Origin of the sequence: Enterobacter sp. BNK-16 (genome assembly GCF_048684955.1) — a bacterium.
Taxonomy (GTDB): domain Bacteria; phylum Pseudomonadota; class Gammaproteobacteria; order Enterobacterales; family Enterobacteriaceae; genus Enterobacter; species Enterobacter bugandensis.
In genome coordinates, this window is the sequence record NZ_JBLQTQ010000001.1 from 3470724 (window position 1) to 3586066 (window position 115343).

The following is a 115343-nucleotide window of genomic DNA, read 5'->3' on the forward strand; positions in this document are numbered from 1 at the left end:
AAACTCACTATGATTGTTCGTCCTAAACAGCACTGGCTACAACTGATTTTTGTCTGGCACGGTTCGGTACTCCCCAAAATCTATACCCGACTGCTGCTCAACTTCCTGCTTTCTATCGCCGTTATCCTGATGCTGCCGTGGTATACCTCGCTGGGCATAAAATTTACCGTGGCGCCATTTAGCATTCTCGGCGTGGCGATCGCAATCTTTCTTGGTTTCAGAAACAACGCCTGCTATTCACGCTACGTTGAGGCTCGCCAGCTGTGGGGGCAACTGATGATAGCGGCACGCTCGTTGTTTCGCGAGGTAAAAAACACCTTGCCGGACGATAAGCACCTGGGAGAATTTGTCCGCCTGCAGATCGCCTTTGCCAACTGCCTGCGCATGACCCTGCGTCGGGAAATGAACGCTGACCAGCTCTCTCGCTATCTTGCCCCGGACGTTTTAGCTCAGGTAATGGGCGCCAACTCGCCGGCGAACCGTATTTTGCTGGTCATGGGGGAGTGGCTGGCCGTGCGGCGGCGTAACGGGCAGCTTTCGGACATCCTGTTCCACAGCCTGAACAACCGCCTGAACGATATGTCCATCGTCCTTTCCGGCTGTGAACGGATTGCGACAACGCCAGTGCCGTTTGCCTATACGCTGATTTTGCACCGCACGGTGTATCTGTTCTGCATCATGCTGCCGTTCGCGCTGGTTGTGGATCTGCACTACATGACGCCGTTTGTCTCGGCGCTGATCTCATACACCTTTATCTCGCTGGACACCCTGGCGGAAGAGCTGGAAGACCCGTTTGGCACAGAAGATAACGACCTTCCGCTGGACGCCATCTGCAACATGATGGAACGCGATCTGCTGCAGATGAACGATGAAGAGAACATTCCGGAAAGGCTGATGCCGGATAAATACTATCAGCTGACCTGATGGGCGTTCCACTCGTCGCGGGTGATCTCCCACAGTTCGGAGTCCAATATCCCGCTGACGTAGGCTTTCTTTTCCGTTCTGATGAGCCGCATGCCGCTGCTGACTGAAATACGACGGGAGCGGCTGTTCGCGGCGGCCTTCGGCGCCCGCAAAACGGGTTTGTTGAGCGTATTAAACCAGTAATCCGTCGCGGCAATGCTGGCCTCACGCATATATCCCTGTCCCTGAAACTCCGGCGCCAGCCAGAATCCGCGGTTATTATCGTCAACATCGTACAGACAGATAATCCCCATCAACGCATCCGGCACCTCACGACGGCGGATGCTCCAGATCCAGGCTATCCCTTTTGCCATATCCGGCAGCGCGACGTTATTCACATAGTTTTCCGCGCCATTATCCGGGTAGGGCCAGGGCACGGAAGAGACCAAATAGCGAACGATCTCCCAGCGCGGATACAGCTTTTGAATCTGAACCGCATCTTCGGCGACCAGCGGTTTCAGCAGGAGACGTTCTGTCGTGAGGGTCGGTATTGTCATCTGCGGATCTCCTTATTTAAGCGTTATGTTTTTGTTTGCGTTCTGGTATTTTCATCTCTATCACATTCTGGTGAGGCGTGCTGTGGTTATTCACTACCAAAACTGGGCAACGTCTCTTTCATGGCGAAATATCGAAGAGGTGATATGACGTTACGAACTGCTCATCCACAGGAAGCCGAAATACTCTGGAATATACGCAATCAGGCGATTCGTCACGGCTGCAAAACCAGCTACGACGCTGACGTGATTGCACGCTGGACGCCGGATCTTATGCCCAAGCATTACCGTCAAATGGTCATTGAATACCCTTTTTACGTGGTGGAAGACGAGAAGGGCGTCATTGCGGCTACCGGCTATCTGGATCTCGATACCCATTGCCTGGAGGCCATATTCACCTTGCCTTCAGCCACCGGAAAAGGCATGGCGACCAGAATTATCGAGGCGCTTACACACGAGGCGCGCAGCCGGGGGATAACCCGCCTGAGGCTGGATGCAACGCCTAACGCCCACTCCTTTTATCAGAAGCTGGGGTTTGTGACGTTGCGCGAAAACTATCATCACTCGCGTATGGCGGGGGCTGATTTACGCTGTTTTGAAATGGCAATCGACTTGTAATGTGAGGAACGCATGGCTGTCACGGTAAGACCTCTACGCGAAGACGACTATTCCCAGTGGCGACCGCTGTGGGATGGCTATACCCATTTTTATGGTTGCTACCTTGAAGAGTCCGTTACCGCATCGACATGGGAAAGGGCGCTCTCAGCGCATTCACCGATGTTCTGCCGCGTGGTAGAGAAAGACGCAAAGGTCATCGGTTTCGCAATGTGTGTTCTGCACGAAGGAACCTGGTCAACCGCGCCCATCTGCTACCTGGAAGATCTGTTTGTTGATGCAGCCGAGCGCAGCGCGGGAGCGGGTAAGGCGCTTATTGATGCCTTGATAGCGGAAGGCAAGCGCGAAGGGTGGTCAAAGCTCTACTGGGTTACCCGGGAGAACAATCCGGCACGTAAACTCTACGATCGATACGGTGACGCTGACGATTACGTCCGCTATCGTCTCTCCCTTTAAGGCAAAAACGCCTGTGTTTGTATCACACTGTATCCGTGTTCCAGATACATACACAGGCTTGCAATAAACGCGTTTCCGCACATATCCGCTATACATTGAACTGTTGTTATATCCCCGTGAAATGTACTCAACCGGAGATACCAACATGTTCAGCAAACTCGCTTATTCAACGCTTGCTCTCACCGTTTCCCTTGGCACCGTCATGTCATGTCAGGCCGAAGTCACCGGCACTAACTTAGCGGCGGCTTTCGATCGTCCACAGCAAATTAACGCCGGCGATCTTAACGTCGGGTATGTCGACATTGGTCCTAAAGACGGCCAACCGGTCATTCTGTTACACGGCTGGCCCTACGATATTCACAGCTACGCTGAAGTCGCGCCTGCGCTGGCGGCAAAAGGCTATCGCGTGATTGTGCCTTCTCTGCGCGGCTACGGCACTACGCGCTTCCTGTCGGCAAAAACGCCGCGCAACGGCCAGCCTTCCGCGATGGCGAAAGATATCGTGAACCTGATGGACGCCCTGAATATCAAGCAGGCGGTGTTTGCAGGCTATGACTGGGGTGCCCGTACGGCCGATATCGTTGCGGCGCTGTGGCCAGAGCGCGTTAAGTCGCTCGTTTCGGTAAGCGGTTATCTCATCAGCAGCCAGCAGATTGGCAAACAGCCGTTGCCGCCAAAAGCGGAGCAGCAGTGGTGGTATCAGTTCTATTTCGCCACCGAGCGCGGCGCTGAAGGCTATGCCAAAAACACGCATGACTTCGCTCGTTTGATCTGGTCTCAGGCCTCACCTGACTGGAAATTTAGCGACGCTGTCTTTAACGCCAGCGCCAAATCCCTTGATAACCCGGATCACGTTGCGGTAACGCTCAGCAACTATCGCTGGCGCTTAGGGCTGGAAAAAGGCGAGCGCAAATACGACGCCTACGAACAAAAACTGGCCACGCTGCCGAATATCACCGTTCCGACGATCACCATCGAAGGCGGAAACAACGGGGCGCCACATCCGGCACCGCAGGCCTACGCGGGTAAATTCACCGGTAAGTATGAACACCGTACCTTCGGCGCAACCGTGGGGCACAATCCGCCTCAGGAAGATCCGCAGGATTTCATCAAGGCAGTTGTTGACGCTGACAAACTCTGAAATGTGCTATTTTCAGTACGTTACCCTTCGGTCTGGAGATTTCGGTGGAGCATATTGATCATATCCTTGTCGTCGATGACGACAGGGATATTCGTGAACTGATTATCGACTATCTCGTTAAGTCCGGTTATCGCGCCTCCGGCGCGGCAAACGGCAAAGAGATGCGCGTCGTGCTGGACAAGCAGCATATCGACCTGGTGGTGCTGGACGTTATGATGCCCGGCGACGACGGGCTTACGCTGTGTCGGCAATTACGCGTCGGGAAATATAAAGATCTGCCCATCCTGATGCTGACGGCGCGTAACGAGGAGACGGACAGGATCCTGGGCCTGGAAATGGGAGCCGACGATTACGTCGTAAAGCCTTTCGTCGCGCGAGAATTGCTGGCGCGTATCAAAGCGATTTTACGCCGTTTTCGCACGATGCCGCCCAATTTACAGGTGACGGAAGCAGGGCGGCTGGTGACGTTCGGCGAATGGCAGCTCGATACCGTTGCCCGCCACCTGATCGACCCGGAAGGGGTGATTGTGGCGCTCAGCGGGGCGGAGTATCGCCTGCTGCGCGTTTTCCTTGACCACCCGCAGCGGGTGCTGACCCGCGATCAGCTGCTCAACCTGACGCAGGGGCGTGACGCCGAGCTGTTTGAACGCTCAATCGACCTGCTGGTTAGCCGGGTTCGCCAGCGTCTGAATGAAGATGCCCGCACGCCCGCGTATATCAAAACCGTGCGCAGCGAGGGCTATGTGTTTACCATGCCGGTCACCATCAAAGAGGCTAACGAATGACGCTCTGGCCTCGCTCGCTGCTGGCCCGCTTGCTGATCGTCGTGCTGCCCGGCCTGTTGCTCGCCAATGCCCTGAGCCTGACGCTGGTCATGATAGAGCGAATGCACAGCGCCCGAACGGTGATGCTCGGTAATCTGGAATACGATGTCGCGACCAGCGTGGCTATTTTAGACCGCTTACCCGCCAGCGAGCGCGCGGCCTGGTTGCCGCGCCTTGAACGGGGTAACTACCGCTATATTCTGGGGCCGGGAGAGCCCGGGAACGCGCCGACGGACAAGCGTTCCCGGGACGCCATCCGAACCTTAAAAGCGACGCTTGCGGAACAGTACCCGCTAAGCTTCACCGCCGTTCCCGGCGCCATTTCTCATATCCAGGCGCATCTCACGTTACATGATGGCGCGCCGCTGACCATTGACCTGATCCCACGGATGCCGCCGGTCGCCAGCTGGCTGCCCGTTGTTCTTATTCTGCAGCTGCTCGTGCTGGCTGCCTGCTCCTGGATCGCCGTACGCCAGGTGATACGGCCTTTTTCACAGTTTACCCGCGCGGTAGACTCCCTGGACCCGGCCGCCAACACGCCAATGACGGAAAAGGGGCCAGTCGAGGTGCAGCGGGCAGCACATGCCTTCAACGCGATGCAGGCGCGCATTCAGTCCTATCTCAGGGAGCGGGCGCAGATCCTGGCATCCATATCGCACGATCTCCAGACGCCCATTACCCGCATGAAGCTTCGTGTTGAAATGGCGGATCAGCCTGACCTGCGCGACAAGCTCTTAAACGACCTTGATAACATGTCTCGTCTGGTGCGGGAGGGTATTGCGTATGCCCGGTCATCAGAATCACTGGAAGAGACCTCGCTGAAGCTGGAGCTGAACGCCTGGATAAACAGCATCGCCTGCGATTATCAGGACATCGGTAAAAACGTGCAGTTTCAGGCAGGCGAAAACCGTTTGCCCATCGTCACGCGTCCACAGGCGCTGCGCCGGGTGATGACCAACCTGCTGGATAACGCCCTGAAATTTGGCGACTACGCCACCATTAGCATTGATGACTCGGCTGCCGGAGAGGTGGTGATTCACATTATGGACGGCGGGCCTGGGATACCGGATGCCGAGCTGGAGGCGGTATTACAGCCGTTTTATCGGGTAGAAACATCACGCAACCGCGACACCGGCGGGACAGGACTCGGCCTGGCGATCGCAGCGCAGCTCACCGCTCAGCTGGGCGGAAAGCTAAAGCTGGAGAACCGCGCAGAGGGAGGGCTGGACGTTTCGATTACTCTCCCGCGCCTTTAATTGTACGGTTCTGTATCTCCCCGCGAGGCCGATACAGAGCCAGACAAAAACCCACGCTTTTACACATATCCTGAACACATCCGCACGATGAAATAGCCTCACTGCAGCATCGCAGGACTTGTATTGTGAGGTGTCTATGTTTCTGATAATTGCTTTCCTGGGCGGGATGATAAGCTTGCTCAGTCCATGTACGCTCCCGGTAATTCCTCTCCTGTTCGCCGGTTTTCAGGGGCAGCGGCGACATATTCTGGCGCTGCTCGCGGGGATGATCGTCATGTTCACCCTGGTGGCGATGGTCGTCACCGTCGCCAGCGAGTGGATAGCAGAGGCAACTATCGTCGGGCGCTGGATCGCGCTTATCGTCCTGGCCACGGCCGCGCTGGCCTTAATTTTTCCGGTCTTTGCCCAGCGTATCGCCGGGCCGGCAGTCTGCGCGGGAAATGTCCTCAACACCCGAAGCGGGCAAACGCGTGGTATGGCATCGGCTTTTCTGGCCGGCCTTGCCGTCGGGCTGCTCTGGTCTCCCTGCGCGGGACCGATTCTGGGCGCCATTTTCAGCATCAATATTGCCGGACACTCGGCCATTGCCACAGGAGCCTTGCTGGCCGCCTATGGTAGCGGCTGCGCGCTGATGCTGGGCCTGCTCGTTTTCGGAGGCCGCACGCTGATGGCGCCGCTGAGAGCAAGATCGGCGCTGATGGAAAAATTACGTCAGGCGGCAGGCGTGGTGATGTTAGCGGCAGTCGTCTTCAACGCAACGGGGATGACGTCTGTTCTGCAAGGCGCAAACGGCGTCGCGAATCGTCTTGAAACCGCGCTGCTGAATCTGGCAAAGCCCGCCGCGCAACCGGCGAAGCTTCAACCGGTCGTCATGACCGAGCCCAGCAGCCAGCTGCCTTCATTAAGCGGTGGAACAGGTTGGGTAAATGGTGACCCTGTCACGTCTGAATCACTGCGCGGGAAGGTGGTTCTGATCGATTTCTGGACCTGGGACTGCATTAACTGCCAGCATACGCTTCCGCACGTGCGCGACTGGGCAACAAAATACCAGTCTCAGGGCCTGGTCGTCATAGGGGTACACACGCCTGAATACCCCTGGGAGAAACCGATCGCCTCGGTGAAAAACGCGGTAAATAAATGGCAACTGCCGTACCGGGTTGTGACGGACAACAACTATCAGATCTGGAACGCTTTTGGCAACCAGTACTGGCCCGCGCACTACTATTTCGATGCTAAAGGTCAGCTACGCTATACCTCGTTTGGCGAAGGGAATTATGAGCAGCAGGAAAAGATTATCCAGCAGCTGCTCAAAGAGGCCCGTTCATAGCGCCGTTCAGGGCTGACGCTGGGCAACCATAAACAGTCGAGGAAAAGCCAGCAGTATCTGCCCGTTTTCCTGGAGCGGATACTGCTCTTCCAGCAGTTCATGGTAGCGTTTCAGGAAACGTTGCTGCTCGCTCTCGTTCAGTTCCTGGAGCCACGGGCGCAAACCGGTCGCGCTGACCCAGTCAATAATGGCCTGGTGCGAACTCATTTTATGGAAATAGGTTGTCCGCCAGATATCCACATCGCAGCCGGCCTCCGATAAAATATCGTAATAGGCATGCACGCCAGGCAGCGGCTCGCGGCCACGGTCCGGGTAGCCTTGCTCCAGCGCCACTTCACGCATCGCCACATGCGTGGGTTCAAGCCAGTTGTCCGGCATCTGGATCGCCAGCACGCCATTGAGCGTGAGCAGTGACGCCAGATGCGGCAGGAGATCGTAATGGTCAGGTATCCACTGTAGAGATGCGTTCGCATAGATGAGGTTCAACGGCTGGCCTGGCCTGAAATGGCGGATATCGGCCTCAACGAACTGACAGTCGGGCAGTGCGCTGCGCGCCTCTTCCAGCATAGCCGGTGAGTTATCGACGCCGACAATCTGCGCTTTTGGCCAGCGATGCTGCAACAGCGCGGTGCTGTTTCCCGGCCCGCAGCCCAAATCGGCAATGGTGGCAACGTCACTCAGGGGAATTCTGGCAAGCAGCTCTGCGGCAGGGCGCGTTCGTTCAGCGCCGTATTGCAGATAAAGCGAAGGGTTCCAGTCGGCCATCTTCAGATCTCCGTTTTGCGTGTTTCAGCAAGGATAGCACAGGCCGACACCTGTACCGGGACAGGCGTCGGGCGAGCGGCAGGTTACAGAATGCCTTTCAGTGCAATATGGTAGAGCAGCATGATGGTTTTTCCGTCGACGATTTTGCCCGTATCAATTCCCCGCAAGGCCTCTTCAAAGGGCATTTCCAGCACGTCGATATCTTCTCCCTCCGCTTTGATACCGCCGCCTGCGCTGGTTTTGTCCTTCGGCTGATACTCGGCAAGATAGAAATAGAGTTTTTCCGTTACGGAGCCTGGGCTCATGTAGGCTTCAAAGATTTTCTGCACGCTCGACACGTTAAACCCGGTCTCTTCTTCCGCCTCTGCTTTAATGCGGCTTTCCGGATCCATGTTATCAAGCAGGCCGGCCGCTGCCTCAATCAGATTGTCTTCATGGCCATTTATGAAGACCGGGAAGCGGAACTGGCGGGTCAGAATCACCGTTTTTTGGTCACGGTTGTAGAGCAGGATCGTGGCGCCGTTCCCCCGGTCATATACTTCACGCGTTTGCCGCTGCCATTCGCCATCGCGTCTTTGCAGGTCAAAGGTATATTTTTTAAGTAAGTACCAGTTATCGGACAGGGTTTCACTGTCAATGATGCGCACATCTGCACGTTTTGATTGCACGTTTCGTCCTCCTTACGTAGAGTAACTATCAATATCAGCATTATCGTGCATTATCAAGATTAAACATGCAACATCAGGAATACATCATGCTCACCAGTCAGCGAAAACAGTTGATCCTTGAAAAGCTCGGCGCCGAAGGTCAAGTCCAGTCAAAAGCGCTTAGCGTTCTCTTCGACGTCTCTGAAGACACCATCCGACGCGATTTGCGCGAGCTGGCGGCAGAAGGGCGTTTACAGCGGGTTCACGGCGGCGCGCTGCCGTCGTCTTCCGCTACTGTGCCTTTCGCGGAACGACAGTCCGTTAAAATGGATGCCAAAAGAAAGGTGGCGCAGAAGGGGGCGCAGCTGATTTCTTCGGGCCAGGTGGTGATCGTTGACGGTGGAACGACCACTTCAGAATTGATCGCTTTTTTACCGCGTGACCTGCGTATTACCGTGGTGACGCACAGTCCGAGCATTGCCCTGGGGCTTGTCAATCATCCTTCCATCGAGGTGATTCTGATCGGCGGCCGTTTGTATAAACACTCGATTGTCGCCGTCGGCGCGGCGGCCATCGAAGGAATCGAAAACATTCATGCGGATCTGTTCTTTATGGGCGTGACCGGTATCCATCCGGAAGCAGGGCTGACGACCGGAGATTTCGAAGAGGCGTGCATCAAACGTGCATTTTCCGGCAGAGCCGCCGAGACGGTTGACCTGGCGTCGCCGGAAAAAATAAATACGGCGTCATCATTTGTTATTGGCGATGTGGCGCTGGCGAATACGATTGTCGTCGAAGGCGATACCGACCGCGGCTGGGTCAATGCGATATCGGAAAAAGGGGTATCGGTCGTATTGGCCTGAGCGTGAGCCAGCCAGAAAACTGGCTGGCGCGGGTACTCGCAAGCGGGTGAAATTAAGTTATCTTTCTTCGGGGGCATGGCATACCGCTTCGATATTATGACCATCAGGCGCAATGACAAATGCGGCATAGTAATTTTTACCGTAGGAGCGCAATCCCGGTGCGCCATTGTCGCGTCCGCCTGCGCGCAGCGCGGCATGGTAAAAGTCATCAACCTGCTGGCGTGTCGTGGCCACAAAGGCCAGATGAAGCGGAGCGGGTTTATCATTCGACTGAAAAAGGCAAAGAGAAACATCGCCGGAACTCATTTCGACGCCATAGTCTGGAGAGCCTTCATCGACGAGTTCGACACCGAGCGGTTGAAGCGACATGAGGAAGAAGGTTTTACTTTTCTCATAATCGCTGACGCCGAATTTTACATGATCAAACATTATGGACTCCTCAAAAGTGAAGGTGAAATGAGAAGTATAGAAAGAGAGTGGAGTCCAACACGATCAAGGGGTTGCGAATGTGACCGATATCAATACTCGCTACACAACAGACCGTTTACTCCCTACGAATGTCCAACGCAGATAATCATAGAGCCAGTTAAAAAGCATCGTGTATGGCAGGAAAAACAGTACAAGGCCAATCTCAACAAAAAATGCCTCCGCGATCGTTAAATTCAGCATGAACATGGCCACAGGGATTAAGGAGATGATAAGGCCCGTTTCAAACCCAACTGCATGGATGGCGCGAACGAGAAACGTTCGTTGAAACTGATGTTTTTTCTGAAGGGCGTCAAAGAACTTATTGAAGACAAAATTCCAGACCGTTGCGGTAAGCGCAGATATCACCGACAACGAACCCGACTGGAGTACCGAAACGTTCATCAGCCACGCAAGAGACAGAGCGATGATAACGTTGGCCGTCACTTCAAAAATGACAGCGTGGAAAATCCTTTCTTTAAAGCTTTTATTGAGTTCGATTTCCATAAGTCTACAGCAGCGGTGGTCAAAGCCAGGAGTATATCAAACGTCTTTTAACATTGGATAAACGTAGAGGTTGGGATTTCACAAGCTATCAATGAACCGGGGCAATCACGACCGTAGAAAGGCAGATTTTGACTGGCATTACATTGGTGCGCATAATGTATATTATGTTAAATAAGACTATTGCCGTGCCTCAGGAGGTATCCCTCCTCAGTCTTGAGGATTCACCGTTGGCCACGCAGTTTGTATGTAAAACCCACTGACGATTACGCCCATCTGTGAAAAAAACTCATAACACCATTCGATGGCGCATGCTGGTTCCCTTCATGTCAGTGCAATACCCTTTCACATACAGAATTGCTGGCAATAAAAGAAGGAACACAGAATGAAGTATGTGAATCTGGGTCGTAGCGGTTTGCAAGTCTCCCGTCTTTGTCTCGGTTGTATGAGCTATGGTGAACCTGAACGCTTGCCTCAACCCTGGTCCCTGGATGAAAAGGCGTCACGTCCGCTCATTCGTCAGGCGCTTGAAGCGGGCATTAATTTTTTTGATACCGCGAATATCTACTCGGGCGGAAGTTCTGAAGAGATCACTGGAAAAGCGCTGAGAGAAATGGCCAGACGCGATGAGATCGTTGTGGCGACAAAGACCTTCTTTCCGTGGCGCAACTCCCCCAATACCGGGTTTCTTTCCCGCAAGGCCATTTTTCAGTCTATTGACGATAGCCTGATGCGCTTAGGCATGGATTACGTGGATCTCTTTCAGATTCACCGCTTTGACCACTCCACGCCTGTTGAAGAGACCATGGAGGCTCTGCATGACCTCGTTAAATCAGGAAAAGTACGTTACATCGGCGCATCATCTATGGAAGCCTGGCGCTTTGCAAAAATGCAGCATACGGCAGAGCGTAACGGCTGGACCCGATTTATTACAATGCAACCGCAATACAACCTGCTTTACCGGGAAGAAGAGCGCGAGATGCTGCCCCTGTGTGAAGACCAGGGCGTTGGTGTGATCCCCTGGAGTCCAATGGCACGAGGCAGGCTCACGCGCGACTGGAGTGTCACGTCCCGACGAACGCAAAACGATGCCTTTGCGTTAAAAATGTATGAGAACGCAGCCCTTCTGGATAAGCCCGTTATTGATGTTGTTGCCAGCATTGCTGAAAAGCACCATGTGCCAAGAGCCCATGTTGCAATTGCCTGGTTGCTATCAAAAACGGTCATCACAGCACCGATCATCGGCGCGACGAAACCAGAACATCTTTCCACGGCTATCAGCGCGCTGGACTTTTCACTTAGCGATGCCGAAATCATGGAACTCGAGGCACGCTATCTACCGCACCCCGTCGACGGGATCATTCCCCCGCTTCCGGATACGCCACCTTCACTCACGCCGCCTTCAGCAATACAGGACTGTTAATGCCCTACCCTGGCCCGGCGTTGGTTCGGGCCCGCTGTTGGTGACAATGAACAACTCGTGATGTCAGGGTCGGATCGCCAAACCGGGAGACTTTACCTACAGTCTCCCTGTGACAGTAAGTATAAAGGTGGCCATCACCGTTTAACTTTTATCAAACTGACTTTCGGTAAACGGATCTGCGCGACCGCCCTGCAATGGGATCCTGGCAAGCGCTGCATCGATTTCGCGTAACTCGCTGTCCGTCAACCGGACTTGCGGTGCACCGCTATTTTCTATCAGGTGCGGATATTGCGTCGTACCCGGGATGGGGACAATCCATGGCCGTTGTGCCATCACCCATGCCAGCGCGAACTGAACCGGAGTGGTGTTTTTGCGGCGGGCCCACGATTGCGCAAATTCAAGCAGTACCATGTTTTTGGCCAGGGCATCGGGCTGGAAACGTGGCAGGTTATGCCGCCGATCTGTGCTGTCGAACCGCTGATCTGGATTGACTGCCCCGGCAAGGAAACTCCGGGCGGTCGGGCAGTAAGGTACAAAGCCGATACCCAGCTCTTCGAGCGTTGGAAATATCCGCGTCTCCGGTTCACGCCACCACATGGCATACTCACTCTGCACTGCAGTCACAGGGAGTACCGCATGTGCGCGGCGGATTGTCCTGGCACTCGCTTCCGACAATCCCCAGTGTTTCACTTTACCCTCCTGGATCAACGCCTTCACGGTTTCCGCCACATCCTCGATCGGCACATTCGGATCGGGGCGATGCTGATAAAGCAGATCGATATGGTCCGTTTTCAGACGCTTTAGCGAGCCCTCTACGGCGCGGCGGATATGATCAGGATGGCTGTTAAGAGAGGTTGGCTTCCCCTCCTCCACGCCGAAACCGAACTTAGTGGCAATCACCACACGATCGCGAACGGGGGCCAGTGCTTCCCCGACAAATTCTTCACTGAGATGGGGACCATACACCTCGGCAGTATCAAAGAACGTAATGCCTTGTTCGAAGGCGGCCCGGATGAGCGACACCATGGCTTTACGATCGCGCGGACCACCGCCGTAATACCCCACCATAGGCAGACACCCCAGTCCCATGCTGGAAACCTCCAGCGAGCCGAGTTTACGCGTGGTTAAGGTCTCCTTCTGGACGGGAACAGCATCCGAAGGGGCGTTCGACGAGTCCTGACCAGCCGGGTTCGCCATCACTGCACCGCTCCTGCCAAGGGTGGTAGCGGCCAACGCCAGACCGGCGCCGGCGATCAGAAAATTGCGACGATCCCGGGAAGCGGGTACGGAAGCAGAATGCTGGTCATGCATCATCTTGCTCATAAACTGGAACTCCCTATAGCGAAGAAAGGATTCATTAATGTGGTCATTACCAGGCATAAGCCTGGGGCGCTTCTCCCCCGGGTCCGGGCCAGATTTCGTCGAGACAGCTCATGGTGTCGTCTGATAGCGTGATTGTCGTTGCGTGAAGCGCCTCCCGGAGTTGTTCGACCGTACGAGGCCCGATAAGTGGAGCAGTAACAACAGGATTCTGCAGGAGCCACGCAAGCGCCACATCGGAAGGGGTTTCGCCGAGGTCCTCACATAATCCTTCGTAGGCTTCCAGCTGCGGACGATACTGTTCGATTAGACGGGCAAACGCGGGCCTCGCACGGCGCCCGCTTGCCATCTTTTTCAGTACGCCGCCAAGCAACCCTCCGGCAAGTGGACTCCAGGGAATCAGTCCCAGGCCAAAATGACGGCATGCGGGAATGACCTCCAGCTCAACGGTTCGGGCAGTCAGATTGTAGAGACTTTGCTCAGCAACCAGGCCCAGGGAATGACGAGCCGTGGCAACTGACTGCGCAGTCGCAATGTCCCAGCCTGCGAAATTGCTGCTACCGATATAAAGCACTTTTCCCTGCTGAACAAGGAGCTCCATGGCCTGCCAGACCTCTTCCCATGGTGTATAACGATCGATGTGATGCATCTGATAGACGTCAATATGGTCGGTCTTAAGCCGTCGCAAGCTGTCCTCGCAGGCCTTGCGAATATGGTAAGCAGAAAGACGGCGATCGTTCGGACCCGGTCCCATAGGCTGATAGGCTTTCGTCGCCAGAACGATACGGTCACGGCGGCCACCCTGCTGGAGCCAGCGACCAATAATCTCTTCAGACAGCCCCGAACCTTGCTGGATATCGGGTGATTGCTCGGTGCCATACACGTCTGCTGTATCAATGAAATTGATACCCGCCTCAAGCGCTTCATCCAGAATGCGGGCGCTGGTTTTCTCGTCGGTGACATCACCAAAATTCATGGTTCCGAGACAAAGGCGGCTGACTTTCAGGCCGGTGCGGCCAAGATGCGTATAGTTCATACACGGCTCCGTTAGGTGAATGTTCCGCCCTGACCGACGGCCAGAGCGCATAATTTTCAAGAATAACGAAGCACAATATGTTCAGTGAGAGGCGATGGGTGGATGGACTTGTGAAAAAAATTCAGCAACGGATTAGCCGTGGTCGGTCTATGGTGTATATCATTTCCCTATCAACGCATTCGGGCCTTAACGCACAAGGAAAACGATTCTGTATGCAAATAAGCAGAGCTGATGTCGCCGATCTCATTTATTTCATGGCTATTGCACGTCATCGCAGTTTCAGCCGTGCGGCGATTGAATTAGGTGTCAGTGCATCAGCGCTTAGTCATGCCCTGAAGGGACTGGAAACCCGGCTCGGGGTTCGCCTGCTTAATCGCACGACCAAGAGCGTTACCCCTACGGCTGCAGGTGAAGAACTGGTTCAGTCTGTCCTTCAGCCTTTCGACAAGATAGAAGGCGCGCTTGAATCGCTTAACCGGTATCGTAATACGCCTACCGGGCGTATCCGCATCAATGCAGCCGTTGAAGCGGCCAATCTTTTGCTTGCACCGGTTATGCCCGCGTTTATGGATCGCTATCCCGATATTGAAATCGATATTGTGGCCAGCAACCGTATGGTTGACGTCACTGATGCGGGCTTCGATGCCGGTATCCGCTATGGTGGCACCGTCCCGGAAGACATGGTTGCCCGGCGTTTATCTGCCGATATTCGCTGGGTTATCGCCGCATCCCCCGACTACCTTGAACGCTACGGAACGCCTGAACATCCGGATGATTTGTTACACCATCGCTGTATAAGCAATCGTCTCGGCGACGATCGGATTTATCGCTGGGAACTTGAGCGAGATGGCGAAACGTACCAAATCACTGTGCCTGGCTCAGTGACGGTCAACCAGGCTGAAACGGGTCTTGTGGCCGTATTAGGCGGGGCCGGCCTGATGTATTTTCCGGAGCCTCTTGTTGCACCCTATGTGAAGGATGGACGGCTCCGCCTGGTGCTTACGGAATGGTCCCCGCTGGAGGAAGGTTTTTATATCTATTATTCAAGCCGCCGGCAACTGCCGACCGGGCTTCGCCTTCTGATTGAGTTCATACAGGAGGCCAGGCCGCTGGGGTTGTGAAATAGCACCTCCATACTGAACGAGGCGTTATCGTCTTTATCGCCCCGTAGCGGATATCAGAAAATCAATCAGGGCCTTCACTCTTTTCGTTTTGCCCGCGTTTTTGGGATAATAGAGATACACTGGCGGGTAGGTTTTCCAGTAGCTCTCCATCACGGGGATAAAGCGCTCCCTGTCGGGCTGTAACTGCCAGATGGGTTCAAACAGGCGTCCAATTCCCAGGCCGTTACGGATCCCGTCTGCCATAACGTCAATATCGTTGCTGATTAACTGCCCGGGCATCTCAACCGTCAACTGCTCTCCGCGGTCGTTCAGGATCAACGGAAGGATGCGGTTGTTAGTAATAAAACGGTAGCCAATCAGCTTGTGTTGACTGAGATCTGACGGCACCTCAGGCGTTCCATGCTCGCTGAGATAGGCTGAGGATGCATATAACCCTTCACGAAAGGGTTTCATTAACGGCCGCGCTACCACCCCACCCTCGAGGATATCGCCAAAACGGATCCCAAGATCAAAACGTTCTTCGATGATATTCACGGTACCGTCGTAAACCGAAATTTCCAGCTGTATACCCGGGTATTGCTGACAGAATTCCGCCATTGCAGGTTTGAGAATTAACAGATAGGCAAAACGCGAGAGCGTGATACGCACGATACCAGAGGGCTCCTGATTCTGGTCGCGAATGCTTTCAAGCGAATTTTCCAGCGACTCCACCGCCGCAGCGGTCTGTTCCAGCAACAGTTGCCCGGTTTCCGTCAGCTCAATACGGCGGGTCGTACGCACAAAAAGCGGATGGCCAATATGATCTTCCAGCAGCTTAAGCGCATTGCTGACGGAGGGAGGCGTAATTTCCAGTTTTCTTGCGGCTGCCGAAATATTGCCCTCACGTGCAATGCTCTGAAAGATGCGTATCTGGTTATACAGGGCGTTATTCATAATGTGTTCCTAAAGCAATCTCCGCCTGATTATTAAGTACAGTCTAAAGATGCTTAAGTCAATGCTCCTCTAATATTCGTGAAATTCGCCTCTTATACTTTTATCTCTTTCTACAACGACCTGAGTTCAGGAGACTATGATGCGAATTTTATGTCTGGATATCCCCGCACCTGGAGCATCGCTGGAAAAGTATGCTCCACACCTTAACGCTGAAGCGCTGCACGCCTGGGGATTGTATAAATCCGGCTTCATCCGCGACATCTACTTCCGTCAGGACAGACCTGGCGTCGCTATTTTTCTTGAATGTGACTCTGTCGATGAAGCGATGAACGTAATGGCCGAATTCCCGCTGGCAAAAGCAGGCTTATTAAGCTTTGAGTGCATTCCGCTTGGCTCCTTTATTAACTGGGAAAATCTCTTTGCCGCTGAATTTAAAAATAAAGAGTGAGGCCCGATATGAAACCTGCAGATAAACCCGTGCTGTGTGTCGTTTCCAGCCATCCGATTAAAGGCGCATCCGGTGTACCAACCGGTTTTTTCCTGGCTGAGCTGACGCATCCGCTGAAAGTACTGGAAGATGCCGGACTAAAAACGATGATAGCCAGCATTCGCGGGGGACAGCCGCCGGTGGATGGATTTGACCTCAGTGATCCTGTCAACGCCTGGTACTGGAACGAAACCGATTTTCAGCAGCGCCTGGCAACAACGCCTGCGTTATCCGAGCTGAACGGTTCCGATTACAGCGCCGTTTTCTTTGCGGGCGGGCATGGAACCATGTGGGATTTCCGCGACAGCCAGGATGCCCAGCGTATTATCCGCGAAGTGTATGAAAGTGATGGGATTGTCTCAGCCGTCTGCCACGGGCCTGCGGCATTGGTTGACGCAAAGCTCAGCAGCGGCGAATACCTGGTGAAAGGCAAAAACGTGGCGGCCTTTACCAACAACGAAGAGGAAGAAGTTCACACCACAGATGTGGTTCCCTACCTGCTTGAGACTGCGCTCCGCGAGCATGGCGCGCTTCATCATGAAGCCCCGAACTGGTCTGAAAATGTGGTTACTGACGGTCGCCTTATCACGGGGCAGAATCCCGCTTCAGCGCACGGTGTCGGTGTGGCGCTGTTAAATGCCCTCCGCCAGCCAACTTAATTCATTCATCTGTCTTTCATCGTTACTCACCCTCTTTGGCCGGTTTACGTCAGCAACGTTCCGGCCTTTTTTCAGGAGCTGAATATGAAAACTCTTCCTCCAGTCGCGCTCGGCACATGGTCCTGGGGCACAGGCTTCGCCGGTGGCGACACCGTCTTCGGCAATCATCTTTCTGATACTCAGATGGCAGACGTGTTCACCACGGCCATGAGTAAGGGTCTGAATCTCTGGGATACCGCAGCAGTATATGGCATGGGGAGTTCCGAGGCAGCGCTGGGAGCATTAGTCCGTCAGTTCCCCCGCGAGGAGATGATTTTATCCACCAAATTCACGCCGCAGATTGCGAACGAACAGTCAGCACAGCCTGTCAGCGATATGCTTGAGGCCAGCCTCGGACGCCTGGGTGTGGACGCGATTGATATCTACTGGATCCACAATCCCCTCGACGTTGAGAAATGGACGCCAGGACTGATCCCACTTTTACAAAGCGGTAAGGTCAAACGCGTCGGGGTTTCCAACCACAATCTGGCACAAATCAGACGCGCCAACGAAATCCTTAACGCTTCCGGTTATTCCCTCAGTGCAGTACAGAATCACTACAGCCTGCTTTATCGGGCCTCTGAAGAGGCCGGGATCCTTGATTATTGCCGACAAAATAACATCACGTTCTTTGCTTACATGGTCCTGGAGCAAGGCGCGCTCAGTGGTCGTTATGATTCAAATCATCCCATGCCTGCCGGGAGTGGCCGGGCCGAAAGTTATAACGCAGTACTGCCGCAGATAGAAAGATTAACCGCCGCCATGAAAAAAATGGGAGCCGAAAGGAATGCCAGCGTTGCACAGATAGCCATCGCATGGGCTATTGCAAAAGGTACCCTTCCCCTCGTTGGTGCGACTAAAGTCCATCACGTTCTGGACGCCGCATGCGCTTCAGACATCCAGTTACGCGATGAGGAAATCATCCTGCTGGAACAACTCGCCACAGAGACCAGAGTGGATACACGAGGCGCCTGGGAAAAACCGATGGTGTAAACCCTGTCCGGGACAGACTGTCATGAATGACACTCACGAACGGGCTGTTCCGGGCGATCCTAATCTGCATCACTTTTACTGCTTTGTATGAAGGGTGAGAATATGAAAATCATTTGCCTCGAAGAACATTATCTCGACAGCGAGTTAGGGCGAGCGTGTATGCCTGTTGCGCTTGAGCAGGCACCTTTCCTTGGCGACTGGGGGAAAACCGTCGCTGATGGTCATAATCCTGACCGAAGCCGGCCGCAGATAGAAAAGAATGCGCTGATAAACGCGAAAGGCGCTGATTTGGGAAGCCGCCGCCTCAGGGATATGGATGAGGCTGGAATTACCCTGCAGATCCTCTCTGTGGGCGGATTCCCCCAGCTGGCTCCCGGTGATAAAGCGGTAACATTAAATACGGCGGCAAACGACCGCCTTGCCGGGGCGGTAAGAAATCACCCGGATCGCTTCGCGGCATTTGCCACACTTCCCTGGGCACAGCCGGAAGAGGCTGAAAAAGAGCTTGTCCGCGCAGTTGAAAAACTGGGGTTTAAGGGGGCACTTCTGAATGGCCGACCCTCTTCATGCTTTCTCGATCATCCTGCCTATGACTCCCTGCTTTCCCGCTTTAATAAACTGAATGTGCCACTCTATCTTCATCCCGGATTACCGGTTAAAAGCGTGCAACAGGCCTACTTCACGGGCTTCAGCGCAGAGGTCAACGCCCGGCTCTCTATGTTTGGCTGGGGCTGGCATCACGAAGCCGGGATCCATTTGTTACGGCTGATGTTATCGGGCGCATTTGATAAATATCCCCACCTGCAGGTAATCAGTGGCCACTGGGGGGAGATGCTACCCTTCTGGCTGCAGCGTCTTGATGACAGCCTTCCGCTGGCTGCAACGGGTCTGTCACGCACGCTAACGAGAACCTTCCAGGAACACGTTTACGTTACCCCGTCAGGTATGCTGACACTGCCGCACTTCCAGTTTATCTACGCGTTAATGGGGGCAGACAGGATCCTGTTCTCCGTTGATTACCCCTATCAGACCCTGGACGGTGTAAAAACATTTATCGACAGTCTGCCCGTCAACAAGGCTGAAAAAGAGGCCATCGCGTTTCGCAATGCAGAACGTTTGCTAGGCATCATGGCGTAGTTCACGGGTTCATGATGACCGGGCACAATGAGAACAGTCGACCATTATTAGTTTTTTGTCTAAAAGTGAATGAGCCTTTACTGCTCTAAAAAAAATAATGGTGTCACTCTATACTGGGTTAAAAATTCACCAGCCTCTTTAACGTATTGAAATGAAAAATATCCTTGTTATTTCAGGTCATCCTGAGCTGAACCATTCCGTCGCCAACGCCACTATCCTTGATGAAGTGGCGACCGCCCTTCCCGATGCTGAAATTCGTCGTCTGGACTGGCTCTATCCGGACGGCAAATTCAATATCGCTTCGGAGCAGGAAAGCCTGCTCAGGGCCGATGTGATTGTCTGGCAGTTTCCTTTTTCCTGGTATGGGCTACCCGGGTTAATGAAACAATGGCTGGACGAGGTCTTTGTCCACGGCTTCGCGCATGGCTCAACGGCGAAACTGGGCGGTAAAAAGCTGCTCCTCTCCTTCACTACAGGGGCGCCACAGGCGCTCTATACCGCTGACGGTTTCTTTGGCCATGCCATTGAAGAGTATCTTATTCCGTTCGAGACCACGGCAAAACTGTGCAATCTTGAGCTGCTGGCGCCGGTTTATACCTGCGGTATCAGCTATGCCGACCGGGATGCCGACAAAATCGCGCAGCAAAAAACGCTTGCCCGGGAACACGCTTCAAGGCTTGTCGATCTGCTCAATTCCGTCGTGAATAATCCAGAGGGAGAATAACGATGCAGTATACCCGGCTCGGTAAAAGTGACTTACTGGTCTCCCGCATCTGTATGGGATGTATGGGGTTTGGAGACCCGTTAACGGGCCAGCATCGCTGGACGCTGGACGAAACAGCAAGCCGGGACATCATCCGCTACGGTCTCGAAAAGGGTATCAATTTTTACGATACCGCCATCGCCTATCAGAACGGCTCCAGCGAGCGATACGTTGGCCGGGCGCTGCGGGAGATGGCAAAACGCGAGGACGTGGTGCTGGCCACCAAGTTTCTGCCACGAACCGCCGCGCAAATTGCCGCGGGGATCGGCGGAAAAGAGGCAATAGCCCGATCGCTCGACCAGAGCCTGCAGAATCTGGGGATGGACTACATCGACCTCTACATCTGCCACATCTGGGATTACAACACGCCAGTTATTGAGGTGCTTGAAGCGCTGCATGCCGCCGTTACTGCGGGCAAAGTGCGCGCTATTGGTATTTCCAATTGCTATGCCTGGCAGCTTTCGAAAGCGAACGCGCTTGCCGAACGCGAAGGGCTGACGCCCTTTGTTTCCGTGCAAAGCCACTACAACCTGATTATGCGTGAAGATGAACGAGAGCTCTTCGGTCTGTGCGCTGAAGATGATATCGCAATGACGCCCTATAGCGCGCTGGCCAGCGGTCGTCTCGCCCGGAAAGAAGGCCACACGCGGCGAGCCGCGGAGGATGATTATGCGCGCGGGAAGTATGACAGCACGGCTGAACAGGATCGGATCATTATCGAGCGCGTCGCCGAACTTGCTGAACGACATCAGGTGTCCATGACGGAAATCTCACTCGCCTGGCTGCTGACAAAGGTCACGTCACCTGTCGTAGGGGCCACAAAAAAAGATCACGTTGATGGCGCGGTAAACGCCGTAAATCTTCAACTGAGCCTTGAGGAAATCCGGTTTCTGGAAGAAACCTACCAGCCGCACGTTCTGACGGGGATTATGGCGCAAAACACGCCGCAAACGAAAGACGTTAAGCAGGTCTGGACGCCGTAGTAAACAGTCATTTCAGTAAAAGGATCAACGTGAAAAAGCCCCTTATGCTTTTAATTTGCATGCTAATAAGCAGCCCTGTCTTTGCAACAAAACCGGACGCGCCGGATAAGGTAGTGATGAATATCTTCGAGCTCGGCGTCAGGCCCGATCGGGACAAAGTTTTTGCAGACGTAGCCAGACAGACGATTTCCGCTTCGGTTGATCATGAAGCAGGTACGCTGGCGATGTACGCCCTGCACCGCAGCGACAATCCACGTAAGGCATTCATGGTCGAACTCTATGAAAACGAGAGTGCTTACCGCAAACATCTGTATGCCGAACCATACAAGGCATTCGCTGCCCGGGCACCTGACATTATCGATCGGAAAAATAAAATCACTCTGGAGCCCCAATTTCTGGGGGACAAACACATCATACCGAATGAGCGAACCATTAATAATCTGGTGATCGTCGAGGTAAAGCCTGAATTTCAGACCGAATTTAAAAACATCGTCCTTCCTGAAATGGCCGAGTCGCTCAAAGTAGAGAAAGGCGTGTTAGCCATGTATGCCGCTACAGACTCACAGAGTCCGAACCGCTGGTATTTCTATGAGATTTACGCCAGTGAGGAGGATTATCAACTGCACCGACAAACGCCGCACTTCCTGGACTATCTCAGGCAAACGGCGCATATGAGCGCCAGGAAGGACGCTATCCCGGTAAAACCGGTATTTCTTCGTAACAAAGGCGGAATCAAACAGGATCCGCACCGTTGACCAGTGAGGATTAACATGAAAAGCGTAATTGCAGCGGCGGCCATGTCGCTTGTTATTTCTGATTTTGCTACTGCTGAGGAAACAAGAGGTAAAGCGATGATGAAAATTGAACCTTCAACAATTTCGGAAGCTGATATTCGTTCCGTCTCACCGGCTCTTGCGCGCTTTGGTCGAGAAGCGATTACTGAAGATCTGTGGACACGCGATGCCCTCTCGCCCAGAGATCGTAGTATGGTGACCGTCGCCATGCTGATTGCCCGTAACCAGCCTGCCGAGCTTAAGCACTACATTGACGTCGCTCTCGATAGCGGCGTTACGCCAGCGGAATTATCAGAAATCATTACCCATCTGGCGTTCTACTCAGGTTGGCCAAATGCCATGTCAGCCGTCAGCGTGACCAAAGCAGTATTTGAAACTCGTGGCGTCACGGCAGATGCACTTCCTGAAGCTTCTCCGGACCTGCTTCCTCTCAATCAGGAAGCAGAAAAGCAGCGTTCAGAGACAGTGGAAAAAAATGTAGGCCCAATATCTCCAGGCCTGGTTAAATTTACTGCTAACCCCCTGTTCCTGGATCTCTGGCAAAGACCCGCGCTGAAACCCCGCGACAGAAGCCTGATTACGGTCAGCGCGTTAATCGCATCCGGACAGAGCGCGCAGATTGGCTATCACCTCAACAGAGCGATGGATAATGGACTTTCTGCTGAGGAAGCTGGGGAGATCGTTACCCAAGCCGCGTTTTACGCTGGCTGGCCAAACGCATTTACCGCTGCTCCTGTTGTCGGAGAGGTATTAAGCAATCGCTCATCGAGTAAAAGGTAATATTACTGAACACTAAAACCTGACGCACATTACAAAATTAGAACGAACGTTCGCGTTGAATCGGATGCGGTATCGACGCGCTTCATTCTCTCCGTGCCGAAAAAAAGTGGCCTGAGCCGTCAGCGTACAGCGCGGCACACCTCCAGCACCTTTTCTCTGAGCCAGCGATGCGCCGGGTCCTTTTCCATGCGCGGATGCCACATCTGTGACACCGTGATGCTCCGGGTTTTAAACGGCAGTTCAAAGACGTGCACGCGCTCGGTCATCGGCTGATTGAGCAGATAGAGCGCCGGCACTATGGCAACGAGATCGGAGACCATCGCCACCGATAACGCCGTCGGGAACCCTGGCACCACGCTGGCAATTTTGCGCTTCATCCCGCGTTCCGCCAGCGCCTCATCGACAAATCCGTGTAACGAGCCGTCGGGCGAGGCTACCACGTGCCCCCAGGCGACATAATCCTCAAGGCTGACTGACGACAGCGAGGCCAGTGGATGCCCCTGGCGCACCGCGCCCACAAACCGATCCTGAAAGAGCCGTTGCAGACGAATTTCAGGCCCCATATTGCTCTGCACGCCGATCTCCAGGTCAACCAGCCCCTCACGCAGATAGCGCGACGTTTTCTCAGGTTTCGGCGAAAAGCGAATGCAGACGTCGGGCGCCACCGCCGCCACTGCGGCAATGAGCAGTGGCCCAAACGCCACCACAAAGCCGTCGTTGGCTCGGATGGTGAACAGGCGCTCCATACGCTCAACATTCAGCGTTTCCGTGGAGGGTTGCAGTACCGCCCTTGCCTCATGCACGGCGCTTCTGGCCCGATCCCGGGTGGCTTCGGCCCAGGGCGTCAGCACCATCTGCCGACCGGCCCGCACCAGGATAGGATCGCCAGTCACCTCCCGCAGCCTGCTCAGGGTGCGGCTCATGGCAGAGGTGCTCAGGTTTAAGCGCCGCGCCGCGCCAGCCACGCTGGCTTCGGCCAGCAGAACGTCGAGCGCAACCAGAAGGTTAAAGTCAGGATCGGACACGATGGCTCCTCAGATAAGGCGTTATATGCAACGATAAAGTGCAAGCGCTGCGTCTTCCGCCCTGTATACCCCATGATTATAGTTTCGTCATCACTATTATTATGCGGAGTAACGACGATGACGCTCTTTTCAAACCAGCCCGGCGATGAAGGCTTACCCGGTCATGAACGCGCCCGGGTGATGGCCGCCGTCATGACCACCACGCTGATGGGCGTCTTTGACGGCACCATGATCAACATCGCGCTGCCCTCCATGGCAAGGGCGATGCAGGTCCCCGCGAACGTTGCGGTGTGGTTTGCCAACGGTTATCTACTATCGGCGGCAATGACGCTGGCCATCTTCGCGGCGCTGGCGGCGCGCGTGGGCTTTCGACCGGTTTTTCTTGCCGGGCTTGCCACCTTTACGTTCACCTCGCTCGGCTGCGCGCTGGCGAAAACGCCCGACATGCTGATCGGGATGCGTATTCTGCAGGGCATCGGCGGTGCGGCTACCCTGAGTATCGCCCCGGCGATCCTGCGTTCCGTTTTTCCGGGTCGACTGCTTGGGCGTATTCTGGGGCTGCACGCCCTGCTTATTGCCGCCAGCACGGCAATTGCCCCCGTGCTGGGCGGGACGATACTGGACGCGCTGAACTGGCAGTGGCTGTTCGCCATTAACCTTGTTCCGGGCAGTATTGCCCTGTTTCTGGCATGGCGGGCGTTGCCGCGCCAGTCGGACGTTGACCGCTCCCCCTTTGATGCGCCGGGCGCCGCGCTCTCCGCCGTTCTGTTAGGTTCTGCAATCATGCTGGCCGACAGCCTTCAGCACATAACGCAAGGCATTAACCCGGCAGCCGCTGGCTGGGGGCTTCTAACGCTGGTCAGCGCTATCGCCTTCGTCTGGCGTATTCGGCGCGCGCGCAGTCCTATACTGCCGCCCGTTATTTTCAGAAATGGACGCTTCACCCTCGCCGCCCTGACCTCGCTGGCCTCGTTTGTCAGCCAGGGCATCACCTTTGTCGCGCTGCCGTTCCTGTTTCAGAGCGTGTATGGCTACAGCCCGGTGGTTTCGGCGCTGCTGTTCACCCCGTGGCCAATGGGCATCGTGCTGATCGCACCGCACGCGGGGCGCTGGGCAGATACCCTTTCCGCGCCGCTGATCTCGACTATCGGCCTGATGATTTTTGTCGGTGGGCTGATCCTGCTGGCGACGTTGCCGGAAAATCCGTCCGTATGGAATATCTGCCTGCGCAGTCTGGTTTGCGGGATTGGGTTTGGCTGCTTCCAGAGTCCCAATAACCGGGAGATGCTCGCTAACGTGGCGCGGGAATATGCCAGCTATGCCTCAGGGGTGTTGTCTATCGTCAGGACGTTCGGGCAATGTCTGGGGGCCGCCGCGGTGGGGGTGCTGCTTGCGACGACCGGATCAGACCACGATCGGGCCGTGCATCTGGCACTGTGGATCGCCGTCATCGCCTCAACAGGATCGGTTTTGTTTAGCCTGAGCAGGCTGCGCCCTGGGTTGCGGGCATCAGCGTAACGCTGTGCAGCGCCTCTCGGCGCTGCTTGTTTATAACAACTACGCTGTAGGACGTTCGTTCCACGCATCAGTGTACTGTATATTTCCGTCCAGAATTTTCCATGTGATTTTTGCATATCGTAAAGATACATTTTCCATGTGACCAGTACCGGGACAATCTCTTGTATCATGCATTATTGGAGTTATTGAAATGACTTTCACGCCTTCCATCAGGATGTTGAAGTATTCCACTTCCTGACCAGCATCATTGATGTGATAGAACTTTAATTCGGCACTTTGAAGCGTCTGACCTGTAGCCACTGCTTTGTATAGATAGGGTGAAGATGAGTCAATTGCCTTTGTTAAACTGAAGGCTGAATGTTGCCTTGTACCTGTAAGTTTACCTGTTGCCTCATCTGTTGGAATGCTCAGGTTATGGATCAGATCTCTAAGCTCTATGCTTCCTTCACGGTTTGCAACATCAGAACCACCACGGATCATTGCTCCGCCATCGTCTTTCAAAAAGAGGTGTACTGGTACAGCCATTTTTAAAACTCCTTATGTTAATTAATTTCTTATTCCATTGGCTATGAGATTAATTACAGGCATGATCGCTACACCATCGGCATAGAACAGATCAGAATTAGTGAATGAATAAACCTTGCCCGTGATTTTTACATTTACCGTGTTCCCATAAGCTGAAGCTGTGACATTGCTTGTATCGGCTTCCAGGAAGGGTGATCGTTCTTCAAGGGCTTTCATAATGTTCCCGCTGTTGTCTTTATCTAAATAGAAGCGGTAAACATCCGACACCGTAGCGTCTCCATCATCATACTTAGTTATGTACAGTGTGACGGTATCAGAGAGTTTCTGTTTGCTGACAAAGCTATCGTGAGGAGATGCATTAAAATAGTATTGATATGTCAGAAACCCACAAACAACGAGCAACAGAATCGTTGTGAGTAAGCAATGGAGCCGTTTAATAACCGTATTTCTTTGCATATTCTATACCTTGCCTTATCCAAAACTGATCGTGTGGATCATCCCCATAAGGCGGTTTTTGATACCAGTGCCCCCATTTCTTTTTGGAGGTTTTAGCTCTTTCCTGCGCCCATCCAGCACCCATCAATAGCGTTTCTGATGGTATCCCGGCAGCATAGCCAGCCGAACCATAATTGAAGTTCCCAAAATTTGCTAACTCCGGGTGTCCTTGCTTGTAATCCCACGGTCCCTTATTTCTTACTTTTTGATAAAACCAAAGATAGGTTGTAGGGATAGCCATGTTTCTGCTCATACCATGCGCTCTTGCAATCCTCATGTTTGCCAACACAAGAGCGATTCCTTCTTTGGGTAACAAAGGTATAACAGCCATATTAACCACCTACTTCATGTGGGTATATGGCCGCATATCGTACACCTTTGCGATGGTAAAAAAGATATCTGTTTACAGAGAAATGACGGAAAAATATCCGACTAAGGTATTAACCGCATTAAAAATCAAAAAAATTAAGGCGGCGCTACGCTTGCGCGGGCCTACAGGAATTGTGCATTTCACAATGTAGGGCAAATAAGCGCAGCGCCACCCGGCAGGAAAGACGGCGTATTTGTTTATTCCAGCGCCAGTAGCGCAAAGCTCGCCAGCCAGTGCCCGCCGCTGTAGTGGCTGCCCACCACGTGCCCGACGCTTGCCGCCAGGTGTTTTGCCACGGCATCACGCAAGGCCTGCTGGGCCGGGTGGTTTACCGGAAGCGCCCTGGCAATATGCTTCATACACCAGGCGCGGCTGAGGTTTAACCCATCCAGATGGGCAATTTTCGGGTCGGTACGGTCGCTCACTTCCGCCGGGTTCATCAGCGCCGCAATGGAGCCGATATCCGGCAGAAACGCGTCAAACCAGGCCGGGAAATTCTCTGCGACCTTGCTCATCAGCAGCGCTTCCGTCAGCGCACCAGAGATGTACTCATCGCCACCCGGCTCGTAGTGGGCCGGGTAGCGCGTGTCGGCGAGATAAAACCGCTCCGCCGCCGTCACAATCGCCTGCTCAAGCGCGCTATCTTCCACGGCTCGGGCGTAGTCCAGCCCCAGCGCGAGGGCAAACGCCGTGTTGTAGTGCGTTCCGACGCGGATCGGATAAGTGAGCTTGCTGAGGTAATCCACCAGCCGGTTGCGAATATCCTGGGTGAGCGGCTCCAGCGTCTGGTACCAGCCTGCGGCCTGCGGCATCGACGATTGTTTCAGCTCCTGGGCCAGCGCCAGCAGCCATCCGTAGCCATACGGCCGCTCAAACGAGGCGCGGAACGGCGCGGTGAAATAGGCAAGCTCCTTCGCCACGTTCTCGTAGGTCAGGTGCTCGTCGAAAAGCGCGACGATGTCATTCCGACACGGTAGCTCAGGATAGAGGCGCACGCAGCGCAGCAGCAGCCAGTAGCCGTGCACCGCCGAGTGCCAGTCGAAACAGCCATAGAAAATCGGGTGCAGCTCGCGAGGCGGCAGAACGTCACCGTCATCATTCAGCAGATGCATGATGTGGTTCGGGTATTCCTGGCGCAAATAGGTTAAAGGCATGCGGGCAAACGCGTCAGCCTGATGTTGCGTCAATTCCATAACAGCTCCTTAGCGAAACACGAGGAAATACATGAGGAACACGTTCACCACCAGCAGGGTTAACGCGGTCGGGATCTGGATCTTGATCACCTGATATTTGTCTTTCAGCTCCAGCAGCGCGGCGGGAACGATATTGAAGTTCGCGGCCATCGGCGTCATCAGCGTGCCGCAGTAGCCCGCGTACATGCCGATCGCCAGCAGCGGCGCCGGGTTGCCGTGATGCACGTTGATCAGGAACGGCAAGGCGATCCCCGCGCTCAGCACCGGGAAGGCCGCAAAGGCGTTACCCATGATCATGGTAAACAGCGCCATCCCCACGCAGTAAATGACCACCAGCATGAAGCGGCTGTCCGGGTTCACGAACAGGCTCACCACCTTCTGCACCGAATCACCGGTATTGGCCGCCACGAACACGCCGCCGAGCATGGCCAGCATCTGCGGCAGGATCACCGCCCAGCCGATGGTATCGACAAGACGACGGGACTGACGAATGGCGTGCAGCGGCGTGCCTTTGGTCAGCCACCAGCCGGTGAGGATCGCCGCAACGCAGGCCACGCACAGCGCCGCCAGAGTGAGCTGTTTCTGGTCGAGAAGGTAAACGCCGCCAATCGACACCCCCTTCAGGAACAGCGTCCCGATTACCGTCACCACCGGGATCATCAGCGCGGGCAGGAACAGCCAGTTTTTAAGGCGGTTTGACGAGGCAATGCGCTCCTCGTCGGAAGCCATTTTATAGTGCCCTTTTCCGACGAGACCAAATCCCGCCAGCAGCGCGATTGCGATAACGCAACCGCCAACGATCCGGTACGCTAGCGATTTTCCCAGCTCCTGAACCATCAGGTCACCGAACAGGAAGATCCCGCCGAATAAAAACCAGAACAGCGCGGTGGTAAAACGCTTCGGATTAGCGCGGTCGCGCAGGGTCATGACAACCAGCAGCATCACAACAAAGCCGATCAGGTAATACACGCGGTTAATGGTGATAAGCGTCATCATTGCGCGGCCCCCTGCGTACCCTGCTCTGCACGCCAGGCCATGACGTCGCGGCGGATGCTGGCATCCAGGCGCAGCAGGCGCGTCATATGAATAATCAATGCCGCAATGGCGGTGGGAATGGCCCACAGGCCGATATGCAGCGGCTCGATCCCTTCGATCCCGTTTTCCTTCAGAAACGCGTCAATCAGCAGCACCGCACCGAAGGCGATAAAGATATCTTCCCCAAAGAAGACCGCGATGTTATCGCACGCCGCGGCATGGGCCTTGATTTTGTCGCGAATGTGCTGCGGCAGTTCGCCGTATTCGTTCAGCGCTGCCCCTTCGGCCATCGGGGCCAGCAGCGGGCGTACCGTCTGGGCATGGCCGCCCAGCGACATCAGCCCCAGCGCGGCGGTGCCTTCACGCGCCACGAAGTAGAGCATCAGAATACGCGCCGAGGTGGCGCTGGCGATCTTCGCCACCCAGGCCTGGGCGCGCTCTTTAAGCCCGTAATATTCCAGCAGACCAATTACCGGCAGGATCAGGATGAAGGTCGCCAGCGATCGGCTATTGACGAACTTCTCGCCAAAGGTCTCCAGCAGCATCCCGAAATCCATCCCGACCAGCAGGCCCGTCGCCAGACCCGCCACCACGACCACCAGCAGCGGGTTGAAGCGCAGTGCAAAACCAATGACCACGATCGGTATCCCGATCAGCGGCAACAGCGTAGTACCATCCATAACGTTTACCCTATCGAAAGTGAGCGTTGCGCGCCGACGGCTATTTTTTTAATTTGCGGCGAGCGATGTTGTGTTTTTCGTCAGGCTTCACAAAACCTGTGCTAAAAAGCTATATCTGAACCTCAAAAACATGTAAACAAATTATCAATAAAATGTTCTTATTTTATCGACGAGTTTACATTTCTGGCTAAGGAACGTTATGACCTCGAAAAAGAGTGCTTCACCCGATTGCAACGATATCAACGATGGCCGGATCGTCTCCTCCCGCCATCTGGTGTCGGAGCGCTGCGCGGAACTGTCAGAGCTGGAGTACGCGCTGATCATGACCGGCAACGCGTTTAACAAGTGGATGGTGCGCTGCATGGCCGCAGCCGGAGAGCCGGATATGGGCGCTTTTGACGTCTCGCTGCTGCATCACGTGAACCACCGCGACCGTAAGAAAAAGCTGGCCGATATCTGCTTTGTTCTCAACGTGGAAGATACGCATGTAGTGACCTATGCCCTGAAAAAGCTGGTTAAAGCGGGCTACGTGACGAGCGAGAAAGCGGGTAAAGAGCTCTTTTTCTCCACCACGGAGGAAGGGAAAGCGTTGTGCATGAAGTACCGGGACGTGCGCGAAGCGTGCCTGATCGCCATCCATGCGGAAAGCGGCATTTCCGGGAAATCGATCGGCGAAACCGCGCAGCTGCTACGCGCGATCTCCTCCCTGTATGACACCGCCGCCCGCGCGGCGGCATCACTCTGAATTACGGACGTCTGAACAGGGTAATGCTGCGTCCGGCCAGTTCGTACTCTACGGTTTCGGTGAACGCTGTCCCGGCGGCAGCGTCATCCGCCGTAGAGAGCTCCAGCACCCATCCCCCTTCGCCAAACTGCGGGATCTGGAACGGCACGGTGCCTTCGAACGGATTGAACAGCATCAGCACGTCGTGCCAGATGCCGTCCTCCTGCTGAAGATCCGGCCTGCTGATGGAGACCCCGAGCGTTGAGCCTTCATCCCACTGCTCGGCCTGCTGAGGACCGCCTCCGGCATTGAACCAGCGGATCTCCAGCCCGTCGCGCCAGCTCTCACGACGCAGCAACGGCTGCTGCGCGCGCAGGGCAATGAGCCGGCGGGTGAACTCGCGCAGCGCCGCGTCGTTTTCGGACAGCCCCTTCCAGTCGATCCATGAGATCTCGCTGTCCTGGCAGTAGCCGTTGTTGTTACCCTTCTGAGTGCGGCCAAACTCGTCCCCCGCCAGCAGCATCGGCGTACCGTGGGAGAAAAGCAGCGTGGTCAGGAAATTACGCTTCTGCCGTTCGCGGGTGGCGATAATGTCCGGGTTCTCCGTCGGCCCTTCTTCGCCATAGTTGTAAGAACGGTTATCGTTATGCCCGTCGTTATTGTCCTCGCCGTTGTCGGCGTTGTGCTTCTCGTTGTACGACACCAGGTCATTCAGCGTAAAGCCGTCATGGGCGGTGATAAAGTTGACGCTGGCCCACGGGCGGCGGCCGCGCAGATCGTACAGATCGCCGGAACCGAGCAGCCGCGCGGCAAAGTCCGTGGAGACGATGTCCCCCTTCCAGTACTCGCGCACGGTATCGCGGTATTTGTCGTTCCACTCTCCCCAGCCTGGCGGGAAGCCACCGACCTGATAGCCGCCGGGGCCAATATCCCAGGGCTCGCCAATTAGCTTGAGCTTAGAGAGCACCGGATCCTGGGTAACGGCGTCGAAAAAGCCCCCGCGCGGATCGAACCCCTCAGGCTCGCGGCCCAGAATCGTCCCCAGGTCGAAACGAAAACCGTCAATGTGCATGGATTCGGCCCAGTAGCGCAAGGAATCCATCACCATCTGCAGCACGCGCGGGTGCGAGGTATTCACCGTGTTCCCCGTCCCGGTATCGTTAATGTAATACCGGTGCTGGTCCGGCAGCGTGCGGTAGTAGCTGTAGTTATCAATGCCCTTGAATGAAAGCGTTGGCCCCAGCTCGTTACCTTCCGCTGTGTGGTTGTAGACCACGTCCAGAATCACCTCGATGCCCGCGTCATGATAGGCGCGCACCATATCGCGAAAGCCCTGGATCCCCGCCGGGCCATAGTAGCGCGACGCCGGAGCAAAAAAGCCGAGCGTGTTATAGCCCCAGAAGTTCTTCAGGCCACGGTCGAGCAGATGCTGGTCGTCCGGGAACCAGTGAACGGGCAGCAGCTCCACCGAGGTAATACCGAGGCTTTTGATGTAGTCGACCGAGGCTTTGTGTCCCATCCCCTCGAACGTCCCGCGCAGCTCGGGCGGGATGGCCGGGTTCATCTGGGTAAAGCCCTTCACGTGGCTCTCATAGACGACGGTATGTGGCCAGGGCACGTTTGGCCGGTTGTTGTCCTGCCAGTCGAAAGCGTTCGGGTCGATAACCTTGCATTTCGGCGTGAACGGCGCGCTGTCCCGCGTATCGAAGCTAAGATCCAGTTCGTCGTGCCCCAGCTCATAACCGAAATGGGCGTCGTTCCAGTCGATATCACCCACCAGTTCACGAGCATACGGGTCAATAAGCAGCTTATGCGGGTTAAAGCGGTGACCGTTTTCCGGATCGTAGGGGCCGTAGACGCGATAGCCGTACAGCGCGCCGGGTTTCAGGTCAGGCACATAGCCGTGCCAGACCTCATGGGTATACTCCGGCAGCTCCAGCCGGGCGATTTCTGTTTTCCCGGACGGGTCAAACAGACAGAGCTCCACCCGCTCCGCGTGCGCGGAGAACAGCGCGAAGTTAACGCCCTTCCCGTCATAATTCGCCCCCAACTGCTGGCCATGACCGGCCCGAATTTCAAACGTAGTTTCCTTTGCCATTTTCGTTCTCCACGATTATTCGCAGGTAAGCAGAACCAGTACACATCCCTTTTCTGACGTTAAATCCAGCGTCTCTTGCAGAATGCGGCTTTCACCGCTGAACAGATCCCGATAGCGCTTCCCGGCCAGTTCGTCGGGTATCGCTACCGTGGTATTGATCCACAGCTGATGATTATCGGTGATGCCAAAAACCAGACGCGGCACGGCAACGATCAGCGCCTCCTCGTCTTTAACGCGCGCATAGACAATCAGGTTCTCCTCGCGCTCGCCGGAAACCTTGAGCGGCAGCCAGTCGCCGTAGCGGAAAAGCGCGTCGTAATGCGGTCGAAGCCGCAGCAGCGTGGCGGTGACAAACTGCTTTACCCTGCCGTCCCGCCAGCACGCCGGGTGTTCAAACACTGAAGCATCCGCCGCGCTGAGGTTTTGCACCAGCGCGTTGAAGTCCGGCTCCCGCCGGTTATCCGGGTCGACGAGGCTAAAGTTGAGCGCCTCGCTGCCCTGATAGATATCCGGCACGCCGGGCGCCGTCAGCTTGATGACCGTCTGGCTGAGGCTGTTCATCAGCCCGGCGCGGATAAAGGGCTGCATCGCCTCGCTGAAAGCGTGCAGGAACGGGGCGTTATCCGGGGAAAGCAGATGCCGCGTATAGCTCAGCACCACGCTCTCATAGCTCTCGTTGCTGTCGATCCAGTCGGTGCGCTGCTTCGCCTCGCGAAGCGCTTTCTCAAGGAAGCCGAGGAAACGCGTCTCCAGCGATGCAAGCCCTTCGGCATCATCAGGCGACAGCGTGGCGGGCCAGACGCCCGCCAGCGCCTGATAGATCATCCAGGTATCGGCGGCGTTCGGCGCGGTGCCGTCGTTGAGAAAACGCACCTGGGTCTGGTTCATCTGCCGCCAGCGGGCGAGATTTTCTCCCCAGCGTTCCGGCGCCTCCGTCAGGGTGTAGAGCCGCGCCCGGGCGTCTTCTCCGCGCTTGGTATCGTGCGTGGAGGTGCCGAGCAGCGCGTCGGGCTGACGGGCGAGACGAATGCGCATCTCCTGGTGAAAGCGGGATAACGAGAACGCGCGCGGCGTCGGGTCAGCGCCCACTTCATTGAGCGCAAGCTCAAGGTTCAGACGGAAAAACAGCGTATCTTCCACCGACTTCGCCATCAGCGGCCCGGTCAGCTGCTGGAAGCGGGTTCTGAAAAGCGCGGCGCAGTCGCGGCAATCTTCCGGCAGATCGCCGGTAAGAATGCGCACAATCAGGCTCAGGGCCGCTTCGGACGTATTTACGCTGGCGACCACGCGGCTAAGCAGCGCCACGTCAGGCGGGGTTAATCCCTCGCGAGTGCCGTAGGTGCGGTACACCGGAAAAGCGATAAGCAACTCGCGCAGCGCGTGGCGGATCTCCTCGCGCGGCAGCGCAACGTCATTGCGGCGTGCCAGATCGTCCGCAAGGTTTAGCAGCGTGGTGAACTCGCCCTCAAAATTACGATCGGTCATCAGACCCTTGGCATCGCGCAGTTCGGCGTGGCGATCGACCGTGACGCCCAGCGTCTCGTCGTGGATTGTCTCCAGGCGCGAGAGGTTATCGTCGTCGACCAGCACCTCCGCCAGCGAGGCGATAAACTCGTAGCCGGTGGTGCCGGAAACCGGCCAGTCAGTGGGGAGCTGCTCTCCCTTCGCGAGAATTTTTTCGACCGTGATATAACAGTCGGGTCCGGCTGCCTGCCGCAGCTTCTGCAAATAACCCAGCGGATCGGCCAGGCCGTCAATATGGTCAATACGCAGGCCGTCAACCACGCCCGCGTGAACCAGCTCAAGAATGAGACGGTGCGTATCGTCGAAGACCGCCTCGTCTTCAACCCGTACGCCTACAAGACCGGTGATCTCGAAGAAGCGCCGCCATGAGAGCTGCTTCGGCGCTTCCCGCCAGGACATCAGCCGCCAGCTCTGCGCCTCATGAAGTTCGGCGATACTTTTATCCTCGCTGTACGTGCCCGGATTAAGCGGGTACGCCGTGTCGTAATAGACCAGAGAGGCTTTATTCGTGACAGGGTCACGTTTTAACGTGATGGCACCCTTCTCCAGCTCCGCCTCAAAGGTGTCGCCGAGAAACGGCAGCGTAAGCGGGCGCGACGCGTCGATATCGAAATAGCGGAAATAGCGGCTCTGCTGGCCGTATTCAATCACGTCCCGCCACCAGGCGTTTTCCAGCGAGGTGGACATATGGTTCGGGACAATATCCAGAATCAGCCCCATGCCGGCCTGCCTGAGCGCCGCGGCCATGCGGTCAAACCCTTCCCGACCGCCAATCGCGGGGTCAATTTCATTCGGGTTAGTCACGTCATAGCCGTGTGTGGAACCCGTTGTGGCGGTAAACACGGGCGAGGCGTAGAGGTGGCTGATGCCGAGGTCTTTCAGATACGGCACCAGCTCGACAGCGCGGTCAAACGTCATGCCGTTGCGGAACTGAATACGGTACGTGGCGGAAGGGATCATAACGATGCGTCTCCATCAGCAAAGCGAACGACAATACTGTTCGGCGGCAAAACGTCGTTTACCTCCGGCCAGGCGAAGCGCGTCTCCCCTGCGAGCGCGGGCACGTCGACAGGCTTAGGGCCGATATTGAGCGCCAGAGAGAGCGTCCCGGACGGGCAGCGCCAGCTCACTGCCACCATGCCGGGCGCGGTCTCGATCGCCTTGCCCTCAACGATGCCACCCTGATGCAGAAGCGGAACGATATAGCGATGGCGCAACGTCAGCAGGTGGCGGGTGAAGCGCAGCCACGTTTTCCCTTCGTCGGTAGCAATCTTATGCCAGTCGAGCTTTGAGCGAACGAAGGTGTTAACGTCGTTCGGGTCCGGGACGGCTTCATCGTGCCCGGCGTGGCCGGTAAACTCTTTCGCGCGCCCTTCCCGCACCGCTTTTGCCAGGTCGCCGTGAAAATCGGTGAAGAACAGGAACGGATGCGTTTCACCGAACTCCTCGCCCATAAACAGCAGCGGGATATGGGGAGAAAGCAGCAGCGCGGCAAGCAGCACCCGCGTCCTGTCGGCCCCCGCGAGGGTGATAAGACGCTCCCCCTGGGCGCGATTCCCGGTCTGATCGTGATTTTGAATGAAATCGACGAAGAACTGCGGCGGCTGGGTACGGCACTCCACCCCGCGAGATTCCCCGGTTTGCAGCGAAATCTCGCCCTGGTAGACAAACCCTTCCGCCAGCGCACGGGCGAACTTTTTCTCCGGCTCACACGCAAAATCCTGGTAGTAGGCGTGCGTTTCGCCGGTGGCAAACACGTGGGCAGCATTGTGGAAGTCATCATTCCACTCGGCGGTGAACAGCGGCGTGTTGCCCTGTTCATCGCGCGGATGCAGGAAAATCACGTTGCGGCTGTCTTCCGTGGTCAGGTGAACGTGACGGTGCGGGATCGCCTCGCGGATCTTCGCGGCAATCTCCTCCAGAATGTGCGTCCCGGAGCTGTCTTTAATCTGGTCGATGGCATCAAAGCGCAGGCCATCCAGACGGTACTCCGTCAGCCAGTAGAGCGGTGCATCGGTGATGTACTGCCTCACCGGCTCGCGCTCGTAAGCGATGCCGTTGCCCCACGGCGTCATTCGATCCGCATCAAAAAACGCGGGCGACAGCAGAGGGAGATAGTTCCCCTCCGGGCCGAAGTGGTTGAGCACGATATCCAGCACCACGGAAAGCCCCAGCCCGTGCGCGGCGTCGATAAACGCGTGAAAATCCTCCGGCGTACCGTAGGCAGCGTGCGGGGCATACAGCAGCACGCCGTCGTAGCCCCAGCCGCGGGTTCCGCCAAACTGGGAAACGGGCATCACTTCAAGCTGGGTGATACCGAGCTCCGCCAGATAGGGCAGCTTGTCGATGGCCGCCCGGAAGGTGCCCTCTGGGGTAAAGGTGCCGACGTGCAGCTCGTAAATGACCGTCTCTTCCCATGGCCGCCCTGCCCAGTCCCGGTTAACCGGCTGATAGCGTCGGGGATTGATAACAACCGATGGCCCGTTAACGTCGCCCTTTTGCGCGCGCGATGCCGGGTCGGGTACCGCCATGCCGTCCTGCAGGACAAACTGATACTCTGCACCGTGCGTGACGCCGGGGATGTCCGCCTGAAACCAGCCGTTGCCGGTTGCTGTCATCGGCACGTCGGTGGCGGCCAGACGTAGCGTAAGTTCTTTCTGTCCTTCTGCCCAGACGCGAAAACGTACCACGTCATCGGAAATAAACTCAGCACCCCACTGCTTTTGAAATGTCCTGAATTCCATTCATTGTCCTCGAATGACCCACATTTTACGCGGAACGAAGTACAAGCTTAGTTCAGGATCTCAAGTGCGTGAGCTCAGCGGATTTAACCGCGTCGTCTATTCTTTATGAAATAACTCACTATCGGGAATACTATGCAGATTCGAAAAGGATTAAATACGGACCTCGTCCGTCTTGAATGTTGTGACTTTTCTTTCACCATTAGCCACATTGCGCGAGAGCCGTTTATCCATTGTGATTTGCATATCGAAGCCGTCGCCGAGCCCTGGATAAAAACCTACGAACTCGACATCCAAACGCTCGAAAACCATTGCGTTAATCCGGACGCCATATTTCTTGTTGCGGAAACCGATGACGGTGAATTAGCCGGATTTATTACCGCGTCAATCGGCTGGAATAAATTTATTTCAGTGGATTATATTGCCGTTGATCGCACCAGACGCCGAACCGGCGCCGCGCAAAAATTAATGGCTGCCGCGCACGTGTGGGCCCGCAGCGTAAACGCGCCGGGATTACGGCTTGAAACACAAAATGTTAACGTCTCCGCCTGTCTGTTTTACCGTAACTACGGGTTCACCCTTGGCGGGTACGATCGGTATCTCTACAACGCCTTACCGGAAAAAGACGAGGTCGCCCTGTTCTGGTATTACATGCTGGTGTAGCGACGCTGCCTTCATATTTCTGTCATTGAACTTCATTACGCTTTCGGGATTTTAACCACGGTGTTGAGGAAAGAAGTGTGAATTCAATGGCTAAGGCATTACTGCTGGCATTACCCGTTTTGAGTGCAGCGGCGACGGCCGCTGAGCGCGAACTGTGTGAACCCAAAGCGTACGAAATGGCGCTGCGCTATCAGCAGAAATCGGCAGAGATTCTGGCCCTTCAGCTGCAGACGTATCGGTTTGCCACCGAGCGTTTCAACGAAAAATTAAAAGATCTGAAAACGCCTGAAAATTACGCCGTGGTGATGGACCTGGATGAAACGGTGCTGGATAACACCCCTCTGCTGGTGCGCGACATGGCGCAGTGTCACGACTATACGAAATGGGATACCTGGAGCGACTGGGAAAAACAGGGAAAACCCGGCTTAATTCCGGGAGCGAAGGCGTTTCTTGACCATGTGAATCAAAGCAAGGTCCGCATCTATTATGTTTCGGACCGTATGCAGGAAAACAAAGCCGACACGCTGAAGACGTTAAACGCTCTCGGCCTGCCGCAGGTGTCTGACGAAAGCGTGCTGCTGGATACGGTCAGCAAGGAAGAGCGCCGTCAGAGCATCCTCAAAAAGCAGCAGATCGTGATGCTGTTCGGCGACAGCCTGCCGGACTTCGCCGTACAGTTCAAAAACAAAAAGCCGAGCGAGCAGCAGCGTGAGCTGGTTGAAGCTAGCGCCGAACACTTCGGCAACGACTGGATTATGCTCCCAAATGCCGCTTATGGTGCCTGGTCCAGGGCCACGCTGGATAGCTGGAACGCACCGCTGAAAAAATAACGCTTTACGGGCCGGGAAAGGCTTCACCACCACCCGGCTGTTGCGCTGTGCTATTTATCTCGTTTATAGGTCCTATCATTTCTGAGCAGGTTCTTATAATTTTACGGAGCAGTAAGATGAGCACTTTCAAAGGAGACTCGTATGCTTACCGTGAAAAAACTTGCTCTTTCCACGCTGATTTCCAGTTCATTGCTTTTCTATCCTGCACTGCAGGCATCTGCAGAGACGCCGCAGCACGTCGTTAAACAACCGGCGGGCGGTTACAGCGTGCAGGTCGGTGACGTTCTGGTAACGTCGTTTACGGACGGGACCGTTGCGCAGGATCTGCATAAGCTACTGCGCCGGACAACGCCGCAAAACATTGATGCACTGCTCGCGAAAAACTTTCAGACCAACCCGGCGGAAGTGTCCATCAACGCCTTCCTGATTGCGATGCCCGGACACAAAATCCTGGTGGATACCGGTTCCGGCCAGCTCTTTGGTCCTGATACCGGCGGACGTCTGGTTGAGAGCCTCGCCACGCAGGGAATAAAACCCGAGGACATCACTGAAGTCCTGCTGACCCACGCCCACTCCGATCATGCGGGTGGCCTGGTGAAAGACGGCAAGCTGGTGTTCAGCAACGCGCGCGTTTTCGTTGGCAAACCGGACGTCGACTTTTTCTTTAACGACGACAATCAGAAGAAAACCGGTTACGGCAAGAACTACTTTGATGTCGCACAGAAGACCTTAAAACCCTATCTTGACGCGGGTAAAGTGGTGCCGTTTAGCGGCACATCGGAGATTCTTCCGGGGCTGACCGGCACGGTTCACCCCGGACATACGCCGGGATCGGCCTTCTACACGCTGACAAGTAAAGGCGAGAAAATCACCTTTGTCGGCGACATCATTCACGCAGCGGCGGTCCAGTTCCCGCAGCCTGCGGTGACCATCACCTACGATGAAGATGAGAACAAAGCGGCAAGCGTACGCGAGCATGCGTTCGCTGACTTTGTGAAAAATAAAGACCTTATTGCCGCGCCCCATCTCCCTTTCCCGGGCATCGGCTATGTGACGAAAGGTGAGAAAGGCGGCTATGCCTGGGTCCCTGTCACCTATACCAACCGGGACGCCAGCGGCGCGAAGTAGAGTGATGTCGCGTATATCTGACATGGACATCGACCTGCTCCTGGCGCTGGACGCCCTGCTTCAGGACAGGAACATCACTCATGCGGCCGCGCGGCTGGGCATCAGCCAGCCCGCGCTCTCTGCCCGTCTGGCGCGTCTGCGCACGCTGTTTGGCGAGCCGCTGTTTATTCCCTCCCCACACGGACGTGGGGTATTACCCACACCGAGAGCGGAGGCGTTGAGGCCACAGGTTGAAAGCGTGCTACGCGGCATCCGCGCGATGTTCGCCCCCACCGCGTTTGATGCGCAAACCAGCAGCCGGACATTTGTTATCGCGCTTCATGAAAACCCGGCGCTGATGCTCGGCACCGGGCTGCTTAACCAGATTAGAACCGATGCCCCCGGTATCCGCCTGCGCTTCGCCCTTCCGGAGATAGTAGACCTGCCGCAGCAGCTGGAAAACGGTGATGTGGATATCTACATCGGCGTGAGCGCGGGCGCCCATGACGGATGGGTGAGGCGCAAACTTCTCGACGACGCGTTTGCCACCGCCCAGCGCAAAGGCCATCCGCGAGGAACGGGTCCGTTAGATCTGGATAGCTACTGCGCGCTTTCGCATCTGGTGGTGTCGTCGGCGGGGGATCCGTTTACCGGCTTTGTTGACCAAACCCTCGCCGGGCTGGGCTATCAGCGACACGTTGCCATGTCCACCCAGAGCTACGCTATGGCGCCTGCGCTGGTTGCCGGTACCGACCTGGTATGTACCCTGCCGGAACGGATGCTGAAGCAGTTTGCCAGCATACTGGATATTTTCCCACCGCCGCTGCCGCTCCAGCCGATTACCATCAACATGTACTGGCACCCGAAAAACAGCCAGGATCCAGCGAACGCCTGGCTGCGCGGGCAGCTGCTGCGGGCCGCCGGACGTCAGGTGTGATCCAGCGTGACCAGAAACTTTTTAAGCACTTCTGAACGAATAATCCGGTGGCAAACCAGGGTGAGTTCGCTCTCCCGCAGCCGGTCGAGGATGTCCACGTAAACGACATTCTCGACGCTCACCGCCTTTGCCGACGCGGGCAACAGCGCCAGCCCAAATCCGGCCGCAACAAGGCTTATCACCGTGGGCACGTCGGTCGCATTTTGCACCACGTCCGGCTGAAAGCCCGCCCCGCTGCAGGCGTCATAGAAGTACTGCTCCAGCCCCATTCCCTCCGGATCGCGCAGCGAGATCCATTTTTCGTCTTTCACCGACGAAAGCGTCAGCGCGGACGATCCGGCGAGCGGATGCTGACGAGAGAGCGCCAGCACCGTTTTCTCCGAGGTGAACGGCCGGCTTTGCAGATCGTCAGGCAGCGACGGCAGCGGCGCGCGGATGATGGCCACGTCCAGCTGGTTGCTCTGCACGGCGGCGTAGAGCGTCTGCACATTTCCCGTCATCAGGGACATGGTAATGGCCGGCCAGCGGCTATGCATCTGGCGCAGCGCGGCGGGTAGCCTGCCGTCAAACATCGCACTCGACACGCACCCCAGGTTTAACTCCCCCTGCTCGCCCCGTGCCGTTTGTCTGGCATCCAGCACCGCCTGCTCGGTCAACGAGATGGCAAGCCGGGCTTTGACCAGAAACGCTTCGCCCGCGGGCGTCAGGGTTAAGCGGCGGTTCGCCCGACTGAAAAGCGTGACGCCTAAACGTTCTTCCAGCGCCTTTATCTGCTGGCTCAGCGCCGGTTGGGCGATGTTCAGACGCTCGGCGGCCCGGTGCATGTGGAGCTCTTCGGCAACGACAATGAAGTGGCGCATCTGACGAAACTGCACGAGACGTCTCCCTTTATTGATATAGATTTACTTATCAATTTAACAGAAATGATGAAATTGATGCTATTGGTCTTTGCCATAAAAATGGAGGTGTTCAACCGAGGGAGGAAAATATGGACAACCAAGTCAACGATCTCCGCAGCGCCATCGCCTTACTGCAGCGCCACGAAGGGCAGTATATTGAAACCGATCATCCGGTCGATCCCAACGCGGAACTGGCGGGTGTTTATCGCCATATCGGCGCAGGCGGCACGGTCAAACGTCCGACCCGCACGGGTCCGGCCATGATGTTCAATAGCGTTAAGGGCTATCCGGGCTCCCGCATTCTGGTGGGCATGCACGCCAGCCGCGAGCGCGCGGCGCTGCTGTTAGGCTGCGAACCGTCTGAACTGGCAAAACACGTTGGCCATGCGGTGAAAAAGCCGGTCGCACCGGTTGTCGTTCCGGCCTCGCAGGCCCCCTGCCAGGAACAGGTCTTCTACGCTGACGATCCTGACTTCGATCTTCGCAAATTGCTTCCGGCACCGACCAATACGCCAATTGATGCCGGTCCGTTTTTCTGCCTGGGGCTGGTGCTGGCAAGCGATCCGGAAGACAGCTCGCTGACGGATGTCACCATTCACCGCCTCTGCGTGCAGGAGCGCGACGAGCTTTCCATGTTCCTTGCCGCCGGGCGACATATCGAAGTCTTCCGTAAAAAAGCGGAGGATGCCGGAAAACCGCTGCCGGTGACGATCAACATGGGTCTCGACCCCGCCATCTATATCGGCGCATGCTTTGAGGCCCCTACCACGCCGTTTGGCTACAACGAGCTGGGCGTCGCCGGGGCGCTGCGCCAGCAGCCGGTCGAGCTGGTGCAGGGCATGGCGGTCAAAGAGAAAGCCATCGCACGGGCGGAAATCATCATCGAAGGCGAACTGCTTCCGGGCGTGCGCGTAAGAGAGGATCAGCATACCAACACTGGCCACGCTATGCCGGAGTTCCCGGGCTACTGCGGTGAGGCGAATCCCTCCCTGCCGGTAATCAAAGTGAAAGCCGTGACCATGCGCAACCACGCGATCCTGCAGACGCTGGTGGGACCGGGGGAAGAACATACCACGTTGGCCGGACTGCCGACCGAGGCCAGCATCCGTAATGCCGTTGAGGAAGCGATTCCGGGCTTCCTGCAAAACGTCTACGCCCATACCGCGGGCGGCGGGAAGTTCCTCGGCATATTGCAGGTGAAAAAACGCCAGCCGTCAGACGAAGGACGACAGGGCCAGGCGGCGCTCATCGCCTTAGCCACCTATTCGGAGCTGAAAAACATTATTCTTGTCGACGAAGATGTGGATATTTTCGACAGCGACGACATCCTGTGGGCGATGACGACGCGCATGCAGGGCGATGTGAGCATCACCAATATTCCGGGGATCCGCGGCCACCAGCTGGATCCGTCCCAGTCGCCGGATTACAGCACCTCGATTCGCGGCAACGGCATTTCCTGCAAGACGATCTTCGACTGCACGGTGCCGTGGGCGCTGAAGGACCGCTTCGAGCGCGCGCCGTTTATGGAAGTGGATCCACGTCCGTGGGCGCCGGGGCTGTTTGCCGGTAAGAAATAAAATCACGCGCGTATGGCCCGCAGGTCATACGCGTATTTTCTTTTCAAGCGTGGCGATATTTTCACCCGCCACGCGTTCAACAGTGAAACGATCGACGCTCAGCAATATGAGCATCAGCCCCCTGCCGCTCTCCAGCAGCGGCGACATTTCGCAGAAACGGTCTCGCCGGGCGATCTCAAGACGCTCCTGCGGGAACGCGTCACCCGCGTCGGTAAAAACAAGGCAGACGTCATTGCCGCGGATGGCGAACTGTACGCTAAAGACGCTCGAATTATCCTCATGAAGCGCGTAGCGGATGATATTCGTTGCCACTTCACAAACGGCGAGATCGAAGGCGAAACGCCACTCGTCATCGACGGGAAGCGCGCTCAGCCTGTCTCTCAGCCAGTCGGACAGCGGCGTCAGGGACGCGATCGCCGCCGGAAATTCAGCATGCTCTGGCCTCTGCATCTACTGCCCCAGCTGCGCAAGCGCGCTATGTTTATCCGGATAGATACGGAAGATACGATCCATTCGGGTCAGGGTGAACATGTTCATGATCCCGGGGTTCAGAGAGCACAGCGCCATGTCGCCTTTCCCGTTCATCAGCTTAAACAACGACACCAGCATCCCCAGCCCGCTGCTGTCGATGAAATCCACTTTGCTAAAGTCGACGATTAAGGCTTTACGATCGCTGCCGATTTCCTCCGTCACGGACGCTTTAAACGTCGCAGCAACGGAGGCGTCCAGCCGTCGGACCGCGGGCGTGAGAATGTTGGCATGCGGTAATCGTTCGGTGTTAATTATCATTCTGTTCTCCCTGACGCTCAATCACGAGCAGTGACACGTCATCGGTTAAGGCGATCGGTTCATCACGGTTTGCATTACGCCAGCCGGTCAGGTGGTCACCGAACCGCGGCAGGAGCTGGTCAACGGGGAGCCGGGCATGCTCATGAAGCCAGCGTTCGAGACGTTGCGGGCCAAACTGCTCGCCGCTGACGTTCTCACACTCGGTAATACCGTCACTGAATAAGCATAAGCGATCCCCTGGATGGAGGGTAAACGCGACGTCTTCCCAGCTCAGATCCGGGATTAGCCCGACCGGCGGTCCGCCATCACCCACGGACGTGACGGCGCTGTCCGCATTTACAATGAAGGGAGTAGGATGCCCGGCCTGGCACAGCCACCCTTCACCAGTCTCTGGATCGATCACGCCGTAAATGAGCGTGAAATAACTGGTGATGTCGCTCTCTTCACTGCAAAAGCGGCTGTTCAACATCCTGACAACCTCCGCAGGTGACTGAATCCCCCCCTCTTCGGTAAACAGAAAGCGATCCACCACCCGGCCATGTAAAAACTGGCGAGCCACCGCGAGGGACATCATCGCGGCCCCCACGCCGTGACCCGAGACATCAACGCAATAGAATCCCAGATGTGAATCCAGAGGGAAAATATTGAACACATCGCCCGAAACCCAGGCTGACGGCAGGAAAAGCCAGTCGGAGAAGTAGTCGCCATAGCGTAAGCGGCGTGAAGGCAGCACCGAGTGCTGAACGCGCGCAGCCAGTTCCAGATCTTTTTCAATCTGATGCAACGCTTCACTCAGGCGCTTGTTGTGCGCCGCGAGGGTCGCCTCCAGCGTCAGGATACGGACCCCGGCATGAAGCCGCGCCCGCAGTTCAGCCTGCTCAACGGGCTTACTCAAAAAATCATCCGCTCCGGCATCAAACCCCTGCGTCACGTCCCCGGCATTCTCGCGGGCCGTCAACAGGATGATATACACGTAGCGGCCAAACTGACGGTTGCGGATGGTCTGACACAGCGTCAGTCCGTCCATTTCCGGCATTTCCCAGTCGCTTATCACCATGCTGACCGGCTGGCTGGACAAGATTTCCAGCGCGTCGACACCGTTTTCCGCCTCGCTCACGATATATCCCCACTGGGTGAGCATTCGGGAGAGTAACCGACGATAAATCAGCGAATCTTCAACGATTAACACGTGCAGCGCCGACATACATCCCTCCTAAAGCGGTAAGAACCAGATGAGGCTCACGGTCCCTTCCCTGAATTTTGCATTCCCGTTGCCGTGCCCCGGATAGCGCGTTCCTGCATAATTCGCGTACTGGATGGAGAACGAACCCGGCGTATAGCCGGCATAACCGAAGCTGTAGCTATAATCGCCATTCCAGGGCTGCTGCTGGCTGCTGTCCGGGAACCAGAATGCCGTCGCGCGAACGAAGAAATGTTGTTTGAAGGTGTAGCCGCAGCCGCCGAGCATGACGTTTTTATTTTTGCGGATGTCATCGCTGCTGAGGTCGTAGTAGCGCGGTACCCAGCTGTACCCGACCTGGCAAATGATGGAATCCCCTTTATTAATCAGGAGCGTGTTTTCAACCGGTTTCGGTAGCGAAAACTTATAGGCCAGCGTGAAGGCGCCCTGTTCGAAATAGGTGTGTCGTCGGCTGCCCGATGTCCAGAAATGGTTATCGCCGTAGTTGCTGTAAACCAGACTCACGGTGTTGGCGTGCCAGTCATCGTAGCCGAAGCTGTAGCGAAAATCGGCGGTGTAGCGGCTGGTGTCTCTGACCGGCAGTCGGGACGTAATGTTGGCAAACCAGAAGCTGTAGGGGGAATACTGAAGGCTGAGATTCAGCGTCTGGTTAATCTTTTTCTTTTCCGTGGCGGTGTCTGAACTGTTAGGAATGCTCATCCACTGCTCTTTCAGTCCCGAGCTAAAGCTAAGCGCACCTGAGAATTTCTTGTCGTTACCCGAGAACAGGCGCCCCCAACGGCTGGTAAAAACGCCTGCCTGAACGGGTTCACCGTTCTTATCGCGCAGGGTTTCTTTATCACTGCTTTGCGCCGCCTCCGCGGCGGGTATCGCGGCGAGCAGCACGCCCGCCAGAAGCCATTTTTCGCGCATAACCGCCATCCTTAGTTAGGTATCCAGCGTGCGCCGACGTCGTATTTTGCCATCAGCCACAAAATACCCAGTGCCGCCGCATGCACTAACGTGTTCTCTATCCAGGCGTGACGCCATAAATCGAAGGTGATGAACTGACTCACCAGCAGCACCACGTAAACATGCAAAATAAAGGTATAGAGCGAGTGCTGCCCTAGCGGGATGAGGAACCATCCCAGCAGGCGGTTGAGCGGCGTCCAGCAATACGTTAGCACCAGGTAGACGGTGACCATCAGGGCGATATCGTTCAATACCCGCACCGGGCCCAGCCCATTCTTCGCCGCCCAGGTGTGATAAAACGAATTGAAGCTGTCAGGCGGGATGACGTGCATCAGCAGCGCGGGCGGCATAAACGGGTTGGTATGGTTCTGGGCAACAAATCCCAGCACCAGTGACACCATGACCAGCGCCACCACCACCCCTTTGCCCGGGGGCGTCCGGGCGAACGAGAGCAGTTCGGCTTTATACCAGCCGCTGGCCATGCCCAGCACAAAGATGAACTGCCAGGCGAGCAGCGGGAAGGCAAATTCGAATTCCGACGGCGTCAGCCGAAGCGGCCACCGCTGCCACAGGCTGTACACCAGCAGCGACAGCCCTAACAGCCACCAGACTTTTCCTTTCTGCAGCATCCCTAAAAATAGCGGGCTGAGTAGCAGCAAAAAGATATACAGTCCGAGAATTTGCGTCTGGTGGGGGCCGATCTGTAAATAGAGAATAATGTTGAACCAGGTCTCTTTAATTTGCGGCGTCACAGGATAAAGCGACCAGCTTTGACCCGAAAAGCGGTCGGTAAAATGGGTGACCTCGAAAACGTTAATATGTGGGATATAGGCCAGCAGAATAAACGACACTATGATAATGATATTTACGCGATATATTTTCCATGCCCTGAGATAAAGCCCCCAAGAAACCGTAAGCAAAACCACTTTTTGCAGACGCGCGCGATTCAGCATTCCCAGCATAAACCCGGAGAGAATGACAAAGCCTTCTGCACCTGTTGTTAACCCAAAACGCTCCCAAGAGAATATATTAAATATCGACATCACCTCCGTATGCGCCACGACCATCATGACGAGGGCAATGCCGCGCATAAAGTCAATTCTCAGGTCACGAGCACCTGCAACGACATACCTCCATGTTATTGATTTAGCGTCATCTTCTTGCGCGACCGACGGCGCAACATGGCTCATAGGGTGTCCTTTGCCTGAAAACGAAAATTAAGGTCTAAATAAAGTAGATAGTCTAAAGGAATAGTAACTGCAATTTATCACCGGCAGATGAAACATATTAAGCAGAATTAAATCCAAATTAACCACCACTTCATATTAATAAAAACGACGCTGGACACTTTTATTCGGCGTTCTACACTTATCTTAAATCTTGTTTACTCGCTATTTTCTTTCGCTTTTGGGCAACTGTCTGCGCAGCAGAATGGGTCTGCATTTTCACGGAATCAGGAACGCCGGAACTATGGATTTTTATTTTTCCCGTTTTGAACATCGTCGTCCTCCGGAACCGTTAACAACACCGCGTTGGGTCATGATGACCTGGCAGGTATTAGCGGTCGCGGCGCTTATTCTGGGTGCAAATTATATTTACTGGCGTTGGACCGCCTCCCTGAATACTGACGCACTATGGTATGCCATACCGCTGGTCCTCGCCGAAACGCTGGCGTGGATAGGGACCGTGCTGTTTACCATCAACTTATGGAAAGAACAGGATCCCCCCCAGTGTCCGCCCCCCGGCGAAATTAACGAATGCCTGTTTCCGGAAGAGGCCGTAGAACCTCGTCCTGTTAAAGTGGATTTGTTCATTGCCACCTACTCGGAAGACACCGAGCTGGTCAGGCTGTCCATTCGCGACGCCCTAAAGATGGCCTACCCGTACCCGATTGACTACCGGATCCACGTGCTTGATGACGGCCGCCGCCCGGAGATGAAAGCCGTCTGCGACGAGGAAGGCGTTAACTATATCAGCCGCCAGACCAACATCGGCTTTAAGGCCGGCAACCTGCGCAACGGTCTTGAGCAAACCGACGGTGATTTCATTGTTATCTGCGACGCCGATACCCGCGTATTTCCCACCCTTCTCAGCCATACGCTGGGCTATTTTCGCGATCCGGACGTGGCCTGGGTGCAGACGCCGCAGTGGTTCTTCGACCTTCCGGAAGGAGAAAATCTGTCACGCTGGGGCCAGCGAAAAGCCGGAAAAGTGGGCTACGGTCTGGGCTGGCTGATTCAAAAGTGTGTTGGCCCGGTGACCGTAGGCCGCGACCCGTTTTTTAACGATCCGCGCATGTTCTATGACGTGATCCTGCGGCGGCGCAACTGGGCGAACGCGGCTTTCTGCTGCGGCGCGGCCTCCATACACCGGCGCGAGGCGGTCATGCAGGCCGCGCTGAGAAGCTACGTCTGGTCCGTCGAAGAGGAGATCCATCGCCACACCCGCGACATCCGCGATGAAGAAACCCGCGAAGCGCTGCAGGAGGCGATGCGCCCGCACGTGGCGTTTGACACCGAGCTCACCCCCTACAAATTTCACGTCTCCGAAGATATTTACACCTCGGTGCTGCTGCACGGTGACGCCGCGCGACGCTGGCGCTCGGTCATGCATCCGCGGGTGGAGTCGAAGATGCTCTCTCCTCAGGATATGCTGACCTGGATGATCCAGCGCTTTAAATACGCCGCCGGCTCGCTGGATATTTTGTTCCATGACAATATCTTCAGCCGTCGCCGCTTCCGGCTTTCCCTCCCCCAGACGCTGATGTATGCCACCACCTTCTGGTCTTACATGGCCTGCGTGTGGAACACGGTATTTTTGATTTCGCCCATTATCTATCTGTTCACCGGCATTCCGCCGGTATCCGCATGGTCGACGCCGTTCTATCTCCACTTTCTCCCCTTTTTTATCTTCTCTGAACTGGCGTTTATGTTCGGGACATGGGGGATCTCGGCCTGGGACGGCAGGGCCTCTTACCTCTCCTTCTTTTCCATGAACCTGCGCGCGCTCAATACCGTGCTGCGGGGCGAGCAGATCAAATTTCACGTCACGCCAAAAGAGCGGCAGACGGGCCGTTTTCTCTACCTGGTGAAGCCGCAGATTGCCATTGTGGTGCTGACCCTCGCAGGGCTTATCTGGGGCGGTATTCAGGTGGCGCGTGGACAGGTGGACGACCCCTCCGGCTACGTCATCAATATTTTCTGGGGAGGGGTGAACATCGCCGCCATGCTGCCGCTGATTTTCGCGGCCATGTGGACGCCCGCCGAAGAGGATGAGGTCACCCAATGAGGATACGTGATGCCCTGCTGCCCGCGCGCAGCTACCTCACCATTTTGCTCGGGTTCCTGCTCGGCTTTGCCATTGTGGTCTGGGTGGAGAAACAGATGCCCACGCGCGTGGAAAGCAGCGGCGGCATCGCGCTCAGCAAAGACTTCCCGCCGCTGCCTGCGAAACGCGCCCTGACCTATGACGAAGCCATCTGGGCGCGGGTCGCCTGGCAATACTACGTGAATAATACCCAGCCAAACGGGCTGGCGAATGCCAGCGACGGTGAACCCTGGCTGAGCCTCTGGAGCGTGGGAAGCTACCTGTTTGCGACCGCTGCCGCAGAGCAGCTCAACATTATTTCCGCCGATGAGTTCGACGAGAGGATCGGTACGGCCCTGTTCGCGCTGGGGCAGCTGCCGCTCAACGAGCGAGGCCTGCCAGCCGCGTATTACCATGCGGATACCCTGAAAATCCTCGGCAAATCCGACGCCTCGGCAATTGGGCTGAGCCGCCTGCTGACGGCGCTTCAGACCCTCCTGTGGCGCTATCCTCAGCACGCGGCGGCTATCCATGATCTCTTCAGCCTCTGGAACACCGGCGCTCTGATTGAACATAACGTCCAAAGCCAGGCGGCCGTGCCGCTCCATCACTGGACGCTGACCGATGATGAACAGCGGGACAGTTTTGGCTACCGTCTCTATGCCAGCCATACGCTGCGCCTGATTGACAGCGCGGCAGGCCTCGCGGTGACCAACCCGCCTGAAGGGCAAAAGATGATCGATCTGGATGGCGTGATGGTGCCGGATGAAGGGCTTCGCACGCCATGGGGCAAGCAAACCTCCCTGATCAGTCTCCCCTACCTGTTAACCGGCCTTGAGCTGGGCTTTGACGCGCAGAGCGCTGAGATTGCGTGGCGGATTATGCAGATCCAGCAGCGACGTCATAGCCTGCGCAGCCCAAAACCCCCTGTCAGCACGGATTACGCCGAACCGGCGCCGGATTACGTCAACGATCTGCCGAACAGGCAGCCGGTACAGGCGCGCAACCTGCGCGACGAGGTGCCGGAGAAAGTGGCGATAACCTCCACCCGCACCGCGTTTGCCTGGTATGCCCTGTTCCGCAACAGCTGGAGCGAAGCGCTGCGCCAGCAGGTTCTGCCGCTTCAGGTACCGGGTAAAGGCTGGCAGCGCGGATTAAATCTCAACAACAGCGTCAATGCCGTCGTGGACGCCGATACCAATGCCATTGTGCTGGAAAGTCTGTCTTACATCGCGCATGGTCAGATGCTCTGTCTGGCCTGCCTCTACACTTCCCCCTCAGCAGGAGCAACGCCATGAAGCCACGATCCCCGATCCTTTTCTACCTGCTCACGGGAATAACGATCTGCTGGCTGGCGTTATCGACCGTGCGTGCGGACACCGAGCTTCCTGCATCAGGTTACTCCCCGCGCAGCGGCGAGCTGACGGTCCGAGAGATGACCATCGCGAAAAACGCCTGGCAGTATTTCGTCACCAACTATCAGCCCACGACGGGCCTGGTGAATGCGGTAAACAAATTTCCCTCCACCACCATGTGGGACAGCGCCTCCTATCTGGCCGCCCTGACGGCGGCGCGCGAGCTCGGGATCATTGATAAAGCGGAATTTGACCGCCGGATGCTGAAATTTCTCGCCACGTTAAACACCCTGGTACTGTTCCGCAACGAGCTGCCCAACAAGGCCTATAACACCATCAGCGCCCAGAAGGTGGACTACACCAACAAGCCCGGCGAAATTGGCTTCTCGGCGCTGGATATCGGGCGAATGCTGGTCTGGCTGAAAATCGTCAAAGAGCGCTATCCGGAATACGGCAACAGCATTGATAACGTGGTGCTCGGCTGGGATTTCAGCCACGCGATCGACCCCTGCGGCACGCTGTACGGGGCCTATCTCGAGAACGGCCAGCCGAAGTACGTTCAGGAAGGTCGGCTGGGCTATGAAGAGTACGGCGCGGCCGGGTTCCAGCTTTGGGGGTTTAATACCTGTAAAGCCAGCCGTCCGCAGCCTTACGAGCTGGCCGAAATCTACTGCGTGCTGGTCCCGTACGATACGCGCGACCCGCGCAACACGTCGCAGCATAACTACGTGGTGACGGAATCCTACCTGCTCTACGGGCTGGAGTTCGGCTTTGATAAACCGACCGACCGGGATAACGCCCCGCGCGACTACTCCCTGACGTGGATGAAAAACTTTGCTGACCGTGTTTATCAGGCTCAGGAGAACCGCTATACCATTACCGGCGTCCTCACCGCGCGCTCCGAGCACCAGCTCGATAAGGCCCCTTACTTCGTCTATGACACCGTCTTCAGCGACGGATACAACTGGAACACCATTACCGATAAAGGCCAGTTCGTCCCCAACGCTGCCGCGATATCGCTGAAGGCGGCGCTTGGCATGTGGGTGTTGTGGAATTCCCCCTATACCGACCGCCTGCTGAATACGATTGAGAATGCCAACGAAGAGGGAAAAGGCTACTACGAAGGGCTGTATGAAAACGGTGACGGCCCGATCAAAGAGTTCACCGCGAACAATAACGGCATCATGCTGGAAGCCCTGCTGTTCAAGAAAGAGGGAAAACTGCTGGCCTTCAACACCGACAACCCAAAGAGCAAGGATTTTGCCCCCTCGCTGTGGGATCGCAAGCTGCTCGATCAGTTTGAAGAGAACAACGCGCTGCGCAGCCGTCCGTTCCTTAGCAGCACACCGGCCGTAAAAAGCTGGTGCGACCGGACCGGCGTCACGCAGCGAACCAAACCCGCCTGTCAGGCCTGTCAGTGCGCGTCATGCAGCGTGGACGAGCCCGTTAAACTGCCTCCGGTGACTGCGCAATGCTTAAAACCTTAGCCAGAGGGCTCGCGGGATTACTCCTTGCAGGCGGGGTCATCTTTGCCCTGTTTGGCCATCAGGGCGCAGGCTGGCGCTGGCTAATCCACGGCGGCTGGCACTCCAGCGCGCGTATCGCCGCCCTGACGCCGGAAGAGCAGACGTGGGCGACGATCGCCTGGCGCTATTTCGTCAATAATACCCAGCCGCAAACGGGCCTGGTCAACGGGAGCGACAAACAGCCCCGCGTCACGCTCTGGCAAATGGGCGATACGCTTATCGCCCTGCTGGCGGCAAAAGAGCTGGGGCTGATTGAGGACGCCGAGTATGACGCTCGCTTAACCCGTCTCATGGGCACCCTTAACCGCCTGATGCTGACCGATGCCCGAACGCCGGGTCGACTCTATTCCAGCCAGACGGCGACGCCAGTCGACTTTAGCGGCAAGCCCAGCAAAAACGGCTGGTCCGCGCGCGACATGGCGCGTCTGATGCTCGCCCTGCGCCTTACCGCAGAGCGGGAGCCGCAGTACAGCGAATACCTGGATAAAATTATCCTGCGCTGGAATTTCTGCCCGGTCATCGATAGCGAAGGCGAGCTATGGTCCTCTTCCCTGCAAAACGGTCTGCCGGTCGTGCGGGAGGAACTGCGGCTGGGCGAAAGTGAATATGCCGCGACGGCGTTTCAGCTGTGGGGATTTTCCCCGGATAAAGCGTTTACGCCCCCGGCGCACCACGTCATCATCGCCCAGCGGCGTCTGGCCGTCGATGCCCGCGATCCGCGCACCACGTGGCAGCCCTCTCTGATTACCACCCTTCCCTATATGCTGCCGGGCCTGGAGTTTGGCTGGGAGCCAGAAGGCGTTGCGGCCGATCTGCAACAGCGTCTGCGCAAGCAGGCCGAAAACGTCTGGCTGAGCCAGAAGACCCGCTGGGAGACCGATAAAATCCTGACGGCCAGGGCAGATTTCACGCTCTCTCAGGCGCCCTGGCATATCCAGGATACCGTCTGGGGAAATGGCTATGCCTGGAACTCAGTCGGAGACGATGGCCGGGACTACACCCGTTTCGCACAGGTATCGACCAAAGCGGTTTTTGCCCTGTGGGCCCTGTGGGACACCCCGTACACCGACGTGCTGATGACGGTCACCAAACACCTTAACGATCCGCAGAAAGGCTGGTATGAAGGCCGTCAGGAAGCCACGGGCGATACCAACGCTGCCTTAACCCTCTCGACCAACGCCACGGTGCTGGAAGCCCTTTTCTTTAAACACAACGCCGGGCCTCTGTTTGACGTGCGTCGGTCGAAGAAAGAGAGCTACTTCTCACGCCGTCTGGCAGAGCAATACACGCCCATCGGGCACTGTCTGCCGGGCGAAAGCACCATAAGGAGGACGCCGTGAAGTTCTATCGCGATCTGTTTGAATCAAGCCTGAACCGCGTCTTTCCGAATAATGAAAAAACCGCGTTTTTTCAGACGTTCTATGACGCCTTCGTCCATATGTCACCCGAAACCGAGGCACATTTTTCTCGTCTGCCGGATCGGGAGGGCCAGCAGACCCTGTTTAAAAGCTTCTTCGCCATGCTTGCGGTCGACGGCGCCCTGATCGTCCCTGATTTTCTCGAGCGCCTGGCGCGTGAGCAAAGCGACGACGGCCTCCACCTTCCCCCGCGGTTTTTTGCCCTTTGGCGCGAAGCGATGTTGAACGCGGTGAGCCTGCGCGATCCGCAGTGCGACGATGAGATCCTCACCGCCTGGGCCATGGCGATCGCGCCCGGGCTGGAATACCTTCGCCGACAGGCAGAACTGCACTACCGCGCGTAGGGGGAATCACGATGAGTTCATTCACGTACGATCTTAACGCGCTGCCGGCCGCCGTCATGATTTATGACCGCGAGGAACGCCTTCAGGCCTGGAATCACAACGTGGCCCTGTTTTATCCGGTCATTACCCCGTGGCTGACGGTGGGAACGACTCTTGAAGCGCTGGCGGAACGCTTTATCGACGCCGTTTACAACGTCGACCCCGGCCTGCGGCAGACGCTGCGCGAGTCGATCGTGCGCAACTGTCGGCAGGATAAACACTGCGAGGTGCGCCAGGCGGGCCAGCGGCGGATCTTCGTCCAGCATCAGCGGCTTGCGGACGGCGGTATTGTCAGCCTGCACAGCGATGTTACAGAGCTGGATGAAGCGCAGCGCGCGCGCCACCAGCTGCATGACGACTTTCTGCTGACGGCGGAATCCATTCATATCGGGATTTGGGACTGGCAGGTTTCCGGCGACACACTCCAGGTCAACGATACCCTGCTTGCCATGCTGGGCCAGTCGCGCACACAGTGGCGATATCCGGTGCGTTTTCTCCTCAATCAGGTCCACGAGGACGATCGCGCAGCGCTACGCAAGGCGCTGCACGCTTCGAAGCAGGATCATCGTCCGGTCTTTGAATGTGAAATTCGCGTGCATCACCCTACCGAAGGACTGCGCTGGATGCTGCTGTCCGGCCAGGTGGTTACGCTCTCCATTGAGGGGAACGCCGAGCGCGTCATTGGTACGCTGCAGGATATAACGCGGCGCAAAGAGGCTGAAATTCAGGCGTTCGCCTCGGCCATTGAGGCACAAAAAGCCAATGAGGCAAAAGGCGCGTTCCTGGCGAATATGAGCCATGAAATTCGTACCCCGATGAACGGCATTATTGGCATGACCCAGCTGTGCCTGGATACGTCTCTCAGTGCCGACCAGCGCGACTATCTGACCCTGGTGATGAGCTCTGCCCAGTCTCTGCTGCATATCATCAACGATATTCTCGACTTTTCCCGAATTGAAGCCGGCAAAGTGGAGCTGGAGACGGAACCCGTACCTGTCCGCCCCTTTATTCAGTCGCTCATTCGCCCGCACATGCCGGGGGCGAGCGAAAAAGGCATCGAGCTGTTGGTTGATATTGCGCCCGACGTTCCCGACGTGCTGCTGGTTGACGGCGCGCGGCTGCGGCAAATCCTGACCAATCTGCTGGGCAACGCGCTGAAATTTACCCATCAGGGAGAAGTGATCCTGGTTGTTGAGCCCGGCGATAGCGCGAATCGATGGCGTTTTCGCGTGCGCGACAGTGGCATTGGCATACCGGCAGATAAGCAGAAGGCTATTTTTGAAGCCTTCAGCCAGGCGGATAACTCAACCACCCGCCGCTATGGCGGTACGGGGCTCGGGCTAACCATCTCGGCAAGACTGGTTGCGGCCATGGGGGGCGAATTAACGGTCTCCAGCGAGCCGGGAAAAGGCAGCGAATTTTCGTTCTCGTTGCCGCTGGCGGCGCAGATCCTTGCGCCCGGAGAGCGCCCACATAGCCAGCGCTTTAACGGTGAACCCGTACTGGTGGTTGATGATAACGCGACCAACCTGCGGCTGCTGGCCGCGATGCTCAGCCAGATGGGACTGAAACCCACCTGCGTTAACAACGCCAGCGAGGCCATTGACCGGGTTAGAACGGGAACGGCGTGGCCTCTGATCCTGCTGGACGCGCAGATGCCGGATATGGACGGCGTGTCCCTGGCCCTTGAGCTTTCGGTTCTGCCGCAGGTTGCTGAAAGCCATATCATCATGCTGAGCTCCATGAGCCGACATTTTGATATCAATATGCTGAAGCGGATCGGAATCAAGAACTATCTGCATAAGCCTATCGCCCAGGATGAATTACATCAGGCGATTGCCGCCGCGTTTGAACGTTCGCCAGCACCCGTGGGTGAAAGCACGCCCGCACCTGTCGCCTCGCCTGCAGCCACGGGACTGCGGATCCTGCTGGCTGAAGATAATCTGGTCAACCAGAAGGTCGCCGCGCGCCTGCTCGAGCGGCTCGGTCATAGCTGTCAGATCGTCGACAATGGCGTCGCGCTGCTGGAACGCTGGCGCGCGGATACGTGGGACGTTTTACTGATCGACCTTCAGATGCCAGAGATGGACGGTGAGACCGCCATTCGCCTGCTTCGTGAAGAAGAGCAGTCCCGGCCCGGACCGCCTCAACCCACCGTCGCCATGACCGCACACGCCATGCAGGGGGATAAAGAGCGCTGCCTGAATATGGGGTTCGACGGCTACATTGCCAAACCCATCAGCCAGGAGCGTCTCGCTGAAGAGATTGCCCGCGTGCTCCAGCACCACGAAGACGCCTCCGGTTTTCCGGATGAAGCACGCCTGCTGAAGCAGTGCGCTGACGATCCCACCCTGGTACAGGAGCTGCTGGCCCTGTTTGGCGAAGGGCTAAATGAAGCAATCAAAACCATTACCCAGGCGATCGACAGCAACGACCGCGAGGCGCTGCGACGCGCGGCCCACAAGCTGCGCGGAGAAGCCGTCACCCTGGACTTCAGCACGCTCGCACAGCAGCTGCAGGTGCTGGAAAGCGACGCGCATACGCTGGATGGGCGCCAGCTTGCGGCCCTGAAAGAAAATCTTCGCCAGGAATCGCTGCGCCTGATGGCGTGGCTCAACGCGCGCGGGGTAAACAAATGAACGCTCGCAACTGCACGCTGCTCGTTGCCCTGTTGACCACCCACGCGGTGGCGAATTCTGCGCCGGTCAGTTGGTCTCTGGCCGGAGAATGGCAGGTTCAGGATGCCAATGACAGCGCACATCCTGCCGCATCAGGCTGGCATCCGCTTCAGGTTCCTGCCAACTGGTACAGCGCCGGGTACGATCATCAGGGTGCGCTGTGGTACAAGCACGCGTTTACCCTGCCCGTGCAGCCCCCCGACGTGATGAGTACCCTGGTGTTTGACGGTGTCGATTACCTGGCAGAGGTGACCCTGAACGGCCAGCCGCTGGGCAAGCATGAGGGCTACTTTCAGCGCTTTTCGCTGGACGCCAACCCGGCGTTACAACGTCACAATCGGCTCATCGTCAGGGTAGACAGCCCCTACGAAGATCCGCACAAGATCTGGCCTTTGCATAAAACGGTCATGAAGGGGGTTCTGAATCAGCATGACACGCGTCCCGGTGGCGCCTGGTCGCCGGAAGGACAGGACGCTAACTCGGGCGGCATCTGGGCACCGGTCCGGCTGCACCTTAGCCGGGGCGCCACCCTTGATGAGACCATCCTGCGGCCCGACTGGTCGCAGGGGCTGACTCACCCGACGCTAAAAGCGGAGATTCGCTATCGCGCGCTCGATCAGGGCCCGGCGACCGTGCGGCTCACTGCCACGCCCGCCAACTTCAGCGGCAGGCCCTATCAGGCTGACTTTCCGGTTACTCTCGAAAGCGGTGCCCATTCCGTGCAGGTGACGCTGCCCATGCCGAAGGCAAAGCTGTGGTGGCCGATCGGCACGGGGAAACCCCACCTGTATACCGTTCGCGTGGCGTTGCGAGATGCAAACGGCTTAATGGACACGGCGGTAACCCGCACCGGGCTGCGCAAAATCGTCGAGCAGCCCGACAATAAGGGCTGGCTCATAAACGACAGGCGCCTTTTTATTAAGGGCAGCAATTACATCGGTTCCCCCTGGCTCGGCACCATGACGCGGAAAAAATACCGACGCGACCTTCGTCTGGTGGAAGCCATGAACGCCAACGCCATACGCGTGCACGGACACGTTGCGGGGCGCGCGCTGTATGACGTGGCCGATGAGATGGGCATGATGATCTGGCAGGATGTTCCGCTGCAGTGGGGCTACAACAACAGTGCGGCTTTCACGGAAAATGCGGTTCGACAGACGCGAGAGATGATCGAACAGTTTGGCAATTCGCCTGCCATCATCGTCTGGGGCGGGCATAACGAACCGCCGTGGAATTCGCCGTGGATGGAAAAACGCTTCCCGGACTGGAATAAAGATCTGAATCGCGAGCTCACGCAAAAGGTGGCGGATACGCTTGCCGAAGATACCTCCCGCATCGTGCACCGCTTCTCCGCCGTTGAGGAGCATTACTGGGCGGGCTGGTACTTCGGCACCGTGCGCGACCTGCTTGCCCCAGCCAAAACGGGGATCATTACCGAGTTCGGCGCGCAGGCGCTTCCCCGCCTGTCAACGCTAAAAACCATCATCCCGGCGGCGTCGCTCTGGCCAAAAACGACTGCCGCCGACGATCCCGGCTGGACCGTCTGGAAATACCATAATTTTCAGCCCTTCCAGACCTTTAAGTTCGCCGGTATTTCGCGCGGGAAGAATATTCAGGCGATGATTCGCAATACCCAGGCGTACCAGTCTCAGCTGGTGGCCACGGCGGCCGAAAGCTATCGCCGACAGCGATACCAGCCGGTGACGGCCCTGTTCCACTTTATGTTTGTGGAAACCTGGCCCTCCATCAACTGGGGCGTGGTGGACTACCTGCGTAAGCCTAAAGCCGGGTTTTACGCGCTCCAGCGCGCGTACCAGCCTGTTTTGCCTTCCATCGAACCGGTCACCGCGCAGTGGCAATCCGGCGCGGCGGCGACCGTGCGCCTCTGGGCCATCAACGACACCTGGAAACCGTGCAGCGAATGCCGCCTGACCTGGCGTATCACGCAGCGCGACAAGTTGCTGGCTAAAGGCACGACGACGATGACGATCGCAGCAGACTCGGGAACGATGGTCAAAACGCTGACGGCTACGCCCGTGGGCCAGGACGACGTGTCGATTCGGTTTACGATTGAAAACAGCGCGGGAAAAATTGTCGGTGAAAATCAGCGCACGGAGTCCGTCATAAAGTGAGCGAGGGGAAAAGGAAAATTGCCGCTTCCCCTGCTTTCTTGTACCCTTTCAGCGTTTACCCCAATCCCCAAAAAATCGAGACATCCGGACGCCTATGACTGCACACATTTCCAAAGATCCTTTACATGGCGTAACGCTGGAGATGATGGTCAACGCCCTGGTGGCGAAGTATGGCTGGAGCGAATTGGGCGACCGCATCAAAATTAACTGTTTCAGAAAAGATCCCAGCGTTAAATCGAGCCTGAAATTCCTGCGCCGCACCCCGTGGGCGCGCGCGGAAGTTGAAGCCCTGTATCTGGACTCCCTCAACGATGAGGAAAGCGCAGAACAGGCGGCGCCCGCCTTTAATCCCTGGGCTAACAGTCGGATTATCAAGAGCTAATACGCAAATGACGCGACACGTAAAACGGATCGGTGCGCTGGCTGCCTGCGCGCTTTTACTTGTAAGCTGCTCCTCAAAACCACCTAAATCACTGGTTACCCCTCTTCCCACCGCCAGCAAACCGACGCAGCAGGCAAACGAGCCGATGCGCGGGGTCTGGCTGGCGACCGTCTCTCGTCTCGACTGGCCGCCGGTAGCCTCGGTGAATGGCCGCAGCGCCGACCAGCGCATCACCATGCAAAAGCAGGCGCTGATCGGCAAGCTCGACAACCTTAAGCGCCTCGGCATCAATACGATATTTTTCCAGGTGAAGCCGGACAGCACCGCGCTCTGGTCATCAAAAATTCTACCGTGGTCAGATATGCTGACGGGCAACATCGGCGAATATCCGGGTTACGACCCGCTGCAGTTTATGCTGGATGAAGCGCACAAGCGCGGCATGAAGGTTCATGCCTGGTTCAACCCTTACCGCGTGTCGACCAATACTAAGCCCTCAACCATCGCCGCCCTGAACCGGACTTCATATCTGACCCCGTCCAGCGTTTATGTTCAGCACCCGGAATGGGTACGCGTCTCCGGCGATCGTTTTGTTCTCGACCCGGGCATTCCCGAAGTGCGCGACTGGATAACCAAAGTGGTGACCGAAGTGGTGGCAAACTACCCGGTAGACGGCGTGCAGTTTGATGATTACTTTTACGCTGAATCGCCGGGATCCGCGCTCAACGACGCGCAAACCTGGCGGCAGTACGGCCAGGGATTTGCCTCAAAAGCCGACTGGCGCAGACACAATACGCAGCAGCTGATCGTGCAGGTCTCCCGCGCGATCAAGCAGACCAGGCCCAACGTGGAGTTTGGCGTCAGCCCGGCGGGCGTGTGGCGGAACCGCTCCTTTGACCCGGCGGGTTCGGACACGCGCGGCGCCGCGGCCTACGATGAATCCTACGCCGATACGCGTCAGTGGGTGCAGCAGGGCCTGCTGGACTACATTGCCCCGCAGATATACTGGCCCTTCTCCCGGGACGCCGCGCGCTACGACGTGCTGACCAAATGGTGGGCCGACGTCGTCAAGCCGACCCACACCCGCCTGTATATCGGTATCGCGTTTTACAAGGTGGGCGAACCGTCGAAAAATGAGCCGGACTGGACGGTACAGGGCGGCGTGCCGGAGCTGAAAAAACAGCTCGACCTTAACGATTCGCTGCCCAACGTGAACGGCACCATCCTGTTCCGGGAAGATTACCTGAACCAGCCGCAGACCCAGCAGGCGGTGAACTACCTCAAAGGACGCTGGGGTAGTTAAGTGACTATCAGGCAGAAACACCCCGTTTCTGCCTGATTTTTTACGGCTTCGGCCCGAACATCGCCTCAAGCTGCTGCGCGTCCGGCATACCGACCACCTGCTGCAACTCGTTTTCCGCATTCAGATAGTAAATGGCCGGCGTGGCGTTAGCGCCGAGGCTGTCCATCAGCGCCTGGTGTTTCTGCAGGATCGCTACCGTTTCGCGGGAAGCGTCCCCTTCAGGTTTTGGCAATTTTTTCCCACCGGAAAGCTCGTATTCGCGCCAGGCCGAAACCGGATCTTTCGCATTCAGGATCGCAGAGGCGTTGCGCCCGCTGTTGGGGTTAAGAAACGCCACCAGCAGCGTGTTGAGCTGAACCTTGCCCGCCTTCACCCACGGCTGCGCTTCGGCCCAGAACTGCTTGCAGTATGGGCAGAACGGATCGGCGAAGACGAAGACCTTACGCGGGGCGTTATCTGCCCCTTCCTTCAGGGGATGCGCCGCGTTGAGGTTCTTCCACATCTCGCGCCCCATCGGAGCGTAGATCTCTTTCTGGAAATAGCCTTCGCTGAGGTTTTTTCCTTTGTCATCGTACAGATAGCCCGAAATAACGTGTTTGCCGTCCGGGGTTAAAAACAGCGTCACGCCCATGTCCTGATATTGCCCCAGCCAGGCCGGTGCGCCGCCGGGGGCATCCAGTTTCTTAATGATTTTGATCTGCTGCTGCTCGCTGAACTGCTTCACCACATCCGGTATGGCATCAGCGGCCTGGGCCAGCCCTGAGGTCGCCAGCGCCGAAAGTAACAGTAATTTTTTCATTTCCCTCTCCGGTTTGTCGGGGGCATTCCGCCCCCTTCAGGTTAGCGGTTTTTCAGTGCGTCACTGACCATTTCGTCGAACTGTTCAAAAGGAACCCAGCCGGGCAGCAGCCCTTCGCCGATAAGCGTGGCGGGCGTGCCCTGAATTCCCATTTTTTCAGCGACGATCAGGCTGCGTTTGATCGACACCATGCTCTCATCATCCGGCGCGGTGACGCTCACCCCCGCGCGCTTTTGTGCCTCCTGAATGCTGGCGTCATCGTGGTACCCCTTTTTGGCCATCAGGGTATGGTTAAATTTCATAAACTGCTCGGGATGCGCGCGCCAGACGGTTAACGCGTCGCGCGCGGCGGTCAGCGAACTTTCCGAGCGGAAAGGTAAAAACTTAAAGACCACCGCCACATCAGGGTGTTTTTCGACGATCTTCTCCAGGTAAGGATCGAATTTCTTACAGTACGGGCAGTTGTAGTCGGTAAACACCACCAGGGTAAGCTTTGGATTTTTCGCGCCAATACGCGGCGAATCCGGATCGTTAAACAGGAAATCAGCGATCATCTTCTGTGCACGCTGTTCCTGGTCCGGCGTCAGCGGCTGGGCTGCCATGACCTGAGCCGAGGCCAGCAGGAGCATAAGCGTAATAAGGAATTTTTTCATAATACATTAGCCTTTTGCGTTGTTCAGGGTGGTGACCAGGGTGCGCTTGTCCAGCAGCGGCGAGAGGATGTCCCCCTCAGGCGTACCGGGGCCATAGACCTCATTAAAGGGAATGGCGTAGCGGTTTCGCTTCGCGAGAAACTCTGCGATCAGCGCGGAGGGCTGGCTCCAGTCTCCGCGCAGGGCCACCACGTCCGGCTGACTCAGCGCTGCAATAACGTCCGGCTGACGCAGTACCCGGTGCTCGTTAACTTTGCAGGTCACGCACCAGTCCGCCGAGATATCCACAAACACCCGTTTCCCCTGCGCCAGCGCCTGCTCAATGGCCTCCTCGCTGAGCGGCTGCCACGGGATGGTCTGTGCGACGCTTTGCGTGGTGGCGTCAGACTGTGAGTTGAGCAACCCGCGCAGCTGATACCCGCCGAACACCGACAGCGCGATGACCACGACCCAGAATAACGGCGAGGAGGTTTGCCCCTTCTTCGCGAACAGCGCCAGCGCGATAACGATCAGCACCAGCATCACGACCTGGCTGACCGCCTCGCCGAGATGCAGGCTCAGCAGCGTGACCAGCCAGAGGCTGGAGGCCAGCATCATCAGGCCCAGGATCGTTTTGAGCGTGTTCATCCAGCGGCCGGGTTTTGGCAGCAGCATGGCCGTTTTCGGCACCAGGGCCACAAACAGCCACGGCAGGCTCATGCCCACGCCCAGCATCAGGAAGATAAGCCACAGGGCGTGCAGCGGCGCGCCAAGGGCAAAGGCAACCGCCGTGCCGAGGAACGGCGCGGAGCACGGCGTGGCAAGTAGCGTGGCGAACATCCCTTCGCAGAAACTGCCACCAAGCCCTGTGCCCCCTGCCGTTGCCAGCCGCCCGGCGGCGGCAGAAGGGAGCAGCATCTCAAACGCCCCAAACAGATTCAGCGCAAACAGGAAGGTCACGGCAACCATCAGGCCGATAAACCACGGGTTCTGGAACTGAATGCCCCACCCCAGCGACGCCCCGGTCAGCTTAAGCGCGGTCACCATCGCGGCGAGCAGCGCAAAGGAGGTGAGGATCCCGGCGCTGGTGGCCAGGAAGCGCAGCCGGATGGCGCGCCTGTCCGATCCCGCCTGCAGGATGCTGTTAAGCTTCATGCCCATTACCGGCAGCACGCAGGGCATCAGGTTCAGGATCAATCCGCCAAGCAGGGCAAAAAGCACCATTTTACCCGTTCCTTCAGGCGCGGAAGACTCTGCGGGAGTTGCCCCAACGGTCATGGTGGTTTGCTGCGCGTTACCGCCATTGGTCAGCACAAACGACAGCCTCTTGCCTTCCAGCGAGGCGGGTTTATCGCCCCATTCGTCGGTCACGGGTACCGTCACACGAAGCGTGTTGCCGTCGTGCTTAATGGCCGGCTCGCCGGGGAGAATGTCACCCTCCAGCGGGTCAAAGTAGATCCCCGGATTGTCCCACTTCCCGTCCGTCGTACCGGTAATCACCAGCTTGTCGCCGGATAGCCATGCGGAAAGATCTGCGGATACGCCTGACGTACCGGGCACAGCGCGCATCGCTTGTTCGAACTCGCTACGGAAGCCCTCATCCACCGGCTGGGTAAAATCGAGATGCAGCGGGTAGTACGTCAGCAGGCAGACGTTGCTGCAGGTGGAGAGCGTGAGCGTTCCATTGAGCGCGTCGCCCTTCACCCCGTCGAGAACGATCGGAATCGTGACCTTATCGTGATATCCCTGCGTGGTCATGCCGGAGATATCGAAGCGCGACGGTACCGGCCAGGACCAGCTATCCGTAACGCCGTCCGGCCAGCTGATTTTTGGCGCGACGCCACCCTCGCCCGGCGATCGCCAGTAGGTTTTCCAGCCGGGCTTTAGCTCAACGGTGAGCAGGCCCTTAATATGCGTTTGTTCCCTTTCCGCCTGAAAGCGGATGCGGGCGTGATCGTTTTGTGGGGAGACCTGCCAGCCGGTGTCTGCCGCATGGGCAACGCCGATGCAGGACAGCCACAGGAAGACGAATCCCCTGAAGAGATTAACCATGTATTACTCCGTGAACAGTGAAAAATTATCGTGTGGTGACGATGATTTTCATTCACGGAAAACGCAGTTTTTAAGGTGTATTCGGGGAGGCGGTGCCTGAACCGGCTGTTCCGCGGGAGCGAATGCCCGCCCTTGCGTCAGCAGCTGTAACAGCGCGAAGAAGATAATGATAGCCGGCAGCGCGCCGTCGAAGAACAGCGGCTGGGCACAAAGAAGCGACTGGGCGCCCAGCTGGCAGGGCGATGGCCCGGACTGCTCGGTGCTGCTTTGGGTTGGGGCATCTGCACTCAGTGAAATCTGCGGATCCAGTCCCTGTAAAAAATGGTTGAGCATCACCGCACGCTGCACGAGGCAAATCGCCATCGCGAGACAGGTGATGATCAGAAGCCATTTTCCGAGGAGCTGACGGTTGCGCATAATATTCCAGAGTAACAAGATGCCCCGATCATAAACGATAGTGATGAATCTACAAGTGCCGGAAGTGTAAGGTTTTGTCTGTCGCCGCTATTCACCCGTCAGCGCGTCGTAGATATCCCGCAGCCGCGTGCGCAGAAACAGCACCGCCTTGTGCTTGCGGGATAACAGCGCCTGCTCGCTGGCCCCCGTCTCCTCTGCCAGCATTTTAATGCTGTAGCCGTGCAGCTCGGTCTTTTCAAACACCTCCCGCTGCGGTGGCGGGAGTTCTGACAGCGCCTGCCCCAGCTCTTCCCACAGCAGCGTTTTGAGATACTCCTCCTCCGGCGTTTGCGGTACGCCGAACAGGGTTTCGGCCAGCTCGTCCTCGGGAAAACCCTCTTCGTCTTCGCCCGTAAAATAGCCGGAGAGCGGCACCTCGCGCTTTTTACGCGCCCGGTCTGTCATCTCGTTACGCGCCGCGCGGAACAGCCAGGCCGCGACGTTTTCGACCGGCTGCTCCACTTTCATCAGCTGATACGTGACTTCCTGCAAAATGTCGTCGGCATCATCGCGAACGGACGTCCGTCCGCGAATGAAGGCTTTCAGCCGGGCGCGGCAGGCGTTGAGCGCCGACATCAGCATGGATCCGCCCGCCTCCCCGGCTTTCATTTCGCTCACTCTGCTTCCGAGGTTTTGGGCGCGGCGTCATCGCGCTTATCGTCACGATGGCCGTGCCAGCCGCAGTGACCTCGACCGTGACGACCAAAGCCTTCGCGACGCTGCTGAATAAACGCCTCGCGCTGCTCGGGCGTCATGTTCATCCAGCGCTCGTGCATCCGGCGGTGCGCGCCAAACATCCCCGGGCGGAAACCTAACCCGCCGAACAGAATGCGGCTCAGCACCAGAATGCCCAGCGCCTGCCAGAATCCGATGGCCTTCACGCCAAGGATCGCCGGAAGCAAGGCATTCCACAGGGACATTACCAGCAGGCCGAGCACGATGAAAATCACCGCGCCGATGACTAAGCCCTTGCCCATACGGTGGCGACCAAATCCGCGCCCGTGACCTCTGCCTTGCATTTCAAAATCTTTCATGGTGTTTACCTCGTTTACAGTAACTGATTATGGCTTGTGATGAGGTAGACGGATGAGGGAGGGAAATATTGCTGGGGGAATGAAAAATTTTTGTGCTATCGGTTTTGGACTTATAGCGGTACCGGCTGGCGAGTGCTGTGAGTCGCTCGAAAGCAAATCATTTCGTACGAAGAATTCGCTTAACCAATGCAATAGCAGATAAGCGACGCTTTGTACGAGATACTGCGGAAATGAAGCAAGCGATGTTATGGCTTTTGAAATCGTTTTTTTACCTAGTTCCTGCGTTGCTCATTGTAATTGGGATATATCTATTTGTACGGTTTGTGCCGGGGCATGATGCTTTACTCAGCATAGTTTGGGTGATTGCTATTTCTGTTATTTATGTGAAATACAACAAATGGTATTGAAAATAAATGTTTACGTTCTAGTAGTCCTTCAAGCTGACCTAATGGGGAAACCACAAAGAAAAATTTGCGGATTAACTGTATAATAGGTTCCTTTAGAAATTTTTCAAAAGCTTCAACTAAATAAAATTAAATAATTAATTTAAGCTAACACCCACAAGTTGACCACATCGCAACACAAAAGCCCTACTAATGTAGGGCTTATAGATGCAAGCTTGAATTTGCTCAACAAAAAGACAAATTATTAGAATTGCTTCAATGATTATCCAATCACGTCAGGGGAAACTTTAAACTCAGTTGGGCTAAAGAATGATGATCTATTAATTGCGTTGAATAAATCAATTTGAGCAATGTGATGATAGCTAGACTTTACCGTTGTAGAATAAAGCTTATAATCTAAATCCTCACATGTCAGCTCTACAACGTATCCCGACATATCTAAATTATAGCAAGAATTTAAAATCTTGTGCTTAGTAGAAGGGAATTTAATTTTATAAATTTCGTTATAAGGCGGTCGAAAATATCTTATTAATCCAGCTTCAATCAATGCAATCTTCTGTCTTTTATTTGGTGGGTTTTTTATTGCATTGAATAGTCTCTCTTCGTTTTTATCTGACTTATCGGCATCATGAGCTCTTCCATCCATAGAAGTAAACATATTATCATTTTTAAATTCATACATAAATATCATTATTTCTTTATCTGGATAATCATATGATGTCTTCGCAAGTATTTTCTGTAAAGTTGAATGGCTCCTTAACCTTTCTATAGCGGTCCTGTTACCCTCGTTACCAAATGCTTGACCAATGTATAAAACTTCATAATTGTCGAGATCCGATTTACTTCCCTTTCCATCATCTAATAAAAGTGTACCAAGTGCACTGGCTGGAACATAAGTGCACTCAGAACCATCCTTGTCAAGACTGACCACTTCTTTAAAAGGGTATTTACAGCTTATAGAAACAGCGCTTGGATCCAATATCCAAGTATAATCCTTAAATTCTATTTCCTTCTCAACACCTTCAACCCTATAACATACAATGCCCGACAAGAATTTACCGTCATGCTTTAATGAGCCTTCTTTAAAATATGGGGCAGGTCTAGCTGTTATTGCATATATGTGACACTCTGAAATAGCATCGGCCTGCTCAGTTGAGATTTCTCCACCATTTAAGAGTTGGTGCGCCGTTAACATGGCCGTGAAGCTATTTAAATACCCAATACTAAATTCTGTAACGAATTCTCTTTTCATAGTAATAAAATCCTTGTGTAGTAACTCACACCGTAAAGTATCAAACGGGTTAATTAAAAATTTAAAACCACTTTGAGATTTAAACCTCTCTTGGGTGGTTAAAGTATACCTCATTAGTAGACCGTTTTTCATCTACTAATTCTTCGAAAATATAGGAGAAACAAATAAAAAATTAATAACCACTTGATTTTGTTGGTGATATGTCTCATTACTATTGAAATGACTACGTTTAAATTTATAATCAATACATTTGTTGCTGGCCTGAAACAGTTAGGTGCAGTGGATTTTCCCTGAGGAGGATTTAGATTATCAGAACCGTCAGAATTTAATGTGACGCTGTTGTTGCCGATAGTACGGGATCGTCGTCAGAGAAAGTGTCCAACAGCACAAAAGCTGTATGGAGCTCGCCGCATAATGCCTGCTCACCAAAAGACGGAGCACACCACACTCGCGAGCAACCGGCGTATATTCCCCAGACACGACATAGCCCCTCGCGAGGTTGATGTCGATCACCGTCACAATGCTGGTGTGCATTAGGTTGCGGATCGCGCGTGCGATTTCCCGTAGTGAAATTAAACTCTTTATGGGGAAGATATGCCGCCGGGTAAATTCAGCGGCAATTGAACGGAGGTATTCCGGCATTAAACGACTTTAAATTATCATATATGCACAAGTCTATTTCATCTAACTCAAAAGACAATGTGCTTTATAGGCAATCTCAAATCCTATAGATTTCTTTGCGGGTGGTAAATGCTCTTTTACCGCCCTCTAGTATTTCACAGCAGTGCTCTTGTGTTTTACTATTGTCTATTGAACCCAGACTAGAGATAGAAGATTTATCATTTGAGCCTATCAATGGAATAACCAATTCGGCATCACCTAAAACTCCAATATTAGAGTTATGAGTAACAACTATTATTTGGCGTCTTTCCTTACATTTCCTAAGGTTAGCAACAACACTATTGAAAATAAACTCAGAATCAAGATTGTCCTCTGGTTGATCAATAATAAGAGGTAAACAACTTTCAGATTGAATAAGTATTGATAGCATTACGGACTGCTGCTGGCCCAAACTCAGCTCACTGATATCCTTCACTATCGCATTGCCATTTTCTTTATCATGGCGCGTCACAGTTAATTCTGGTCTTTCTTGAAAAGGAATGGAAATAACTCTTTCCAAAATTAAACCACTGAACTTCTGCGCGATCTCTACTATTTCAAACTGTTCGAACTCCAGATTGACCAAGAAATCGTATTTTTTAAACCTCATTTGTTGATAAAAAGTTAGAGGTGAAATAGCATTAGCAATCTTATCGCTATTAGTCCACCTATGCCAGTTCATGACCTTTTTAATAAACGATGAAAAATCCTTAGATAAATACCCAGAACCTATTTTTGCATGAACATAAAGTCCGTCCACGGAGCCGGAAAGGTCTCTATTTATCCTAGTACAAAAACCTAACCTTTTAGTATGAATACTGGAATTAATTACATTCCTTGCTTTTAATAACTCTATACGCTCCGACTTAATTTCATTGAACTGTTTTTCTGCTCGCTCAATTTCTTTACTACGACGTTGTAAGCTTGTTATATCATTAGAAAGTTTAACAAATTTTGCCTCGTCATAAGGAATCTTGTCTTCATCCAATTTTTTCTTGATTGTTTCAATATTATCTTTGGCACCTTTCTCTTTCTTGCGCCATTCTACAAACTCACTACGTAGCAGATCTAATTTCCCTGTTAACTCTCTATTCAATTCTTGCTGATAGTGATCGACCACATCTGAAAAAGACTGGATTATGTCAATAACATTGGTTATGTGTTCTTTACCTACATGCACTTTGGCAGGATCAATCGAAAGTAAGTCTTTAAGCTCAGCTTTATCTGAAAGTACCAACTCGTACTTTGTTTTAAGATCTTTTAGGGAGAGTTCTAGGTCGGACCTTAGAGCTTCCTCTTCAATCAAGCCAGAATGCAATTTCATAAGCTCACCTATGTTTTGTTTCTCGTAAGCTTCTTTCTTACTAATTTGGTGTGCTAACTCTTTTTCAATCTCTGTTTTTTGAGAAATTTCATTTGTTAATCGTTCGTAATGTCCGAAATTCGTTATAAGCTGAGTAATTTTCGACTCATCATCCTTCTTTAAATGTTCTACACTTGTAAAGCCGTCAAAAAAATCTAATAATCTCTCATCTTTTTCATCACGATTTGAATTATTGGTAAATGTAGTAAATCCTTGTGAATACGCTTCTATGGGAATGACAGCCTCTGTTAACTCACCCTGCTCATTGAAGCATTCCAGTTTCCCATGTTCTAATACGCAGTTAAACTCCTGCCCTGCTTCATTTTCATACTTAAGTTCTATTTTATCTGGCCAGACATTACTTTTTTGAATATTAGTCGTATTGACCGAATTATTAGATGCCTCTTGAATAGCTGTAATTAAAGTAGATTTGCCAGTACCTCTCCCACCAATAATACAGTTCATATTATTTCTAAATTCAAAATGCATTCCATCAAGAATGCCACCTTTAGCCTTAAACTCTTTAAACCTTGGTATAGCTAACGGAATTTCATCTTCCAGTCTTACTCTTGAGTCATGGCTAAGCAATGCAATTCTAAGACTATCAAAACTCAATTCATCCATTTTGAATCTTGTTAACCTGTCTGCCCCTGCTGCATTTTTACCAAAAGCATTCATTGAGTGAGCATCTGACGACATAATTTTAGCTATTTTATAGTTGCTAGGGAATTTAAGATTATCATTCCTTTTTCTCATGGCATTTTTTCTATCGGATGATTCATCATATTCAGTGTAGTAATTTACTGAACTATGGTTTTTTATTTCCAATGCCAGAATAGCAGGATGTTGAAAAGCAGCATCAAATATCTCGTTAAACTTACCAATTGTCTTTTCGAATCCTGAATCAACTTCAATATGAGCCAGAACACCGATGCCATTATATTTAGCTGCAATCTCTAAACAATCATATACACCCTGAAAGCAAAATTTCCTTGCCGCGTCAAAAGATAACTTACCATAAAAACGCTCTAAATCTTGATTTGTAGGAAAGTAAACTAATAAATGACCTTGAGTTGTTGAGACCTCAATCCCAGGAATTACTAGCAATTGAGTATCTGAAGCTAATTTTACAGCATCCATTGAGTTCTTGATATTATTGTGGTCAGTGATGCTTATTATAGTTAAATTTTTCTCAATCGCTTTAGCAATAATATTCCCTGGGGTCATTTGTTCATCGTTAACATCGTATGAACCTCCGTCGCCAAAGCTATGTATATGTAAATCACCTCTATGGAAATGGGCACCGTATGCCATATTCGAAAATCCCTCTAGTAGTTAGATTAGCAAGTCTCACTATAACGAATTTTGATTACACTTGCATTCCATTATTCCCATAACAGCTTGTCGTACTTCTCAAACCCTACCAAATTTCACTTAAGCTCCCAATAATAAGGCTGACATTTACGATTTCATTTGATTTACGCGCCACAGGGATACTACCATACCAATTCATGCCAATTTGGCGTAAAATCCTTTTTACTGAAATCCGTTATGACAAACTTTTTAGCAAGAAGCTGATTTTAATCCTAAAAAATATCAGTCAAGATAGGTAACATCTTGACTGAAAGGATTTGGGTTATCTTTAAGCATGTACAGGTTAATGCCTTGCGCAAGCTGATTGTTTTCTCCATCGAGTTTTTCCTGTCATTTTCGTACAGACGTAGTAAACAATGACCGGCGCACGTGCAACCGTGTAGGTGGTTAGGAATTGAGGTAATTCATTTTTAAGGCTTACTGCATCGAGAGAGACTTCCCCCACCTAAATTCCGCCTTAGGGCGGCATATCCTCAGAGTAAGCCACTTGCCGCACAAGCGACGCAAAAGTGCCAACATTATGACCGAACTCTCATCACATCAACACGCCGCATACAGACGCACAAAATAAATCCTTTCAACACGTCTGATGCGAAGTGTTATCCCCGTCTCGCCTGCGCGCTAAATGGCTCGCCTTTGATGCAGGTGCATCAAGAGTCCCGAAATGCTTCAGCGCTGGTGCTGACTGGCGAATGCTGCAAAAAAATATGCGATCTTATATAACGATGCAATCAAATAAAATTGAAAAATGATAATTTGAATTCAGTAAACCAATGATGTTACTTCATTCCCTTGAAAGCGGCGTAAGCACTGCCAGCGGCAGCAATGGCAGAAAGCACTGTAGCATAGAGCATTCTTTTTTGACTGACCGCATTAGCTTTGTAGCGCAGTTCATCCCTGTTTATCTCTGAAAGTGTGGTAAGTGCTTTACCTGTTGGCTTATATCCATTATCAAATTTAATTAAGTTACCACTTTGTACAAGGGAATCCAGACATAGGCGAAGATCTTTTTGCATTCTTGTTCTATCATCATGATAAATCCATAATTTCCCTGCGACATCGTTCATTATTACCCACTCACTAAAATGATTCTCCCCTTGTTGTTCTCGGTAGATTCTTACCACCACACTCAAAACATTCATTACATCCGTGATGTCTTGTTTACGTTGTCTATAAAGATACTTTTCCCTGCTAAACTGTTTGTTTGCCAAATCAGATTTGAGTCTAAATTTCCATTCAGAAAACCAACTCAACTCCGACAACGAATTAAAAATTAACTCATGCGCATGATAATAATAAATCCCAGAAAAAGAATCCAAAGAAAGCTCACCAGGATTTAGTGTCGATTTTATACTGAATACGTTTTCATTACTGTCCCATCGCCTAGCGTGCACTTGAGCGTCAATATAACGATCAAAGAGATATTGCTCTCCTGCATTATCAACTATATAAACAGAATACATGTCATAATGTATTGCATTCTCATAATTTAAACTAATCCTTCCATCATCAGGAGTTCTTTTTTCTTCAAATTTTTTAAGTGACTGAACCACATTCATATAACCCCACATATTCATTTTTTAAATGCATCGATTCTAGCTATTTAAGAAGCCCTATACCAGTAGGGCATTTCAGTTCGCCGCCGAGGTAAAACGGAATTTTATGACCTCAAATCACCGTTGCCTACGTGTCAGCACGTTGAGCTCCCATCGTTCCGGGATAATGCTCTCCAGAGCTAAATGAAACCGAATTTTTGCGACGTGCTCCCTTTTGGCTTTAGTCACCTAAGCTGAATGCGCTAGTTCGCTGGTTTTCAGCGACGTAATACTTCTTTACCGTTAATTCTTTACGCGGTACACCAGATTTTAACGCGCCGTTAAGCACCTTCACGACGTCTAGCTTACTTTAGCCGCTTTTTTGGCTTCTACTGCTATTAGTAAACGTGAAACCTTATCGGCGCTACTGTCTTATTACACCCGCCACAGAAAAGGCCCCCCCTACGGAGCCTCTCCCTAAAATCAAGCCTGCACCGGCAACCTAAAACTCGCAATACTCCGCGAAAGCTGCTGCGCCTGCTCTTCCAGCGAGGCCGCTGCCGCCGCGGACTGCTGCACCAGCGCGGCGTTCTGCTGGGTGACGCCATCCATCTCGGTCACCGCCTGCCCGACCTGGCCGATCCCGCGGCTCTGCTCTTCGGAGGCGACGGAGATTTGCTCCATCAGCGTATTCACCTTATTCACCGACGAAATAATCGCGTCAATCACCTCGCCCGAGCGGCTCACCAGCTCCGCACCGTTTTTGACGCTGGAGACCGACTGCGCAATCAGGCTCTCGATGTCTTTAGCCGCCACGGCGCTTTTCTGCGCCAGAGTGCGCACTTCGCTGGCCACCACTGCAAAACCGCGGCCCTGCGTACCGGCGCGTGCCGCTTCAACCGCCGCGTTCAGCGCCAGGATGTTTGTCTGGAATGCGATGCTGTTAATCACGCTGGTAATGTCTTCGATGCGCTTCGAGTTTGCCTCGATGGTGTTCATCGTGTCGATCACTTCGCGGGTCACCGCTTCGCCGGTGTGGGCATTTTTCACCGCGTCCTGCACCAGTTTTCCGGCCTGATAGACATTATCGGTATTGTTCGCCACCGTCGCGCTCAGCTCCTCCATGCTAGCCGCCGTCTGGGTCAACGCGGAAGCCTGCTGCTCGGTACGCGAAGCCAGATCGATATTCCCGGCGGCAATCTCCTGCGCCGCGTGCGTCACGGTATGGCTCGCATTGCGCACCTGGGCGATGGTCGCCAGCAGTGCATGACGCATCTGCTCCATCGAGCCCATCAGGTGGTCGATTTCGTTGCTTGAACTCCCCTTCACTGGCACCGGAATGTCCAGCTTGCCCGCTGCAATCTGGCTGCAGTGCTCGCGCGCCAGGTTGACCGGGGCAAAGACAAAGCGCTTCATGAAGATGCTGACTGCAACGATCACCACCACAAACAGGCAGGCAATAACGGCAATCATCACCAGGCCGGAGACGAAATTGCTGCTCGCATCCTCGTTCAGGCTTTTAGCGTATTTCTGGTGGACTGAAAGCACCTGGTCGAGCACGATTTCGTACTGACGATCGAGACGGGAAACTTCCGGGATCAGCGCGTCAAATTTGGCGACATCGTGCGCCGCAGCGGCATCGATCAGCGGCGCCAGCCCCTGGTTGCGGTAGTTTTGCCAGGCGTCCTGATAGGCACTCACCATCGGTGCTTCATCCGTCAGACGCGGCGACGCCATAAACGCCGCAAAGGCATTGTCCGCTTTGGTCAGCGCCTCTTTCACTGCGGCAAGCTTTGCAGACTCGTCCGCCACGTTGCCCGCTTCCACCATCTTCACGTACTCCATCACCCGCACGCGCAGCGTACGGCTGTGGTTGATGGGGTCAATAATGGACAGCACCACCTGGATCTCTTTGTTGACGTTATCCAGCGAGTTATTACTTTTAATGATGAGGCCAACGCTCGTCACGGTGCTGACGATAAAGAACAAAAGCAGCGAGAACAGGACAATCAGGGACGACTTTTTCAACGACATAAACCAATACCTCAAGGAGAATTATTCCTTATGGTTATCGGCGCTTCCAAAACTTAAATTAATTAAAGTTATTGATGTATCGCCTGGGGCTATACCGCTGACTTATAGCGCCGCTGCAGGGTGGCATCCAGCTTGCGCTGCAATGGCTGCGGCGTCTCCCCTTCGATCAATTTGCCAATCAGATCAAAGCAGTGCCACGCCAGCTGACGGTTGTCCTGACGAATGGTATCCACCGGGATCGTCAGTGAATCGTAGAGATAGTGATCGTCAAAGCTGGCTAATCTGATATCGCTTTGCAACAGGTTATGCTGGCCCATATAGCGCAGCACCCCTTCCAGCAGCCCGCAGGCGGCGGTGAAAAGCGCTTTTGGCGGACGCCCCAGGCGGGCGCAGAGTTCAGCAAACATCTCGTACCCGGAGCTCGGGTGATAGTTACCGTGAATGATCCACTCGGGGCGCAGCTCCACGCCGGCCTCTCGCAGACCTTGCTTAAAACCGTCCAGACGGTCGCGCGTCGGAGACAGGCGCGGCTGGCCGCCGAGGAAGTAGAATTCATTCGGATGCTGGCGCGCAATGTCCGCTACCAGCGCCGCTGTCGGGGAAATGGAGTCGGTGATCACCAGCGGCAGCGCGCTGTCGTTCATGTGCCGGTCAAAAAGCACAACGGGCAGCTGCTCGCTGAGCTTCAGGTAGTCCGCATCGTTCAGCATGCTGGAGGCCACAATCAGCCCGTCCACCTGACGCGCCACCATATTGTTCACCACCACCGTCTCCTGCCCCGGATTTTCATCGCTGCAGGAGATAAGCAGCTGAACGCCGGCCTCGCGGCACAGCGTCTCCAGCTCGTGAGAAAAGACGGCGAAACCGTAGTTAGTGATCTCGGGAACGACAAGACCAATGGTGTGGCTGCGGTTATCGCGCAGCGAGCGGGCGTGAATGCTGGGCTGATAGTGGTGCTCTTTTGCAATCGCCAGCACGCGCTCGCGCGTCTCTTCCGCCACGCGAAGCTCTTTGCTGCGCCCGTTCAGGACGAGGCTGGCGGTGGCTTTTGACACACCCGCCAGCTCCGCGATGTCTTTTATGGTGACGCGTTTTGTTTTTCTCACAACGACTTAGATCCGGCTGCCAAAACCCTCATTCTATCATGCAGGCGCGCAGCGACCAGTAGCGTAATGTGATGTCGGACGCACCTTCGAATCGCACCCGGGCCGGATGGTCAGGAAAATAGCGGCTGCTCATCACCCCTTCACCGTGGTTGATGAAAATTTCGACGCTGGAGCGGTCGCACAGAACGCGTAAATGACGAACCTCACCCTGCCAGTAGCGGGTCAATGTTTCACCGGTTTTCAGGCTCGCGCGTTCAAGGCGTAAACCCTGCTCATCGACCGTGAGGCGCAGCGCGCCTGCGAAATCGACATTCACCTGCGACGCGCCCAGCTCAAACTCCAGGCGCGTCGCGTCCAGTTCCGGCGCCTCGCTGGCGCGCCCCTGCCAGCGCTGCTCATCTTCACGCAGCGCCGCCAGCTCGCGCGCCGGGGTCTGCCAGAGCCTGCCGTCGCGATAGCGGAGTTCGCGCGGGCAGGTCATCTGGTGCATCCAGCCGTACGCCCGGGTTGGCTGAAGCATCTCTTCCCCGTCCGGTACGCCCATCCAGCCGATCAGAATGCGGCGTCCGTCTTCTGCTAACGTGGTTTGCGGGGCGTAGAACTCAAAGCCCGCGTCCAGCTCGTGCAGCTCGCCGTGATCGAATGCGGCGCTGGCATAGTCAAATGCCCCGCTCATCCAGTTGGCCGGATAGGTATTGAGGTAGCGATGCGGCTCGCGCGCCAGCCCCTGCGGGCAGCAGATCAGGACGTGCGTTCCGTCGAGGGCGAACAGATCCGGGCACTCCCACATATACCCCGCTTCCGTCAGGCCGTTGACGCCGTGACCAGCGATCTCCCCGCAGGACGTCCAGGCATGCAAATCGGCTGATTTAAACAGCAGCACCTTGCCGCGCTTTTGCACATCCTGCGCACCCAGCACCATGTACCACTCCCCGTCGTGCTGCCATACCTTCGGGTCACGCACGTGGCCGGTGTAGCCTTCCGGCAGCGCCAGCACCGGCCCCAGCTTCGTAAAGGTTCCGTCCGGCTGCTCCACGGCGAGGCACTGCCAGGCGGTGCGGCTGCCGTCATCAAACTTAACGTTGCCGGTGTAGCACAGCGTGAGAACGCCGTGGTTGTCCACGGCGCTACCGGAGTAGCAGCCGTTGCGGTCATACTCTTCGTCGGGCATCAGCGCCAGCGGCTCATGCTGCCAGTGCACCAGGTCAGCAGAGCTCCAGTGCCCCCAGCATTTAAAGCGATGCTCGCAGGCCAGCGGGTTCCACTGATAAAACAGGTGGTAGCGTCCGGCAAACCAGATAAACCCGTTCGGGTCGTTCATCAGCCCCGTCACCGGCGCGGGGTGCCACTGCGGATAATGGCTATCCGCCAGCGCCCGCGGTTGCTCTTTCATAACGGCCTGCAGGATCGCAGGCCAGCGGGAAAGTTGCGTCATTATTCAGAGTCCGTTTTATATTTCAGCAGCAGCGAGACGGTAAACGCCACGCCGAAGGCAATCACCATGCCGATAATATAGTTAAGGAGCGAGCTGGCCTGAACGATAGCCATGCCCGGAATGGCGGTCAGCCCGACGGCGGTCATGTAGACATGCACTGACACCACCCAGGCTCCGCCCGCCGCGCCGCCGATCAGCGCCGCGATAAACGGCTTCACGAAGCGCAGGTTGATACCAAAAATGGCCGCTTCGGTAATGCCCAGCATCGCAGAAAACGCCGACGGTAAGGTAATGGCTTTGATTTTCGCGTCTTTGGTTTTGAACCACACCGCCAGACAGGCGCCGCCCTGCGCCACGTTCGCCATGGCCCAGATCGGCAGGAGGAAGTTCACGCCAATCGACGGGTTACCCAGCAGTCCGGCTTCAATCGCGTGGAAGCTGTGGTGAATACCGGTGATCACAATCACCGAGTACAGCCCACCGAACAGCAGCCCGGCCAGCCAGCCCGCGTGTTCAATCAGCGTGCTCAGAATAAAGGATATGCCGTCGCCCAGCGCGCGCCCTGCCGGGCCGATAATCAGCAAGGCGATGAAGCCAGAGATAACGACGGTAAGGAACGGCGTCAAAATCAGATCCAGGGCGTCCGGGATCGCGCGGCGCAGGTTTTTCTCGACGATGCTCATAAACCAGACGGCCAGCAGCACCGGAAATACCGTGCCCTGGTAGCCAATCATCGCGATCTCAAGGCCGAAGAAGTTCATGGTGTGGAAGCCGGAGGCCACGCCCCAGGCGTTAGTCAGCGCCGGGTGGGTCAGAATGCCGCCCAGCGTCGCGCCCAGATACGGGTTCCCGCCAAATTCCCGCGCCGCGGTAAAGCCGATCAGGATTGGCAGAATGATAAACGCCGCCGAGCTGCACATGTCCAGCATGATGTAGAGGGCGTTATCCGCATTGACCCAGCCGTAGGTTTTCACCATGCCGAGCAGGCCCATCAGCAGGCCGGACGCCACAATCGCGGGAATGATCGGGACAAAGATATTGGAAAGCAAACGCGCAATGCGCTGGAACGGGTTCAGCTTGCGCGCCGCGATATCCGCCGCTTCAGACTTGCTGGACTCGCTAATCCCCGCCACCTGAATAAACGCGGCGTAGACCTTATTCACCACGCCCGTGCCGAAAATGACCTGCATCTGCCCGGCGTTATGAAAACAGCCCTTCACGCCCTCGACCTTGCCAATCGCCTGCCGATCGGCAAGCGCGTCATCGACCAGCACCAGACGAAGACGCGTAGCGCAGTGCGCAGCGCTGGCGATATTTTCCTTGCCGCCCAGCAGCGGAATAAGCTCGCGGGCGATTTGATTAACATCCATAGATACCTCTGCCTGACTTCTTTTTATGATGTGCGAAACGCCCCCGCCGGGCGGGAGCGTGATGGGTCAAAACCAGGTTTCCATCTGGACCCCAAAGTTCCATTCCCCGCCGGCGTTGAAGCCGCTGCTGCCAAAGGCATCATCGCTGGCGTAATTATCCAGTTTGCTGCTCCAGTCCATCCAGGTGGCAAACAGGCGCAGCTCCGGGCGGCTGAAGAAATCGCCGATTTTGCTCGCTTTTAACGTTGGCGCAAAGGTCAGCTTGTAGAAACTGCCATTAACGGCGTTCCGGTCCTTATAGCCTTCCGGATGTAAATCCATGTACTGATAGCTTCCCTCAAACGCCAGCGCGAAGTTCTGGGTCACCTCTTTAATCAGGCGGGTGTTGAGCGTCACCCACTCATAGCTGTCGCCCTTGACGTAGCGATCTTTGCTGCTCTGCGCCAGCACGGCAGGCGCGATACTCCAGCCACCGCCAACAGGCGTGACACCGTAACTTGCGAAGCGCCAGGTATCGGCATCAGACAGCAGCGCCCCGTCGGAACCGATGCTCTTAACTTCTGCACCCAGGCCGTGACCGTACAGCAGCGCCGTTTTGGCACTCCCTTCCCGCAGGCCGTAGAAGCTCTCGTTGTGCAGCCCCACCAGGGCATGAACGCCGTTATTGGCCGCGTCGGTTTTGATGAGATCGCCGTTAGCGTCCTTACGATCGTCGTTATCCTTCGCCCGCAGGCCGCTCACCATCACCTGCAGCGGCCCGGCGAAGTGGTTCATGCTGAGGATGTAGTTCTGAACGTTATTGTCGGTCTGCTCCACGCTGCCGAAGTTGCGGCCGTAGATCGAGAAGTTGCTGCGCAGCGAGTCGTTCCACTTCACGTCGTAGACGCCGCCGCCGGTACCGGCCAGGAATACCACGTCGGAATCCAGCCAGTGAATGTCAAAGTTGTCGCGGTCGAAGCGTTTACCCGCCCAAAAGGTGCTGCCCTTCAGCGCGCCGGTAAAATCAGGCAGGTTACCCAGCTCCGCAAAGGCCTGGCGAATATTGAGATCGCTGGTATCGGCTGACCAGTCGTTATAGGTTCGCTGACCGTCGGCCAGCATCGCCTTGAAGCGCGTGGTCGCCCCGTTATCCAGGGTTTGCTTGTGCTCCAGGTTCAGCTCGACGTAGGTGTCGGCTTCGTTACCCAGACGCCCTACCGCACCGCCGGTTTCCCCGGCTGGCGTCAGGTACGGGCCGCTTTTGCTGCTGGAGGCGGCATCGTTCATCAGCAGGCCGGAACGGGCGTAGCCGTGGAACTCAAATCCGCTACTCAGATCCGCTTTTTTCTCCAGCGCGGCGGTACGCTGCGCCACCGCCTGGGTTGTGGTTTGCGTCTGCTGCTGGGCGGCGACCAGCTGCTGCGTTTTTTGTTCGGCTTCGGTGGCGCGTTTTTCGGCGACCTGCGCACGCGCTTCAGCAGCCTGAAGGCGCTGCTCCATCGCGGCAAGGCGCGCTTCGATACTTGTTATATCCGTCTGGGCAAAAACAGAGGTACTGCCGGCCAGCATGCCTATCATCACGGCAAGTCTGCGTTTTTTATACATTTTGTCGCATCCCTAAAAGTATTAATCGAACGTGCTAAATTGCTAAACCGGTTTAGGCTGCTGATACTAAACCCGGGAATTTTGGATCGGCAATCTTTTTTGCTAAACCGATTTAGTAAGTGTGATCGAGGCGACAATTCAGGCCGCCGGACGGCGGCCAGTGAAGGAAGGATTACAGGTCGTGCTGCCAGGGCAACGCGGTCATCGCCCCCTTTGCCGTGGTGGCTAACGCGCCACAGCGCTGGGCTAAGGCGATTGCCGGGACCAGCTCCTGACTGGCGGCCAGCCCGTAGAGCAGCCCGGCGACGAAGGCATCGCCCGCGCCAGTGGTATCGACACATTGCACAGGGGTAGCCGGATAGTGTTTCACCGCGCCCTCATGCCAGGCGATAACGCCCTCTTTTCCCTGGGTGACCAGCACCAGGCGCGCCGGGCAGCGCTGCATCAGCGTGTTCAGACATTCTCGTACATCCGCATCGCCGGTTAAAAATGCCAGTTCCTCAACGGAGAGCTTGACCACGTCGGCGCTTTGCAGGGCCTGTTGCAGGCAGCGACGCAGCGCGTTCTCATCCGGCCAGAGATCCGGGCGAATATTGGGGTCGAAGCTCACGTAGCCGCCCGCCTTTCGGATGGCGTCCATCGCCTGAAAGGTCGCCGAGCGGCTCGGCTCTGCGCTTAGCGCGATGGAACAGACGTGCAGCCACTCGCCCGCGCTGAAGGTCGGCAGGTCGGCGGGTTCAAGAAACAGATCGGCGCTCGGGCGCACCATGAAGGTAAACGAGCGTTCGCCGTGGTCGTCCAGATCCACCACCACCGTAGAGGTGCGGTGCGCCGGGTCAAGGCGCATATGCTTCACGTCGACCCGCTCGTCAGCGAGCGTTTTCGCCATAAAGCGCCCGAAAGGATCGTCGCCAACCCTGCCGATAAACGCGCTTTTGCCCCCCAGCCGGGCAATGCCCACCGCGACGTTTGCCGGTGCGCCACCGGGGCACTGCAGTAATTTCCCTTCGCCATCGGGCAATAAATCCACCACCGCATCGCCAAGTACCCAGATTTTTTCCATGTGATCCTCTTAGCTAAACTATGTTAAACCGTTTTAGCTATTTAAGCACAGGCAGGGAAAAGGGGAAATAACGCGGGAGGAAAATTGCCTAACGCTTCAGATGCGGCCAGCGAATATCGCCAACGCCGTTAAGCTGCGGACGGGCAAACAGGAAGCCCTGGAAGCGGCGGATCCCGGCAGATTCGAGCCAGCACCACTCCTCTATTTTCTCGATCCCTTCGGCCACCAGGGTAATTTCAAGATCGGAGCAGCAGCTGATGATGGATCGCACAATCGCCTGCTTCGGGCCGCTGAGGTGGATATCGCTGATGATTTCGCGGTCGATTTTGATTTTATCCGGCTGGAAGCGGGTCAACAGCGAAAGCCCGGCATAGCCCGAGCCAAAATCATCGATCGCCAGGCCTACCCCCTCACCGCGAAGCCGCTTGATGGCGCTGTTAAACTGGTTGAACCCGGAGATCATCTCGTTTTCAGTAACTTCAATGACCACCTGCTCCGGCTGAAGGCCATGTTTTTTAATCTCATCGACCAGAAATTCCACCGCGCCAGGGACATTCACCAGTGACATGGGCAGCAGGTTTACCGCGATTTTATGGCTACCAATGCCCAGCTTTTCCGCCAGCGCGAAGGCATACGCTTTCGTCTGGAGATCGACTTCATAGATTTTCGCCGGGTCCAGGGAGCTGAAGAAATGTTCCGGGCTGCCGCCGTCATTGCTACGGATAAGCGCCTCAAGGGAGCTGATTTTCCCTTCCGAGGGCTCGACAATTGGCTGCAGCGCAAACTGGCAGGTTTGCCCGGCAATCAGGCCCAGATGTTCGCCAAAGGGTAGCGCTTCGGTCGAGAGCGTCCATTTGTCCGAGGTGTAACGCGTCCCCGACGGGGCCGGACGTTTACCGGTTATAAAGGTCTGAATAAATTTGAACACCCGATCGTCGGAGGTCAAATAGCTGTCCAGCTTGCTGTAGCGCAGCACCGACTGCAGCACCTCTTTCGGCGACTGCGTCTGCAGATCGAACAGCAGCATCCCGACGTTTTCGAAGCGTCTGCGCGGACCGTAATCCCGCATCAGTTCCACCACCCCACTGTGCCGCTTGTCCTCACGGATGGTGTGGAACAGTTTGACCACACTCTCTTCCGACCCTTCGAGGATCTGCAATACGTCATTCCCTTTTGCCAGGAGGACGCCGGTAATATCCAGTTTTGTGTTGCGGCCTCTGGCGCGCTCCACCAGCTCCCGCAGTTCTGTGGACGGGCGGGATAAATTCAACTGGCTTCGGTAGATCAGCGTCGTCAGCACAAAAAGGGGTTCCAATGATGATGAGAGGTGCCTTGAAGCTACTATGTAACATACTTAATCAATGCGACCTAACATATTCACGCCACAAGGGAACATTACTTTTCCCCATCGCCAATCCTGCTGTCGATCCTCTCCTGCATATAGTCGTAAAACGGGTTCGAGGTGACCCGCATCAGCGCCTCTTTTCCGACGCTCAACACGGACGTTTCTCCCCACAGCGCAATTGTCCCCAGGCTTATCCCGTAGCGGTTTTTCACCCCAGGCTCACGGCCATAGAGATCGTCATCCGGCGGGAACGGCACGGCGATATGCGACAAGGAATAGACATCCTGCGGCCAGGTCTGCACAAGCGGCACAACCGTCTCCCGCGTGCTGCCTGCTGGCGTTGTTTTCGCCACCGTCGAGAAACTGTGTGCGTCCGCATTGGTAATAATCGTGACACCGTAACGTCTCTGCGCAACCGGCAGCAGCGCCGAGGTTGCCGTCCAAGACGACGGCTTGAACAGCGGACGGAAGCTGGCCGCCTGGTTGATATCAAACACCACCAGCTCGCTGCCGTTTGCCGGAAGCTGGTCAAACAGGCCGGTCACCACCGCGCGGGTGCTGACCGTAGAATCCATCACCGACTGGAACGCCAGGATCGGCGGCAAATTCGCCAGCCTGTTCTCCCGCGCCTCGCGGCCAATCTGCTCCTGCAGGGCCTTCGTCAGCAGCCACGACTGGCGGGCGGCGTTCACCGGGAACGAGTTGTATTTATACGGATTATATTCCGGGGAGATATTCAGCCACGCCGCTTTGGCAAACGCCGGCAGCAGCGCTGGTAGCCCCGCAAAACCGGCAAACCGCGCAAAGGCCGTCACGCCGATCATTGGTGAGAGCAGGATTACCTGCTGTGGTCGACGAAGCGCAGAGGAATCCAGCGCATCGAGAGCATATTTCATCGCCAGCGCCCCGCCGTTGGAGTACCCCACCAGATGCAGCGGCACGTTATCCCCCGTCAGGCGCGTGGCTTCCCGCACGGCAAGACGCGTCGCCGCGAGCCACATCTCCCAGTCAACGTCGGTCAGCGCGCCGGGCGCGGTGCCGTGTCCGGGCAGGCGCGGAACCACGGCCACAAAGCCGTGCTGCTGATAATTTTCGGCAAGGTGCCTGACGCTGTAAGGCGAGTCCGTCAGTCCGTGCAGCAATACCACCGCGCCACGAGGTTTTCCTGCTGGCATCAGCACAAACGAACGGTTGGCATCGGGCGTGAACTGTCCCGGCCAAACCAGGCTCTGGCGATAATAGCGGTTTAGCGGCGTTTGTTCCTCGCCCGCTGTTTTCGCCGTCACCGCCCTATCAAGCTCGGCGAAAATGGCGTTTTCCCGGGCAACATACCCGGCAAAGTTGGTGTTATCGAGTTCACGCACGGACATCTCGTCCGACCGCCAGGTGTGCCAGAGGTGCAAGTCCGGCCCCTGCTGCGAAAGATAGACCCGCACCGCCAGCAGGACGACCAGGACGATCCCCACGACCATCCCTGTTTTCTTTGCCAGCGCCGCCAGGCGCACGCTGATTCGCCAGGGCAAATTCGCCATGCCGGGATCCCTTTTATGTTCACTGTCCTTTTATCTTATCAAAAATGTGAACGGACTGACGTATTCACCAAATTCATACCTGCCGCGTCAGCCGCTGCACCAAAAGTGAGCTACGCTGCACAAATGTTGATCATTGGTTAACTAAATATTGCGTGAAATTAACAGCACGGCGGGTTTTTACCTCACCGTGAACATGGCACGCGTCGTGCATTGTTAACCCGGTAACAAAAATCCAGCTTTTGACAGCCTGTTAACAGCGAGGCGGTATGACGACGAAACCCGAGATGTTGAGCCGTATCGAAGCGACGTTCAGCCAGCTCACTCCCAGCGAAAAGCGGGTCGGGAGCTGGCTGCTGGCGCACGCCGCGCAAATCCCGTTTGAAACCGCGGAAAGCGTCGGGCTGGCGAGCGGGACCAGCGGGATCACCGTCGGACGCTTCCTGCGCAAGCTGGGGTATCGCAACCTGGAAGATGTCAAAAAGAGCCTGCGCGATCCGTATCAGCCCTGGGGCATGAACGAGCGGCTGGACTCCTGGCAGCAGCAGCGTCCCCTCCCCAACCGCCTTCAGCATGCCCTGTCGCTGGAGGTGGACGCCATTACGCAGGTGTATCAGCTGGCGCAAACGGATGCCTTCCGTCAGGTGGTGCACAACCTGGCCCACGCCGACGCGGTGTTTGTGCTGGGGATCCAGTCCACGCGCGGGATCGCCAACGCCTTCTTCAGCCATCTCGAGTACCTTCGCCCGCGCGTGAGCTATTCCGAAGGCGCGTCCGGCAGCTGGGTGGAATCCCTCAACTCCGGGTTTTCGCACCCTTACGTTGTGCTGACCGATACGCGAACCTACTCCACGATGGCCCGCCAGTACTGCCGCGTGGCGAGCGAAAAAGGGATCCCGCTGGCCTTAATCACCGACATCTGGTGCCCGTGGGCGCGGGATTACCCGATGGATTTACTGCAGGTGAAAACCGATACCGGTCATTTCTGGGACTCGCTTGCCCCCGTGAGCTGTCTGTTCAACCTGCTGCTGTCGGGCGTAGTGGAAGCGCTGGGTGATGCGCTCCCGACGCGTCTGGCGGTAAACCGACAATTACAACAAGAGTTTGGTCAATTCGAACGCTAAAGGAGCGGAGCTATGCCCGATGAGAGTGAACTGATTGACGTGGCGAAGACGTTTCCCACGCTGCATATCGATCTGAAGTACGCCACCGCCGACAACATCACCGGCAGGCCGATCTATCAGGAGGCGCTGTGCCTGCTGCATACCGACGCCGCCACCGCGCTGGCAAAAGCCATCAGCATTGCCGCCCTGGCCGGGCTGAAGCTGGTGGTGTATGACGCCTACCGGCCACAGCAGGCGCAGGCCCAGCTGTGGGACGCCTGCCCGAACCCGGAGTATGTGGTCGATGTGGCAATTGGCTCCAATCACAGCCGCGGTACGGCCATCGACGTCACGCTGATGGACGAGCATAACAGCGTGCTGGATATGGGCGCCGGTTTTGACGAAATGCATGACCGTTCGCATCCCTATCACCCTTCCGTACCCCCGCACGCCCAGCGCAACCGTCTGCTGCTGAACGCCATCATGTTCGGCGGCGGTTTTGTGGGGATTAGCAGTGAGTGGTGGCACTTCGAACTGCCGAACGCCGCCAGCTACCCGCTGCTTGATGACCGTTTTGCCTGTTTTCCCCTGACGCACACCTCTCTTTAACCTGGAGTACTGCCATGAAAACATCGCTTCTCACGACTCTGATTGCCGCCACGCTGGCGTTGAGCGCCCCGCTGGCGCTGGCCGCCGTCCCGAAAGACATGCTGGCGATCGGTAAAGCCGCCGACCCGCAAACGCTCGACCCTGCCATCACCATCGATAACAACGACTGGACCGTCACCTATCCGTCCTACCAGCGTCTGGTCAAGTACAAGCCCGGCTCTACCGAGGTGGAGGGCGATCTGTCGACGGGCTGGAAGGCGTCCGACGACCAGAAAGAGTGGACCTTTACCCTGACGGATAACGCCAAATTCTCCGACGGCACGCCGGTCACCGCCGAAGCGGTCAAACTCTCCTTTGAGCGCCTGCTCAAGCTCGGCCAGGGGCCGTCTGAAGCCTTCCCGAAAGATCTGAAAATTGATGCCGTCGATGACCACACGGTGAAATTCACCCTCAGCCAGCCGTTCGCGCCTTTCCTCTACACGCTGGCAAACGACGGGGCGTCCATCATTAACCCGGCTGTGCTGAAGGCCAATGCCGCGGACGACGCGCGCGGTTTTCTGGCGCAAAACACCGCCGGTTCCGGGCCGTTTATGCTGAAGAGCTGGCAGAAAGGCCAGCAGTTGATCCTGGTGCCGAACCCTCACTGGTCGGGCGACAAGCCGCACTTTAAGCGCGTCTCGGTTAAAATTATCGGTGAAAGCGCCTCGCGCCGACTGCAGCTTTCCCGCGGCGATCTGGACATTGCCGACTCCCTGCCGGTCGATCAGCTTGCGGCCCTGAAGCAGGAAGGCAAAGTCGCCGTCGCGGAATATCCCTCCCTGCGCGTGACCTATCTCTATCTCAACAACAGCAAAGCGCCGCTCAATCAGGTGGATTTACGCCGGGCCATCTCCTGGGCGACGGACTATCAGGGAATGGTAAAAGGTATTCTGAGCGGCAACGGCAAGCAGATGCGCGGCCCGATCCCGGAAGGCATGTGGGGCTTTGACGCCGCGGCAATGCAGTACAGCTTCGACGAGGCCAAAGCCAAAGCGGCGCTGGAGAAGGTCAAAGACAAACCCGCCAGCCTGACCTTCCTTTACTCGGACAACGATCCGAACTGGGAGCCTATCGCCCTCTCCACTCAGGCGAGCCTTGGCAAGATCGGCATTAACGTCAAGCTGGAGAAACTGGCCAATGCCACCATGCGCGACCGCGTCGGAAAAGGCGATTACGACATTGCCATCGGCAACTGGAGCCCGGACTTTGCCGACCCATACATGTTCATGAACTACTGGTTCGAATCGGACAAAAAAGGGCTGCCGGGCAACCGATCGTTCTATGAGAACAAAGAGGTGGATTCGCTGCTGCAGGCCGCGCTGAAAACCACCGACCAGGCGGAACGCACCAAAGATTACCAGCAGGCGCAAAAGGTGGTGATTGACGAAGCGGCCTACGTCTATCTGTTCCAGAAGAACTACCAGTTGGCGATGAACAAAGAGGTCAAAGGCTTCACCTTTAATCCGATGCTCGAGCAGGTGTTCAACATCGCCACCATGAGTAAATAACGGTTCTCGCCGGGGGAAAGCGTATGACGTTCTGGAGCATCGTGCGCCAGCGCTGCTGGGGGTTACTCCTGGTGGTGGCCGGTGTCTGTATTATTACCTTTATTATTTCACACATGATCCCCGGCGACCCGGCGCGTCTGCTGGCGGGCGATCGCGCCAGCGACGAAATCGTGCAGAACATTCGCCAGCAGCTGGGGCTGGATCGGCCGCTGTATGTGCAGTTTGGCCGCTACGTGGATGCCCTGGCCCACGGTGATTTAGGCACATCCATCCGTACCGGACGCCCGGTTGCGGAAGATCTGAAGGCCTTTTTCCCCGCCACGCTGGAGCTGGCCTTTTGTTCTTTGCTGCTGGCGCTGGTTATCGGCGTGCCGCTGGGGATTTTGTCGGCGGTGTACCGCAACCGCTGGCTGGATCACCTGGTGCGTTTAATGGCGATGACCGGGATTTCCACGCCTGCATTCTGGCTTGGGCTGGGCGTGATTGTCCTGTTCTACGGGCACCTGCAGCTTCTGCCGGGCGGCGGCAGGCTGGACGACTGGCTCGATCCGCCGACGCACATCACCGGATTTTATCTGCTGGACGCCCTGCTGGAAGGCAACGGTGAAGTCTTTTTCAACGCGCTGCAGCACCTGATTTTACCCTCGCTGACGCTGGCGTTTGTTCACCTGGGCATCGTGGCGCGCCAGGTGCGCTCGGCGATGCTGGAGCAGCTTAGCGAGGACTACATCCGCACCGCACGCGCCAGCGGGCTGCCCGGCTGGTACATCGTCCTGCGCTACGCCCTGCCGAATGCGATGATCCCGTCCATTACCGTGCTCGGACTGGCGCTGGGCGACCTGCTTTACGGCGCCGTCCTGACCGAAACCGTCTTTGCCTGGCCGGGTATGGGCGCCTGGGTGGTGACGTCCATTCAGGCGCTGGACTTCCCGGCGGTGATGGGCTTTGCCGTCGTCGTTTCGCTGGCCTACGTGCTGGTTAATCTGGTGGTCGATCTGCTTTACCTGTGGATTGACCCGCGAATCGGGCGCGGAGGTGCCGAATGATGTTAACGCAGGAAACGCCCGTCCCGGTGAAAACCGGCAGACAACGCATCAACTGGGCAAAGCTGTTCTGGATGCTGCGCCAAAGCCCGCTCACGATTGTCGGCGGCGTCATTATGATCGCGATGCTTTTGCTGATGGTGACCTCGCCGTGGATAGTGCCGCATGACCCGAACGCGCTGGACCTCACCGCCCGCCTGCAGGCCCCTTCTGCGCAACACTGGTTTGGCACCGATGAGGTGGGACGCGACCTGTTCAGCCGCGTGCTGACGGGCAGCCAGCAGTCGATTACCGCCGGGCTGGCGGTGGTGGTGATTGCGGGCGGCATTGGCTCGCTACTGGGCTGTTTGTCCGGCGTCCTGGGCGGGCGCGGCGACGCCGTCATCATGCGGGTGATGGACATTATGCTCTCCATTCCTTCTCTGGTGCTGACCATGGCGCTGGCCGCCGCGCTCGGTCCGAGCCTGTTTAACGCCATGCTGGCGATTGCGATTGTCCGCATACCGTTCTACGTGCGGCTGGCGCGCGGGCAAACCCTGGTGGTGCGTCAGTTCACCTACGTTCAGGCCGCCCGCACCTTTGGCGCGTCCCGCTGGCATTTGATCCGCTGGCATATCCTGCGCAACGCCCTGCCGCCGCTGATCGTGCAGGCATCGCTGGATATCGGCAGCGCCATTCTGATGGCCGCCACGCTGGGGTTTATTGGCCTGGGCGCGCAGCAGCCCACCGCCGAATGGGGCGCGATGGTGGCCGTGGGCCGTAACTACGTCCTGGACCAGTGGTGGTACTGCGCCTTTCCCGGTGCGGCGATTTTGATTACCGCCGTGGGCTTTAATCTGTTTGGCGACGGTATCCGCGATCTGCTGGATCCGAAGTCAGGAGGCAAACAGTAATGACCGAACCGGTACTCAATATTGAAGACCTGCACCTGAGCTTCCCGGTTTTTCGCGGAGAGGTTCATGCGCTGAACCACGTTTCGCTTGAGATCGGCAGGGGCGAAATTGTCGGCGTGGTGGGCGAATCAGGGTCGGGCAAATCCGTTACCGCCATGCTCGCCATGCGCCTGCTGCCAGAGGGCAGCTACCGTATTCATCACGGTCAGGTGAGATTACTCGGTGAAAACGTCCTGACGGCGTCCGAGAAACAGCTTCGCCAGTGGCGCGGCGCTAAAGTGGCGATGATTTTTCAGGAGCCCATGACCGCCCTCAACCCGACGCGGCGGATTGGCAAACAGATGGTGGAGGTGATCCGCCAGCATCAGCCGCGTTCCCGGCGCGAGGCGCATCAGAAGGCGATCGCCCTGCTGGAAGAGATGCAAATTCCGGACGCGAAGGAGGTCATGGCGCGTTATCCGTTTGAACTCTCCGGCGGCATGCGCCAGCGGGTGATGATCGCCCTTGCCTTCTCCTGCGAGCCGGAGCTGATCATCGCCGACGAGCCGACCACCGCGCTGGACGTGACCGTCCAGCTCCAGGTGCTGCGTTTACTGAAGCATAAGGCGAAGGCCAGCGGCACCTCGGTGCTGTTTATCAGCCATGATATGGCCGTAGTGTCCCAGCTCTGCGACAGAATGTACGTAATGTATGCGGGCAGCGTGATAGAGAGCGGCGCCACGCAAACGCTGATCCACCACCCTGTGCATCCCTATTCTATCGGCCTGCTGCGGTGCGCGCCGGAAAACGGCCAGCCGCGCGACCTGCTTCCCGCCATCCCCGGCACTGTGCCCAACCTCAGCCAGCTTCCGCAGGGGTGCGCTTTCCGCGATCGCTGCTTTGCCGCGGGGGCAAAATGCAGCGAAACGCCGCGCCTGCAGCCCCATGGCGCAGAGGGCCAACAGGCTGCCTGCTGGTATCCACAACGGGAGAAACACCATGTCTGATGTACTGCTGGAACTGGATAGCGTGCACGTGAACTTTGCGGCGCGCAAAAACTGGCTGGGCCGCGTGACGGAACGGGTCCATGCGCTCAACGGGCTGGATCTCCAGATCCGTCGGGGCGAAACGCTGGGCGTTGTCGGGGAATCCGGCTGTGGGAAAAGCACGCTGGCGCAGCTGCTGATGGGGATGCTTAAACCCAGCACCGGCGCATGCCAGCGTGCCCACCACGCGGGCGGCATGCAGATGGTGTTTCAGGATCCGCTCTCCTCGCTCGACCCACGATTGCCGGTCTGGCGCATCATTACCGAGCCGGTGTGGGTGCAAAAACGCAGCAGCGAGCGCGAGCGCCGTCAGCTGGCGGCAGATCTGGCGCTGCAGGTGGGCATTCGCCCGGAATATCTTGACCGCCTTCCACACGCCTTCTCCGGCGGGCAGCGCCAGCGCATTGCCATCGCCCGGGCGCTTTCGTCCGACCCGGATATCATCGTGCTCGATGAACCCACCAGCGCGCTGGATATCTCCGTGCAGGCGCAAATCCTCAACCTGCTGGTGACGCTACAGCAGCAGCGTAATCTGACTTACGTACTGATCTCGCATAACGTCTCGGTGGTCAGACACATGAGCGACCGCGTGGCGGTGATGTATCTCGGACAGATTGTGGAGCTGGGCAGCACCGCGCAGGTACTTGGCGAACCGCGCCACCCCTATACCCGCCTGCTGCTCGATTCGGTGCCCCGCACCGGAGAGCCGCTGGATGAAACGCTGGCGTTACGCAAAACGGAGCTTCCCGGCAACCGTCACCTGCCCGAAGGCTGTTTTTTCCGCGACCGCTGCCCGATGGCCGCGCAGGGGTGCGAACGTCCTCAGCCGCTACAGCCCTCTCGCGAGGGCCGTCACGTTCGCTGCTGGCGCAGCCTGGGTTAAATTTGCGCCATCCCGCCGTCCACAAACAGCTCGGTGGCGTTGATAAAGCTGGCCGCGTCGGAGGCCAGAAACGCCACCGCTTTACCCACCTCGCCCGGCGCACCTAAACGTCCGAGCGGCACCTGCGCGGCCAGCGCGTCGTACAGCCCCTGGCGGTGTTCTTCCGGCACCAGGTCCCCTAAACCAGGCGTTTTGATTGGGCCCGGGCTTACGACATTGACGCGGATCCCACGGCCCTGCAAATCCAGCGCCCAGGAGCGGGCAAAGTTACGCACCGCGGCCTTACTGGCGCTGTAGACGCTAAAGTTAGCCGTCCCCTTAACCGACACCGTCGAGCCGGTCAGAATGATCGACGAGCCGGTTGATAACAGCGGCAGCGCCTTCTGCACCGTGAACAGCACCCCGCGAACGTTGGTGCCAAAAATCCGGTCAAACTGTTCTTCGGTGATCGCGCCCAGCGGCAGCATATCGCCGCCACCCGCATTGGCGAACAGAATATCGAGACGGCCTTCTTCTTTTGCTATCCGGGCATAAACCGCATCCAGATCGGCAAGCTTAGAGACGTCCGCGCGAATGCCCACTGCGTCAGAAGCAATCTCTTCTACCGCGGCGTCAAGTTCGGCCTGACGACGCCCGGTGATGTACACCTTCGCGCCCTGTGCCGCCAGCTCCTGCGCCGTGGCAAGACCAATACCGGTGCTGCCGCCGGTGACCAGTGCAATTTTTCCTGAGAGAGTCGTGTTCATGTCATTTACCTTTTTGTGTTTGCGTTGGACAGACTTTATCCCTTGCGACATTTATGAAAAATGGGCAAAAATGAAAATGACTATTCACCTATGGAAATAATCAGAGGTCATCATGGATCAGCTAATGGCGATGCGCGCCTTCACGCGGGTGGTGGAATCCGGCAGCTTTACCCGCGCGGCGGACTCGCTGAATATGCCGATCGCCACGCTGAGCAAACTGGTTAAATCCCTTGAGGCGCACCTGGCGATACGTCTCCTTCACCGGACGACTCGTCGGGTGGTCACGACGCCTGAAGGGCTGGAATACTATGAAAAAGCGCGCCGGGTGCTGATTGATATCGAAGATATCGACACCTCGTTTCGCGTTTCCCGCGCGACGCCCAAGGGACATTTGCGGGTTGACGTGGGCGGTTCCACCGCACGGGACGTGCTCATCCCCCTGCTGCCGGATTTTATGCAGCGCTACCCGGATATCCGTATCGATCTTGGCGTGGCCGATCGTCCGGTCGATCTTATCAGCGGTAACGTAGACTGCGTGATCCGCGGCGGCCCGCTGAACGATTCAACGCTTATCGCCCGTCATCTCGGTGACGCTCAGATGGTCACCTGCGCGACGCCGGGTTACCTTAAAAACCACGGCGTTCCGGCCTATCCGCAGGAGCTGCGCAACGGCCACAAGCTTGTTAGTTATCTCTCTCCCGTCACCGGGCGGCCGTTTCCGTTTCGCTTCCGGCAGAACGGCGAGGCGCTGGAAATCACTCTTCCGCACTATCTCGGCGTCAATGAAAGTAACGCTCATCTGGCGGCTGCCGCGGCGGGTCTGGGGATCGTTCAAACTTTTGAGTATTCAGCAAAGACCTATTTGCAGACGGGAGCGCTGGTGGCGATTCTGGGTGACTGGCAGCCTGCCGCGTACCCGTTTCACGTGGTCTACCCGCAGAACCGGCATTTGACCCACAGACTGAAGGTGTTTATCGCCTGGCTGGCGGAGGTGTTCCCCGCCGCGCTGAAGGGATAGCCGGGCGCAAACCCGGCGGGAAGTTAATTTAGCTTATAGTCCAGGGTGATCTCGGCTTTCAGAAGCTGTGAAACCGGACAGCCCGCTTTGGCTTTCTGAATAATGCCGTCAAACTGCTGTGGCGCAATGCCCGGTACGGTGACCTTACTTTGCAGCGCAACCTTAGTGATGGCAAATCCGCCGTCGGTTTTATCCAGAGAGACGTCCGCGGTGGTATCAATAGAGTCAGCGGTATAGCCCGCTTCGCCCAGCATCAGCGACAGCGCCATCGAAAAACAGGCCGCATGTGCCGCACCGATGAGCTCTTCCGGGTTGGTCCCCTTTTCACCCTCAAAGCGGGTGTTAAAGCCGTAAGGCTGTTGGTTGAGAACGCCGCTCTCGGTGGAAACCGTTCCTTTCCCGCGCTTAATGTCGCCAGACCAGTGTGCCGAACCGTGCTTATGAATCGTCATTCTTGCTCTCCTTTTGGCTTACAAAGGGTTAAGTATAGACTATGCATCTGACACGCCCTGGAACACAGACGATTCCGTGCCTTTCACCTGCTGTACCGACCACAAGGATAATGATATGACGCAAAAAATCAGGATGGCCGTCGCGGTAGCCACGCTGGCTCTCTCTCTTTCTTTACTGGCCAAAACGCCGGAAAACTTTATCTATACCAGCTCAGGCGACCTCGACGCGGCGCTCCCGCTGGTTGCGCGTGGCGACATCGGCGGCGTGCAGATCGTGTACAACTGGCGCCAGCTTGAACCCGAGAAGGACAGCTATGACTTCTCGCGGATTGAGCAGGATCTGGCGCGTCTTAAGGCCGCCCGGAAAAAACTCTTTATTCAGATCCAGGATCGTTTCTTTGAGACGGACGCCCGCTACGTTCCGGACTATCTGATGCACGATAAGCAATACAGCGGCGGGATTGCGCCGCAGTTTGATAACCCCGGCGAGGGCAAACCTGTCGGCGCGGGATGGGTAGCGCGTCAGTGGGACCCCACGGTGCGCCAGCGCTACCAGGCACTGCTGGCAGCGCTCGCAAAACGCTTTGATGGCGAGGTATATGGCGTAAACCTGCCTGAAACCGCGATTGATATTGACGAGAAAAATCCGCCAGCCGGCTTCACCTGCGACAGCTATTTCGCGGGTGAGATGGAAAATCTGGCCTTTGCGCGCAAGGTTTTTCAGAAATCACATGTGGTGCAGTACGTTAACTTCTGGCCGTGCGAGTGGGATAACGACCACAACTATATGGGGCGTCTTTTTGCGTATGCCAGCGCCAACAATATCGGCCTGGGCGGGCCGGACATTGTGCCCAACCGCAAGGCGCACATGAAGAATGCCTATCCCTTCTTCCATAAAAATAAACAGGTGCTGCCGCTCATCGCCATGGCGGTTCAGGAGCCGACTCTGACCTATAAGGATCCTCAGACCGGAAAACCGTTCACCAAAGCCGAGTTTGTCCGCTTCGGCGAAAATTATCTCGGGGCCGATATTATTTTCTGGAGCACGGCCTCTCCCTGGCTAAAGGCAAAATAATCGCCCCTCAGGCAAGGTGGCGGGACAGTTCGTCAAGAAACACGCGCAGCGCGGCAGGCTGGTATTCCCGTGACTGATAAATGCCGTGGATGGCAAGCGATTTCGGCTCCAGCGACGCCAGTACCGGCACCAGTAATCCCTGCTCAAGCGCGGCGCGCGCTTCGCGCTTCGGCAGCATGGCGATGCCGCAGTGCTCGATCGCCGCGTTCATGAGCAGTGAAGAGATACTGGCGCTCAAGTTGCCGCTGACGGCCACGCTCAGGCTTTCGCCTTCCGGGGTCAGGAAGTGCCAGGACTGCCCGGCGAAAAAGCTGTAGTGCAGGCAGTTATGCTGCGCCAGTTCTTCGGGGCTGACGGGCGTGCCGTGCTGTGCCAGATACGCCGGCGAGGCGCAGAGCACCGATCGACATTCCCCCAGCCGGCGGGCGATCATGCCGGGCTCCGGGTTATCGGTAATGCGCACGGCGACGTCAATGCGCTCTCCCACCAGGCTGACCGGATGGTTGTTCACGTCCAGCTCAATGCGCAGCTGCGGGTAGCGCGAGAGCAGGCCGGGCAGGACCGGCGCAATCAGGTGCATGGCGGTAAAGTGCGCGCAGGCTACCCGCAGCGTGCCGGACGGCAGATCTTTTTCCGACTGACCTTCGATTTCCTGCGAGATCTGCGAGAGAGTCCGCGTTTTTTGCAGCACCTTTTCCCCTGCCGCCGTCAGCGTCAACTTGCGCGTGGAGCGGTTTACCAGCCGCGTCCCCGCCCACTTCTCCATTTGTTCAAGGTAACGGCTCACCATCGGCCGGGAAATGCCCAGCGCGCGGGCCGCCGCGCTCAGGCTTCCCAGCTCGCATATCCGGTTATAGACCTGAGCGGCAATAACGCGATCCATATAAGCTCCATCTGCTCGATTTATGAAACTAAGCATGTCTTGTTTCAGGAATTCTGGCAAATGAGAATATCCGTACAATAGAGACATTCCTGAACAACAGAGACAACAGCATGAAACTCCCCCATATTGCCCTGCTTTCCACCCTTTTCGCTCCGGCCGTTTTTGCCGCGCCGTTGACGATTGATACCTATAACCCGCAGGATAAAGGCATTTTCGCGGTCTCTTCCACGCTCGTTTCCGGTCCGAAAGAGGCGGTGCTGTTTGACGCGCAGTTCAGCGTGAAGGATGGCGAAGCGCTGGTAGAGAAAATTCGCCGCAGCGGTAAAACGTTGAATAAGATTGTGATCACCTCCGGCGATCCGGATTTCTATTTTGGCCTGCAGCCGCTGGTGAAGGCCTTCCCGAATGCCAAAGTGGTGGCCACGCAGCAGGTGGTTGACCATATTAAGGCCACCAAAGACGCCAAGCTCGCCTTCTGGGGCCCGCAGATGAAAGACGGCGCGCCAACTGAACTGGTGGTGCCGCAGGTGCTCGCCTCCACCACCTTTATGATTGACGGGGAAAAGGTCGATATCGAGCAGCCGGACAGCTACGCGGCCTACGTGTGGATCCCGTCCGTGAAAACCATCCTCGGCGGCACCGGGGTCTCCTGGGGGATTCACGTCTGGACGGCTGATACCCAGACGCCGGCTCGCCGTCAGCAGTGGCAGCAGACCCTGGACAACATGGCCGCGCACAAGCCGGAACGCGTGATCCCAGGCCACTATCTGGGCACACCACCGTCCGGAACCGGGGCTATTGATTTTACCCGTGGCTATCTGCAGCATTTTGAACAGGCGTTATCGGCACATAAAAACTCTGCGGGCGTCATCGGTGCAGTGAAAAAACAGTATCCGGATCTGGCAGAAGAGAGCTCTCTGGAATTAAGCGCAAAAGTGAATACCGGCGAAATAAAGTGGTAATTTAAAAACGGCTCCTGCTATATTCCCGCGATAGCAGGAGCACCGCCATAATATCCGCACTGCCTCACGCCAATATATCCCTCCGTTTTAAAAACGCATAAAAGCATGCACTTATGTCATTTTTATTTCTAAGATGAATCTGAGACACAACCGGGGAAATATTTGCCATTCTGTTTATGAATTAAATTTTTTGCGAGCCGTACCATTAAACAGACAACGACACGGAGGCAGCATGTTTACTTATTACCCGGCTAATACCACAGCAGCACAACCTGAACTCGTTAACGCGATTGCGCAGGGTCTTCACGCTGAGCACGGTGCTGTGACTGAAGATGACATTTTAATGGAACTGACCAAGTGGGTGGAATCCACGGATAATGACATCCTCAGTGACATCTACCAGCAGACCATTAACTACGTCGTCAGCGGGCAAAGCGCACCTTTGTAAAAACCTGCTAAGCTGGATCTGCAACCTAAGGGGTTACATTTCGTTTGCGAAAGCAAACTGGTCCTTAAAACTATCAACAGGATTGAGGAGTTAACATGAAATCGAACCGTCAGGCACGCCACATTCTGGGACTGAACTACAAGCTTTCTAATCAGCGTAAAGTGGTGATTGAAGGCGACCACGAAACGCAAGTCACTCACGCCACCGGCAGAAAACGCCACGCGGGCAAGTAAGTTCCCGACTGAGATCCAGAACACCATCGGCAAAACCGATGGTGTTTTTGTTTATGTGTTGCGGTAATTAATATTTAGCTCCTTTATAATACCGCCCGACCGCACCCCGTAGCACAGGCCAGAAAGATGACAAACAGCAGTGTCAGGGACGGATCTTCAAAAAAAGAGTGAGTGACATGGACAACAAACTGAAAAAACATCGTTCCTTATACATCCCATACGCCGGCCCGGTTTTACTCGAATTCCCCCTGCTCAACAAAGGCAGCGCCTTCAGCATGGAAGAGCGCAGCAGCTTTAACCTGCTTGGCCTGCTGCCGGAAGTGGTTGAAACCATTGAAGAGCAGGCGGAGCGCGCGTGGATCCAGTATCAGGGCTTCAAAACCGAGATCGACAAACACATCTACCTGCGCAACATCCAGGACACCAACGAAACCCTCTTCTATCGCCTGGTGCAAAACCATCTCGAAGAGATGATGCCGGTGATCTACACCCCAACGGTGGGTGCGGCGTGCGAACGCTTCTCTGAGATCTACCGTCGCTCACGCGGCGTCTTTATCTCTTATCAGAACCGTCACAACATGGACGACATTCTGCAGAACGTGCCGAACCACAATATTAAAGTGATTGTGGTGACGGACGGGGAACGTATTCTCGGCCTCGGCGACCAGGGCATTGGCGGGATGGGGATCCCAATCGGTAAACTCTCTCTCTACACCGCCTGCGGCGGCATCAGCCCGGCGTACACCCTGCCGGTGGTGCTGGATGTCGGCACCAACAACCAGCAACTGTTGAACGATCCGCTGTACATGGGCTGGCGTCATCCGCGCATTACCGACGACGAGTACTATCAGTTTGTCGACGATTTCATTCAGGCCGTGAAGCACCGCTGGCCGGACGTTCTGCTGCAGTTTGAAGACTTTGCGCAGAAAAACGCGATGCCGCTGCTGAACCGCTATCGCGATGAGATCTGCTCCTTTAACGACGACATCCAGGGCACCGCAGCGGTGACCGTGGGCACGCTTATCGCCGCCAGCCGCGCGGCCGGCAGCCAGCTGAGCTACCAGAAAATCGTCTTCCTGGGCGCAGGCTCTGCGGGCTGCGGCATCGCCGAGCAGATTATTGCCCAGACGCAGCGCGAAGGCTTAAGCGAAGAGCTGGCCCGCTCCCGCGTCTTCATGGTTGACCGTTTCGGCCTGCTGACCGACGGTATGCCGAACCTGCTGCCGTTCCAGACCAAGCTGGTGCAGAAGCGCGAGAACCTGAAGAACTGGGACACCGACAACGAAGTGCTCTCCCTGCTGGACGTGGTGCGCAACGTGAAGCCGGATATTCTGATCGGCGTTTCCGGGCAAACCGGTCTCTTCACCGAAGAGATTATTCGCGAGATGCACAAGCACTGCGAGCGCCCTATCGTGATGCCGCTGTCTAACCCGACTTCCCGCGTGGAAGCGACGCCACAGGACATCATCGCCTGGACCGAAGGTAACGCGCTGGTTGCCACCGGCAGCCCGTTCGATCCGGTGGTATGGAAGGATAAAACCTATCCGATCGCCCAGTGCAACAACTCCTATATCTTCCCGGGCATTGGTCTGGGCGTGATCGCCTCCGGCGCGTCCCGCATTACCGATGAGATGCTGATGTCAGCGAGCGAAACCCTTGCGGGCTATTCGCCGCTGGTCAACAACGGCGAAGGGCTGGTGCTGCCGGAACTGAAGGACATTCACAAGGTGTCGCGCGCTATCGCGTTTGCGGTGGGTAAAATGGCGCAGCAGCAGGGCGTGGCGGTGAAAACCTCTGCCGACGCGCTGCAGCAGGCTATTGATGATAACTTCTGGATGCCGGAATACCGCAGCTATCGCCGTACCTCGATTTAATTCTGCGCCCGAACCGATCCTCTCCTCATTGGGGAGAGGGTTAGGATGATGGGCAACAGACCGCACCATCGAATATCCGCTAGCCAAACACCTTTTCCCCCGCTACACTCCTTTCATCCATTAACCCACTGAATATATAAGGAGGCCAATTATGCTGTATCGTGAAATTTTCAATGTTTCACATACATTTGGTGATCGCACCAGCTCAAGCGTTATCGGTATCGTGCTGCGATAACTTCTGCTTGAGCGAAGACATCAACCCCTGAAATCCCTTCTCTCGGGCTTACTGAGTTATCGTCAGCGATGTTTGACGAGGCATAAACATGCCTGTAACTCTTGGGTAAGCAACAATGAGCACTTTACTCACTGCACAATCTTTACGCGTTGATACGGCGTTTGGCACGCTCTTCGACTCACTCTCCTTTACGCTGAAAAAAGGCGACCGCATCGGCCTGCTGGGCGACAACGGCTGCGGCAAAAGTACGCTTTTGAAGGTGCTGGACGGAACAGATATCCCAGCCGCCGGAACGGTAGCGCTGGCCGGACACTGCCTGATGGCGCGCGTGGAGCAACATCTCCCGGACGCCATTTTCCCGCTGACCATGCTGGATGCCGTACTCGCGCAACTGCCTTTAGCTGAGCACGACAGCCTGCGCTGGAAAGCTGAAACGCTGCTGGCGAGCATGGGCTTCACGCCGCAGGATATGACGCTGCAATCCGCCACCCTGAGTGGCGGACAGCACACCCGCCTGCTGCTGGCGCGGGCGTTGATTCACGAGCCGGATCTGCTCCTGCTGGATGAACCTAGCAACCACCTGGATCTGCCGACCATGCTCTGGCTGGAACACTTTTTACAGAACTGGTCAGGCAGCTTCGTGCTGGTTTCGCACGACAGACAGCTGCTGGATGCCGTCACAAACGGCAGCTGGATCCTGCGTGATAAGACGCTGCACTACTTTGCCCTTCCCTGCACGGCCGCCCGTAAAGCGCTTGCAGCAAAAGACGAAAGCGATGCGCAGCGCCACAAGGCGGAGCAAAAGGAGATCGACCGCGTGACCGCCAGCGCGAAGCGGCTGGCGACCTGGGGTAAGGTTTACGACAACGAAGACCTGGCCCGCAAAGCCAAACAGATGGAAAAACAGGTCGAACGGCTGAAGGAGAGCCAGACGGAAGTGACGGCAGGCAGCCAGTGGACGTTAACCCTGCGCGGCGACGCGCTGCGGGCGGACCGTCTGCTGGAGATGGAAAACCTCAGCGTCCCGCCTGCCCCCGGGCTACCGCCGCTGTTTAACATCGAAACGGCGCGGCTGAAAAGCGGCGATCGCGTGGCAATTGTCGGTCGTAACGGCTGCGGTAAATCGTCGCTGATGAAGCTTATCTGGCGACATTTTGTGGATGAACCGACGGACTGCGGGCTGAAAATCCATCCGCGCGTCTCGCCTGGCTACTACGACCAGACGCTGCATCAGCTGCCGGATGACGCCACGCTGCTCGACGCGCTGGAACCTTTCGCTCCCGACCCGCAAAACAGGAAGATGGCGCTCATCAGCGCCGGGTTCCCGTGGGCGAGACACGGGCAAAAAGTCAGCACGCTCAGCGGCGGCGAGCGCTCTCGCCTGCTGTTCGTCGGGCTGACGCTTGCCCGCTACAGCCTGCTGATGCTGGATGAGCCCACCAACCATCTCGACATGGAAGGCAAAGAGGCACTGGCGGAAACGCTGCAACAGTTCGAAGGCGGCGTGCTGCTGGTCAGCCACGATCGCCAGTTAATTAGCCAAAGCTGTAACCGTTTCTGGCTGATTGAGGACGGCTGGCTGAGCGAGTGGCACGATGCTGAAGCCGTGTTTGAGCGGCTGCGTGAAAGCGCGGGGCTCGGGACATCCGCCGCGCCCGTCGTCACCGCTGAGGAGGTTCAACCCTCGCGGTATGACGATCTGCTGGAGCGGCTGATCGCGCTGGAAACGCTGCTGGAAGACGATCTGGCGCGTAAGCCGAAACATCAGAAGCCGCAGCTGCAGGCGCAATGGCGTAGAGAAATTGAGGAGATTGAAGCCCAGCTGTAAATCTGCGCCCGGCGAGCACCTCGCCGGGCCAGCATTTTCCCCCTTAATTATTAGAGGATCGCCGTATTCTTAATCTGAAATCGAATCAAATGATGACATTATGTTGCCGCAGCCTTGCATTACCAGGCTAATGTATTAATCCTTAAGGGGTACTACACCTGCTATGCAGATTCTTATCATGAACAAGGAGATACACATGAAGGCTGCTGTTGTTACTCAGGATCATCAGGTCAATGTCACTGAAAAAACCTTACGCCCGCTTAAGCACGGAGAAGCCCTGCTGAAAATGGAGTGCTGTGGTGTATGCCATACCGACCTCCACGTGAAGAACGGTGATTTTGGCGATAAAACCGGGGTAATCCTGGGCCATGAAGGTATTGGTATCGTGAAAGAAGTCGGCCCTGGCGTGACGTCGCTGAAAGTCGGCGACCGTGCAAGCGTGGCCTGGTTCTTTGAAGGATGCGGTCACTGCGAATACTGTAATACCGGTAACGAAACCCTGTGCCGTGACGTGAAAAACGCCGGTTACTCCGTTGACGGCGGCATGGCGGAAGAGTGCATCGTCACCGCGGATTACGCGGTAAAAGTGCCGGATGGTCTGGATTCGGCGGCGGCCAGCAGCATTACCTGCGCCGGCGTCACCACCTACAAAGCGGTGAAAATCTCCGGCATAAAACCGGGCCAGTGGATCGCGATTTACGGTCTGGGCGGGCTGGGCAACCTCGCGCTGCAGTACGCCAAAAACGTGTTTAATGCCAAAGTCATCGCTCTGGACGTTAACGATGAACAGCTGAAGCTGGCCGCGAGCATGGGTGCAGATTTAACCATCAACTCCCGCAGCGAAGATGCCGCTAAGATTGTGCAGGAAAAAACCGGCGGCGCGCATGCCGCAGTCGTCACCGCCGTCGCAAAAGCGGCCTTCAACTCGGCGGTAGATGCCGTGCGTGCCGGTGGCCGCGTGGTCGCCGTTGGCCTGCCGCCGGAAGCAATGAGCCTGGACATTCCGCGTCTGGTGCTGGACGGTATACAGGTGGTGGGTTCGCTGGTTGGCACCCGTCAGGATCTGCAGGAAGCCTTCCAGTTTGCGGCCGAGGGCAAAGTGGTGCCGAAAGTGACGATGCGTCCTATCGAGGACATCAACGCCATTTTTAAAGAGATGGAACAGGGCCAGATCCGTGGCCGTATGGTGATCGACTTACGCTCGTAAACACCTTTTGCCGGGTAGTGGCTACGCCTTACCCGGCTCATTGCTACGACGAACGACGAACTGAAATCCACTCCTGAACCTCAATCTGGAAGGTGTCCGGCGCTTTTCGGTACATTTTACGCGCCAGGTCGAGAATAGTATGACGCGCGAGCTCCTCTTCCATCCGCTGCTGCGCGCTATCCATGACTGAACGTACTCCGCACGGGCCGTCGCAGACCCAGGCAGGCGGTGCTTCATCAAACACGGCCAGCCGCTGGCGCACTTCACGACATTCGAACATGTTTTTCTCGCCGTCAATGGCATGCGCCACATCCAACACGCTGATCAGCTCCGCCGGACGCGCCAGCTTAAAGCCCCCGCCCTTGCCTTCCGTACTGATGACCAGCCCGGCACGTGACAGGCGTGTGAAGATTTTGCCGAGGTAGTCATACGGCACGCCCTGCAAGGCAGCCATCTCCCGGACGCTCATCTCACGCTCGTTGCCCTTCGCATCCACCATACACATCAGGCTGTGAATGCCGTATTCCACACCGGAACTGTAAAACGCCATGGTTAACTCCGAATTAGTGTTCGGAGCATTATAACGATTTTTAACTCAGAAAGAAGTTGTCGGAGTTAACTCCGACAAGTATAGTGGCAGTTATGTCAGGCATGAAGCCTGGCGGGAGAAAGGATCGAATATGAAAAAGCAGATTTTAATCGTAGGCAGTGGTTTTGCGGGTATGTGGGCAGCCGTGAGCGCGGCACGTCTCTCTGAGCAGCAGGGTAATAACAGTCTGGAGATTGCGGTTCTGGCCCCCTTACCCGAACTGCGCGTTCGGCCACGCTTCTATGAGGAGAAGGTGTCAACGCTGGTCGCCCCGTTGACTGACCTGTTTGACGAGCTTGATATCACATTCATTGCCGGACACGCGGAACAAATTGATACCACGGCAAAAACCGTTTTATACCGGATGTCCAATGGCGCGCATGCTACGGCTTCCTACGATAGGCTGATCCTCGCTACGGGCAGCCAGACCAAACGCCCACCGATTGCCGGCCTGGCTGACTACGCCTTTGACATCGACCAGCTGGAATCCGCACAGGTATTTGAGCGTCACCTTGATTCACTGGCGTTACGTCCCTCCACGCCCGAGCGCAACACCGTGGTAGTCTGCGGAGGCGGCTTTACCGGCATCGAGCTGGCAACGGAGCTACCTGCCCGACTGCGTGCCCGTTTTGGTGACAATACGGAGATTAAAATAGTCGTAGTTGAAAAGGAGCCAGTCATTGGCGGCCGCTATAGCGACGCATTGCGTAAAACGATTGCAGAGGCGAGTGAGGCGCTGGGCGTTGAATGGCGGCTGAAGAGTGAAGTTGAAGCCATTGATGCTCACGGCATAACGCTGAAAAACGGTGAACGTATTGCTGCTGCGACCGTCGTCTGGACCGCAGGCGTCGAGGCAAATCCCCTCAGCCTGCAGATAGACGGTGAACGCGATAGCCAGGGCCGCCTGGTTGTGACAGAGACGTTGCAGGTCCCCGCACATCCTGACGTCTATGCCACCGGCGATATGGCTCACGCCAAAACAGACGATGCGGGCAACACGGCGCTGATGACCTGCCAGCACGCGATCCAGCTAGGGAAATTTGCCGGTCATAACGCTGCCGCCAGCCTGCTGAACGTTGCTCCTTACCCTTATCGTCAGGTGAACTATGTTACCTGCCTGGATTTAGGCGCGTGGGGCGCGGTTTATACCGAGGGCTGGGATCAGGTCGTTAAGTCAGTCCAAGATGACGCCAAGAAGATCAAGATCGCCATCACTAACGAGCTGATCTACCCTCCAGCAGCGGATAAAGCAGTCGCCTTTGCCGCCGCCGACCCGCTGGCGAAATTCGTTTAGGCCCCCGCCATCGCCCCGCTAACGGGGCGTTTTTATTTTCAGTTTCCGGCAATCCTTATCTCAATTCCTTTGTTCCCTTGTTTTCCCCCGCGCCCGATGATGAATCCGAGGCTAACAAGAAGATAACAAAGGAATTCACCATGCAAACCCCATTTCGTCTGCCGCTGCTGACGGCGCTGATTCTGACGACAACCGCAGCCTGGTCCGCAGATGCGCCGGTCAAAGGCGGCACGCTGATTTATCTGGAACAACAGGCGCACACCAACCTCTACCCGCCTGCCGGCGGCTTCTACCCGAACGGCGGCATTCTGAACCAGATCACCGACAAACTGACGTGGCAAAATCCAAAGACGCTGCAGGTCGAACCGTGGGTGGCCGAAAGCTGGACCACCAACGCCGATAAAACTGAATACACCTTTAAACTGCGTCCCGGTATTACCTTCTCCGACGGCACGCCGCTGGACGCCAACGCCGTAGCAAAAAACTTTGATACCTACGGTTTGGGCAATAAGGCGCAGCGCCTGCCGGTGTCAGAAGTGATCAATAACTACGATCGCAGCGAAGTGGTCGACCCGCTGACCGTGAAGTTCTACTTCAAAAAACCGTCGCCGGGGTTCCTGCAGGGCACCGCCACGATTGGGTCGGGTCTGGTCTCGCTCAGCACGCTGAAGCGCAACTTTGAAGAACTGGGAGACGCCCGGCATATCATTGGCTCCGGCCCGTTTGTGGTGAAGGACGAGAAGCTCGGCCGCGAAGTGACGCTCGAAGCCCGTAAGGACTACCGGTGGGGACCCAAAAATCTGGCGCAACAGGGTCCAGCCAATCTGGATGGCATCAAGTTTATCGTCACCCAGGAGGACAGCGTGCGCGTCGGCGCCCTGCTGGCCGGCCAGGCCGACTTTATTCGCCAGGTGCAGGCGTATGACGAAAAGCAGGCGACAGACCAGGGCTATAAAATCTACGCCGCCCCAACGCGCGGGGTGAACGACAGCATTAGCTTCCGCCCGGATAACCCGCTGGTCTCCGATATTCGCGTGCGCCAGGCGCTGCTGCATGCCACGAATGCAAAGCAGGTGGTCGAGACTCTCTTCTCGGCCAACTATCCGCAGGCGAAGTCGGTGATTGCCGATTCCGCCGCAGGCTTTGTCGATCTCAGCGACAAATTGACCTTTGATCCGGCAAAAGCCAACCAGCTGCTGGACGAGGCGGGCTGGAAAGCGGGCAGCGACGGGATCCGCGCCAAAGACGGCCAGCGGCTGGCGCTGACGGTATATGAATCCCTGCCGCAGCCGCAAAATAAAGAGGTGCTGCAGCTGGTTGCCCAGCAGTGGCGTCAGGTGGGCGTAGTGCTGAACGTAAAAGCCGGGGACGCTGGCAGCCGCACGCTGGATAACCTTGATCCACAGAAAACCCCGTTAACCGTCTCCGAAGTGGGCCGCGCCGATCCGGACGTGGTGAAAAGCATGTTCTACCCGGCTAACCGCGACGCGCTGCTGCAAAAAGGCGGCTCCAGCGACAAGGTCAAAAGCTTCCGCGACGACAAGCTGAATGCGCTGCTGGTAAATATCTCCTCAGAGATCGATCCGCAAAAACGCCTGCAACTGACCGGCGATGCCCAGCGCTACCTGCTGGATAACGCCTACGTCATTCCGATTTTCGAGGAGCCGCAGGTCTTTGCCGGTGCGCCGTGGCTAAAAGGCGTCAATTTTGAAGCGGTCGGCCGCCCGTCGTTCTACGGCGCGTGGATTGAGAAACACTGAGGAGCTGACGATGCGCCACGCACTTCTTCAACGTCTTGGTCACGGGCTGCTGGTGCTGTGGGCCGCCTTTACCCTCTCGTTCGTGTTGCTCCAGGTGCTGCCTGGCGACGCGGTGCTGATTAAATTTCAGAACCCGGACCTGGGCCTAAGCCCGGCGCAAATCGAGGAGATGCGCGTGGCCTACGGCGCGGACAGCCCGCTGTGGCAGCAATACGGCCACACGCTGCTGGCGATGCTGCGCGGAGATTTCGGCTACTCGTTACAGGCCGGGGTGCCGGTCAGTGAGCTGATTGCCAGCAATCTGCCGGATACCCTGAGCCTCGCCCTGCCCGCCTTTGTACTCGCGGTCCTGCTGGCGTTTGCGCTGGCCTTTGCATCGCGTCTGCCGGGTTTGCGCTGGCTGAGTAATACCCTCCAGTCTCTGCCGGTCCTGTTTATCTCCTTACCCACGTTCTGGCTGGGGATTGCCCTTATCCAGCTCTTTTCTTTCCAGCTGCGGCTGATCCCGGTGATTAACCCGACGCCGCTGCAGGGGCTGATCCTGCCGATCGTGACCGTCGCGATCCCGATCTCCGCCCCGCTGGCGCAAATTCTGATGCGCAGCCTGGACCAGGTGGCGACGCAGCCGTTTGTCGCCGTTGCCCGCGCCAAAGGACTGAGTGAAACCGCCGTCCTGTGGCGCCACGTCACCGGCAACGCGCTGCTGCCGGTACTCAATATTGCCGGGCTGCTGCTGGGCGAACTGATTGCCGGAGCGCTGATCACCGAAACCGTATTTGGCCGCAGCGGGCTCGGGCAGCTGACCCAGCAGGCGGTGAACAACCAGGACATCGCCGTGCTTCAGGCGGTGGTCATGATTTCCGCTCTCGGCTTTGTCCTGATCAATCTGCTGGTGGACCTGCTGATGCCGCTGCTGGATCCCCGTCTGCAAACCGTTACCGGAGGTGCATCATGAGCCTGGTCGATTACGCTGCCGCCGCGCGAAAACGCGTTCCCGGCTGGCAGGGCGTCGCGTGGCAGCCGGGACTGTGGCTGGCGTGGGCGGTGATTATTCTCGCGGTTTTTGCTGCCGTAGCCCCCGGCCTGTTAACCCACTACAGCCCGATTGAGGGCATCGCCGGAGCACAACGTCTGGCACCGCAGGCGGGCCACTGGCTCGGCACCGATCAGCTTGGCCGCGATGTTTACACCCGCATTATGTATGGTGCGTCCCACTCCCTGAGCGCGGCGCTCGCTGCCGTCACGATGGGGCTGGTGGTGGGCACCGGTCTGGGGGTGATCGCCGGCGCGTTCGCCGGACGCGTCGAGTCTTTCCTGATGCGTTTTGTCGACGTGCTGCTGTCCATTCCGTCTCTGCTGCTCTCGCTGACGGTCATTATTCTGCTCGGGTTTGGCACCGTTAACGCCGCCATTGCCGTCGGCGTGGCCTCCATCGCCAGCTTCGCCCGCCTCGCGCGCGGTGAAGTGGTGCGCATCCGCCATACGGATTATGTCGAGGCGGCGTTTGGCAGCGGCGGGACGTTCCTGGCGGTCCTGTGGCGACACATCCTGCCCAACGCCTTAACCGCCGTTCTCGCCTTTGCCACGCTGCAGTTTGGTCAGGCCATTCTGGCCCTCTCCACGCTGAGCTTTCTCGGCTACGGCACCCCGCCGCCCGTTCCGGAATGGGGCTTATTGATTGCCGAAGGCCGTAACTATCTCTCTACCGCCTGGTGGTTAACTACCTTCCCCGGCGTGGTCGTCATCGCCGTCGTGCTTGCCACCAACCGTATCAGCCAGCAGTTCAGCGGAGGCCTGAAATGACCGTACTCTCGGTAGAAAACCTGACCATCAGCTACCGTACCGCGCGCCAGTGGCGCGAGGTGGTGCATAACGTCAGCTTCACCCTCCGTCGGGGGGAAATGCTGGCCTTTGTCGGTGAATCTGGCTCAGGCAAAACAACCACGGCACAGGCGATCATTGGTCTGCTGGCGGATAACGCCCGACGCGATGCCGGGAAAATCGTGCTCAACGGCGAGGAGATTAGCCGGTGGTCAGCGAAGCGTCTCGATACCCTTCGCGGCGCGCGAATCAGCCTGGTTCCGCAGGATCCGGGTAATTCACTCAACCCGGTGAAGACGATCGGCGTACAGGTCGGGGAAATTATTCAGCAGCACCAAAAGGTAACGGCACTCCAGCGCGACGAGCAGGTGCTCGCCCTGCTGACAAAGGTCGGCCTGAGCCATCCCGAACAGCGCATGAAGCAGTATCCGCATCAGCTCTCCGGCGGGATGAAACAGCGCGTGCTGATTGCCATCGCCATTGCGCTGCGCCCGGACGTGATCGTCGCCGATGAGCCCACCAGCGCGCTGGACGTGACGGTGCAAAAACGCATTCTCGATCTGCTGGATATCCTGCGTCGGGAATCTGGTACTGCGGTTCTGTTTGTCACCCACGATCTGGCGCTGGCTGCCCAGCGCGCGGAGAGGCTGCTGGTGTTTCGCAACGGCGAGGTTCAGGAGCACGGCGACACCGCCGACATTATCCGCACGCCGCAGCACGCCTATACCCGTCAGCTACTGAGCGATCTCCAGGGCCAGCGCCTGACCATCGCCCCGGTAGCAGGCCTTCCGCTGGCGTCACCGGCCATTCGCGCCCGCGCCATCAGCAAACGGTTCTCGCTGGGCAAAGGTCATCACCTTCAGGCGCTGGATCGGGTGACGTTTGACGTCAGGCGCGGCAGCACGCATGCGCTGGTCGGGGAATCCGGCTCCGGGAAAACCACCCTCGCCCGTATTTTGCTGGGTTTTGAACAGGCGGACAGCGGACAGGTCATTATTGATGATATTGATGCCACCGACCTCAGCCGCGAGGCCCGCCGCCAGCTGCGCCAGAAGATCCAGTTTGTCTATCAGAACCCGTTCGCCTCTCTCGACCCGCGTCAGACGCTGTTCGAGATCGTCGAAGAGCCCCTGAAGAATTTTTCTCGCCTGAGCAAAGCGGAGCGAAAGGTCCGGGTGGAGACCGTGGCGCAGCGGGTTGCCCTGCCCGTCGAACTCCTGAGCCGTACCGCCCGGGAGCTTTCAGGCGGGCAGCGCCAGCGCGTAGCTATCGCCCGGGCGCTGATTCTGGAGCCGACTATTCTGGTGCTGGACGAAGCCACCTCCGCGCTGGACGTCACCGTACAGGCGCAGATTCTGGCACTGCTTCAGCAGCTGCAGCAGCAGCTGGGATTGACCTACCTCTTTATCACGCACGATCTCTCTACCGTCCGCCGGATCGCCCACAGCGTCACGGTGCTGCGCAGCGGTCAGGTGGTCGAACACGGTGACGTCGAGACCTTATTCACGTCGCCGCAGAACGACTATACCCGCGAGCTGATTGCCGCCATTCCCCATTTTTCACCCGCTACGGAGGAGTTCGCATGACGCGAAAACGCCTGGGATTTTTCACCCGCCTGCTTGACGACGCCACGCCGAAGGAGCGCTATCGTCTGGCAACCGAACAGATCCGCCACGCCGAACGCCACGGTTTTGACAGCGCCTGGATCGCGCAGCACCACTTCCACGAAAGTGAAGGCGGCCTGCCGTCGCCGCTGCTGTTTCTGGCCCACGTTGCGGCGCATACCGAAACCATCCGCCTGGGCACGGCCATCATTACCCTGCCGATGGAAAACCCGCTACGCGTGGCGGAAGATGCCGCCGTGCTGGATCTACTCGCCGATGGGCGTCTCGAAGTCGGTTTTGGTTCGGGCGGCACGCCGACCTCTTTCCTGCCGTTCGGACTGACGTTTGAACAGCGCGGCGCGGCCTTTGCTGACCATTTGCATGTGATCCAGAGCGCCTGGCGCGGGGATTCGCTCACCCATCCGGATAATCACCTTTATCCGCCAGCGCCACAGCTGGCTGAACGGATCTGGATTGCCACCTTTTCCGTCGACGGTGCCGTTCGCGCCGCGCGGGCCGGACACGGTTTGATGCTCTCCCGCACGCAGCCGCGCCCGGCAGACCAGTTGGATTTAACGCTCGACGCGATCCAGAACCCGATTGTGGATGCCTACCTTGATGCGCTGCCTGCGGGCATTGCGCCGCGTATTCTGGCCTCCCGCACGGCGTTCGTCGCCGACAGCGATGACTACGCGCTGAAGGTCGCCACGCCGGGTCTCGCCAGGCAGGCCCAGCAGCATCGCGCTGCCGGACATGCGATTAAAGGTGACACCGTCACAGATTTTCGTCGCCAGTTCGACGCCCATATCGGCTCGCCAGAGACGGTGCTGCATTCGCTGCATGCGGACTCCGTTCTCAGGCGCGCCACGGATATCTCGTTCCAGGTTCATTCGGTCGAGCCCACCCATCGCGACACGCTGCGATCCATCGAACTGATCGCCGAACATATTGCCCCCCACATCCTTTGAGGAGACACCTATGTCATTAAGTCAGGACATTCTCGCCGAGCTGGCGGAAATTAAACCCGGTTCCCCTCTGGCAGAGGCGCGCGCCACGCGGGACGCCGCCACGCGCCACGCACAGGGCAGCTACGAAACCTTATTTACCCAGCAGGATAGCGATTTTGCGCTCGACGAGCGCTTCGCCGTCGCGGCAAAAGTCGCCAGGTGGCACAACGCGGAGGCGCTGGCCGCGCACTATGCGGGGTTTGGCCTGGCCGACCCGACCTCAGACCGTCTGACCCCGGCGCTGAATTTCGCGCGTCTGCTGACCTTCTCACCCGTTGAAGCCACGCCGACATCGTTAAAGGCGCTGATCCAGGCGGGTTGGAGCAAGGAAGGCATTGTTACCCTGGCGCAGCTTGTTGCGTTTGTCAGCTTTCAGAGCCGACTCGTCGCCGGGCTGCGGCTGCTAAATGACAAGCCGGTGGTGGCAAGCGATGTGCCGGTGGCGGCAGGCATCTGGCATACAGCCGCAACCACGGTCTCCGGGAAGACGGCTCCCGTCGCGTTCACCCAGCAGGAGCTGGGCTGGGAGCCGTGGATCGACGCCAAACCTCTGGCGGACTTCCATGATGACGAGGTTGCCGTTCTGGCGAAATTTGGCCATACCGATTCCGACTACTTCCGCCTGCTGGGGCGCAACCTGCCGGTGCTTGAACAGCGCACGCTAACGGATAAAGGAATTTTTTATACGCCGGGGGGATTGCCGCGCGCCGAGCGCGAGCTGGCCGCAACGGTAACCAGTAAAATTAACGGCTGCATCTACTGCGCCTCTGTCCATGCGCGCAAAGCCAGCCAGCTGTCAAAGGATGACGCGGCGGTAGAGGCCCTGCTGGCCGTACGTCCGGGACGCTCCCTGAGCGAGGGGCAATCTGCGCGCTGGCAGGCGGAAATTAATTTTGCGGCAGCGCTGTCGGTTACCCCGCCTGCCGCCACGCCGCTGCACCTTGCCGCACTGGAAAAAGAGGGGCTGGACACCTTAGCCCAGCTGGACCTGGTGCAGTCCGCCGCGTTCTTCGCCTGGGCCAACCGCCTGATGCTGACGCTGGGTGAGCCCTGGCTTGCCTGAATGCAATCAGGCTAGCGCGCGAGCGTTAGCCTGAGCCTGTCTGGCCCGCAGGTAACCGTAGATCAACAGCGCGCTCATGGCCGAGAACGAGAGGAGCGCCGCAGGCAGCGTGACGTAGCGCCAGCTAAAGCCGAGGATAATCATCATCCCACCAAAGTACGCCCCGATCGCGCTGCCGAGATTAAACGCCATCTGCCCTCCGGCCGCCCCCAGCATCTCACCGCCCTTCGCATTTTGCAGAAGCAAAATTTGCAGCGGTGCAGAGAGCGCAAACAGCCCGGCACAGCAGATAAAGCCCATCACCAGCGAGGCCGTTTTCAGTTCGCCCAGGGCGAAAAGCAGCAGCAGCGAGGCGACAATCACCATATCGGTGATGGCCGCAATGCGCAGCGGGCTAAAGCGCCCCGAGAGTTTGCCGCTCAGCAGATTGCCCAACACCATGCCAAGGCCCATCAGCATCATGATGGCCGTCATCATCCCTTCGGAAAAGCCAGAAACGTTGACCATAAACGGCTTAACGAAGCTGAACCACGCGAACACGCCAGCATTACCAAACATGGTGGCGGCAAAAATCAGCCAGGGTTCCGGTTTCTTCAGGAACTGAAACTGCTCGGACAATTTGATTTCTGATTTGTAATGGATGTCCGGCACCCAGAGCAGAACCGAGAGGATAACCAGCGCGTCGAACGCAGCAATCAGGAAAAAGGTATAGCGCCAGCTGAACTGGTGCCCCAGCCAGGTCCCCAGCGGAACGCCCACCAGGTTGGCTACGGTCATTCCGGCGATCATCCCCGCCACCGCGACCGTAACTTTCCCCGGAGGTGCAATTTTGGAGAGGATTATCGCCCCGACGCCAAAAATGGCCCCGTGCGGAAAACCGGAGATCAAACGCCCCAGCGCCAGCCAGAAATACGACGTAGAAAACGTAAACAGGGCATTTCCGACTGCGCACATGGCAACCAGAAACAGCAGCGTCGTTTTTAACGAGAACTTGCCGGAGAACAGCGCTACAATCGGCGCGCCAATCACCACACCGAAGGCATAAAACGAGATCATATTCCCAGCGGAGGGAATCGAAATACCGGTGTCATGCGCCAGCTCGGTTAACACCCCCATAATGCCAAATTCAGCCATACCCAGGCCAAATGTGCCAAGCGCCAACGAAAATATTGTCTTTTTCATGCCTCAACCACCGGTTAATCAATCGCGAGGGCATTATTAAATAATCTTGTATGGTGAGCCAGTTCAAATCAGCTGGCTGACACGTTAATCCATTAATTCAGGAGTTTTCTCCAACCACGACACGGGGGAATGGAAAACAAAAAGCCCCGGCAGGCGTCAGGGCTTTAAAGGATTTAAGGTCTGGCTTTTACGGTGTGCTTTCTGCCGCTTCTTTAGCGCGTGTAATAGCGCCAGCATTGAAAATTGGGTGCTCGTAATTGTTCGTTACGTCACGAACGCGATAGATTTTCCATGCATCATCTTCACGACGAAGAAATACCTCAAGGTGGATGCTTCTCCCGTTACCCGCCCCTTCAATAACCTGGACAACTTCACCGTTTAAAAATGGCCTGGCGTTTTCCACTCGTAACGCAGGTATCCATTCACGAGAGTAATCTTGGGTATACGTAAAATAGTCAGACTCTATTAACTCTTGTTCAAAGATTTCCTGAATAGCATTGATGCGAGCAATAGTATCAGCAGAAACATATTTGTGCAGTTCGTCGGCAGGATAAGGCGTGGCTTCATCGCTGCCGAATACAGAAAGATAGGATTTATAAAATGATACAGTAGCGTCTTGTGCGCTACGTCTTTGATTGGCAGCCGAACTACAGCTCACCAGCAACATAACGAATGATAAAAATATCCTTTTCATCTATGCATCCATAACACGTTCATTATGAGAGCGCCCCAGAGCGTGTGAGCGGAGATACGAAACCGCAGCGTCTTTATTCCAACTCATTCTTAGTTCCTTTTAGTAAATAAGAATGAATTATTACATTAACCACACACAAGCAGTGGTATTAAAAATGCTTTTATTACATCTGCGGCGTTCTAATAGTGGAACGGGTGCTAAACACCTGCGTAAATACCTCAGTATCTTCTTAAAAAAGCATTGTGAAATTAATTACCTAAAAACAATACGCATAATAACAAGTGGATTACACTTCATAGTGCGGCCTCGCTTTTTCCACGCCGGACAACCTGAGGATGACAATCATGGGAAGCAAAAAGAAAACCCCTGTCGCTGTTGATGTCGTATCGAATGCCCCCCTTAAGACCAAAGAGTATGAAAAAGAGCTCCGCCGCCTGCACGTCGAACTGGTTAAGCTCCAGCAGTGGGTCGTCGCCAAAGGATTGAAGGTGTGCATTGTTTTTGAGGGACGCGACGGCGCCGGCAAAGGCGGCACCATTAAAGCGATCACCGAGCGCGTCAGCCCCCGCGTGTTTCGCGTTGTTGCGCTTCCTGCCCCAACGGATAAAGAGAAAAGCCAGCTCTACTTCCAGCGCTATGTGCCTCACCTGCCCTCGGCGGGTGAAATCGTGATATTCGATCGCAGCTGGTATAACCGCGCGGGCGTGGAGCGGGTGATGGGGTTCTGCACGGAGGAACAGGCGGAGAAATTTTTGGACGGCGCGCCGGTCATGGAAAAAGCGATGGTCGATGCCGGAATTATCCTGCTGAAGTACTGGCTGGAGGTAACGCCGAAAGAGCAGGAGCGGCGCCTGCGCGACCGCATTAACGATGGGCGTAAGATCTGGAAGCTGTCGCCGATGGATATTAAATCCTTTAACCTCTGGGACGAATACACCCGCGCGCGCGACGCCATGTTTGAAGCCACTGACACCGCCTGGGCACCGTGGTTTGTCGCGCGTTCTGAAGATAAAAAACGCGTGCGTCTGAATATTATTTCGCATCTGCTTTCGCAGATCCCGTATAAAGAAATTCACGTCGACAAGGTGGATTTACCGAAGCGCAAAATCGGCAAAGTCAAACCCACGAAATACCCGTTCCGGTATGTGGAAGAGCGGTTTTGATTTGAAGAGTAGGCCCGCGCAAGCGCAGCGCCGCCGGGCAGAGCCGACGGCGCAGGTCTTACTTCATCCCTTCCGTACTTTCCTGTTTCGCCTCCAGCCGTTCCACATCACGATACCAGCGCGGGTGATGTTTCTGCGCCCAGCGGCGGCTCACCTTCCCTTCAATCATCCCTTTGATCGACCCTTTAACCCAGAACGCCATATACATATGGATCAGGATGGCATGAATCAGGATGATGGCAGACGTCGCGTGAATTAGCAGCGCGTAACGCACCGCCTGGATCGGGAAGTACTGTGCAAAATACGGACGCCAGATCATCACCCCGGTCACCAGCAGCACAAAAATCATGCTCATGATGGTCCAGAACATCATCTTCTGTCCGGCATTGTATTTCCCCACCTTCGCGACTTTATGCTCGTTGCCCTTCAGGACTTCGACAATCCCTTTCACCCACGGGATGTCCTGCTTGTCCGGAATATTGTGATGGACAAAGCGCACGAACATAAACATCAGCACCACGAAAATCAGCACGCCGAAGAATGGATGCAGAATGCGCCCCATTTGCGGCGTACCGAAGGTTTCGGTCAGCCACTGCAGCGTCGGGAAGAAGAACGAAATGCCGGATACCGCCACTAGGAAGAAGCAAATGACTACCGTCCAGTGACAGGCGCGATCGACAAATTTGGTGCGCACTATCATTTTCGACTTACTCATGATGCTCCTCCTCCTCGTCATCCACCTCTTTATTCGGGCCGATACCGATGTAGTGATAAATCAGCCCCGCAAAGGTGGCGATAAAGCCCGCCGCAGAGAGCGGTTTAAGCGCCCCTTTCCACAGGTTAATGGAGGTATCGATCGCCGGATCTTTCGGCAGGTTGTGATACAGCTCCGGCTGGTCGTTGTGATGCAGCACGTACATCACGTGCGTGCCGCCCACGCCCTGCGGGTTGTAAATGCCTGCCTTGTCGTAGCCGCGCGCTTTCAGCTTGTCCACGCGCTCTTGCGCCACGTCGAGCATCTCTTTTTTGGTGCCGAAGTGGATCGCCCCGGTCGGACAGGTCTTCACGCACGCAGGCTCCTGGCCAACGCTGACGCGATCGACGCACAGGGTGCATTTGTATACCCGGTTATCCTCTTTATTGAGGCGCGGGATATTAAATGGACAGCCCGCGATGCAGTAGCCGCAGCCGATGCAGTTATCCTGCTGGAAGTCGACGATCCCGTTGGCGTACTGAATTATCGCACCGGCAGACGGACACGCCTTCAGGCAGCCCGGATCTTCACAGTGCATACAGCCGTCCTTGCGGATCAGCCACTCCAGCCTGCCGTTCTGGTCGGTTTCGCTAAAGCGCATCACCGTCCAGGATTTGGCGCTCAGATCCGCCGGGTTATCGTAAACCCCGACGCAGTGCCCCACCTCGTCGCGGATATCGTTCCACTCCGAACAGGCCACCTGGCAGGCCTTACAGCCCACGCAGGAGGAGACGTCGATAAGCTTGGCGACCTCTGCCTTATAGTCCCGCGCGCGAGGCGCGGGAGTGATCGGGTTGGTCGCGGAGCGTTTAATAATGTCTTGTGTTTCCATCGCCATTTAATCGCTCCTTACGCTTTCTCGATGTTGACCAGAAACGCTTTGTACTCCGGCGTTTGCGAGTTGGAATCGCCGACGTTTGGCGTCAGGGTATTGGCGATATAGCCTTTCTGCGCCACCCCTTCAAAGCCCCAGTGCAGCGGAATACCGACGGTTTCCACCTGTTGGCCGTGCACGTTCAGACTTTGCAAACGACGGGTCACCACCGCCACGGCGCGAATAAAGCCGCGCTTGCTGCTCACCTTGACGCGATCGCCGTTGGCAATGCCTTTCGCCTTCGCCAGCGTTTCGCTTATCTCCACAAACTGTTCCGGCTGCGCGATGGCGTTA

108 protein-coding genes (1 of these 108 only partly in view) are annotated in these 115343 nt (G+C 56.2%); 58 read left to right on the forward strand and 50 right to left on the reverse strand.

Going from position 1 to position 115343, the window contains the following annotated elements:
• The first annotated feature begins 9 nt into the window (after positions 1-9).
• Positions 10-924 (forward strand): bestrophin family protein, encoded by a 915-nt coding sequence (locus ACMGGH_RS16745; RefSeq protein ID WP_045260518.1) that lies wholly within the window; start codon positions 10-12, stop codon positions 922-924.
• On the opposite strand, the gene ACMGGH_RS16750 is transcribed toward ACMGGH_RS16745, so the two are convergent.
• Positions 912-1460 (reverse strand): GNAT family N-acetyltransferase, encoded by a 549-nt coding sequence (locus ACMGGH_RS16750; RefSeq protein ID WP_232948244.1) that lies wholly within the window; start codon positions 1458-1460, stop codon positions 912-914. The genes ACMGGH_RS16745 and ACMGGH_RS16750 overlap by 13 nt on opposite strands.
• Positions 1461-1604: 144 nt before the next feature.
• On the opposite strand from ACMGGH_RS16750, the gene ACMGGH_RS16755 reads away from it, so the two are divergent.
• From ACMGGH_RS16755 to ACMGGH_RS16780, 6 genes are all read left to right on the forward strand, one after another.
• Positions 1605-2075, forward strand: coding sequence for a GNAT family N-acetyltransferase (locus ACMGGH_RS16755; RefSeq protein WP_232948245.1), 471 nt, complete (start codon positions 1605-1607; stop codon positions 2073-2075).
• 12 nt (positions 2076-2087) lie between these two features.
• Entirely contained in the window at positions 2088-2528 is a 441-nt protein-coding gene (locus ACMGGH_RS16760; RefSeq protein WP_232948246.1) for a GNAT family N-acetyltransferase, read from the forward strand.
• A gap of 145 nt (positions 2529-2673) precedes the next feature.
• Positions 2674-3669 (forward strand): alpha/beta fold hydrolase, encoded by a 996-nt coding sequence (locus ACMGGH_RS16765; RefSeq protein ID WP_232948247.1) that lies wholly within the window; start codon positions 2674-2676, stop codon positions 3667-3669.
• A gap of 44 nt (positions 3670-3713) precedes the next feature.
• Positions 3714-4454, forward strand: coding sequence for a response regulator (locus ACMGGH_RS16770; protein ID WP_028013158.1), 741 nt, complete (start codon positions 3714-3716; stop codon positions 4452-4454).
• The gene (locus ACMGGH_RS16775) at positions 4451-5749 is read left to right on the forward strand and encodes an ATP-binding protein (RefSeq protein WP_232948248.1); all 1299 of its coding nucleotides are present in this window, start codon (positions 4451-4453) and stop codon (positions 5747-5749) included. The genes ACMGGH_RS16770 and ACMGGH_RS16775 overlap by 4 nt, the downstream gene beginning before the upstream one ends.
• Before the next feature lie 136 nt (positions 5750-5885).
• The gene (locus ACMGGH_RS16780) at positions 5886-7076 is read left to right on the forward strand and encodes a cytochrome c biogenesis protein/redoxin (RefSeq protein ID WP_232948249.1); all 1191 of its coding nucleotides are present in this window, start codon (positions 5886-5888) and stop codon (positions 7074-7076) included.
• Positions 7077-7082: 6 nt separating this feature from the next.
• On the opposite strand, the gene tam is transcribed toward ACMGGH_RS16780, so the two are convergent.
• The gene (gene tam / locus ACMGGH_RS16785) at positions 7083-7841 is read right to left on the reverse strand and encodes a trans-aconitate 2-methyltransferase (protein WP_232948250.1); all 759 of its coding nucleotides are present in this window, start codon (positions 7839-7841) and stop codon (positions 7083-7085) included.
• A gap of 83 nt (positions 7842-7924) precedes the next feature.
• Complete coding sequence (locus ACMGGH_RS16790) at positions 7925-8509, reverse strand: NUDIX domain-containing protein (RefSeq protein ID WP_028013162.1); 585 nt, start codon at positions 8507-8509, stop codon at positions 7925-7927.
• A gap of 86 nt (positions 8510-8595) precedes the next feature.
• Between ACMGGH_RS16790 and ACMGGH_RS16795 the strand changes: the two genes are divergently transcribed.
• On the forward strand, positions 8596-9351 hold the full coding sequence (locus ACMGGH_RS16795) for a DeoR/GlpR family DNA-binding transcription regulator (protein WP_420299210.1): 756 nt from the start codon (positions 8596-8598) through the stop codon (positions 9349-9351).
• A gap of 57 nt (positions 9352-9408) precedes the next feature.
• Here ACMGGH_RS16795 and ACMGGH_RS16800 read toward each other — a convergent pair whose 3' ends face one another.
• Positions 9409-9780 carry a VOC family protein gene (locus ACMGGH_RS16800; RefSeq protein ID WP_028013164.1) on the reverse strand — a complete coding sequence of 124 codons (372 nt, stop codon included), beginning with the start codon at positions 9778-9780 and terminating at the stop codon, positions 9409-9411.
• Positions 9781-9879: 99 nt separating this feature from the next.
• Entirely contained in the window at positions 9880-10323 is a 444-nt protein-coding gene (locus tag ACMGGH_RS16805) for a PACE efflux transporter (RefSeq protein WP_069732957.1), read from the reverse strand.
• 382 nt (positions 10324-10705) lie between these two features.
• On the opposite strand from ACMGGH_RS16805, the gene ACMGGH_RS16810 reads away from it, so the two are divergent.
• A complete protein-coding gene (locus ACMGGH_RS16810; protein WP_045260527.1) occupies positions 10706-11743 on the forward strand; it encodes an aldo/keto reductase in 1038 nt (345 codons plus the stop codon).
• Between the two features lie 141 nt (positions 11744-11884).
• Here ACMGGH_RS16810 and ACMGGH_RS16815 read toward each other — a convergent pair whose 3' ends face one another.
• Positions 11885-13066: an aldo/keto reductase gene (locus ACMGGH_RS16815; protein WP_045260683.1), complete on the reverse strand. Its 1182-nt coding sequence runs from the start codon at positions 13064-13066 to the stop codon at positions 11885-11887.
• Between the two features lie 46 nt (positions 13067-13112).
• Positions 13113-14099, reverse strand: a complete 987-nt coding sequence (locus tag ACMGGH_RS16820; RefSeq protein ID WP_048240786.1) for an aldo/keto reductase — start codon at positions 14097-14099, stop codon at positions 13113-13115.
• Positions 14100-14311: 212 nt separating this feature from the next.
• On the opposite strand from ACMGGH_RS16820, the gene ACMGGH_RS16825 reads away from it, so the two are divergent.
• Positions 14312-15220, forward strand: a complete 909-nt coding sequence (locus ACMGGH_RS16825; RefSeq protein ID WP_014831948.1) for a LysR family transcriptional regulator — start codon at positions 14312-14314, stop codon at positions 15218-15220.
• Between the two features lie 36 nt (positions 15221-15256).
• On the opposite strand, the gene ACMGGH_RS16830 is transcribed toward ACMGGH_RS16825, so the two are convergent.
• Positions 15257-16156, reverse strand: coding sequence for a LysR substrate-binding domain-containing protein (locus ACMGGH_RS16830; protein ID WP_028013169.1), 900 nt, complete (start codon positions 16154-16156; stop codon positions 15257-15259).
• A 139-nt stretch (positions 16157-16295) separates the two neighbouring features.
• Between ACMGGH_RS16830 and ACMGGH_RS16835 the strand changes: the two genes are divergently transcribed.
• The 8 genes from ACMGGH_RS16835 to ACMGGH_RS16870 all read left to right on the forward strand — a co-directional run bounded on the left by ACMGGH_RS16835 (position 16296) and on the right by ACMGGH_RS16870 (position 22791).
• Positions 16296-16604 (forward strand): hypothetical protein, encoded by a 309-nt coding sequence (locus ACMGGH_RS16835; protein ID WP_014831950.1) that lies wholly within the window; start codon positions 16296-16298, stop codon positions 16602-16604.
• A gap of 8 nt (positions 16605-16612) precedes the next feature.
• Positions 16613-17302 (forward strand): type 1 glutamine amidotransferase domain-containing protein, encoded by a 690-nt coding sequence (locus tag ACMGGH_RS16840; RefSeq protein ID WP_193049966.1) that lies wholly within the window; start codon positions 16613-16615, stop codon positions 17300-17302.
• An 84-nt stretch (positions 17303-17386) separates the two neighbouring features.
• Positions 17387-18334, forward strand: coding sequence for an aldo/keto reductase (locus tag ACMGGH_RS16845; RefSeq protein ID WP_232948252.1), 948 nt, complete (start codon positions 17387-17389; stop codon positions 18332-18334).
• Positions 18335-18436: 102 nt separating this feature from the next.
• Positions 18437-19471: an amidohydrolase family protein gene (locus ACMGGH_RS16850; RefSeq protein ID WP_028013173.1), complete on the forward strand. Its 1035-nt coding sequence runs from the start codon at positions 18437-18439 to the stop codon at positions 19469-19471.
• A 151-nt stretch (positions 19472-19622) separates the two neighbouring features.
• The gene (locus ACMGGH_RS16855; protein ID WP_232948253.1) at positions 19623-20195 is read left to right on the forward strand and encodes an NAD(P)H-dependent oxidoreductase; all 573 of its coding nucleotides are present in this window, start codon (positions 19623-19625) and stop codon (positions 20193-20195) included.
• Positions 20196-20197: 2 nt separating this feature from the next.
• Positions 20198-21217, forward strand: coding sequence for an aldo/keto reductase (locus ACMGGH_RS16860; RefSeq protein ID WP_232948254.1), 1020 nt, complete (start codon positions 20198-20200; stop codon positions 21215-21217).
• Positions 21218-21276: 59 nt separating this feature from the next.
• Positions 21277-21972, forward strand: coding sequence for a putative quinol monooxygenase (locus tag ACMGGH_RS16865; protein WP_232948386.1), 696 nt, complete (start codon positions 21277-21279; stop codon positions 21970-21972).
• 15 nt (positions 21973-21987) lie between these two features.
• A complete protein-coding gene (locus tag ACMGGH_RS16870; protein ID WP_232948255.1) occupies positions 21988-22791 on the forward strand; it encodes a carboxymuconolactone decarboxylase family protein in 804 nt (267 codons plus the stop codon).
• Between the two features lie 119 nt (positions 22792-22910).
• Here ACMGGH_RS16870 and ACMGGH_RS16875 read toward each other — a convergent pair whose 3' ends face one another.
• A complete protein-coding gene (locus ACMGGH_RS16875; RefSeq protein WP_420299180.1) occupies positions 22911-23816 on the reverse strand; it encodes a LysR family transcriptional regulator in 906 nt (301 codons plus the stop codon).
• Between the two features lie 117 nt (positions 23817-23933).
• On the opposite strand from ACMGGH_RS16875, the gene ACMGGH_RS16880 reads away from it, so the two are divergent.
• Positions 23934-25334 (forward strand): MFS transporter, encoded by a 1401-nt coding sequence (locus ACMGGH_RS16880; protein ID WP_420299181.1) that lies wholly within the window; start codon positions 23934-23936, stop codon positions 25332-25334.
• Positions 25335-25373: 39 nt separating this feature from the next.
• On the opposite strand, the gene ACMGGH_RS16885 is transcribed toward ACMGGH_RS16880, so the two are convergent.
• From ACMGGH_RS16885 to ACMGGH_RS16910, 6 genes are all read right to left on the reverse strand, one after another.
• Positions 25374-25859 carry an Hcp family type VI secretion system effector gene (locus tag ACMGGH_RS16885; RefSeq protein WP_048999579.1) on the reverse strand — a complete coding sequence of 162 codons (486 nt, stop codon included), beginning with the start codon at positions 25857-25859 and terminating at the stop codon, positions 25374-25376.
• A 21-nt stretch (positions 25860-25880) separates the two neighbouring features.
• Positions 25881-26315, reverse strand: a complete 435-nt coding sequence (locus ACMGGH_RS16890) for a hypothetical protein (protein ID WP_048958788.1) — start codon at positions 26313-26315, stop codon at positions 25881-25883.
• Positions 26293-26685 (reverse strand): polymorphic toxin type 44 domain-containing protein, encoded by a 393-nt coding sequence (locus ACMGGH_RS16895; RefSeq protein WP_032623152.1) that lies wholly within the window; start codon positions 26683-26685, stop codon positions 26293-26295. The genes ACMGGH_RS16890 and ACMGGH_RS16895 overlap by 23 nt, the downstream gene beginning before the upstream one ends.
• A gap of 236 nt (positions 26686-26921) precedes the next feature.
• The gene (locus ACMGGH_RS16900) at positions 26922-27917 is read right to left on the reverse strand and encodes a DUF2891 domain-containing protein (protein WP_232948258.1); all 996 of its coding nucleotides are present in this window, start codon (positions 27915-27917) and stop codon (positions 26922-26924) included.
• A 9-nt stretch (positions 27918-27926) separates the two neighbouring features.
• On the reverse strand, positions 27927-28913 hold the full coding sequence (locus ACMGGH_RS16905) for a DUF979 domain-containing protein (protein ID WP_041909955.1): 987 nt from the start codon (positions 28911-28913) through the stop codon (positions 27927-27929).
• Positions 28910-29632, reverse strand: a complete 723-nt coding sequence (locus tag ACMGGH_RS16910; protein ID WP_028013182.1) for a DUF969 domain-containing protein — start codon at positions 29630-29632, stop codon at positions 28910-28912. The genes ACMGGH_RS16905 and ACMGGH_RS16910 overlap by 4 nt, the downstream gene beginning before the upstream one ends.
• Positions 29633-29831: 199 nt before the next feature.
• On the opposite strand from ACMGGH_RS16910, the gene ACMGGH_RS16915 reads away from it, so the two are divergent.
• Positions 29832-30377: a winged helix DNA-binding protein gene (locus ACMGGH_RS16915; protein ID WP_041909953.1), complete on the forward strand. Its 546-nt coding sequence runs from the start codon at positions 29832-29834 to the stop codon at positions 30375-30377.
• Position 30378: 1 nt separating this feature from the next.
• Here ACMGGH_RS16915 and glgX read toward each other — a convergent pair whose 3' ends face one another.
• From glgX to treZ, 3 genes are read right to left on the reverse strand one after another with little or no spacing between them, the layout of a single operon-like run.
• Positions 30379-32454 carry a glycogen debranching protein GlgX gene (gene glgX / locus ACMGGH_RS16920; RefSeq protein ID WP_420299182.1) on the reverse strand — a complete coding sequence of 692 codons (2076 nt, stop codon included), beginning with the start codon at positions 32452-32454 and terminating at the stop codon, positions 30379-30381.
• Positions 32455-32469: 15 nt separating this feature from the next.
• Entirely contained in the window at positions 32470-34938 is a 2469-nt protein-coding gene (gene treY, locus ACMGGH_RS16925; protein ID WP_232948259.1) for a malto-oligosyltrehalose synthase, read from the reverse strand.
• On the reverse strand, positions 34935-36722 hold the full coding sequence (gene treZ, locus ACMGGH_RS16930) for a malto-oligosyltrehalose trehalohydrolase (protein WP_232948260.1): 1788 nt from the start codon (positions 36720-36722) through the stop codon (positions 34935-34937). The genes treY and treZ overlap by 4 nt, the downstream gene beginning before the upstream one ends.
• Positions 36723-36854: 132 nt before the next feature.
• Between treZ and ACMGGH_RS16935 the strand changes: the two genes are divergently transcribed.
• The 4 genes from ACMGGH_RS16935 to ACMGGH_RS16950 all read left to right on the forward strand — a co-directional run bounded on the left by ACMGGH_RS16935 (position 36855) and on the right by ACMGGH_RS16950 (position 40256).
• A complete protein-coding gene (locus ACMGGH_RS16935) occupies positions 36855-37382 on the forward strand; it encodes a GNAT family N-acetyltransferase (protein WP_041909946.1) in 528 nt (175 codons plus the stop codon).
• Positions 37383-37468: 86 nt separating this feature from the next.
• Positions 37469-38212 carry a 5'-nucleotidase, lipoprotein e(P4) family gene (locus tag ACMGGH_RS16940; protein ID WP_227008531.1) on the forward strand — a complete coding sequence of 248 codons (744 nt, stop codon included), beginning with the start codon at positions 37469-37471 and terminating at the stop codon, positions 38210-38212.
• Positions 38213-38353: 141 nt separating this feature from the next.
• Entirely contained in the window at positions 38354-39340 is a 987-nt protein-coding gene (locus tag ACMGGH_RS16945; protein WP_232948261.1) for an MBL fold metallo-hydrolase, read from the forward strand.
• 4 nt (positions 39341-39344) lie between these two features.
• The gene (locus ACMGGH_RS16950) at positions 39345-40256 is read left to right on the forward strand and encodes a LysR family transcriptional regulator (RefSeq protein ID WP_232948262.1); all 912 of its coding nucleotides are present in this window, start codon (positions 39345-39347) and stop codon (positions 40254-40256) included.
• Here ACMGGH_RS16950 and ACMGGH_RS16955 read toward each other — a convergent pair.
• Positions 40247-41131, reverse strand: a complete 885-nt coding sequence (locus ACMGGH_RS16955) for a LysR substrate-binding domain-containing protein (RefSeq protein ID WP_041909939.1) — start codon at positions 41129-41131, stop codon at positions 40247-40249. The genes ACMGGH_RS16950 and ACMGGH_RS16955 overlap by 10 nt on opposite strands.
• Before the next feature lie 113 nt (positions 41132-41244).
• On the opposite strand from ACMGGH_RS16955, the gene ACMGGH_RS16960 reads away from it, so the two are divergent.
• Positions 41245-42732 carry a UbiD family decarboxylase gene (locus tag ACMGGH_RS16960; protein ID WP_232948263.1) on the forward strand — a complete coding sequence of 496 codons (1488 nt, stop codon included), beginning with the start codon at positions 41245-41247 and terminating at the stop codon, positions 42730-42732.
• 24 nt (positions 42733-42756) lie between these two features.
• Here the strand turns inward: ACMGGH_RS16960 and ACMGGH_RS16965 are convergent, their stop codons facing one another.
• From ACMGGH_RS16965 to opgC, 5 genes are read right to left on the reverse strand one after another with little or no spacing between them, the layout of a single operon-like run.
• Positions 42757-43182 carry an ATP-binding protein gene (locus ACMGGH_RS16965; protein WP_045630438.1) on the reverse strand — a complete coding sequence of 142 codons (426 nt, stop codon included), beginning with the start codon at positions 43180-43182 and terminating at the stop codon, positions 42757-42759.
• Positions 43183-43521, reverse strand: a complete 339-nt coding sequence (locus tag ACMGGH_RS16970; protein WP_028013194.1) for an STAS domain-containing protein — start codon at positions 43519-43521, stop codon at positions 43183-43185.
• Positions 43511-44725 (reverse strand): PP2C family protein-serine/threonine phosphatase, encoded by a 1215-nt coding sequence (locus ACMGGH_RS16975; RefSeq protein ID WP_028013195.1) that lies wholly within the window; start codon positions 44723-44725, stop codon positions 43511-43513. Before ACMGGH_RS16975 ends, ACMGGH_RS16970 begins: the two co-directional genes overlap by 11 nt.
• 9 nt (positions 44726-44734) lie before the next feature.
• Positions 44735-45634, reverse strand: coding sequence for a hypothetical protein (locus ACMGGH_RS16980; RefSeq protein ID WP_028013196.1), 900 nt, complete (start codon positions 45632-45634; stop codon positions 44735-44737).
• A gap of 11 nt (positions 45635-45645) precedes the next feature.
• Complete coding sequence (gene opgC, locus ACMGGH_RS16985; protein ID WP_232948264.1) at positions 45646-46863, reverse strand: OpgC domain-containing protein; 1218 nt, start codon at positions 46861-46863, stop codon at positions 45646-45648.
• Positions 46864-47143: 280 nt separating this feature from the next.
• On the opposite strand from opgC, the gene ACMGGH_RS16990 reads away from it, so the two are divergent.
• The 9 genes from ACMGGH_RS16990 (at position 47144) to ACMGGH_RS17030 (ending at position 60153) form a co-directional block, all read left to right on the forward strand.
• Entirely contained in the window at positions 47144-48961 is a 1818-nt protein-coding gene (locus tag ACMGGH_RS16990; RefSeq protein WP_028013198.1) for a glycosyltransferase, read from the forward strand.
• Positions 48958-50277, forward strand: a complete 1320-nt coding sequence (locus ACMGGH_RS16995) for a DUF3131 domain-containing protein (RefSeq protein ID WP_232948265.1) — start codon at positions 48958-48960, stop codon at positions 50275-50277. Before ACMGGH_RS16990 ends, ACMGGH_RS16995 begins: the two co-directional genes overlap by 4 nt.
• Positions 50274-51821 (forward strand): DUF3131 domain-containing protein, encoded by a 1548-nt coding sequence (locus ACMGGH_RS17000; protein WP_232948266.1) that lies wholly within the window; start codon positions 50274-50276, stop codon positions 51819-51821. The genes ACMGGH_RS16995 and ACMGGH_RS17000 overlap by 4 nt, the downstream gene beginning before the upstream one ends.
• Complete coding sequence (locus ACMGGH_RS17005; RefSeq protein WP_232948267.1) at positions 51806-53200, forward strand: DUF3131 domain-containing protein; 1395 nt, start codon at positions 51806-51808, stop codon at positions 53198-53200. The genes ACMGGH_RS17000 and ACMGGH_RS17005 overlap by 16 nt, the downstream gene beginning before the upstream one ends.
• Positions 53197-53622, forward strand: coding sequence for a hypothetical protein (locus ACMGGH_RS17010; RefSeq protein ID WP_028013202.1), 426 nt, complete (start codon positions 53197-53199; stop codon positions 53620-53622). Before ACMGGH_RS17005 ends, ACMGGH_RS17010 begins: the two co-directional genes overlap by 4 nt.
• Positions 53623-53633: 11 nt before the next feature.
• Positions 53634-56300 carry a hybrid sensor histidine kinase/response regulator gene (locus tag ACMGGH_RS17015; protein ID WP_232948268.1) on the forward strand — a complete coding sequence of 889 codons (2667 nt, stop codon included), beginning with the start codon at positions 53634-53636 and terminating at the stop codon, positions 56298-56300.
• The gene (locus ACMGGH_RS17020) at positions 56297-58471 is read left to right on the forward strand and encodes a glycoside hydrolase family 2 protein (RefSeq protein WP_232948269.1); all 2175 of its coding nucleotides are present in this window, start codon (positions 56297-56299) and stop codon (positions 58469-58471) included. The genes ACMGGH_RS17015 and ACMGGH_RS17020 overlap by 4 nt, the downstream gene beginning before the upstream one ends.
• A 94-nt stretch (positions 58472-58565) precedes the next feature.
• Positions 58566-58853, forward strand: a complete 288-nt coding sequence (locus tag ACMGGH_RS17025; RefSeq protein WP_041909918.1) for a VF530 family DNA-binding protein — start codon at positions 58566-58568, stop codon at positions 58851-58853.
• Positions 58854-58860: 7 nt separating this feature from the next.
• Entirely contained in the window at positions 58861-60153 is a 1293-nt protein-coding gene (locus ACMGGH_RS17030; RefSeq protein WP_059357571.1) for a glycoside hydrolase family 10 protein, read from the forward strand.
• A 40-nt stretch (positions 60154-60193) separates the two neighbouring features.
• Here ACMGGH_RS17030 and dsbG read toward each other — a convergent pair whose 3' ends face one another.
• The 6 genes from dsbG to ACMGGH_RS17060 form a co-directional block, all read right to left on the reverse strand.
• Positions 60194-60952, reverse strand: a complete 759-nt coding sequence (dsbG, locus tag ACMGGH_RS17035) for a thiol:disulfide interchange protein DsbG (protein ID WP_059357572.1) — start codon at positions 60950-60952, stop codon at positions 60194-60196.
• Between the two features lie 41 nt (positions 60953-60993).
• A complete protein-coding gene (locus ACMGGH_RS17040) occupies positions 60994-61605 on the reverse strand; it encodes a DsbA family protein (RefSeq protein ID WP_059357573.1) in 612 nt (203 codons plus the stop codon).
• 6 nt (positions 61606-61611) lie between these two features.
• Positions 61612-63636 (reverse strand): protein-disulfide reductase DsbD family protein, encoded by a 2025-nt coding sequence (locus ACMGGH_RS17045; protein ID WP_232948270.1) that lies wholly within the window; start codon positions 63634-63636, stop codon positions 61612-61614.
• A 48-nt stretch (positions 63637-63684) separates the two neighbouring features.
• Positions 63685-64053 (reverse strand): hypothetical protein, encoded by a 369-nt coding sequence (locus ACMGGH_RS17050; RefSeq protein ID WP_028013210.1) that lies wholly within the window; start codon positions 64051-64053, stop codon positions 63685-63687.
• A gap of 87 nt (positions 64054-64140) precedes the next feature.
• Complete coding sequence (locus tag ACMGGH_RS17055; protein WP_045630592.1) at positions 64141-64701, reverse strand: RNA polymerase sigma factor; 561 nt, start codon at positions 64699-64701, stop codon at positions 64141-64143.
• Between the two features lie 5 nt (positions 64702-64706).
• Complete coding sequence (locus tag ACMGGH_RS17060; protein WP_232948271.1) at positions 64707-65126, reverse strand: hypothetical protein; 420 nt, start codon at positions 65124-65126, stop codon at positions 64707-64709.
• A gap of 137 nt (positions 65127-65263) precedes the next feature.
• Between ACMGGH_RS17060 and ACMGGH_RS17065 the strand changes: the two genes are divergently transcribed.
• Entirely contained in the window at positions 65264-65533 is a 270-nt protein-coding gene (locus tag ACMGGH_RS17065) for a hypothetical protein (RefSeq protein ID WP_136343293.1), read from the forward strand.
• A gap of 259 nt (positions 65534-65792) precedes the next feature.
• On the opposite strand, the gene ACMGGH_RS17070 is transcribed toward ACMGGH_RS17065, so the two are convergent.
• From ACMGGH_RS17070 to ACMGGH_RS17120, 11 genes are all read right to left on the reverse strand, one after another.
• Positions 65793-66782 carry a hypothetical protein gene (locus tag ACMGGH_RS17070; protein ID WP_136343294.1) on the reverse strand — a complete coding sequence of 330 codons (990 nt, stop codon included), beginning with the start codon at positions 66780-66782 and terminating at the stop codon, positions 65793-65795.
• Positions 66783-67500: 718 nt separating this feature from the next.
• A complete protein-coding gene (locus ACMGGH_RS17075) occupies positions 67501-70119 on the reverse strand; it encodes a TrlF family AAA-like ATPase (protein ID WP_232948272.1) in 2619 nt (872 codons plus the stop codon).
• A gap of 839 nt (positions 70120-70958) precedes the next feature.
• Positions 70959-71738 carry a hypothetical protein gene (locus ACMGGH_RS17080; protein ID WP_232948273.1) on the reverse strand — a complete coding sequence of 260 codons (780 nt, stop codon included), beginning with the start codon at positions 71736-71738 and terminating at the stop codon, positions 70959-70961.
• Between the two features lie 459 nt (positions 71739-72197).
• Entirely contained in the window at positions 72198-73748 is a 1551-nt protein-coding gene (locus ACMGGH_RS17085) for a methyl-accepting chemotaxis protein (RefSeq protein ID WP_420299183.1), read from the reverse strand.
• A gap of 89 nt (positions 73749-73837) precedes the next feature.
• The gene (locus ACMGGH_RS17090; protein WP_047368592.1) at positions 73838-74854 is read right to left on the reverse strand and encodes a LacI family DNA-binding transcriptional regulator; all 1017 of its coding nucleotides are present in this window, start codon (positions 74852-74854) and stop codon (positions 73838-73840) included.
• A 28-nt stretch (positions 74855-74882) separates the two neighbouring features.
• On the reverse strand, positions 74883-76289 hold the full coding sequence (locus tag ACMGGH_RS17095) for a sucrose-6-phosphate hydrolase (protein WP_232948275.1): 1407 nt from the start codon (positions 76287-76289) through the stop codon (positions 74883-74885).
• Complete coding sequence (locus ACMGGH_RS17100; protein WP_063942435.1) at positions 76289-77659, reverse strand: sucrose-specific PTS transporter subunit IIBC; 1371 nt, start codon at positions 77657-77659, stop codon at positions 76289-76291. Before ACMGGH_RS17100 ends, ACMGGH_RS17095 begins: the two co-directional genes overlap by 1 nt.
• Before the next feature lie 66 nt (positions 77660-77725).
• Positions 77726-79243 carry a carbohydrate porin gene (locus tag ACMGGH_RS17105; protein WP_232948276.1) on the reverse strand — a complete coding sequence of 506 codons (1518 nt, stop codon included), beginning with the start codon at positions 79241-79243 and terminating at the stop codon, positions 77726-77728.
• A gap of 172 nt (positions 79244-79415) precedes the next feature.
• Positions 79416-80306 (reverse strand): aminoimidazole riboside kinase, encoded by an 891-nt coding sequence (locus tag ACMGGH_RS17110; RefSeq protein WP_232948277.1) that lies wholly within the window; start codon positions 80304-80306, stop codon positions 79416-79418.
• Between the two features lie 88 nt (positions 80307-80394).
• Positions 80395-81606 carry a diguanylate phosphodiesterase gene (locus ACMGGH_RS17115; protein WP_063154149.1) on the reverse strand — a complete coding sequence of 404 codons (1212 nt, stop codon included), beginning with the start codon at positions 81604-81606 and terminating at the stop codon, positions 80395-80397.
• A gap of 95 nt (positions 81607-81701) precedes the next feature.
• Entirely contained in the window at positions 81702-83183 is a 1482-nt protein-coding gene (locus tag ACMGGH_RS17120; protein ID WP_232948278.1) for an alpha/beta hydrolase, read from the reverse strand.
• A 266-nt stretch (positions 83184-83449) separates the two neighbouring features.
• Here ACMGGH_RS17120 and ACMGGH_RS17125 point away from each other — a divergent pair, with 266 nt between their 5' ends.
• From ACMGGH_RS17125 to ACMGGH_RS17155, 7 genes are read left to right on the forward strand one after another with little or no spacing between them, the layout of a single operon-like run.
• Entirely contained in the window at positions 83450-84304 is an 855-nt protein-coding gene (locus tag ACMGGH_RS17125; protein WP_045260565.1) for a MurR/RpiR family transcriptional regulator, read from the forward strand.
• A 12-nt stretch (positions 84305-84316) separates the two neighbouring features.
• Positions 84317-84892 (forward strand): D-alanyl-D-alanine dipeptidase, encoded by a 576-nt coding sequence (gene ddpX / locus ACMGGH_RS17130; protein ID WP_028013222.1) that lies wholly within the window; start codon positions 84317-84319, stop codon positions 84890-84892.
• Between the two features lie 14 nt (positions 84893-84906).
• Positions 84907-86439 (forward strand): ABC transporter substrate-binding protein, encoded by a 1533-nt coding sequence (locus ACMGGH_RS17135; protein WP_028013223.1) that lies wholly within the window; start codon positions 84907-84909, stop codon positions 86437-86439.
• Between the two features lie 23 nt (positions 86440-86462).
• Positions 86463-87485 carry an ABC transporter permease gene (locus tag ACMGGH_RS17140; RefSeq protein WP_028013224.1) on the forward strand — a complete coding sequence of 341 codons (1023 nt, stop codon included), beginning with the start codon at positions 86463-86465 and terminating at the stop codon, positions 87483-87485.
• On the forward strand, positions 87482-88375 hold the full coding sequence (gene ddpC, locus ACMGGH_RS17145) for a D,D-dipeptide ABC transporter permease (protein WP_028013225.1): 894 nt from the start codon (positions 87482-87484) through the stop codon (positions 88373-88375). Before ACMGGH_RS17140 ends, ddpC begins: the two co-directional genes overlap by 4 nt.
• Complete coding sequence (locus ACMGGH_RS17150) at positions 88375-89361, forward strand: ABC transporter ATP-binding protein (protein WP_232948279.1); 987 nt, start codon at positions 88375-88377, stop codon at positions 89359-89361. The genes ddpC and ACMGGH_RS17150 overlap by 1 nt, the downstream gene beginning before the upstream one ends.
• The gene (locus tag ACMGGH_RS17155; protein ID WP_126325961.1) at positions 89354-90283 is read left to right on the forward strand and encodes an oligopeptide/dipeptide ABC transporter ATP-binding protein; all 930 of its coding nucleotides are present in this window, start codon (positions 89354-89356) and stop codon (positions 90281-90283) included. The genes ACMGGH_RS17150 and ACMGGH_RS17155 overlap by 8 nt, the downstream gene beginning before the upstream one ends.
• Here ACMGGH_RS17155 and ACMGGH_RS17160 read toward each other — a convergent pair.
• Positions 90280-91029 carry an SDR family NAD(P)-dependent oxidoreductase gene (locus ACMGGH_RS17160; protein ID WP_153655840.1) on the reverse strand — a complete coding sequence of 250 codons (750 nt, stop codon included), beginning with the start codon at positions 91027-91029 and terminating at the stop codon, positions 90280-90282. The genes ACMGGH_RS17155 and ACMGGH_RS17160 overlap by 4 nt on opposite strands.
• 112 nt (positions 91030-91141) lie before the next feature.
• Here ACMGGH_RS17160 and ACMGGH_RS17165 point away from each other — a divergent pair, with 112 nt between their 5' ends.
• Positions 91142-92047, forward strand: a complete 906-nt coding sequence (locus ACMGGH_RS17165) for a LysR family transcriptional regulator (RefSeq protein WP_047368602.1) — start codon at positions 91142-91144, stop codon at positions 92045-92047.
• A gap of 23 nt (positions 92048-92070) precedes the next feature.
• On the opposite strand, the gene ACMGGH_RS17170 is transcribed toward ACMGGH_RS17165, so the two are convergent.
• A complete protein-coding gene (locus ACMGGH_RS17170) occupies positions 92071-92499 on the reverse strand; it encodes an OsmC family protein (protein WP_028013230.1) in 429 nt (142 codons plus the stop codon).
• Positions 92500-92614: 115 nt separating this feature from the next.
• Between ACMGGH_RS17170 and ACMGGH_RS17175 the strand changes: the two genes are divergently transcribed.
• Positions 92615-93574: a hypothetical protein gene (locus tag ACMGGH_RS17175; protein WP_232948280.1), complete on the forward strand. Its 960-nt coding sequence runs from the start codon at positions 92615-92617 to the stop codon at positions 93572-93574.
• Positions 93575-93581: 7 nt separating this feature from the next.
• Here the strand turns inward: ACMGGH_RS17175 and ACMGGH_RS17180 are convergent, their stop codons facing one another.
• On the reverse strand, positions 93582-94457 hold the full coding sequence (locus ACMGGH_RS17180) for a LysR family transcriptional regulator (protein WP_232948281.1): 876 nt from the start codon (positions 94455-94457) through the stop codon (positions 93582-93584).
• A gap of 110 nt (positions 94458-94567) precedes the next feature.
• Here ACMGGH_RS17180 and ACMGGH_RS17185 point away from each other — a divergent pair, with 110 nt between their 5' ends.
• From ACMGGH_RS17185 to adhP, 6 genes are all read left to right on the forward strand, one after another.
• Positions 94568-95419, forward strand: a complete 852-nt coding sequence (locus tag ACMGGH_RS17185; protein ID WP_232948282.1) for a Vmh family MBL fold metallo-hydrolase — start codon at positions 94568-94570, stop codon at positions 95417-95419.
• A gap of 232 nt (positions 95420-95651) precedes the next feature.
• Positions 95652-95867, forward strand: coding sequence for a biofilm-dependent modulation protein (bdm, locus tag ACMGGH_RS17190; RefSeq protein WP_028013234.1), 216 nt, complete (start codon positions 95652-95654; stop codon positions 95865-95867).
• A gap of 95 nt (positions 95868-95962) precedes the next feature.
• Positions 95963-96100: a stationary-phase-induced ribosome-associated protein gene (sra, locus tag ACMGGH_RS17195; protein WP_008501714.1), complete on the forward strand. Its 138-nt coding sequence runs from the start codon at positions 95963-95965 to the stop codon at positions 96098-96100.
• A 176-nt stretch (positions 96101-96276) separates the two neighbouring features.
• A complete protein-coding gene (locus ACMGGH_RS17200; protein WP_028013235.1) occupies positions 96277-97974 on the forward strand; it encodes an NAD-dependent malic enzyme in 1698 nt (565 codons plus the stop codon).
• 350 nt (positions 97975-98324) lie between these two features.
• On the forward strand, positions 98325-100037 hold the full coding sequence (locus ACMGGH_RS17205) for an ABC-F family ATP-binding cassette domain-containing protein (protein ID WP_232948283.1): 1713 nt from the start codon (positions 98325-98327) through the stop codon (positions 100035-100037).
• 196 nt (positions 100038-100233) lie between these two features.
• Positions 100234-101244 carry an alcohol dehydrogenase AdhP gene (adhP, locus tag ACMGGH_RS17210; protein ID WP_041909867.1) on the forward strand — a complete coding sequence of 337 codons (1011 nt, stop codon included), beginning with the start codon at positions 100234-100236 and terminating at the stop codon, positions 101242-101244.
• A 43-nt stretch (positions 101245-101287) separates the two neighbouring features.
• Here adhP and ACMGGH_RS17215 read toward each other — a convergent pair whose 3' ends face one another.
• The gene (locus tag ACMGGH_RS17215) at positions 101288-101794 is read right to left on the reverse strand and encodes an RrF2 family transcriptional regulator (protein ID WP_028013240.1); all 507 of its coding nucleotides are present in this window, start codon (positions 101792-101794) and stop codon (positions 101288-101290) included.
• Between the two features lie 130 nt (positions 101795-101924).
• Between ACMGGH_RS17215 and ACMGGH_RS17220 the strand changes: the two genes are divergently transcribed.
• The 7 genes from ACMGGH_RS17220 (at position 101925) to ACMGGH_RS17250 (ending at position 110382) form a co-directional block, all read left to right on the forward strand.
• Positions 101925-103127: an NAD(P)/FAD-dependent oxidoreductase gene (locus tag ACMGGH_RS17220; RefSeq protein ID WP_232948284.1), complete on the forward strand. Its 1203-nt coding sequence runs from the start codon at positions 101925-101927 to the stop codon at positions 103125-103127.
• A 140-nt stretch (positions 103128-103267) separates the two neighbouring features.
• Entirely contained in the window at positions 103268-104887 is a 1620-nt protein-coding gene (locus tag ACMGGH_RS17225; protein WP_232948285.1) for a TIGR04028 family ABC transporter substrate-binding protein, read from the forward strand.
• Between the two features lie 10 nt (positions 104888-104897).
• Entirely contained in the window at positions 104898-105842 is a 945-nt protein-coding gene (locus ACMGGH_RS17230; protein WP_045260582.1) for an ABC transporter permease, read from the forward strand.
• A complete protein-coding gene (locus ACMGGH_RS17235) occupies positions 105839-106690 on the forward strand; it encodes an ABC transporter permease (RefSeq protein ID WP_232948286.1) in 852 nt (283 codons plus the stop codon). The genes ACMGGH_RS17230 and ACMGGH_RS17235 overlap by 4 nt, the downstream gene beginning before the upstream one ends.
• Positions 106687-108294 (forward strand): dipeptide ABC transporter ATP-binding protein, encoded by a 1608-nt coding sequence (locus ACMGGH_RS17240; protein ID WP_232948287.1) that lies wholly within the window; start codon positions 106687-106689, stop codon positions 108292-108294. The genes ACMGGH_RS17235 and ACMGGH_RS17240 overlap by 4 nt, the downstream gene beginning before the upstream one ends.
• Entirely contained in the window at positions 108291-109280 is a 990-nt protein-coding gene (locus ACMGGH_RS17245; RefSeq protein WP_232948288.1) for a putative FMN-dependent luciferase-like monooxygenase, read from the forward strand. The genes ACMGGH_RS17240 and ACMGGH_RS17245 overlap by 4 nt, the downstream gene beginning before the upstream one ends.
• Positions 109281-109290: 10 nt before the next feature.
• Positions 109291-110382: an alkylhydroperoxidase domain protein gene (locus tag ACMGGH_RS17250; RefSeq protein ID WP_232948289.1), complete on the forward strand. Its 1092-nt coding sequence runs from the start codon at positions 109291-109293 to the stop codon at positions 110380-110382.
• Between the two features lie 6 nt (positions 110383-110388).
• Here ACMGGH_RS17250 and araJ read toward each other — a convergent pair whose 3' ends face one another.
• Together araJ and ACMGGH_RS17260 are read right to left on the reverse strand one after the other, a co-directional pair.
• Positions 110389-111564 (reverse strand): MFS transporter AraJ, encoded by a 1176-nt coding sequence (gene araJ, locus ACMGGH_RS17255; protein WP_420299184.1) that lies wholly within the window; start codon positions 111562-111564, stop codon positions 110389-110391.
• A 187-nt stretch (positions 111565-111751) separates the two neighbouring features.
• On the reverse strand, positions 111752-112258 hold the full coding sequence (locus ACMGGH_RS17260; RefSeq protein ID WP_232948291.1) for a YbjP/YqhG family protein: 507 nt from the start codon (positions 112256-112258) through the stop codon (positions 111752-111754).
• Positions 112259-112602: 344 nt separating this feature from the next.
• On the opposite strand from ACMGGH_RS17260, the gene ppk2 reads away from it, so the two are divergent.
• Entirely contained in the window at positions 112603-113421 is an 819-nt protein-coding gene (gene ppk2 / locus ACMGGH_RS17265; protein ID WP_045630464.1) for a polyphosphate kinase 2, read from the forward strand.
• A 58-nt stretch (positions 113422-113479) separates the two neighbouring features.
• On the opposite strand, the gene fdnI is transcribed toward ppk2, so the two are convergent.
• The 3 genes in view from fdnI to fdnG are tightly spaced (at most 11 nt apart) and all read right to left on the reverse strand, a layout consistent with a single transcriptional unit that may run on beyond the window.
• A complete protein-coding gene (gene fdnI / locus ACMGGH_RS17270; RefSeq protein ID WP_048958295.1) occupies positions 113480-114136 on the reverse strand; it encodes a formate dehydrogenase-N subunit gamma in 657 nt (218 codons plus the stop codon).
• Entirely contained in the window at positions 114129-115013 is an 885-nt protein-coding gene (gene fdxH / locus ACMGGH_RS17275; protein WP_232948292.1) for a formate dehydrogenase subunit beta, read from the reverse strand. The genes fdnI and fdxH overlap by 8 nt, the downstream gene beginning before the upstream one ends.
• Before the next feature lie 11 nt (positions 115014-115024).
• Positions 115025-115343, reverse strand: partial view of a formate dehydrogenase-N subunit alpha gene (gene fdnG, locus ACMGGH_RS17280; RefSeq protein WP_192971119.1) — the final stretch only. The gene runs 2729 nt beyond the window's last position; 319 of the gene's 3048 nt are visible here — the last part of the coding sequence; the start codon falls outside the window, past its right edge; its stop codon occupies positions 115025-115027.

Excerpts from the sequence above, each read along its gene's own strand:
- ACMGGH_RS16745 (WP_045260518.1), top strand. The coding sequence starts at position 10 with ATGATTGTTCGTCCTAAACAGCACTGGCTACAACTGATTTTTGTCTGG.
- ACMGGH_RS16750 (WP_232948244.1), bottom strand. The coding sequence starts at position 1,460 with ATGACAATACCGACCCTCACGACAGAACGTCTCCTGCTGAAACCGCTG.
- ACMGGH_RS16755 (WP_232948245.1), top strand. The coding sequence starts at position 1,605 with ATGACGTTACGAACTGCTCATCCACAGGAAGCCGAAATACTCTGGAAT.
- ACMGGH_RS16760 (WP_232948246.1), top strand. The coding sequence starts at position 2,088 with ATGGCTGTCACGGTAAGACCTCTACGCGAAGACGACTATTCCCAGTGG.
- ACMGGH_RS16765 (WP_232948247.1), top strand. The coding sequence starts at position 2,674 with ATGTTCAGCAAACTCGCTTATTCAACGCTTGCTCTCACCGTTTCCCTT.
- ACMGGH_RS16775 (WP_232948248.1), top strand. The coding sequence starts at position 4,451 with ATGACGCTCTGGCCTCGCTCGCTGCTGGCCCGCTTGCTGATCGTCGTG.
- ACMGGH_RS16780 (WP_232948249.1), top strand. The coding sequence starts at position 5,886 with ATGTTTCTGATAATTGCTTTCCTGGGCGGGATGATAAGCTTGCTCAGT.
- tam (WP_232948250.1), bottom strand. The coding sequence starts at position 7,841 with ATGGCCGACTGGAACCCTTCGCTTTATCTGCAATACGGCGCTGAACGA.
- ACMGGH_RS16795 (WP_420299210.1), top strand. The coding sequence starts at position 8,596 with ATGCTCACCAGTCAGCGAAAACAGTTGATCCTTGAAAAGCTCGGCGCC.
- ACMGGH_RS16800 (WP_028013164.1), bottom strand. The coding sequence starts at position 9,780 with ATGTTTGATCATGTAAAATTCGGCGTCAGCGATTATGAGAAAAGTAAA.
- ACMGGH_RS16805 (WP_069732957.1), bottom strand. The coding sequence starts at position 10,323 with ATGGAAATCGAACTCAATAAAAGCTTTAAAGAAAGGATTTTCCACGCT.
- ACMGGH_RS16810 (WP_045260527.1), top strand. The coding sequence starts at position 10,706 with ATGAAGTATGTGAATCTGGGTCGTAGCGGTTTGCAAGTCTCCCGTCTT.
- ACMGGH_RS16815 (WP_045260683.1), bottom strand. The coding sequence starts at position 13,066 with ATGAGCAAGATGATGCATGACCAGCATTCTGCTTCCGTACCCGCTTCC.
- ACMGGH_RS16820 (WP_048240786.1), bottom strand. The coding sequence starts at position 14,099 with ATGAACTATACGCATCTTGGCCGCACCGGCCTGAAAGTCAGCCGCCTT.
- ACMGGH_RS16825 (WP_014831948.1), top strand. The coding sequence starts at position 14,312 with ATGCAAATAAGCAGAGCTGATGTCGCCGATCTCATTTATTTCATGGCT.
- ACMGGH_RS16830 (WP_028013169.1), bottom strand. The coding sequence starts at position 16,156 with ATGAATAACGCCCTGTATAACCAGATACGCATCTTTCAGAGCATTGCA.
- ACMGGH_RS16835 (WP_014831950.1), top strand. The coding sequence starts at position 16,296 with ATGCGAATTTTATGTCTGGATATCCCCGCACCTGGAGCATCGCTGGAA.
- ACMGGH_RS16840 (WP_193049966.1), top strand. The coding sequence starts at position 16,613 with ATGAAACCTGCAGATAAACCCGTGCTGTGTGTCGTTTCCAGCCATCCG.
- ACMGGH_RS16845 (WP_232948252.1), top strand. The coding sequence starts at position 17,387 with ATGAAAACTCTTCCTCCAGTCGCGCTCGGCACATGGTCCTGGGGCACA.
- ACMGGH_RS16850 (WP_028013173.1), top strand. The coding sequence starts at position 18,437 with ATGAAAATCATTTGCCTCGAAGAACATTATCTCGACAGCGAGTTAGGG.
- ACMGGH_RS16855 (WP_232948253.1), top strand. The coding sequence starts at position 19,623 with ATGAAAAATATCCTTGTTATTTCAGGTCATCCTGAGCTGAACCATTCC.
- ACMGGH_RS16860 (WP_232948254.1), top strand. The coding sequence starts at position 20,198 with ATGCAGTATACCCGGCTCGGTAAAAGTGACTTACTGGTCTCCCGCATC.
- ACMGGH_RS16865 (WP_232948386.1), top strand. The coding sequence starts at position 21,277 with ATGCTAATAAGCAGCCCTGTCTTTGCAACAAAACCGGACGCGCCGGAT.
- ACMGGH_RS16870 (WP_232948255.1), top strand. The coding sequence starts at position 21,988 with ATGAAAAGCGTAATTGCAGCGGCGGCCATGTCGCTTGTTATTTCTGAT.
- ACMGGH_RS16880 (WP_420299181.1), top strand. The coding sequence starts at position 23,934 with ATGACGCTCTTTTCAAACCAGCCCGGCGATGAAGGCTTACCCGGTCAT.
- ACMGGH_RS16885 (WP_048999579.1), bottom strand. The coding sequence starts at position 25,859 with ATGGCTGTACCAGTACACCTCTTTTTGAAAGACGATGGCGGAGCAATG.
- ACMGGH_RS16890 (WP_048958788.1), bottom strand. The coding sequence starts at position 26,315 with ATGCAAAGAAATACGGTTATTAAACGGCTCCATTGCTTACTCACAACG.
- ACMGGH_RS16895 (WP_032623152.1), bottom strand. The coding sequence starts at position 26,685 with ATGGCTGTTATACCTTTGTTACCCAAAGAAGGAATCGCTCTTGTGTTG.
- ACMGGH_RS16900 (WP_232948258.1), bottom strand. The coding sequence starts at position 27,917 with ATGGAATTGACGCAACATCAGGCTGACGCGTTTGCCCGCATGCCTTTA.
- ACMGGH_RS16905 (WP_041909955.1), bottom strand. The coding sequence starts at position 28,913 with ATGATGACGCTTATCACCATTAACCGCGTGTATTACCTGATCGGCTTT.
- ACMGGH_RS16910 (WP_028013182.1), bottom strand. The coding sequence starts at position 29,632 with ATGGATGGTACTACGCTGTTGCCGCTGATCGGGATACCGATCGTGGTC.
- ACMGGH_RS16915 (WP_041909953.1), top strand. The coding sequence starts at position 29,832 with ATGACCTCGAAAAAGAGTGCTTCACCCGATTGCAACGATATCAACGAT.
- glgX (WP_420299182.1), bottom strand. The coding sequence starts at position 32,454 with ATGGCAAAGGAAACTACGTTTGAAATTCGGGCCGGTCATGGCCAGCAG.
- treY (WP_232948259.1), bottom strand. The coding sequence starts at position 34,938 with ATGATCCCTTCCGCCACGTACCGTATTCAGTTCCGCAACGGCATGACG.
- treZ (WP_232948260.1), bottom strand. The coding sequence starts at position 36,722 with ATGGAATTCAGGACATTTCAAAAGCAGTGGGGTGCTGAGTTTATTTCC.
- ACMGGH_RS16935 (WP_041909946.1), top strand. The coding sequence starts at position 36,855 with ATGCAGATTCGAAAAGGATTAAATACGGACCTCGTCCGTCTTGAATGT.
- ACMGGH_RS16940 (WP_227008531.1), top strand. The coding sequence starts at position 37,469 with ATGGCTAAGGCATTACTGCTGGCATTACCCGTTTTGAGTGCAGCGGCG.
- ACMGGH_RS16945 (WP_232948261.1), top strand. The coding sequence starts at position 38,354 with ATGCTTACCGTGAAAAAACTTGCTCTTTCCACGCTGATTTCCAGTTCA.
- ACMGGH_RS16950 (WP_232948262.1), top strand. The coding sequence starts at position 39,345 with ATGTCGCGTATATCTGACATGGACATCGACCTGCTCCTGGCGCTGGAC.
- ACMGGH_RS16960 (WP_232948263.1), top strand. The coding sequence starts at position 41,245 with ATGGACAACCAAGTCAACGATCTCCGCAGCGCCATCGCCTTACTGCAG.
- ACMGGH_RS16965 (WP_045630438.1), bottom strand. The coding sequence starts at position 43,182 with ATGCAGAGGCCAGAGCATGCTGAATTTCCGGCGGCGATCGCGTCCCTG.
- ACMGGH_RS16970 (WP_028013194.1), bottom strand. The coding sequence starts at position 43,521 with ATGATAATTAACACCGAACGATTACCGCATGCCAACATTCTCACGCCC.
- ACMGGH_RS16975 (WP_028013195.1), bottom strand. The coding sequence starts at position 44,725 with ATGTCGGCGCTGCACGTGTTAATCGTTGAAGATTCGCTGATTTATCGT.
- ACMGGH_RS16980 (WP_028013196.1), bottom strand. The coding sequence starts at position 45,634 with ATGCGCGAAAAATGGCTTCTGGCGGGCGTGCTGCTCGCCGCGATACCC.
- opgC (WP_232948264.1), bottom strand. The coding sequence starts at position 46,863 with ATGAGCCATGTTGCGCCGTCGGTCGCGCAAGAAGATGACGCTAAATCA.
- ACMGGH_RS16990 (WP_028013198.1), top strand. The coding sequence starts at position 47,144 with ATGGATTTTTATTTTTCCCGTTTTGAACATCGTCGTCCTCCGGAACCG.
- ACMGGH_RS16995 (WP_232948265.1), top strand. The coding sequence starts at position 48,958 with ATGAGGATACGTGATGCCCTGCTGCCCGCGCGCAGCTACCTCACCATT.
- ACMGGH_RS17000 (WP_232948266.1), top strand. The coding sequence starts at position 50,274 with ATGAAGCCACGATCCCCGATCCTTTTCTACCTGCTCACGGGAATAACG.
- ACMGGH_RS17005 (WP_232948267.1), top strand. The coding sequence starts at position 51,806 with ATGCTTAAAACCTTAGCCAGAGGGCTCGCGGGATTACTCCTTGCAGGC.
- ACMGGH_RS17015 (WP_232948268.1), top strand. The coding sequence starts at position 53,634 with ATGAGTTCATTCACGTACGATCTTAACGCGCTGCCGGCCGCCGTCATG.
- ACMGGH_RS17020 (WP_232948269.1), top strand. The coding sequence starts at position 56,297 with ATGAACGCTCGCAACTGCACGCTGCTCGTTGCCCTGTTGACCACCCAC.
- ACMGGH_RS17025 (WP_041909918.1), top strand. The coding sequence starts at position 58,566 with ATGACTGCACACATTTCCAAAGATCCTTTACATGGCGTAACGCTGGAG.
- ACMGGH_RS17030 (WP_059357571.1), top strand. The coding sequence starts at position 58,861 with ATGACGCGACACGTAAAACGGATCGGTGCGCTGGCTGCCTGCGCGCTT.
- dsbG (WP_059357572.1), bottom strand. The coding sequence starts at position 60,952 with ATGAAAAAATTACTGTTACTTTCGGCGCTGGCGACCTCAGGGCTGGCC.
- ACMGGH_RS17040 (WP_059357573.1), bottom strand. The coding sequence starts at position 61,605 with ATGAAAAAATTCCTTATTACGCTTATGCTCCTGCTGGCCTCGGCTCAG.
- ACMGGH_RS17045 (WP_232948270.1), bottom strand. The coding sequence starts at position 63,636 with ATGGTTAATCTCTTCAGGGGATTCGTCTTCCTGTGGCTGTCCTGCATC.
- ACMGGH_RS17050 (WP_028013210.1), bottom strand. The coding sequence starts at position 64,053 with ATGCGCAACCGTCAGCTCCTCGGAAAATGGCTTCTGATCATCACCTGT.
- ACMGGH_RS17055 (WP_045630592.1), bottom strand. The coding sequence starts at position 64,701 with ATGAAAGCCGGGGAGGCGGGCGGATCCATGCTGATGTCGGCGCTCAAC.
- ACMGGH_RS17060 (WP_232948271.1), bottom strand. The coding sequence starts at position 65,126 with ATGAAAGATTTTGAAATGCAAGGCAGAGGTCACGGGCGCGGATTTGGT.
- ACMGGH_RS17070 (WP_136343294.1), bottom strand. The coding sequence starts at position 66,782 with ATGAAAAGAGAATTCGTTACAGAATTTAGTATTGGGTATTTAAATAGC.
- ACMGGH_RS17075 (WP_232948272.1), bottom strand. The coding sequence starts at position 70,119 with ATGGCATACGGTGCCCATTTCCATAGAGGTGATTTACATATACATAGC.
- ACMGGH_RS17080 (WP_232948273.1), bottom strand. The coding sequence starts at position 71,738 with ATGAATGTGGTTCAGTCACTTAAAAAATTTGAAGAAAAAAGAACTCCT.
- ACMGGH_RS17085 (WP_420299183.1), bottom strand. The coding sequence starts at position 73,748 with ATGTCGTTGAAAAAGTCGTCCCTGATTGTCCTGTTCTCGCTGCTTTTG.
- ACMGGH_RS17095 (WP_232948275.1), bottom strand. The coding sequence starts at position 76,289 with ATGACGCAACTTTCCCGCTGGCCTGCGATCCTGCAGGCCGTTATGAAA.
- ACMGGH_RS17100 (WP_063942435.1), bottom strand. The coding sequence starts at position 77,659 with ATGGATGTTAATCAAATCGCCCGCGAGCTTATTCCGCTGCTGGGCGGC.
- ACMGGH_RS17105 (WP_232948276.1), bottom strand. The coding sequence starts at position 79,243 with ATGTATAAAAAACGCAGACTTGCCGTGATGATAGGCATGCTGGCCGGC.
- ACMGGH_RS17110 (WP_232948277.1), bottom strand. The coding sequence starts at position 80,306 with ATGGAAAAAATCTGGGTACTTGGCGATGCGGTGGTGGATTTATTGCCC.
- ACMGGH_RS17120 (WP_232948278.1), bottom strand. The coding sequence starts at position 83,183 with ATGGCGAATTTGCCCTGGCGAATCAGCGTGCGCCTGGCGGCGCTGGCA.
- ACMGGH_RS17125 (WP_045260565.1), top strand. The coding sequence starts at position 83,450 with ATGACGACGAAACCCGAGATGTTGAGCCGTATCGAAGCGACGTTCAGC.
- ddpX (WP_028013222.1), top strand. The coding sequence starts at position 84,317 with ATGCCCGATGAGAGTGAACTGATTGACGTGGCGAAGACGTTTCCCACG.
- ACMGGH_RS17135 (WP_028013223.1), top strand. The coding sequence starts at position 84,907 with ATGAAAACATCGCTTCTCACGACTCTGATTGCCGCCACGCTGGCGTTG.
- ACMGGH_RS17140 (WP_028013224.1), top strand. The coding sequence starts at position 86,463 with ATGACGTTCTGGAGCATCGTGCGCCAGCGCTGCTGGGGGTTACTCCTG.
- ddpC (WP_028013225.1), top strand. The coding sequence starts at position 87,482 with ATGATGTTAACGCAGGAAACGCCCGTCCCGGTGAAAACCGGCAGACAA.
- ACMGGH_RS17150 (WP_232948279.1), top strand. The coding sequence starts at position 88,375 with ATGACCGAACCGGTACTCAATATTGAAGACCTGCACCTGAGCTTCCCG.
- ACMGGH_RS17155 (WP_126325961.1), top strand. The coding sequence starts at position 89,354 with ATGTCTGATGTACTGCTGGAACTGGATAGCGTGCACGTGAACTTTGCG.
- ACMGGH_RS17160 (WP_153655840.1), bottom strand. The coding sequence starts at position 91,029 with ATGAACACGACTCTCTCAGGAAAAATTGCACTGGTCACCGGCGGCAGC.
- ACMGGH_RS17165 (WP_047368602.1), top strand. The coding sequence starts at position 91,142 with ATGGATCAGCTAATGGCGATGCGCGCCTTCACGCGGGTGGTGGAATCC.
- ACMGGH_RS17170 (WP_028013230.1), bottom strand. The coding sequence starts at position 92,499 with ATGACGATTCATAAGCACGGTTCGGCACACTGGTCTGGCGACATTAAG.
- ACMGGH_RS17175 (WP_232948280.1), top strand. The coding sequence starts at position 92,615 with ATGACGCAAAAAATCAGGATGGCCGTCGCGGTAGCCACGCTGGCTCTC.
- ACMGGH_RS17180 (WP_232948281.1), bottom strand. The coding sequence starts at position 94,457 with ATGGATCGCGTTATTGCCGCTCAGGTCTATAACCGGATATGCGAGCTG.
- ACMGGH_RS17185 (WP_232948282.1), top strand. The coding sequence starts at position 94,568 with ATGAAACTCCCCCATATTGCCCTGCTTTCCACCCTTTTCGCTCCGGCC.
- bdm (WP_028013234.1), top strand. The coding sequence starts at position 95,652 with ATGTTTACTTATTACCCGGCTAATACCACAGCAGCACAACCTGAACTC.
- sra (WP_008501714.1), top strand. The coding sequence starts at position 95,963 with ATGAAATCGAACCGTCAGGCACGCCACATTCTGGGACTGAACTACAAG.
- ACMGGH_RS17200 (WP_028013235.1), top strand. The coding sequence starts at position 96,277 with ATGGACAACAAACTGAAAAAACATCGTTCCTTATACATCCCATACGCC.
- ACMGGH_RS17205 (WP_232948283.1), top strand. The coding sequence starts at position 98,325 with ATGAGCACTTTACTCACTGCACAATCTTTACGCGTTGATACGGCGTTT.
- adhP (WP_041909867.1), top strand. The coding sequence starts at position 100,234 with ATGAAGGCTGCTGTTGTTACTCAGGATCATCAGGTCAATGTCACTGAA.
- ACMGGH_RS17215 (WP_028013240.1), bottom strand. The coding sequence starts at position 101,794 with ATGGCGTTTTACAGTTCCGGTGTGGAATACGGCATTCACAGCCTGATG.
- ACMGGH_RS17220 (WP_232948284.1), top strand. The coding sequence starts at position 101,925 with ATGAAAAAGCAGATTTTAATCGTAGGCAGTGGTTTTGCGGGTATGTGG.
- ACMGGH_RS17225 (WP_232948285.1), top strand. The coding sequence starts at position 103,268 with ATGCAAACCCCATTTCGTCTGCCGCTGCTGACGGCGCTGATTCTGACG.
- ACMGGH_RS17230 (WP_045260582.1), top strand. The coding sequence starts at position 104,898 with ATGCGCCACGCACTTCTTCAACGTCTTGGTCACGGGCTGCTGGTGCTG.
- ACMGGH_RS17235 (WP_232948286.1), top strand. The coding sequence starts at position 105,839 with ATGAGCCTGGTCGATTACGCTGCCGCCGCGCGAAAACGCGTTCCCGGC.
- ACMGGH_RS17240 (WP_232948287.1), top strand. The coding sequence starts at position 106,687 with ATGACCGTACTCTCGGTAGAAAACCTGACCATCAGCTACCGTACCGCG.
- ACMGGH_RS17245 (WP_232948288.1), top strand. The coding sequence starts at position 108,291 with ATGACGCGAAAACGCCTGGGATTTTTCACCCGCCTGCTTGACGACGCC.
- ACMGGH_RS17250 (WP_232948289.1), top strand. The coding sequence starts at position 109,291 with ATGTCATTAAGTCAGGACATTCTCGCCGAGCTGGCGGAAATTAAACCC.
- araJ (WP_420299184.1), bottom strand. The coding sequence starts at position 111,564 with ATGAAAAAGACAATATTTTCGTTGGCGCTTGGCACATTTGGCCTGGGT.
- ACMGGH_RS17260 (WP_232948291.1), bottom strand. The coding sequence starts at position 112,258 with ATGAAAAGGATATTTTTATCATTCGTTATGTTGCTGGTGAGCTGTAGT.
- ppk2 (WP_045630464.1), top strand. The coding sequence starts at position 112,603 with ATGGGAAGCAAAAAGAAAACCCCTGTCGCTGTTGATGTCGTATCGAAT.
- fdnI (WP_048958295.1), bottom strand. The coding sequence starts at position 114,136 with ATGAGTAAGTCGAAAATGATAGTGCGCACCAAATTTGTCGATCGCGCC.
- fdxH (WP_232948292.1), bottom strand. The coding sequence starts at position 115,013 with ATGGCGATGGAAACACAAGACATTATTAAACGCTCCGCGACCAACCCG.